A 90,977-nucleotide genomic window follows, 5' to 3' on the forward strand; every position below is an offset into this window, starting at 1 on the left:
TTAAACGTCCCTTTAAACAGTACTTTACAAATATCCTATATCGGATATAATATGCAAGAAGTGAAAATTACTTCTACTACCCAAACATTAAATATTAAAATGGTAGAAGATTCTGAGACCTTGGATGAAGTTGTTGTCGTAGGTTATGGTGTGCAGAAGAAAGTTAACTTAAGTGGTTCTGTATCATCGGTTAATTCTGAAAAAATAGCTAACCGTCCTGTAATGAACCTTGGACAGGCTTTGGTTGGAGCCGCTCCGGGTGTGCGCGTAACTCAGGGTAGTGGTAATCCTGGTGACGAGAGCATTGGTATACAGGTACGTGGTCAAGGCTCATTCAATAATAGTAGCCCCTTGATTCTAGTCGATGGAGTACAAGCTGATATGGGTCCGTTAAATACGGATGATGTGGAAAGTATCTCTATTTTGAAGGATGCCAGTGCAGCAGCTATTTATGGTTCGCGTGCAGCCAATGGTGTAATTTTGGTAACGACTAAAAAAGGAAAGAAAGACGAGAGCCCCAAAGTAACCCTTACTGCAATGTTTGCACAGGAAAAGCCGATTACTGACTTTAAGCTGATGTCAAGTACAGCTGATTTCATGGAGTTGCATAATATTGCTAAATTAAATGCCAATCCTACAGCTAACACTCCTGACTATAGCTGGGAGAGTATTGAGGAGTGGCGTGAAGCAGATAAAAACCCTAATGGAATTTATACCAATCCGGTGACAGGACAGCAGATACCTAATTGGTTGGCTTATCCCAATACAGACTGGGCACAAATTCTTTTCCAGCCTGCATTCTACCAAAAATATGGTGTAAATGTATCCGGTGGTAGTAAAAACACTACTTATCTGTTGTCGCTCGGTTATCAGAATAATCCGGGAACATTGGATAATACCAGTATGGAGCGTTTCAATATTCGTGCTAATATAGAAACAAAGATTGCCGATATTATCACTTTTGGTACACAAACTTATGGAACAAAAGAATTTAAGGATCCGGGAAGTACTTCAATGACCTATTTACTTCAGGCGTGGCCGGGAATGACACCTATTTATAATGGAAAATATGGCGCCAGTGAACATCCGGAAGTAACCCAAAAAGATAATATCCTACAACAGGTGGCTTATCAGGGTGGACAAAATACTTACACACGTCTTAATACTACATGGTATGCCAATATAGAATTGCTATTGAAAGGTCTTGTTGCAGAAGCTAAATTCAACTGGAGTCAATACTCTCGTCATGATGAACACCATTCACAGAATTTACCACGTTATAGTTTCCGTGAAAGCTTTGATACTCCGAAAGAAGGAATCGGGGTACTGGACCAAGCGACAACTTACCGTTATGCTTATGAGTCTACCAGTTATACAGCTGACCTGTTGTTACGTTATAACAATACTTTTGGCAAACATGATGTGGGCGCATTTTTCGGTTACGAACAATATCGCGGTGAAACCACAGGATTTAGCGCAGAAAAGAAAGGCTTGATAGATTGGAGTATTACAGATATTACCTCAGGAGCGGAAATGAATTCCATCGGTGGTAGTGCCAAGTCGGTTAATGCAATAATCTCTTATTTTGGCCGTATAAATTACGCTTATAATGGAAAATATCTGCTTGAAGCCAGCTTCCGTTCGGATGCTTCTTCAAAATTTGCTCCGGGACATCGTAGCAGTTTCTTCCCTTCCGGTTCTGCTGCATGGCGTATAAGTGAGGAAGCCTTTTTTGAACCATTGAAGAATACTGTCAATAGTTTGAAAATCCGTGCTTCATACGGTTCTTTGGGAAATACCGTTGGTGGCAACTATGACTGGCAGGCACTTTATAAGAAAGTAAATAATGTATTTGATGAAAGAGTACAAAACGGTCTGATACAATCGTCTATTCAAAATCTTGCACTTTCATGGGAAAAAGTGACCACCTATAACTTTGGTTTGGATGCCTCTTTCCTGAATCAACGCTTGACTCTTGAAGCAGACTTCTACTTGCGTAAAACATCGGACATTCTTACTAACTCTATTATTTATAAGACAATGGGAAGTATCAGTGCACCTATGTCTAATACAGCAAGCTTGACTAACCATGGTTTTGAATTTAATTTGGGATGGAATGATCAAATAAATGATTTCCGTTATGGTATTGGTGTCAATCTTGCCTTCAACAAGAATAAGGTAACTGACTTTAAAGGCGCACTGCAATATGAATTAGATGAAGATACTAAAGATATTTGGGGTAATCCGACATGGCGGTATACAAACTTGGCTGATGTATCTACCGGTGGAGATACGCGTCGCGTAGAAGGACATATGATAGACGAATATTTCTTACGTCGCCCTTATAAAGGAGATGGCTCATATAAATTAGCTGACGGCAGTGTAAATCCTAAAGGTGGTCCTCGTGATGGTATGATTCGCACTAAAGCTGACCTCGACTGGGTAGCTGCTATGATGGCTGCCGGATATACATTCAATAATAACTTGAAAAATATCGGTTCTGACGGTTCTAATCTATGGTATGGTGATTTGATTATGGATGATGTGAACGGTGATGGTAAATATGGTAACGATGATGACCGTGAATTTACCGGCAAGAGTAGTACTCCAAAAGTGACTTTGGGCTTGAATATCACTGCTGCATGGCGTGGATTCGATTTCAGTATGATATGGTCAGGACGTTTTGGCGGTTATCATTACCTCAATTCAAAAGGAGCCAACGGTTCACTGATTACCAACGTGGGTGATGCATTGCCCGGAGATGCATGGAGCAGATTTTACTCTTATGACTCTGAAGCGTCTCATGCCGGTATAATCAGAAATGAAAATGGAACTATTATCGGTTCTTCTTATGACCCTGCTGCCGATCCCAATGCCAGCATTTACAACGAATACCCACGTCTGTTAAGTTCTGGCGGTACGACTCCGTCAAATACATTCTATTTGTATAATACGTCATTCTTCAAGTTGAAATCGCTGCAAATTGGCTATACATTGCCTAAAAAATGGATTGCACCTGCCAAAATCAGTAATATGCGCGTATTTGTATCAGGTGAAAACCTGCTGACTATCAAATCAAGCAGATTCCCCGGTGTAGACCCTGAATTGGGCAGCTCACTTGCTGTATATCCGATTGCCAGAATGTTCTCCGGCGGTTTATCTGTAACCTTTTAATTAAATAGAAACGAACATGAAAAAGATATTCAATTTATTAGCATTAGCAGCTGTATTGGGAACTTCAACGGCTTGCACAGACATTTTGGACACTGCGCCATATGATAAACTTTCTAGTGGAACAATGTGGACCACAGAAGAAAGTGTAGACCAAGGGGTTATTGGCGTGTATTATTCATTACAGAGACCCTTCCATGGAGATAAGTTTATTGGTGCTAATGCCATGATCGGATACTACGGTTATGATGCATTAGGCATGGCAGGACAGGGAGAATATGGTATGCAAAACCTATTTACCAAATCGGTAAATCCTAGCAATGGTTTCTTTTTGAAAACATGGCAATGGATGTATGATGGAGTACACCGTGCGAATGCAGCTATTGCCGGTATTCAGAATGCTCCTATAAATGATGCTAAAAAAGCGCGTCTTGTAGCTGAATGTAAGGTGTTACGTGCCTTTTTTTATGACCGTCTGAATATTCTTTTCGGTAATGGTGGCCTAGGTGTACCTCTTTATACGGAGCCTGTCAATCCGTCTGAATGTAACAAAGGGCAAAGCTCTGAACAGGAAGTATGGGCACAAGTAATTCAAGACTTAAGTGATGCCATAGCTGAACCTAATCTGCCGGATAATCAGATTCAAGGTGAAGGACGCGTAAGTAAGGGTGCAGCTTATGCACTACGTGGTAAGGCCTACTTATTAACAAAAGAATATGATAAAGCTATTGCAGATTTTGCTAAAGTAGGAGATTGTGGTTATAAACTGTTTCCTAACTATAGACAGCTTTTTAAGGTTGCAAACGAACGTTGTGAAGAAATGATTCTTAGCGTACAGTATATTGAAGATCCTACTGGATATGGTACGGGTATACAAAAATATTGTGCAGCATTTACTCAAGGTGCAAAAGACTCTCGCGGATGCTGGGGAGACTTGCAGGTTACTCCTGCGGTCGTAAATCTCTATGAAGAAGTAGATGGACAGACAGTAAAGAAATTCGCTTGGGAAGATTATTTGTCCGACTGGAAGAAAGTAACAGATATGGAAGCTGCAGAAGGTCACACCAAATACCGCAAGGTTTTCTTTATTCGTGATAAATATGTAAATGGTCAGGAAATTCATTCGACTGTGACTAAAGCTATTGACACAGAATTGGCTAAGTTGCCCGAAGAAATTCAGGCAATTTATTTACCCGAAGGCAATGAGGCTCGTTTGAAAACAGCTTACGCTCATCGTGACCCTCGTTTGGCTTATAATGTGGTAACACCTTATGCTGATTATTTAGGTGTAAACAGTAACTCAACTGCAGAAGCATGGTATACTTTCCGCTGGCCGGTAGCTGGAAAATATTATGCTGACCAAGCATCTGCCGAACCTAATGCTAATCCTAACTTGCCAGATAGTTATTATGCTTCAGGCTTCATGAATGCACAGGCTGAATTTAAATATATCCACCGTAAGTTCATTGGCGAAGGCCTGGAATATCAACGTCGTGAACAGAATCCGGTGGACGAGCCTATCATCCGCTATGCCGATGTATTGCTGATGTGGGCTGAAGCTCTTGTTGAAAAAGGTGATTTGTCAGGTGCTATGAGTAAGGTAAAAGAAGTGCGCGACCGTGTTGGCATACCTACAATGGCTTCTAGCTTCTCCGACCAAACCACAGCCCGCAACTATGTACGCGATGAACGTCGCCGCGAATTTGTAAACGAGGGTGTTAACTTCTTCGACGAAATGCGTTGGCGCACATTGAAAGAGACTAAATTTGATGAAAAAGTTGCTCAACATGCATGGGGAGGTTCAGAAAGCACAGGTGGTACTGTTTATGATTGGATAGGCGATCAATGGTATACATGGCCTGTACCTAAGAGCGAAATAGAGCTTAATCCGAATTTGACACGCACACCGGGATGGGAATACTAATTGTTTAAAATCATAGGCTAAGACAGAATATGGCTGAGTTTATCTGGATGCAGATGGGCTCAGCCGTTTTTATATATTCTGATTCTTTTCGTATTGCACAGGCACGTACTGATTATATCTTGAAATAAAAGTTCAGAGGAAATTCCCGGCATTTGATTGCGGATAGTTCCACATTGATTGCTGAATCCACAAAAAACAACTGTGCTTATTCTCCCTACAACCGGAAATCCGCTTCTTCCTTCCTCCTTTCATAAACCGTTGAAACGCCCTGCTGATGGGGGCTCCGGTAGTGAATGGGCATCTCGTCACCACCCCTTCAGCCTCCCTTCATTCGCAAAAAAGGAAATTGCTGAAGGCAGATTATGAAGGGACTCGGAAGCGCGGCTGAAGGGAGGATGAGGGGATGTGCTTTCATCTTTAACCATCTGATAGCCAGTGTATAATAATTAAAATGTAAGGATGAATGGAGAAGAGGGAATGACCGACTTGGTGAGGGTGAGATACATCTGTCCCTACAAAAACACCCCGAGCTTTTTGAAAAAGATGCCGAGCTTTTTAAAAAACATACCGAGCTTTTTTAAAAACATCAAGGTCTTTTTGCATCATTCAGTGTAGGCTTTCTATTTTTTAATGTGCACGTAGGCGTCAGTCTTCACACATACGGTGGCATCAGTCCACGCATATATACGCGTAAGCCCACACGTACGTACGCATCGGGCTATACGTACGTACGCATAAGCCTGCACGTATATATGTCATTGTGTCAGGCTCCGTCTTTAAATTGAGCCGGATAGTCTTTGAGTTAATTTTCCGCTTTCTTTTCCTTGCGATAGTTTTGCGGAGTACATCCATATTGGTTCTTAAAGCAACGGCTGAAATATACCGGTGAGCTAAATCCGCAACGGTCACTGACCTCTGCGATAGGAATGTCGGGATATTGCTGTAATAAAGTAGCGGCATGTTTCAGTCTGTAATTCAAGATAAAGTTGTTAGGCGTCATGCCGGTCAATGCTTTAAATTTGGTATAAAGGAGTGAACGTCCGATACCTACTTCTTTGCAAAGCACCGGAATGTCATATTCCGTATCATCAATATGTTGTTCAATGCTTTCTGCCGTTCGTTTCAGAATATCCTTATCCAATGGATTGATGCAGGTTAAATCGATTTCGGATATCGGTTTCTTATCGAACTGATGCTGCATGAGCAAACGGCTTCTAATCAGGTTGTTGGCACGTGCTAACAATAATTGGGCATGGAAAGGCTTGGTGATATAGTCGTCCGCACCTCGGTTCAGTCCTTCAATATTCTGTTCAGTAGAATTAAGGGCAGTAAGTAAAATAAGAGGTATGTGGCAGTAGTCGATATTGTTCTTAATCTGCAGACACATCTCCGTACCACTCATTTTGGGCATCATAATATCACTGATAATTAAATCTATCTTATGCTCATATACTTGTTTTAAGCCTTCTTCTCCATTGGTGGCGCAAATCACTTCGTAAAATGGAGAGAATAGTTCCGTTAATAGTTGGAGCAGTTCTTCATTATCTTCCACTAATAATACGGTGTGCGCTTTCTCTCCCGTCCCTTCTGTATGGACCGGTTCCATTGGATATGCATCGGTTTCGGGCAAAACATCCAAAGAACCGGGTACAATGGCGCTTTCTTGTTGCGGGTCGGATAGCTGTATGTTCTTGTCTTCACGGAAAACATCTACGTTTCTGGGAAGCCGGACTGTGAATGTAGTGCCTTTGCCCAGTGTGCTGTCGACAGTTATCGTGCCATGGTGTTTTTCAATGATGCTTTTGGATAAAGCAAGGCCGATACCGGTACCGGGCGATGAATATTCACCCGGCTTCTGGTTGTTTGCCTGGAAGAAGCGTACGAATATTTGTGAAACATCATTTTTGGCGATACCCGCTCCTGTGTCGGATATACTGATTTCTACTTCGTTGTCTGTTGTGCGTCCGGCTATAACAATATTTCCATTATCCTGAGTATATTTGAAGGCATTGGACAATAAATTGAAGAATACCTTTTCAAGCAACTGGCTGTCAAACCAGCATTGTGTAGGAGTTTCCGATAACTGGAAAACATAATTGATATTACGCAAGTGGGCATAATCAACAAATGAAAAATAAATTTCTTTCAAGAATGAGGTGATGTCTTGCTGGGATATCTGCAATGTTTTATGGTTTTGTTCCAACTTTCGGAACTCAAGCAGCTCTGAAATCAGATTGCTCATTTGCTGTGCGTTCTTTCTGATTTTTAGTATCTGGTTATAGATAGAAGGACTCAGTGACGATTTTTGCAAGATGATATCTATATGGCTGATTATCAGTGTTAGAGGGGTGCGGAATTCATGGCTGACATTGGTGAAGAATACCAGTTTCTCCTGATTGAGCTGCTCTATCTGCTGTTTCTCAAAGCGTTCTTTCTCTAATGAAAGTGCCAATGTGCGTTTGGCAACGCGGCTGGATATAAAATAGTAAAGGCAGCCTATGAAACTAATGATATAGAGCAATGATGCCCACCATGTGGCATACCAGGGAGCGGAGATGGTCAGTTGTATACTGATTTCTTTATCTGTGATATCTCCACTTTGATTACTGCTGTTATTAATGGCGGCCACTCGCAGTGTATAAGTGCCGGGATCAAGATTGGTGTAATGCACTTCTGTCTGGCTGGTCTTAATCCATTTTTTATCGAAACCGTCTAACTTATATTGGAACTGCTTTTGCGATAACTGCTGCTCATAATCGGGCAGGGCAAAGCTGAAAATCAGATTATTCTGGTTATGGTTTAACTTGAGTTTTTTGGTATATGGAAAAGCCTTGGTGAGTACTCCGGTTTCATCTCCTGCCACTACTTGTTGATTATTTATCCATAGTTCCGAGAAATAGAGGCTGGGGTTATGGTGAAATGTATTGGCTTTGTGAAACTCTTCTTCCGAAAAGGAGGTTACCCCTTTGGTATCACCTACATAAATGCGCTTCTGGTTGGAGGCAAAGATGCCACAACCGCTTATGATGTGTGCTGTTGGAAAGTTTTCCATCAAATTGATGGTGGTGAAACTGTTTTTTTCGGGAGAATAGCTTGTCACTCCTTTGTCGCTGGTTATCAGTATATTCCCGCTGGGAGATAAGCAAACATTATAGCAAAAGTTGCTGGGAAGCTGATGCTCTTCTGCCGTGTAATGGGTTGTTTTATGAGTTTTCTTGTCATAAAAGAACAGTCCGCCTCCTAATGTGCTGATATAGGCACCGTTATTAGTTGCCAGGATACGAGTTATTTTGGCATTATATCCTTTTTGTGTCAACGGAACATAAGAAGCCTTCAGTGAGTCTAAATGCATGAATACCAGATTAAATGTTCCATTCAGGTATAAATATCCTTCCGGGTCTATATCAAAGTTTTCATAATAGGCCGTCGGAATATGCAGTTTTTGGAACTGTTGTGTTTTGGTATCCAATGAGAATACACCGTTGCGTGCCGATAAATATAATTTGCCTTTCCACATTTTTACATGAAAGACAACTTCGTTCGGGGTATTGGGTTCTCCTTTTCTTCTTTCCAGGTAATTGTAGAATTGTCCGGTTTGCAAGTCATAACGTGACAATCCCCCTAAGTAAGTACCTATATATAAACATGCATTTTCTTCGTCGTAACATATACTTTTTATGTTGTTGTGGGGAATTGAGTTTTTTTCTCCGGCGGTAAATTGATGGATAATGTTCCAGTTTTTGTCGGTGCAACTGATTCCTCCTCCATCTGTACTGAGCCAAACGTGTTCATTCTTGTCGACTACGATATCGCCTATATATGAATAATATTGGTTTTTAGTGGCGTTTTGGTCATAGTCGTAGTGTACAAAACTGTCCTGCTTGGGAGTGAAATAGTTTACTCCTCCAAAATAACTTCCCACCCAGATAGTGCCTTGTAAATCTTTGCAAAGGGAAAAGATGGATGGGTGGTTTAATCCTCCTACATATTTGGGAATCTGGATAAGAGAATACTGCCCTGTTTTCGAACTGTATTTATGTAATCCGTCAAAGGTTCCAAACCATATATTATGTTCACCGTCTTCTACAAAATCACGAATTTGCCAACTGCTGATTCCCATAGGAGAGCCCGGACTGAAAGGTACTTGTCTGATTTCTCCTTTTTGGTTAATTCTGTATAATCCATACATTCTTGTTCCAATCCAAAGTTCTTTTTGTGAACTTTCAAAAATGCGGTAGATATCAATTCCTTTGAGTACATGTGTTTCCTTTCCGCTGGAGCGGTCATAGAAGAAAATTCCGTCGTGCGAGCCAATACAGATTTTATTGGGCAACATTGTCAGGCAGGTAATGGGAGAAGTAATTCCGGTTTTTAGCATGAAGGTTGATTCCGTGGTTCCTGCAGGGCATTTGAATAAGGAATCACGTCTCATGTACCACAAATCTCCTTCAAGTGATGTTAAAACGGGAATGCGGCTACCTTTGGTAATACGACTGGATTTCTCTGTTTGTATATCAAATTTTATAATATCATCGTCGACTAAGAAAAAAATATTCCCTTGCTTGTCTTCGACAATGGATGAGACTTCATTTCCTAACCAAATAGGCGATGAATCATCGGAAGCGTTGCACCAGCCTTTGAAAGAAGTAATCCGTTTGCCATCATACAAATTTATTCCCTCTCTTGTACCAAACCACATTCTTCCCAATTGATCTTGGTATATAGCCATTACCGATGGCTGCGTCAATCCTTCGGATAATCCAATATGCCTGAAATATTCAGCAAAAATGGGAGTATTTAATGCCAATAGTGCAAATAAGAGTAATAAATATTTATATCTCATGTTGTTTTTCCTCAGTTTATATTAGATGTTGTCCACAAAAATAAGAAAAATATGGCAAATAGAGTAGCCGCCAATGACATTATGAGAATCTTTTTTCTCTATAGTGATAAGTTGTCCTTGCAGGAAGGGTATTATTTTCCGGGTATTTCTCATTATACTTGAAATGCCCGGAAAATAGAAATTTATTTTTCTTCGTACTCGTGTTTTCGCTTGGGGTTCATCGGAAACCAGCCTTTCAGTACGCGTTCCCGTTGCTCGAAGATTTCTTTTATAGTCCAAAAGGAGGAAAACGAGAAAACGCCAGCGAGTGAAGAAATAAGTATGTCGCTAATCAAGATTGAGCAGATGATGCCGACTATTCCTAAAAGAAGGAAAATCCACCAGCAGCGTGTTCCCCAATAATATTCAGCCTTGACCACAATGGGGTGGAAAAGACCGATTATCAGAAATGTGCAAATGCCGATGGCAATGCCACTTAAATGGTATTCAGTCAGCCATTCCATTATTTTTCGGTTTGGATGGGAATTTCTTTCTTGATACTTTGTTCCAAAGATATCATTGTTTCGGTAGCTGTCACACCGGGAATCTCTTGGATTCTGGAGTTTAATATATCCATTAAATGTTCATTGTCACGAGAGTATACTTTAGTCAGCATAGTGTATGCACCGGTGGTGAAATGACATTCCACTATCTCGGGAATTTTTTTTAATTCATTTACTACAGCTTTATACATTGAACCTTTTTCAAGTTTGATTCCCACGTAAGTACAAGTTCTGTAACCCAGACTCTTAGGATTTACATGATATCCCGAACCGATAATAACCCCCAGATCAATTAATCTTTGTACGCGTTGGTGAATAGCGGCACGGGAAACGCCACATTCTGCCGCGACATCTTTAAACGGGATGCGGGCATTTTGAGATATAATTTCAAGAATCTGTCTGTCAAGACTGTCAATTTTCTCCATAATATTTTGATTTTAGTGTTGTCAATCTGTAAGCAAATATAGGAATAGTTTTTAATTTATCTACTATTTTGAAAGAAAAAACATAGATTCTTTGAAAAAAAGTGCATTTTTTTAGTCTATATCTCTAATAACTTCTTGATTTCACTTATTTTGTTTCTTCGCTCAAAAGAAAAGGTGTCACTATGGGTGTCCAGATACTCTTTTAGGTAGAGCGCTTTTGATAAAAAATATTTCTTTTCGTCCGGCTCTTTCAACAGGGCATCCTGGTAGAGTAACTCCGACAACATATCGATTCGGGTCAGAAACTCTTGCCCTTCATAGTCTTGAGACAGGTCGGTCAAGATATATTCTGCATCCTGCTCATAATAGAAGTGGTGGCTGTGGTTAAAATAGGCTCGATAGATACTTTGTATTTTTAGTTGAAACTCAGGGCCATCCTCTTTTTTCTTCTCTTCCACCAATTTCTCCAGTGCTTCTATAAATTGGCGAACCAAACGCATGATATAATCTCTTTGTAGCATACCTTTATTTATCTTCTTTGTTTTTGTCTGACAGGGTGACCAATATCTTATCGATGCGTGCCCCATCCATATCTACAATTTCAAAAAGGAAATCGTTCCATTGGAGAAGCTCTTCGGTTTTGGGAATATGTCCCAACTGCTGTAAAATAAGTCCACTCAATGTATTGTAGTTATATTCAGGATATAAATCTTCCATTTCGAAATGACTTAGGAAGTCATAGAAAGAGCATTGTCCGTCTATCAGCCAACTGCCGTCTTTGCGGAGAATGATATCCGGCTCTTCAGAGTCGCCGGGCAGTGCCCCTACCAATGCTTCCAATATATCTTTCATTGTAATAACTCCCTGAAGGCTACCGAATTCGTCGCAGATTAGTCCGTATTTAATATGGTGTTGGCGTATTTGTTCCAATACTTTATAAACATCCATGTTTTCATGGAAGTATTGTGCCGGACGAATAACGTCACGCAGGTTAAAGTTCGTCCCTTGTAATTTACCGAAAAGGTCTTTCAGATAAACCACACCTATGATATTGTCCAAGGTATTGTCTTGTGTTACCGGATAAACCTGATATAAATGCTGGCATACGATATCATAAATCTGTTTGTTTCCCATATCTATATCGATAGACACTATATCATTACGATAGGTCATAATGGTATTGATGCTGCGGTCGCCCAACGAGAAAACACGGTCTACGATATCTTGTTCTACTTCTTGTACCTCGCCATTTTCGGCTCCTTCTTCAATCATAGACTTGATTTCTTCTTCCGTAACCTTTTCTTCGGCAGTGTTGATATGCAGCAAGTTGAAAATCAGTGAAGTACTTTTTGCCAGAATCCACACGAAAGGAGAAGCTATGACAGACAGCCAATACATGGGACGTGCCAATAGCTTGGCTGCACGTGCAGATGCGCTCATACCGATTCGTTTCGGAACAAGTTCTCCAAAGATGATGGTGAGATAGGTCACTAAAATGACAATCAGAATTTGTGCTATTATATGTGCATAAGCGATTGGAACGCCTGCTGAAACCAGCACTTTGCTGAAATCAGATGCTAATACATCGCCGGAATAGATACCGGTTAGGATACCAATCAGCGTAATTCCGATTTGTATGGTCGATAAAAACTTATCCGGATCATTGGCTAATTTAAGAGCGATACGTGCGGAGGAACTGCCGTGACGGACATCATTGTTCAAACTGCTTTTACGCGCAGAAATCAAGGCTATTTCGGACATGGCGAATACCCCGTTTAGTAAAATAAGTGCGATAATTATGACAATCTCCATGTGAGTGATTTACATTTGTATTTGCTAACAAATGTACTAAGAATTGTGTTTTCTCTTTCTTCTTTTAGATTTAATTAATGAATTATCTGTCATTTAAGCTATCTTTGCGGTGTCTATAAAAGAAAAGGAGTAATTATGCATCCACTAGAGCTATTCAAGTATTGTCCCAAATGTGGTTCTTCACATTTTGTGGTAAATAATGAGAAGTCCAAACGCTGTGCGGATTGTGGCTTTGTCTATTACTTTAATTCAAGTGCCGCTACAGTGGCATTTATCTTGAATGAGAGAAATGAATTATTGGTTTGCCGGCGGGGTAAAGAACCCGCGAAAGGAACATTAGACCTTTCGGGAGGGTTTATAGATATGTATGAAACCGGTGAAGAGGGTGTAGCACGTGAAGTGTTGGAAGAAACGGGTCTTGAAGTGAAAAAAGCGGTCTATCTATTTTCGTTGCCCAATACATATCTTTATTCCGGCTTTTTGGTACATACGTTAGATCTGTTTTTCCTTTGTACGGTGAAAGATACGACTCGGATTGAAGCGATGGATGATGTGGCGGATTCTTTTTGGATGCCGCTTGACAAGGTAAATCCGGAGGAATTTGGTCTTGATTCTGTGCGTGAGGGAGTAAAACGTTTTTTGAAAGAATATAAATATTAGATATAGAATATGAAGAAAAGGACTTTATTAATAGCTGCGTTGATGGGTGGGTGTGCTTTGCAAGGCATGGCCCAACAAATCCTTCCCGATGATGTGGCGGGTGATAAGGAATACCGAAGGGTATGCAGAGAGTATGACTTGAAGTCAAAAAACAGCGTGGAACTGTTGCAGGCTTATCTGGATAAATACCCTGATTCACGATATACAGACAGGGTACGTTCTTTGATTGCTTCGGTGTATTTTGAAGAAGGTAAATATAAGGAGGCGATAGCTATGTTTAGGGCGTGTGATATTGAGACCTTGCCCGATGCAGAGCGCGATGATTGTGCCATGCGCCTTGCCACTTCTTATTTAAAGGAAGGAAACTTGCGTGATGCTTCCGTATGGTTCCTTTTACTGAAAGAGGTGAGCCCGCGTTATCAATCGGATGCTATTTATAATTTGGCTTATATTGATTATGTAGAGAAACGGTATGACAAGGCATTAAATGCTTTTTTATCCTTGAAAGATGATGCCGTATATTCATCTTTGGTGCCCTATTATATAGGAGAAATTTATTTATTGAAAGGTAATTATGAACAGGCACGTTCGGTGGCCGCTCATTATTTGCAGGTTTATTCCGGCCATAAAGATGAGGCTCAGATGGAACGTGTTTTGGGGGAGGCTTATTTCGGCCTGAATAATTATCAGGAGGCTATTGCACCATTGGAACGTTATCAGGTCGCAGTGCCTCGTCCGCAGCGTAAAGCGCTGTATGAGTTGGGTATGAGTTATTATTATACCGGTGTCTATTCAAAAGCGGCTGCTATATTGGGCGAAACTACTTCGGTGAACGATGCCTTATCTCAGAATGCATATTTGCACATGGGCTTGGCCTATTTAAACTTGAAGGAACGCAACCAGGCAAGAATGGCTTTTGAACAGGCTTCTGCATCAGGATTTGATCCGCAGGTGAAAGAACAAGCTCTTTATAATTATGCTTTGTGTATACATGAGACTTCGTATTCTCCTTTTGCTGAATCTGTAACGGTGTTCGAACGTTTCCTTAATGAATTTCCCAACTCGCCGTATGCCGAACGGGTAAATGATTACTTGATAGAGGTATATATGAATACCCGTAGTTACGAAGCTGCGCTGAAGTCTATTGCAAAGATTGAGCATCCGGGTGCACGAATCATGGAAGCGAAACAAAAGATTCTGTTCCGTCTCGGTACTCAGGCGTTTGCTAATGCCGATTTTCATGAGGCGATAGAATATTTTAATCGTTCCTTGGCAATCGGACAATATAATATGGCTACTAAGGCTGATGCATATTATTGGCGTGGTGAGGCAAACTACAGGTTGGAGCATTATGCTCAGGCTGGAAATGATTTACGCCGGTACTTGGAGTTTGCTCCCGATAAGACGAACCGGGAGTACGGATTGGCACTTTATAATCTTGGCTATACTGACTTTAAGCAAAAGAATTATAATGGTGCATTGAATTGGTTTACCCGTTTTGTTGATCGTGGAACTGTCAATGACCGTGCTGTACAGGCAGATGCTTACAATCGCATCGGTGACTGTAACTTTTATGCCCGCCGTTTTGATTCGGCCCGTCAGGATTATGCCCGTGCTGTGGAGATAGATTCTTCTTTGGGTGATTATTCTTTATATCAAGAGGCTTTTGTCCGTGGCTTGCAGAAGGATTATAATGGAAAGATACAAATTTTAAATCGTTTGATAGCAGATTATCCCGAGTCTCAATATTTGGATGATGCTTTATATGAACAAGGACGTGCTTTTGTTCAAATGGAGGATCATACGAATGCTATTAACCGTTTCAATATTTTGCTGAAGAAATTCCCGGAAAGCAATATGGCTCGTCGGGCGGCTAATGAAATCGGTTTACTTTATTATCAGGGCGATAAGTATCCGGAAGCTATTCAGGCTTACAAGCAGGTAATCACTAATTATCCGGGTAGTGAGGAGGCTCGTCTTGCCCAAAGGGATTTGAAATCTATTTATATTGATTTGAACAAGGTGGATGAGTATGCCAACTTTGCTTCTACTATTCCCGGTGGAGCCAATTTTGATGTGAACGAACGTGATTCGTTGACTTATGTTGCTGCCGAAAGAGTGTATATGCGCGGTGAAATAGACGAAGCACGCAATAGCTTTACTCACTATCTGCAAACTTTCCCGGAAGGTGCATTTAGCTTGAATGCCAATTACTATGTCGGATTGATAGATTATAACCGTAAGGCTTATAATAGTGCGGCAGAACATTTGGACAAAGTTTTGGCTTATCCCAATAATAAATATTCGGAAGATGCCATGATGATGAGTGCTGAAATGGCTTATTCGGCAAAGGATTATGAAAAAGCATTGGCTGTTTATAAGCAACTGAAAGATAAGGCTGTTTCATCGGAACGCCGGCAATTGGCAAAGACGGGTGTGCTTCGTAGTGCATATATGTCGGGCAATGGAGAAGAGGTCATTCTGGCGGCAACGGATTTGCTGGCAGAGACGAAAATTGCTCCCGAATTATCCAATGAGGCTCATTATTATCGTGCAAAGGCTTATCTGGATGCAGGAAAAGCAGAAGGGGCTATGGAGGATTTGAAAATCTTGGCAAAAGATACTCGCAATGTATATGGTGCGGAAGCGAAATATAAAGTAGCACAGATTTATTTTGATGCCGGACAGACAGGGCAGGCCGAGAAAGAAGTCTTGAATTATATTGAGGTCAGCACTCCGCATACTTATTGGCTGGCGCGTAGCTTTGTGTTGTTATCTGATGTTTATATGAAATTAGGACGCAACCTGGATGCCAAACAATATTTGCTTTCATTAAGGCAGAATTATCAGGCGGATGATGATATTGCAGGAATGATAGAGAGCAGACTGAATAAGTTAAATGCTGAAAATTAAAGATTATGAAGAAAATAGCAATTATAGCATTTGTGGGCTTGTTGCCTCTGTCGGCTGTATATGCACAGCAAGACAGTACACTGAACCGCACTGTGGTAGTGGAAAATGAGTATAACCCTACTGTCATGGATGCTTCCAAAATAAATGTATTGCCCAAGGTGGAGGAACCGGCAGTAATGAAGAAGGGAATTGAGTATGCCACGGCTTTGCGCCCTGTGGCTGCTTGGAATTATGAGGAGATGTTTCCCATTGTTCGTGAATGGGAATGGGAGAAGGCGAAACGAGGATATGTGCGTGCCGGCGCCGGTAATTATGGTAATGTGGATTTTAAGGCCGGGTATGTATGGGACATCACGAAAGATGACCGGCTGAATGTCGCTGCTTCTTTGGACGGTATGAATGGTACCCTGAAAGATGCGATTGATAATGATTGGAAATCGCGTTTCTATTCTTCCTCTTTTAATGTAGGATACCGACATAGCTTCAAGAATATGGATCTGCATCTTGGAGGAGGACTTCATTCTCGTGTGTTTAATTATATGTTGAGTCCGATTTCTTCTATTTCCGGTGAGAATGATAAGCAGCATCACACTTTGGGAGATTTCCATGTCGCCCTGTCTTCTACGGATGAAATGATGCCACTGCAATTTACAGTACAAACGGGCTTTCAGTATTTCAAGCAGAAATACCCGGCAATTTCCGATGAGAGCAGCACGGAAAAAATGATTCATACAGTAGGTGATGTATGGGGAAAACTGAGTGATATTCAGCGTGTGGGTATTAAGTTTGAAATGGATAACTTATTCTATTCGGATGACTTCATGAAGAATTATACTTCGTTAGGCCTGAATCCTTATTATGCCATTGACGAAGACAGTTGGCGACTGCATCTCGGTGCGCATGTCGACTGGGTGACAGGTAATAATAGCGGCATAGATGTAGCTCCGGATATTCGTGCAGAGTATATTTTCTCGGATAGTTATATTCTTTATTTGAATGCACAGGGAGGCAGACAGGTAAACGATTATCGTATGTTAAGCCGCATCTCTCCCTATTGGGGAATAGGGCAGCAACTCGATGCGACGTATGTTCCTCTTGATGCAACTTTGGGTTTTAAGGCGTCTCCTACAAGCGGATTATGGTTTAATGTATTTGGTGGTTATCAGATACGTAAACATGAGTTGTTTTGTACGTTAGTGCCCGCAGGACAATTTGTATATACGGGTTTTGTGCAGGATAAAGGAAAAATCGGTTATGGAGGTGCGGAAGTGAAGTATGGTTATAAAGACTATTTTGATGCATCGGTAAAAGGTGTGTATTACGGTTGGACGACCAAGCATGACGATGATGCGATAGCTGCCATGAAGCCTGAAATGGAGTTGAACTTTAAAGTTGATGCCAAGGTAATGGAGGGCTTGAAACTTCGGTTGGGTTATGATTACGTAAAGCGTAAGGGAGAGGATGTGGATCCTGTCAGCAATCTGAGCGTGGGTGCTACCTATGCATTATTAAAAGACATCTCTATCTTTGTGGATGTGAATAATCTATTAAACAAACAATACTATTATGAAGGAGGTTATCCTGCTGAGAAACTGAATGTTTTAGGTGGCCTTACTTTCCGATTTTAGTTAAAAAGGCTCTGTAAAAGAGCCTTTTTAAGAAAAAAAAGCAGAAACATACCTTATTATATAGGTGTAGTTCTGCTTTTTTTCTACTTTTGCCCTTAATTAAAATGGAATACATTATATCATGCAAAAAAATCTTGTAATTGTAGAGTCACCCGCAAAAGCCAAGACCATAGAAAAATTCTTAGGAGAAGACTATAAAGTCCTTTCCAGTTACGGGCATATCCGTGATTTAAAGAAGAAGGACTTCAGTATCAATGTAGAGAAGGGATTTGAACCGACTTATGAGATACCTCCTGATAAGACAAAACTGGTAAGTGAGTTGAAAGCTGCGGCGAAAAAAGCCGATATGGTGTGGCTCGCATCCGATGAGGACCGTGAGGGAGAAGCCATTTCGTGGCATTTATATGAAGTGTTGAAATTGGATCCGAAGAGGACAAAGCGTATTGTATTCCACGAGATAACCAAAACTGCGATATTAAAAGCCATTGAAACCCCGCGTGACATAGATGAGAATCTTGTAAATGCTCAGCAGGCGCGTCGTATCTTGGACAGAATTGTGGGCTTTGAGCTTTCTCCTATTTTATGGAAGAAGGTAAAACCTGCTCTTTCTGCCGGTCGTGTGCAGTCTGTTGCCGTTCGGTTGATTGTGGAACGTGAGCGTGAGGTGCATGCTTTTGTCAGCGAACCTTCTTATCGTGTAACTGCTATATTTGAAGCTCCTGATGCCGATGGCAATAAAACGGAAGTAAGGGCTGAATTGAGCAAACGTTTCAAGACAAAAGAAGAGGCTCAAGCATTCCTTGAATTGTGTAAGGATGCGGATTTCTCGATTGAAGATATTACAACCCGTCCGGTTAAAAAGTCGCCGGCAGCTCCATTTACTACTTCTACTTTGCAGCAGGAGGCTGCCCGGAAGTTAGGATTTACGGTTGCGCAGACCATGATGGTGGCGCAACGTTTATATGAAAGCGGACAAATTACTTATATGCGTACCGACTCTGTGAATCTTTCGGATTTGGCATTGGCTGCCAGCAAGTCGACGGTCATGTCGCTGATGGGGGAAAAATATGTAAAGACACGTCAGTTTGCAACGAAGACAAAAGGTGCACAAGAGGCTCATGAGGCAATCCGTCCAACGGATATGGCGAATGAGACCATCGAAGGAACAGCACAAGAGCAGAAACTGTATGAACTGATTTGGAAACGTACTGTTGCATCACAGATGGCGGAGGCTGAACTCGAAAAGACCACTGCTACCATCTCTATCAGTAATAGTGAAGAAACTTTCGTTGCTATTGGCGAGGTTGTGATTTTTGATGGTTACTTGCGTGTATATAAAGAGTCTTATGATGACGATAACGAGCAGGAGGATGAAAGCCGCTTATTGCCTCCTTTGAGCAAGGGACAGTCATTGGAAAATAAAGAAATTTCTGCTACTCAGCGTTTCAGTATGTGTCCTCCGCGCTATACCGAAGCCAGTCTGGTGCGTAAGCTGGAGGAACTGGGAATCGGTCGTCCGTCTACATATGCTCCTACTATATCGACAGTCCAACAACGTGGCTACGTGGTAAAAGGAAACAGTGAAGGCGTAAAACGTCCTTATGAAATATTGAAACTGAAAGGAAATAAGATAACCGAAACCATCAAGACGGAAACGACCGGGAATGAGAAGTCTAAGTTGCTGCCTACTGATGTAGGTATTGTGGTTAATGACTTTCTGATGTCATTCTTTCCTGAAATTATGGATTATAATTTCACCGCAAATGTTGAAAAAGAGTTTGATGAAGTAGCGGAAGGTGAGAAAGAATGGACCAGTGTGATGAAGAACTTCTATGACGGTTTTCATCCGTTGGTGGACAAGACCATGAATGCGAAGAGCGAGCATAAGGTGGGTGAAAGAATGCTTGGAAATGACCCGGTGACTGGAAAACCTGTGTCGGTAAAAATCGGTCGATTTGGTCCGATGATACAGATAGGGGTAGCCGATGATGAGGAAAAACCCAAGTTTGCGCATTTGCCGAAAGGTCTTTCGATAGAAACAATTACGTTGGAAGAAGCGCTTGATTCGTTCAAACTCCCCAAAACTTTGGGTGAATATGAAGGCAAGACAGTGACGGTAGGAGTGGGGCGGTTTGGTCCTTATGTCCGTCATAATAATGTGTTCGTATCTATCCCCAAGGGTGAAGACCCGATGGAAGTAACCTTGGAAGGAGCGATTGAAATGATTAATGCCAAGCGCGAAGCTGCCGAAAAGAAGGTTATTAAAACATTTCATGAAGAACCGGATTTGCAGATTCTGAATGGTCGGTACGGACCTTATATCGCTTATCAGAAAAAGAACTATAAGATTCCTGAAAGTGTAGAGCCGAAAGATTTAAACCTGGAGACCTGCTTTAAGGTGATAGAATTGCAGAAAGAAAAAAGTGAAACTCGTAAACGGGTGGCTGCTAAGAAAAAGAAATGACACGTATATTTTTAATAGGATATATGGGTGCGGGAAAAACGACTTTAGGTAAAGCGTTTTCCCGCGAACTGGGTCTTACTTTCATAGACTTGGATTGGTATATTGAGGAGCGTTTTCACAAAACTGTCCAGCAGTTGTTTTCAGAACGCGGAGAACAGGGTTTCCGCGAACTGGAGCAAAAGATGCTGCATGAGGTGGCTGAGTTTGAAGATGTTGTAATTTCGGCCGGTGGAGGCACTCCTTGTTTTTTTGACAATATGGACTATATGAATGCTTGCGGGGATACTGTGTTTCTTCAGGTGGAGCCCGAGGTATTGTTTCGCCGGCTGAAAGTGGCGAAGCAGCAGCGTCCGTTATTGGCAAACAAGAGCGATGAAGAATTGATGAACTTTATTTGTGAAGCGTTGCAGAAGCGTCATCCTTTTTATTCGCAGGCGAAGTTATTGTTTCGGGCTGATGAGTTGGAAGACAAGTCGCAGATACAGACTTCGGTAGATAGCTTGAGAAAGCTGCTGAATAAATAAACAGATTAAAAAGTTATAATCTATTTAGTAAAAGTATACACTCTTTGCACAGAACAAGAAATGAGAAAATGGCGTATTGAAGATTCGGAAGAACTCTACAACATTACAGGTTGGGGAACTTCGTACTTTAGTATCAATGACAAAGGTCATGTAGTGGTAACTCCCCGTAAGAACGGTGTCGCAGTCGATTTGAAAGAATTGGTGGACGAGCTTCAGTTACGGGATGTCGCAGCACCTATGCTGGTCCGTTTCCCGGATATTCTTGATAATCGTATCGAAAAAATCTCGAAATGTTTCAAGCAAGCATCCGAAGAGTATGGTTATAAAGCTGAAAACTTTATCATCTATCCTATTAAAGTGAACCAGATGCGTCCGGTGGTAGAAGAAATCATAAGTCATGGCAAGAAGTTTAATTTAGGACTGGAAGCCGGTTCCAAGCCCGAACTGCATGCAGTGATTGCCATCAACACGGATTCGGACTCACTGATTATCTGCAACGGATATAAAGACGAGAGCTATATTGAGTTGGCTCTACTGGCACAGAAGATGGGAAAGCGTATCTTTCTGGTCGTAGAGAAGATGAATGAGCTACGCTTGATTGCAAAGATGGCGAAGCAGCTCAATGTACGTCCTAATATCGGTATCCGTATTAAACTGGCTTCTTCGGGCAGTGGAAAATGGGAGGATAGCGGCGGCGATGCCAGTAAATTCGGACTGACTTCCAGTGAGTTGCTGGAAGCACTTGACTTTTTGGAAAAGAAAGATATGAAAGACTGTTTGAAACTGATTCATTTCCATATCGGCAGTCAAGTAACCAAGATACGTCGTATAAAAACTGCTTTACGCGAAGCTTCACAGTTTTATGTGCAATTGCATGCGATGGGCTTTAGTATTGAGTTTGTTGATATTGGAGGAGGTTTGGGGGTAGACTATGATGGTACCCGCTCTTCCAATAGTGAGAGCAGTGTGAATTATTCCATTCAGGAGTATGTAAACGACTCTATCTCTACACTGGTAGATGCAAGTGATAAAAATAACATTCCGCATCCCAATATCATTACAGAGAGTGGACGTTCATTGACGGCACACCATTCGGTACTCATCTTTGAAGTGCTCGAAACAGCCACTTTACCCGAAATGGATGAAGAGTTTGAGGTCAGTGAAAAAGATCATGAGCTGGTGCATGAGTTGTATGAAATATGGGATAATCTGAATCAGAGCCGTATGCTGGAAGCATGGCACGATGCACAACAGATTCGAGAAGAGGCGCTTGACTTGTTTAGCCATGGTATTGTCGATTTAAAAACCCGTGCACAGATAGAACGTCTCTATTGGTCTGTGACTCGTGAGATTAATCAGATTGCTTCGGGATTAAAACATGCTCCCGATGAATTCCGTAAATTGGATAAACTGTTGGCTGATAAATATTTCTGCAACTTTTCGCTTTTCCAATCTTTGCCGGACTCTTGGGCGATAGACCAGATATTCCCTATTATGCCTATCCAAAGACTGGACGAGAAGCCCGACCGGAATGCTACTTTGCAAGATATTACTTGTGACTCTGACGGAAAGATAGCCAACTTTATATCTACTCGTTATGTATCGCACGACTTGCCTGTACACTCATTGAAGCAAAAAGACTCTTATTATATAGGTGTCTTTTTGGTAGGAGCTTATCAGGAAATTTTGGGAGATATGCACAATTTGTTCGGCGATACGAATGCAGTGCATGTATCGGTGGATGATAAAGGATATTCTATTGACCAGGTGATTGATGGCGAGACCGTGGCCGAAGTGCTGGATTATGTTCAGTATAATCCGAAGAAACTGGTGCGCACATTGGAAACTTGGGTGACTAAATCTGTAAAAGAAGGCAAAATCTCGGTAGAAGAAGGAAAGGAATTCTTGTCCAACTATCGTTCCGGCCTTTATGGATATACTTATTTGGAATAACATAAAACGATGAAAGAAAAACTGACTATAATAAAGGTAGGCGGAAAGATTGTAGAGGAAGAAGCTACGCTAAACCGGCTTTTGGCTGACTTTTCCGCTATCGAAGGATATAAACTGTTGGTGCATGGTGGGGGACGTTCTGCCACCAAACTGGCAGCCCGACTGGGTATTGAAAGTAAAATGGTGAACGGTCGTCGTATTACGGATGCCGAGACTCTGAAAGTGGTAACCATGGTTTACGGTGGACTGGTCAATAAGAATATCGTTGCCGGTCTGCAAGCTAGAGGAGTGAATGCTATCGGGCTGACCGGAGCGGATATGAACGTAATCCGTTCAGTGAAACGCCCGGTGAAGGATGTGGATTACGGCTATGTGGGTGATGTGGAAAAGGTGAATGCCGATTTTCTAGCCACATTGATTCGCCAAGGTATCGTTCCTGTCATGGCTCCTCTGACACATGACGGACAGGGAAGCATGCTGAATACGAATGCCGATACTATTGCCGGAGAAACAGCAAAAGCGTTGGCGTCACTCTTTGATGTGACACTTGTCTATTGTTTTGAGAAGAAAGGCGTATTGCGTGACGAAAATGACGATGATAGCGTCATTCCCATTATTACTCCCGAAGAGTTTAAAGAATATGTAGCCCGGGGTATCATTCAGGGAGGGATGATACCTAAACTGGAAAACTCCTTTTCTGCCATTGATGCAGGAGTGAGCCAGGTGGTAATTACCTTAGCTTCAGCCATTAAAGGAGAAGGTGGAACAATAATCAAAAAATAATTCAAAAAAATAAGCGGGTGAGTGTAACTTTTGTACATCTCACCCGTCATTATTACAGAGCAATGCAAGAAATCAGTTTCCGAAACGACATTTTGCCCCTGAAAGACAAACTCTACAGGTTGGCTTTTCGTATTACGCTGAACAGTGCTGAAGCGGAGGATGTGGTGCAGGATACGATGATTAGGGTATGGAATAAACGTGATGAGTGGCCGAATTTTGAATCCATCGAAGCCTACTGCCTGACGGTAGCAAGAAATCTGGCAATAGACCGGAGTGAAAAGATAGATTCACAGCACATGGAATTGACACCCGAAACACAGGAACTGCCCGATGCATTGAACCCTTACGAACAGTTGGCACAGAGTGAGCAATTAGGTTTGATTCACCGCCTGCTGAACGAACTTCCCGAAAAGCAACGAAGTATTATGCAGTTGCGGGATATTGAAGGAAAGAGCTATAAAGAAATTGCAGATATTTTGCAGATACCGGAAGAGCAGGTGAAAATAAATCTTTTTCGGGGTCGGCAAAAGATAAAACAAAGATATACTGAAATAGAAAATTATGGATTATAAGTACATTGAACAGTTATTGGAGCGCTACTGGAACTGTGAGACTTCTTTGGAAGAGGAACAGATTTTGCGTTCTTTCTTTCGTCAGAAAGAGATTCCTGCTCATTTACTCCGTTACAAGGCAATGTTTGCTTATCAGGAGATTGAGAAGGAGAGAGGGCTGGGCAGTGACTTTGATGCCAAGGTTCTGGCCCGGGTGGAAAAACCGGTTGTGAAAGCGCAACGCCTCACTTTGAGAACGCGCTTTATGCCGTTGTTCAAGGCTGCTGCTATGATAGCTGTCTTGTTTGTGATGGGAACGGTGGTGCAACGTTCCATGCAGGATGATGGTAGTGATGTGGTGTATATGCATGACGACTACCGTGATACGGCAAATGACCCGCAAGTGGCTTATGAACCGGTGTTGCCAATAGATACGGTTACAAAGATAGCCGCAGATGAGGCAGCGACAGGAGTAAAGAAGTAGATAACATTTTCATTTGCTTTTATATATAAATAGATAGTTAGTGCTTATTAAAACAACTTTTTAATTCGAGGCTGTGAAGTTTCAATTCTCTCAAATTTTAAATTAACTAACTAAATAATGTAAAAAGGATTACCGCGTGAGCAGTAATCCTTTTTTTGGTAGATAATCTAATGTAAAGAGAGAGTTATGAAATGAGCTTTATCTTCTTTTTACGTTGCCGATACCTGATTTATTGATATCAGTAGTTGGAGGATTCCCAAAGTAATCGACATTTCCTATTCCGTTTGTACTTACGGTTATCTTCCCTGATGCATAACAAGAAACATTTCCAATGCCCTTTTGTTCAATGACAACATCCGAAACAATCATATTTTTGGCGTTTAGGTTTCCAATGCCTTTGATGTGATAGCTGGCCTTCTCTGCCTTTCCTTTCAGCATTACATTGCCTATTCCGTCAGACCGTACACTTATATTGTCGGCTATCAATTTGTCGGCTTTAAAATTTCCTGTTCCGTTGGAAATGATTTTTATATCATCCACTTTGATGGAATCTTTCAAGGTCATATTGCCTGTACCCTGTTGGCTGATGCTGCTTAGCTCGGGAGCAGTAATGGTGATTGTGACATTGTTGTCCTTCAAACCGCGGAACTTCACACCTTTCTTCATGGAGATGTTCAGTGTACTGTCTTCCGAAGTAACAATAAGATTAGAAATGACATTGTCAGGACCATAGGCCTCTACAGTTGTGGCATTACTTTGCTTGAATACAATATTGACGGTACCCTGGCTGGCAATATTATCGAATGCTTCCACACTGTATTTCTTGGTTATTTTGTTTTTACTGGGAGCAATGCCGTTTACACAGCTTGTCAGAGTCATAACCAGACCGAATAAGTAAAAGTATGTACGTTTCATATTTCTGTGTTTTTTTATTGGTTTCTATCTATTAGACGAAGAGGATAACAGTAAAGTTGCAATTTCCTCTTTTTTTTCTTGTGAATAATATATCTTTGTGGCTGATATGGCAACAAAGAGAGTATTAGCTGACAAAGACTTCAACCGTATTATTGTGCGTACCCATCGTTTGGCACGTAACATTACCATGCGTGTAAAGCCGGATGGACTGCATGTTACGGTACCGCCTTACAGCCTAAGCAGTAAGGTGATGGAAGTTGTAGAGCAATATCGTGAACGTTTGTTGCAGGACTGGCAGAGGGTATGTAAGAAACCTATAGACTTGGACTTCCGTATTCAGGCTCCTTGTTTCAGGCTATGGCTGGAAAAAGGCAATTTTACCTGTTTTTCTGTGCGGAATACGGAGGAAGGAATAAAAATCATTTGTCCCCGTGATGTTGACTTTACAAAGGAGGAGGTGCAGCGATTGGTGCGTAATGCCATTATCAGAGCGATGAAGAAAGCGGCCGCCGAATATTTGCCACCTTTGCTTGATGCATTGGCAGAACACTATGGCCTGTCATACAAACGAGTGAAGATAACCGGAAGTAAAGGACGCTGGGGCAGTTGCTCGGCAGTCGGAAGTATAAACCTTTCTTGTTATTTGATGCTGTTGCCTTCGCATCTGATGGATTATGTGTTGTTACATGAGTTGTCGCATACCAAAGAAATGAATCATGGTCCTCGTTTTTGGGAACTGCTGGATAGTATGACCGAGGGAAGGGCGCATCTGCTGCGGGCGGAGTTACGACAATTCAATACTGATTTTTAGAAAGAATTTTGATATAAATATGCCGGATGTGAAAAGACATTTATGAAACGGTATTTTATAGGGAAAGACGGTCAAGTCAAAGAAAAAAATACTTCGTGCGGGAGAAATGGAAACATTTAAGCTGTAATAAAGTGTTTTTCCGATAATATTTCTTATATTTGTTTCGATACCATAACCTTTAAATACGAACAAGCATGACCGATCTTACTATTCTTATTGCTGTTATAGCATTGGCATTATGGCCGTTAACCTTTTTGCTCCTTCGCGTCCGTCACGAACGGAAAAAGCGCAGAGATCACCTTGACCGCATGACGAAAGAAGATTTGGAAGAAATCGGGACGGAAGAGTTGGTCATTGCTGTGTTGAAGAAGATAGGTTGTCAACCCGAGACGAATGAGGAAGGGCATATCGTGTTTAAGTATCAGGGAGATGATTTTTATATTGCTGTAGAGGATGAGGCTCGCTTTATCATGATTTGGAATCCATGGTGGGCTTCTATCAGCATCGAAAATCCGGCATTGCCTTACCTGAAAGAAATAGTAAACCTGGTGAATGTGGAATCGTTGGTTACTACTATCTATACTGCCGATGAAGACGAGAAGAATGTAGGACTTCATTCGAAATGCCACACGTTGTTTACTCCGAAAGAGGGGCCGTTGGATGAATATCTGAAAGCGATGCTTGACCATTTCTTTATTACTCATGACAGTATCAAAGAGAATCTGCAACAGTTGAGCAATGCTGCATCGGAAAGTGACAAGCAGGAGCGTGTGAAGATTAAAGGTTTTGCCGCCTATAAAGACAACTCCACTCCGCTTCCGGTAGATGATAAGCAATAATTATTATAGAATCGGAAAAACTCTATAGGTATGGATTTGGGTGGTGTCCTGAAAGCTTTGTTATATCAGTGGGTGCACGGACAGGAAAGTTATAGTATTTTCTCCTTTCACACAAAGCAGGTGTTTCTTTCACGGTATATAGTTTTAAATCAGCACTTTATGATAGGAGTTGTGTGAAAGCAAGATAATTGATTCTTGTTTCCTGCTGAGTAAAACTGAATAACGCTTTTATTGTTGGCTGAGAAGATGGAAGTCTTTAAAAGACCAAGGCCTTTAAAAAAAACAATTAGGTGTTTTTCAAAAAGACTAAAGTCTTTTCGGAAAACACTTTAGTCTTTTTGGAGTGCATCGGAATCTTTTAAGAAAATCTATATTTAATAAGCGGAAATTTATCTAACTTTGCTCCATCGAATGTTGCCTTAACCTTTAATTGAAACTATTCCGTGATGAATCAATTTATAGATTTTGATGAAAAGTTATATGCCAGACTCCGCCGGGGAGACGAGGCCGCCTTTACCATTGTCTTTGAACGGTACAATCGGCTGTTGTATGCATTGGCTTATCGGTATTTTAAGTCCGGTGAAGAAGCTGAAGATGCTGTTCAGTATACTTTTATGAAATTATGGGGACAGCGCGATTCTTTTGAATTCCAGTCCGGTATCAGGAGCCTGCTGTTTACTATTCTCAAAAATTATATTTTAAATGAATTGCGGCACAGGCAGATTGTGTTTGAAAAGCACTATGAGATAGCCCAGCAAGGTGAAGAAGTGGATGAAGGTTTCCTGAAAGAACTTGAGAGCAAAGAGTTGAAGGGGCATTTGTGGTCGGCAATAAACGAGCTTCCTCCTCAAAAAAGAAAGATATGTCAGCTGAAGATTGGAAAAGGACTTTCTAATCAAGAGATAGCAGACATGATGCAGATAACCGTTCCTACTGTAAAATCACATTATACACAGGCGATTAAATTGTTGCGTAATGCCATTGAACCGCTGATAATGTTGCTTCATGTAGTATGGTTTTATTTTTTTTATTAAAGACAGACTCATACCTTTATCGGGGTGAAGTGTTTTATTAATTAGCGAAAAACAGGCAAAAAGATGAAAATAGATGATGCTGTAATAGATAAAGTTCTGAATAATAAGGCATCTGCAGAAGATGCGAGACAGGTTTCGGAGTGGTTTGCCACCGAAGAGGGACATGATTATTTATCGAAACGAATGGATGGGGAAATGTTGTCCTTGACGGAGGGTGAGGTAGAGAATTGGGTACCTCATGCCATACCGGAGGAAAAGATGAAGCAGCGTTTCCTGCAACAAATAAAACCCCGGCGTCGGGTTAATTCCTATCGTCGTTGGTGGGCTGCCGCTGTATTGATTCCCTTTATATTTCTTTGCGGTTCAGTTTGGTTTTTGGCAGATAAGGTTGGCCTTTTTTCTGAGACCGAATATGCAGAATTGGTCGTACCCTGTGGTGAGCAGATGCGTGTCGTGTTGCAAGACGGAACGATTGTTCAATTAAACTCGGATACCCGGCTGAAGTATCCCAAAAAGTTTGGTATATTCACCCGCACAGTGGAGTTGTGGGGAGAAGGATATTTTGAGGTGGCCAAAGAGAAGGATCGTCCGTTTGTAGTCGATTTGGGAGATATTAATGTAAAGGTGACCGGCACAAAATTTAATGTTAAGGCTTATACGGCAGAATCGAATCTGTGGGTGACACTGGATGAAGGGGGCGTGCTGCTGAAAGATACCAAAGGTAAGGAGTATCCATTGCATCCGGGGGAAAGTGCCGAGTATAACCGTCGGTCGGGTGTTTGTCAAATTTCTCGTCCTGAGAATATGGAACAGATAACCTCATGGCGCTCCAAAGGTTTGAACTTCTATTTGACCCCTTTGAAAGAGATAGTCAAGGTATTGGAACGACAGTACGATGTACACTTTATTGTACCTGATTCGTCATTGCTGGATCATAGGTTTACTTTATCCACTAATAAAGTAAATGTAGTGGATGTCTTAAATGACTTGGAAGCGGTGTCGCATATCTCTTTCAACGAAACTGGAAAAGGCATATTTGAGATAACCGAAAAGGAATAAAGTTGTTATTATAAAATCAGTCGGTGATATTTTTGTTCTATACTTATTATAATGAATAAGGTAAAACAGAGGTATCACCGATTGTCGTTTTTACTATGAACGGGCTTTTTGCGATTTTAAAGAAAAAAAGAGAATTTTGACTCATACCTATTTTTTGATGATGTGTTAGCCTATGCAGAAAGGCCTTTTATAATAATGAAATAATAATTTAATACTGTGTATGAAATGAACTCAAAAAACAAAATGAAAAAGTTACTGCTGTTGGGTATTCTCTTATTTGGCTTTACAGCCTCTGGGTGGTCACAAAAAGTTTCTTTAAATTTCAAGAATGAGAAAATAGAGAAAGTCTTGTCTTCTATAAAGAGTCAGACTGGAATGGCATTGGTATTTAGTGATCAAGTAGTGGATGTAAACCGATTGGTTTCTATTCAGGTAAAAGATGGTAATCTGGAGGAAGCTTTGGACAAGTTGCTGGCTGGTACAAAAGTAGCTTATGAAATAAAGAACAATAAAATTTATCTTATAGAGAAGAAATCAGAGATAACTACTTCTTCGAAAAGGAAAAAGGTAATCGGAGTTGTAACAGATGCTGCCGGTGAACCTATCGTTGGAGCAAATGTAGTTGAAAAGAATGTAAAAACGAATGGTGTAATTACAGATATTGACGGACAGTTTAGTCTTGAGATAGACACCAATGGAGAATTGCTAGTTACGTATATTGGCTATTTGACGCAAAATGTTGCTACAAAAGGGAAAGACTCCTTTAGAATAGTCTTGAAAGAAGATACACAGACATTGGAAGAAGTGGTAGTGGTAGGTTATGGCTCTCAGAAAAAATTGAATTTGACAGGATCTGTGGCTACTGTTGGCAGTGAAGCATTGACAGAACGACCTGTTACAAATGTGACGGCGGCTATTCAAGGGGCAGTTCCGGGAATGACTATTACTTCAGGACAAGGACGTCCGGGACAAGATGCTGGTACAATTAGGGTGAGAGGTACAGGAACCCTGAATAATTCAGACCCCTATATTTTGGTAGATGGTATCGAAACTGGTACGATGAATTCTATAGATCCCAATGATATTGAATCTATTTCTGTATTAAAAGATGCTGCATCTGCAGCTATTTATGGGTCAAAAGCAGCTAATGGTGTAATTTTGATAACAACAAAAAGAGGTAAAAGTGGAAAGCCGACAATTGCTTATAGTGGAAGTTTTGGTTGGCAAAAGGCTACAGGTATGATTGATCGGGTAAGTTCGGCAGATGCAGCTACCTTATATAATAAAGCCTTAGAATCGGATGGAAAATCTCCGCGATTTACAGAGGAAGATATTCAATTGTTTCGTAATGGGACAGATCCTTATGGACATCCTGATACGGATTGGCAGGATTTGGCTTTTCAAGGAAATGGATTTATGCATAAGCATAATGTAAATCTTTCTGGCGGAGCTGACAATGTAAAATACATGACTTCTATTGGGTATCAGCATCAGAATGGTATTATGGTTAATAGTAACAGGGAACAGTTTAATTTCCGTATGAATTTGGATGTGAAAATGAGCGATAAGTTGGACCTGAAAGCGAATATGGCATATATACATAATGACTATGATGATCCAACCAACTCTTATGTAGGAGGGGGGTCAGATCAGATAATTCGTCAGTCTAATCGTATTGCTCCTTGGATTCCGTATAAAAATGCAGATGGAACATATGGAACTATTGGAGATGGTAATCCAATTGCGTGGTTAGATTTAGATCAGGTTGTTACTCGTAAGAATCAGAATTTCACAGGAACTTTGGCTTTGGATTATGATATTCTTCCAGATTTAAAATTGACAGCACAAGGCTCTTATGTTTCTAATATTCAGGATTATAAAGATTATGTGAAAGACATTCAGTATAATGCTAATAAATATCATGGACCTAACTCTGTTGATAAACGAATTTATCAATGGAATCGTTATAACTTCGATTTATTGGCTAATTATGATCATACATTTGGAAAGCATAGCATAAAAGGGTTATTAGGATATCATATAGAGAAATATAACAAAGATGAGGTAAGGGCTTCTCGTGAAAGTTTTCCTACTAACGACTTGACGGATATTGATGCAGGTGCTGTTGCTACTCAGAAAAATTCTGGATTTACTCGGGAGTTGGCTATGATGTCTTATTTTGGCAGGATAAATTATGATTATGCTGGAAAATATTTGTTCGAAGCTAATTTCCGTGCGGATGCCTCTTCTCGTTTTAGCAAAAGTAACCGTTGGGGATATTTCCCATCAGTTTCTGCTGCTTGGAGGATTTCAGAAGAGTCTTTTATGGAAGGCACACAAGATTGGTTGCAGTCGTTAAAAATACGTGGCTCTTGGGGAAAGTTAGGAAATCAAGATGCTTTGGATGACTTTTATCCTTGGATGGTGACTTATAGTATAGGATCTAAGTATCCATTTGGTGGCATAACCAATACAGGAGTAACTCAAACGAGTCAAAAGATTGAGTCTATTTCTTGGGAGACTACAACTAACTGGGGAATTGCTGTTGAAACTAGTATATTTTCCTGCTTGGATTTCTCGATTGAATATTATAGCCGTGTGACTGATGGTATTATAATGGATGTACTTGTTCCTGCTACCTTTGGATTAGGGGCTTATAAAGATAACGTAGGGAAAATGGAAAATCGAGGAGTTGAAGTTACAGCATCGTTTCATAAACAATGGGGAGATTGGCGTTTTAATGCATCTGGAAATGTAGCATTTAATCATAATGAAGTTTTAGATCTGGGAGTTGGAGGAGATAAGATTTCAAGCTACTATATCAATCGGGTAGGAGAAGCGTATAATTCTTTTTATGGATATGTGGCAGACGGTATTTTTCAAAGTCAGGAAGAAGCTGATCAGTTTACAAAAACTTATGGGAATCCCTTTGGAAAGGCTTTTAAAGCTGGAGATATTCGCTATAAAGATACAGATGGTAATGGAAAACTAACGGCAGATGACCGTCGTGTTGGAGGAGCAGAACAGCCTAAGGTTACATTTGGATTGAATTTGAATACTTCTTGGAAGAATTTCGATTTGTCTGTATTATTACAAGGGGCTACTGGAGTAGAACGTTACTTTACTAGCGAAGTGTTTGGCGAATTTTATGGTGATGATTCTCATCCTTCTACTATATGGTTAGATGCTTGGTCACCGGAAAACCCTGATGGTTCCTTCCCACGTGTGGCATTAGGTGGAAAATCTGCTAGTGACCCTTCTAATTATTCCAGCTTTTGGATGCAGTCTGCTAATTATTTACGTATAAAGAATGTGCAGTTTGGATATACACTTCCTAAAAATTGGTTAAAAGGGTTAGGCATTTCTAATGCAAAAGTATACTATTCAGGTGAAAACCTGTTTTGTTTTGACAGTCTCCCTGTTGATGTTGATCCTGAAGCTCCATCAGGAAGAGGCTCTCATTATCCACAGATTGCAACTCATTCAGTGGGTGTTAATTTGACTTTCTAATCTAAAAATGAATTATATTATGAAAACGATAAAGTATTTGATTGTATCTGTTTGTTTATGTGGAGGATTATCTGCATGTAATGATTTCTTTGATACGATTCCCAATGATCAATTATCTCCGGCAACATTTTGGAAAACAGAAGCTGATGTAATAAATGCAGTTACGGCTTGCTACGAAAATTGGAATAATCCGGCAACAGGTTCCAGTGACATTTTTTTTGCTGATTGTATGTCGGACATATCCTATAGTTTTACTGGGTCTAGTTCTTATAAGAATGTGTCAAACGGCTCTTCATCATCGACTTCTACTGTAGGATATTATAGCTATACAACCATTCGCCGTTGTAATCTTGTTTTGGAGAATGCAGGACAAGTGCTTTTTGCAGATGAAGCTAAAAAGAAAGATTTGGTAGCGCAGGTTCGTACGATTAGAGCCTGGCGTTATTTTCAGATGAATTTTTGGTATGGAGGTATTCCATTAATAACTGGTCTTCCTGAACTTGCGGAAGACGCACAGTTACCTAGAAGTTCGGAAGATGATGTTAAGAAGTTTGTCTATGATGAACTTGATGTGGCCATAGCCGATTTGAATAAAAGGCCAGAAGAACGAGGTCGGATAGCTAAAGGTACTGCTTTAGCTATTAAAATGCGGGCTTCTTTGTATTGGGGAGATCTAGATCAGGCTATGGAGGCTGCTCGTGATATACAGAACTTAGATTTATATAAGTTGGACCCTGATTTCTTGACAATGTTCAGCGAAGCTGGTGTTGATTCTGATGAAATTATATGTGCAATGCAACATGTAAAGGATACTTATGCTTTCGATAATGCAGTGCGTATGTTTAATAATCAAGATGGAGGATGGGCCTCTTGGGTGCCTACCCAGAACTTTGTAGATATGTATGAAATGAACAATGGACAAACTATTGATGAAGAAGGTTCGGGGTATGATCCTGTTCATCCATTTTATAACCGTGATCCACGTTTGTATAAGACCGTGATTTATCCGGGTATGGATTTTACATCGCCTGCAGGGGTGAAGCGCATTTTTAATACATTAGATAAAAAAATAGGTGAAAGTGCAAATGCTGATTTTATGGATGCGGCTACTAATGCTTCACATACAGGATTACTTTGGGCCAAATATATTCTTCCAACAACTCAGTTTTCTCCTTCATTAAGTAATGCTGCTATTTGCCCTATTTTATTTCGTTATGCCGAGGTTTTGTTGACCATAGCGGAAATTAATGTAGAAAAGAATGAGAATACAGAAGAAGTTTTTGATATATTAGATGAATTGAGAACAACGAGAGGGCATATCGTAGTGGATCGAAACAAGTATAATACTCAAGATAAATTGCGGGAGTTGGTACGTAGGGAGCGTTGTATCGAGTTGGCAGGAGAAGGTTTACGTAGGGCAGACTTGCTTCGCTGGAAGGATACAACAGGAAAGCCTTTGGCCGAAACAATTATGAATCAGACATTGTATCGTATTTCAGGTACAGTGGATATGAAAGAAACAGATCCTACTCGTAGGGCAGTAGTAGAATTACCGACAGCGGAGAATGAGAAGTTCCGTAAACTGGAACAACTTAAGTATGAGCCATATAACCGATACTTACCTTTTACACAAACGGAATTAGATCGGAATCCCAACCTAAAACAGAATGAAGGCTATTAAAACCGAGATGAAGATTTAGATATTAAATATGAATGAAATGGAAAAAATCAAGCGCTTTTTGATAAGCATTCTTTTGATATGCTTTGGAGCGGTGGTAGTATTTGCTCAAGAACGTGTAGAGATTAAATATGGTCCGTATTTGCAGAATCTGAAAGAAACGGAAACTACGATTGTTTGGGTGTCTAATAAACCTTCAATAGGTTGGGTAGAACTGGCTCCAGATGATGGATCTAATTTTTATCAAAAGGAGAGAAGTAGGTATTTTGATTCTAAGAATGGAGTGAAAAATACAAGTCTGATTCATAGCGTAAAAATCTCAGACTTAAAGCCTGGCACAACTTATCGTTATAGGGTTTATTCTCAGGAAATATTAGATCACCAAGGAGTAGAAGTTATCTATGGAAGAATAGCTGCAACAGATGTTTGGAGTAAGAAACCGTTATGCTTTACTACGAATAACCGTAATAAGAAAGAGATATCTTTTACTGTTCTAAATGATATTCATGGTCGGACAAATGATATTTCTGAATTATTGAATGCTGCAAATTATACAGAGAGTGATATGGTTATTTATAATGGGGATATGGTTTCTCAATCCAAGAGTGAAGAACAAGTATTTGATAGCTTTATGAATAAGTCAATAGAATTATTTGCTCAAGAAAAGCCAATGTATTATGCTCGTGGTAACCATGAAACGAGAGGGGTTTTTGCAACTTCTTTCCAAAATTATTTTTCAGTAAAAGAACCGCATTTATATTTTACTCTGCGTCAGGGGCCTGCTTTTTTTATCTTTCTTGATACAGGTGAAGATAAACCGGACTCTGATATTGAATATAGTGGGATAACTGATTATGATAATTATCGGACAGAACAAGCTAAATGGTTGGAACAAGTTATAGAATCTGATGACTTTAAACAAGCTCCTTATAAAATTGTAATCGGTCATATGCCTCCGGTAGATTGGCAGGGTGATATATGGCATGGTCCAACTGAAGTATTAGAGAAGTTTATACCTATTTTGAATAGAGGTAAAATAGATGTAATGATATCAGGGCATTATCATATTAACAAGCCGGGGTATTATTATTATGAACCATCGGAAAAAGTTCATTTTCCAGTTTTGGTAAATGAGAGTGTAACAGCTTTAAAAGGTAAGATTGCTAAGGATGGCTTAAAATTACAAGTAGTTGATAAACAGGGAAATATCTTGTTTGAAAAAACTTGCTTGGCTAAATGATAGAATGTGAGAGTGTAGTGTTTGATAGGGCACTATGCTCTCTCTGTTTATAAATCAATCTGTTTTGTTTATTGAAAGACTATTCACTAGTAAATCTCCACTTACCATTTTTTTAATGAATCTACATCTAATAAGCGGAAAACTATTTAACTTTGTTCAATTGAATATTGCTTTAATTTTTGGGAAGGCATCTTAATATAAATATATATGAACAAAAAGAATATTGCATCTTTCGCATTCGTTTTATTGTTTGCTTTACCGCTTGGCGCACAAAGCATAAAAATCAATGCTGATTGGGAGTTCCAACGTTTGAAGAAGGAACAACAATTGACTGAAATAAAGAATCAAGGTTCTGATTGGAGTTCACAATTCAATATCCAACATGTAGAGGCACAAAATCAGGCTTTGGCAGTACATCCGGACACTTTGGAACTGGAACTCAATCAGCTTTCGATGGGAAAATGGGAGCAGGTCAATTTGCCACATACTCCTTTTGTGGAACCGCTTGTTGTACTTCATCAGTGGCAAGGGATATGCTATTATCGTAAGCAGTTAAATATCAGTAGAAAAGAAATAGATAAGCAACTTTGGCTGGAATTTGAAGGAGCGATGCATCTGGCAGACGTATGGGTGAACGGACAACACTTGACACAGCATTCCGGTGGTTATACTCCGTTTGTGGCGGATGTTACCGGAATGCTTCATGCCGACCGCGCCAATGAAATATTGGTACGTTTGGATAATCGGAACAATCCGCTCATACCTCCCGGCAAACCTTTGGAGACGCTTGATTTCTGTTACTACGGAGGATTGTATCGCGATGTGAATCTCATCGTAAAACAGCCTGTGCATATTACTCATCCTATTATGGCGGACGAAGTGGCCGGAGGAGGAGTCTTTGTCACTTATCCCCGGGTATCGGAGCTGGAAGCTGAGGTAAAGGTGAAAACACAGGTAAGTAATAAAACCGGAATACAAAAACATCTGACTATACGGCATACTCTTTATGAATGGAGCAAGAAGAAAGGAGGATGTGGCAAGAAAGTGGCTTCGGTGGAAAGTCCGCTTGTCTTGGCTGCCGGCACTACGCTGCATCATACGCAGCAGTTTGCAGTGAACAATCCTAAATTATGGTATCCCGATTCGCCTGCTCTCTATGTATTGCGTACCGAGGTGATGGACGGTCGGGAAGTTACCGATTGTGAGAATACGCGTATCGGAATACGCCGTATTGAAATGACGCGCGAGAAAGGGTTTGTCATTAATGGCAAGCCTCTGATACTGGAAGGAAGCAACCGGCATCAAGAGTATCCTTATGTGGGGAATGCCATTTCCGACCAAGCGCAGTACCGCGATATGTATCAGATACGTAACAATGGTTTTAATACGGTGCGTTTGGGGCATTATCCGCAAGACCCATCTGTGCTGGAGGCTTGTGATGAGTTGGGTTTGCTGGTTATTGAACCGATTCCCGGATGGCAATTCTTCAATAAGGCACAGGGGTTCATTAATCATACATACAAGGATATTCGTGATTTGATACGCCGTGACCGTAACCATCCCTCTATCATTATGTGGGAAACAACCCTTAATGAATCATGGCCTCCCAAAAATTGGAAAAATCAAGCGGTGCAGACTGCTCATGAGGAATTTCCCGGTGACCAATGTTATACATCGGGCGATACTTATGGATATGATGGTTTCGATGTATGCTATAATGATTGGGAGGAAGGATATAATCGTCCCAATACAACCCGAAAACCGGGCTTTATCCGTGAATATTATGATTATGAATTTGGTGGACATTATAGCACGACTCGAGTGACTCGTGGAGACGGTGACCATGCAATGACGCAAAACGCTTGGAATGCCCAGTGGAGTCATAACCGTTATCGTGCTTATTATCCTTGGACGATTGGTGGCGCAGTGTGGAGTATGTATGACTATAATCGGGGATGTTGCGACAATATCTGTTACAGTGGTTTGGCTGATGTGTTCCGTTTGCCTAAATTCGGTCTGCTTTATTTCCGTACGCAGGTAAAAAAAGGAAGTTTTACACCTGCCGGACCTATGGCATACGAAGTTTTTATCAACAGCCATTGGCTGGAAGATTCTTCGGATACATTGCAAGTATATGGTAATGTAGATGAAGTGCAACTGTTGTTAAACGGGCGAGTAGTGGCACGTCAGCGTCCTGACAACAAACCGTCTACTGCAAAGTATGTATCGCGTCCTGATGGCGGAAATGCTGTGAATATCGACTTTCCTCCCTTTACGTTCTTCAATGTCAAGTGGGAGCAGGGTGAATTAAAAGCGATAGGATATAAGGATGGAAAAGCTGTGGCCGAACATGTTGTCCGCACACCGGGTGCAGTTGAGGCGATGGATATCACTTATTTTGAAAGCGGTGTGCCTGCCTCGTGTTATGACTTACTGATTGTTTATGTCAACTTGAAGGATTTGCATGGTACCGATTGTTTTGGAGAGAACAATCGTGAAGTAAGGCTGGAAGTATTACAAGGCGGCGAGGTGCGCGGCCCGGCTACAATAAAAGCTGAAGCTGGTGTTGCTTCGTTTCTTGTTGCGACGGCCGATTCTCAGACGCTTGTGTTAAAGGCTGTTTCGGGGAATTTGGAGGCTTCGCGTAAGTTGAAACTGCAGAAGTGATAAAAACAGAGTGAAGAGACAAGTACTGAAAAGAAATTTGATAAATAAATGATTATTCAATGTTAAAAGTACATTGTATCAAGAAATCGAATAGGTACTTTTCTTGTTAGGGGTAAATATAGCAGCCTTGAAGAGTATCATTAGTAATGAAGGAGATGTGTCACAGTTCCAATCATAAACATAACTGTTGACACATCTCCTTCTTTGTCATTCCGGCTCTTTATTGGGCTGTATCCGCTTCTTTTTCAAGTATATAAATCACGTCTTCATTCTTTTTGACAATCACTTTGCTTCCCTTTGGATTAAGATTGAAAGGGGTGGTTTTATCCGTTTTGTTGTCCACCACCATTAGGACATTTCCTTCTGCAAACCGATTGATTTCCAGTTTTAGGCTGGCATCGGGCATGGTGCGGTCCATCAGTAGGCTGTCATTTACATATATTGCAATGCTGTCACCGGCAAAGTCTTTACTTACCTCGATGTTGTACACGCCCTCATAAGTGACGACCTTATTTGCATCCCGCTTGAAACGGAAAGACATATAAAGGAAGATAATGACTACAGCCAAGACTCCGAAGGCAAGTATGCCATTGCCTATCATGAATTGTTTGTTGGTATTTAAACTGTTTTTACCCATAGTGTTATAAGTTTCTGCAAAACTACAATTTTTTAATAGAATATTTTGTGGCACTGATAGATAATTTGTATCTTTGCAGCGAAATGGATGAATGGTGGGGCTTGATTAAGCCCTTTTTTTGTTCTTAATAACTAATAAATGATAGATAAGAATGTAGTAACCCGGATTGTTGATGAATGGTTGGAAGGTAAAGATTACTTTTTAGTAGACGTCACAGTGAACCCGGATGACAAAATTGTAGTAGAAATTGACCATGCCGAAGGGGTATGGATTGATGATTGTGTGGAACTCAGCCGCTACATTGAGTCTAAGCTAGACCGTGAGGAGGAAGACTATGAATTGGAAGTAGGCTCGGCTGGTATCGGACAACCTTTTAAGGTGTTACAACAATACCTGATACACATTGGTAAGGACGTTGAAGTGCTGACTAAGACCGGCAAGAAGCTGGAAGGTGTGTTGAAGGAGGCTAACGAAGATAACTTTACTGTAACTATTGAGAGAAAAGTGAAACCGGAAGGAGCAAAGCGTCCCAAACTGGTGGAAGAAGATGTTACTTTTTCGTATGATGAGATAAAATACACTAAATACTTAATTAGTTTTAAATAATTATGGCCAAAAAAGAAGAAACAATCAGCTTGATTGATACATTTTCGGAATTTAAGGAATTAAAGAATATTGATAGAACAACTATGGTAAGTGTACTTGAAGAGTCTTTCCGTAGTGTAATCGCGAAAATGTTTGGCACTGATGAAAATTACGACGTTATCGTGAACCCGGATAAGGGCGATTTCGAAATATGGCGTAACCGTGAAGTTGTTGCAGATGAGGACTTGACTAATCCGAATATGCAAATCTCACTGACGGAAGCTCAGAAGATAGATGCTTCGTATGAGGTGGGTGAGGAAGTGACTGATGAAGTAATCTTTGCCAAGTTTGGCCGACGCGCCATCCTGAATCTGCGTCAGACATTGGCGTCGAAGATTCTGGAACTGGAAAAAGATAGTTTATACAACAAATATATTGATAGGGTAGGTACTGTAATCAGTGCGGAAGTTTATCAGATTTGGAAGAAAGAAATCTTGTTGCTTGATGATGAAGGCAATGAGCTGTTACTCCCCAAAACTGAACAAATCCCGAGCGATTTCTACCGTAAGGGCGAAACAGCCCGCGCTGTAGTGGCTCGTGTGGACAATAAAAACAATAATCCGAAAATTATCCTGAGCCGTACCTCACCTGTGTTCTTGCAGCGCCTGTTCGAAATGGAAGTCCCCGAAATTAATGACGGATTGATTACCATTAAGAAAATCGCGCGCATTCCGGGCGAACGTGCAAAAATTGCAGTTGAGTCTTACGATGACCGTATTGACCCGGTAGGTGCTTGTGTTGGTGTGAAGGGTTCACGTATTCATGGAATCGTGCGCGAGTTGCGTAACGAGAACATTGACGTGATTAACTATACTTCTAACATTCAGTTGTTCATTCAGCGTGCCTTGAGTCCGGCCAAAATTTCTTCAATCGTGTTGCACGAAGAAGACAAAAAAGCTGAAGTCTATCTGAAACCGGAAGAAGTATCTTTGGCAATCGGTAAGGGCGGTATGAATATTAAGCTCGCCAGTATGCTTACCGAATATACGATTGATGTGTACCGCGAACTGGATGAAAACGCGATGGACGAAGATATCTACTTGGATGAGTTCAAGGATGAAATTGATGAATGGGTTATCAATGCCATTAAAGGTATCGGATTGGATACGGCTAAAGCTGTAATCAATGCTCCGCGTGAAATGTTGATTGAAAAAGCGGACCTCGAAGAAGACACGGTAGATGACGTGTTGAGAATTTTAAGAGCTGAATTTGAAGAGTAATCTTCGGCACCGGCTCGTAGTTAATAATTAAAAAACGAGTATGACGATTAGACTGAACAAAGTAACAAGAGATTTAAATGTAGGAATAACGACGGTAGTTGAATTCTTGCAAAAGAAGGGCTACACCATTGAGGCCAGCCCTAATGCGAAAATTACCGAAGAACAATATGCTGTACTTGTGAAAGAGTTCAGCACAGATAAGAATTTGAAAATAGAGTCTGAAAAATTTATTCAGGAAAGACAGAATAAGGATCGTAACAAGGCTTCAATCTCTATTGACGGTTTTGAAAAACCTAAAAAAGAAGAAGTCGTGAAAACTGTTATCCCTGAAGATGTACGCCCGAAATTCAAGCAAGTGGGCAAAATAGATTTGGACAGCTTGAACAAACGCCCTGCTCCTAAGGCAGCCGAACAACCGGTCTCTGTGAAGACTGAGCAGCCGGCACCCAAGAAGGAAGAGCCTGTGAAGGTTGAAGAACAGAAAGTTGAAGCTCCTCAAGAACCGGTAGTGGTAGAAGAGAAGATACAAGAGCCTGCTCCGCAACCGAAGCCTGCCCCTGTCCAACAAGAAGAAAAGAAAGAACCCGAAGTTCAACAAAAAGCGGAAGAACAGAAGAAACCCCAGGTGATAGAAATGGAAAAAGAAGCACCCGCAGCACCCGTTCAGGAAAAAGAAGAAGACGATGTATTTAAAATTCGTCCTACTGAATTTAAATCAAAGATTAATGTAGTAGGTCAGATTGACCTGGATGCATTGAACCAGTCTACTCGTCCGAAGAAGAAATCGAAAGAGGAAAGGCGGAAAGAGAGAGAAGAGAAGGATAAACAGCGTCAGGAACAGCGTAAGCAGATGAAAGATGCTATTATCAAGGAGATAAGAAAGAGTGACGATAAAATTGCTAAACCGGGAGCAGGAAGTGCAACCGATGATGGCAAGAAGAAGAAACGTAATCGTATTAACAAAGAACGGGTAGATATTAATGCTGCCGGTAGTACGAATAACAATAATAGTAATAATAATCAGCGCAGGGATAATAACAATTCCGGTAAAGGTGGTGGAAATAACAGACCGAACAATAACCAGAGTGGAGGCGGAAAATTTAATAAAGACCGCTTTAAGAAGCCGGTTGTCAAAACGGAAGTCAGCGATGAGGATGTAGCTAAGCAGGTAAAAGAGACTTTGGCTCGCCTGACTAACAAGACGAAGAGCAAGGCCTCTAAGTATCGTAAGGAGAAACGTGAAAACGTGATGAACCGCCAGTTGGAACTGGAAGAAATGGAACAGGAAGAAAGCAAGGTATTGAAGATTACCGAGTTTGTTACAGCCAACGAATTGGCAAGTATGATGGATGTTCCTGTCACTAAGGTTATCGCTACTTGTATGAGCATCGGTATTATGGTTTCCATCAATCAGCGTTTGGATGCTGAAACGATTAATCTTGTTGCTGAAGAGTTTGGATATAAAACTGAATATGTCAGTGCAGAAGTGGCACAGGCCATTACCGAAGAGGAAGATGCAGAAGAAGATTTGCAACCGCGCGCTCCGATTGTTACTGTGATGGGTCACGTAGACCATGGTAAGACTTCATTGCTGGACTATGTTCGTAAGGCAAATGTAATTGCAGGTGAAGCGGGTGGTATTACCCAGCATATCGGTGCGTACAATGTGAAGTTGGAAGACGGACGCCGTATTACTTTCCTTGATACGCCGGGTCACGAAGCATTTACTGCGATGCGTGCCCGTGGTGCGAAAGTAACGGATATCGCTATTATTATTGTAGCTGCTGATGATAATGTGATGCCACAAACCAAAGAAGCGATTAATCATGCTATGGCTGCCGGTGTACCTATCGTGTTTGCTATTAATAAGGTAGATAAGCCGCATGCCAACCCTGATAAGATTAAGGAAGAATTGGCTGCTATGAACTTTCTTGTAGAAGAATGGGGAGGTAAATATCAGTCACAAGATATCTCGGCAAAGAAAGGTACAGGTGTACACGAGTTGCTGGAAAAGGTATTGTTGGAAGCCGAAATGCTTGACTTGAAGGCTAACCCCGACCGTAAGGCTACCGGTTCTATTATTGAGTCAACATTGGATAAGGGGCGTGGTTATGTAGCTACCATCCTTGTGTCGAACGGTACACTCCGTATGGGAGATATCGTGTTGGCAGGTACTTCATACGGTAAGGTGAAAGCAATGTTCAACGAACGCAACCAGCGTATCAAGGAGGCAGGTCCTTCTGAACCGGTGTTGATTCTGGGTCTGAATGGTGCTCCTGCTGCCGGTGATACTTTCCATGTGATTGATACCGAACAGGAAGCTCGTGAAATAGCCAATAAGCGTGAGCAGTTACAACGTGAACAGGGCTTGCGTACTCAGAAGATGTTGACACTGGATGAAGTCGGACGCCGTCTGGCGTTGGGTGATTTCCATGAATTGAACATCATCGTTAAGGGTGACGTGGACGGTTCTGTGGAAGCATTGAGCGACTCCTTGATTAAATTGTCTACCGAGCAGGTGCAGGTTAACGTAATCCACAAAGGTGTGGGTCAGATTTCTGAGTCTGATGTTACTTTGGCTGCTGCTTCGAATGCAATTATTGTTGGCTTCCAGGTGCGTCCTTCAAGTGCTGCCGCTAAGATGGCAGAACAGGATGGTGTCGATATCCGTAAATATTCTGTTATCTATGACGCTATCGAGGAAGTGAAGGCTGCGATGGAAGGTATGTTGGCTCCTACATTGAAGGAACAGGTAACTGCTACTATCGAAGTGCGTGAAGTGTTCAACATCAGCAAGGTCGGTATTGTTGCCGGTGCGATGGTGAAGACCGGTAAAGTGAAACGTTCGGATAAGGCTCGTTTGATTCGTGATGGTATTGTGGTATTTACAGGTACTATCAACGCACTGAAGCGTTTCAAGGATGATGTGAAGGAAGTCGGTACTAACTTTGAGTGTGGTATCAGTTTGACAAACTGCAATGATATTAAGGTTGAAGATATCATTGAAACTTACGAAGAAGTAGAAGTTAAACAGACTCTATAATAGTTTTATCAGGCACGGATTACACGGATTTCACGGATGGTATTTATAAAACCGTGTATCTCCGTGTAATCCGTGCCTTTTTTATATCATAAAGATGACGACAATAGATATTATTATATTGGTGGTGATAGGTGTCGGAGTGCTACAGGGCCTGATGAAAGGGTTTGTGAAGCAGTTGGCCTCTATTGTCGGGTTGATAGCAGGGCTTCTGGTGGCGCGGGCTCTATTTGCTACCGTTGCCGAAAAGCTTGCCCCTGTCTTGGGAACATCAACTACTATTGCCCAGATATTGGCATTTGTTCTTATTTGGGTGGCAGTGCCGTTGGGGTTTGCATTGGTTGCCTCTCTTCTGACGAAGGCTTTGGACGCTGTCCGTTTGGGATGGTTGAATCGTTGGTTGGGAAGTGGATTGGGGGCTTTGAAATATATGATACTGATAGGGTTAGCCATCCATGTATTGGAATATATTGACCCGAAAGATGAGATGATAGATGCAACAAAGAAGCAGGAGTCGGTGTTATATTATTCAATGAGAGACTTGTCCGGCATCTTTTTCCCGGTATTCAAAAATGTAACAGAACAATTAATAGAAATATAAGATATGCAAGAAGAACCCAATAAATATGTGAAAGAGCTGACGCAGGAGAAGTATAAATATGGCTTCACTACGGATGTTCACACAGACATTATAGAGAAGGGGTTGAATGAGGATGTCATTCGGTTGATTTCTGCCAAGAAAGAGGAACCGGAATGGCTGTTGGAATTCCGATTGAAAGCATACCGCCATTGGCTTACAATGGAGATGCCTACATGGGCGCACCTCACGATTCCCGAAATAGATTATCAGGCTATTTCTTATTATGCCGACCCGACCAAGAAGAAGGAAGGTCCCAAGAGCTTGGATGAAGTAGACCCGGAACTGATTAAGACCTTTAATAAATTAGGTATTCCTCTGCACGAACAGCGTCAACTGAGTGGTATGGCGGTAGATGCGGTCATGGACTCTGTATCGGTAAAGACTACTTTTCGCGAAACGTTGTTGGAGAAAGGCATTATTTTCTGCTCATTCAGTGAGGCAGTGAAGGAACATCCTGATTTGGTACAGAAATATATGGGCTCGGTGGTGGGCTATCGTGATAACTTCTTTGCCGCACTAAATTCGGCTGTATTTAGCGATGGCTCTTTTGTGTATATTCCGAAAGGAGTGCGCTGCCCTATGGAGCTTTCTACTTATTTCCGTATCAATGCGGCAAATACCGGACAGTTTGAACGTACATTGATTGTGGCGGATGATGATAGTTATGTGTCATATCTGGAAGGATGTACGGCTCCTCAGCGTGATGAAAACCAGTTGCATGCCGCTATTGTGGAGATTGTGGTGCACGATCGTGCCGAAGTGAAATATTCTACTGTCCAAAACTGGTATCCGGGGGATGCCGAAGGTAAAGGAGGTATTTATAACTTCGTGACTAAGCGCGGACATTGTAAAGGGGTGGACAGCAAATTGAGTTGGACACAGGTGGAAACGGGTTCGGCCATTACGTGGAAGTATCCGAGTTGTATCCTGAGTGGAGATAATTCTACGGCGGAATTCTATTCTGTTGCTGTCACCAATAACTACCAGCAGGCCGATACCGGTACCAAGATGATTCATCTGGGTAAAAATACACGTTCTACGATTGTGAGTAAAGGCATCAGTGCAGGCAAAAGCCAGAATTCGTATCGTGGATTGGTGCGTGTGGCCGAGAAAGCCGAGAATGCACGTAATTACAGTCAGTGCGACTCTCTGCTGCTGGGCAGCCATTGCGGTGCACATACTTTCCCTTACATGGATATTCACAATGAAACGGCTGTGGTGGAGCACGAAGCAACGACCAGCAAAATCAGTGAAGACCAATTGTTCTATTGTAATCAGCGCGGCATTCCGACAGAAGATGCCATCGGGCTGATTGTGAACGGTTATGCTAAAGAAGTTATCAATAAACTTCCGATGGAGTTTGCTGTGGAGGCTCAAAAGCTGTTGGCTATTTCATTGGAAGGAAGCGTAGGATAAATAAAAAGATAAAGGATTATGTTAGAGATAAAAGATTTGCATGCCAGTGTCAATGGCAAAGAGATATTGAAAGGTATTGATTTGAATATAAAGAAGGGTGAGGTTCATGCTATCATGGGGCCGAATGGTTCCGGCAAGAGTACCCTTTCGTCTGTATTGGTAGGTAATCCGGCTTTCGAGGTGACGAAAGGTTCGGTTACATTTGAAGGAAAAGACTTGTTGGCGTTGAGTCCTGAAGACCGTAGCCATGAAGGTTTGTTCCTTTCGTTCCAATATCCGGTAGAAATCCCCGGTGTGAGCATGGTGAACTTCATGCGTGCTGCGGTGAACGAAAAACGGAAGTATGAAGGTTTGACGCCTTTGACTGCCAGCGAGTTCTTAAAGTTGATGCGCGAGAAGCGTGCAGTTGTCGAGTTGGACAATAAGCTGGCCAATCGTTCGGTGAATGAGGGCTTCTCGGGTGGAGAGAAAAAGCGTAACGAGATATTCCAGATGGCAATGCTTGAACCGAAGTTAAGTATTTTGGACGAGACAGATTCAGGGCTGGATATTGATGCTTTGCGTATCGTAGCGGAAGGTGTGAACAAGTTGAAAACTCCCGAAACCAGTTGTATCGTGATTACTCATTACCAACGTCTGCTGGACTATATCAAACCGGATATCGTTCATGTGCTTTATAAAGGCCGTATTGTGAAAACTGCCGGTCCGGAACTGGCATTGGAATTGGAAAAGCGTGGTTACGATTGGATTAAAGCTGAATTAGGAAAATAATTATGAGAGCAGAACAACAATATATTGACCTCTTTTCCCAATGCGAAGCAATGATATGCAAGCATAGTGCCGAGGTGTTGAATGCTCCCCGTGCACAGGCATTTGCTGATTTTGAACGATTGGGATTCCCTACTCGCAAGCAGGAGAAGTATAAATACATCGATGCAAGTAAGTTGTTTGAGCCTGATTATGGCTTGAACCTGAACCGACTTGATATACCGGTGAATCCATACGAAGTGTTTAAGTGTGATGTGCCTAATATGAGCACTTCTCTTTACTTTGTAGTGAATGATGCTTTCTATAATAAATCATTGACCAAATCACAATTGCCGGAAGGCGTACTGTTGGGTAGCCTGAAAGAATTGTCCGAACAACATCCTGAGTTGGTAAAGAAGTATTATGGTAAACTGGCCGATACAGCCAAGGACGGTATTACTGCCTTTAATACAACCTTTGCGCAGGATGGTTTTATGTTGTATGTTCCCAAGGGAGTAGTCATAGACAAGCCGATTCAGTTGGTGAATATTCTTCGTGCAGATGTCAATTTTATGGTGAACCGCCGTATTCTGATTGTGCTGGAAGATGGGGCACAAGCCCGCCTGCTTGTCTGCGACCATGCAATGGATAATGTGAACTTCCTTTCTACGCAGGTGATTGAAGCTCATATCGGCGAGAATGCGGTCTTCGATTTATACGAACTTGAAGAAACCCATACCAGCAGTGTGCGTTTCAGTAACCTTTATGTGAATCAGGAAGCCAACAGTAATGTCTTACTGAACGGCATGACTTTGCACAACGGTACTACCCGCAATACAACGGAAGTGACATTGTCGGGCCGGGGGGCCGAAATCAATCTTTGCGGCATGGCCATTGCTGATAAGAACGAGCAGGTGGATAACCATACTTTTATTGACCATAAAGTGAGTGACTGCACCAGCAACGAACTGTTTAAGTATGTATTGGATGACCAGGCAGTCGGTGCTTTTGCAGGAAAGGTATTGGTACGTCCGGGAGCACAACATACCAATTCCCAACAGACCAACCGCAATCTTTGCGCTACGCGTGATGCACACATGTACACTCAGCCTCAACTGGAGATTTATGCAGATGATGTGAAATGTTCACATGGAGCCACTGTAGGACAGTTGGATGAAAATGCATTATTCTATATGCAGCAGCGCGGTATCAGTCTTCATGAGGCCCGGCTGTTGTTGATGTTTGCATTCGTGAATGAAGTGATTGACACCATCCGTCTGGAGGCATTGAAAGACCGCCTGCACCTGTTGGTGGAAAAACGCTTCCGTGGCGAACTGAACAAGTGCCAGGGTTGCGCTATGTGTAAATAGAAAGGATAACTATGTACGATATACAGAAAATAAGGGAAGACTTTCCGATATTGAGCAGGGAAGTATATGGTAAGCCGCTTATCTATTTGGACAATGGGGCAACCACACAGAAACCGCGTTGTGTTGTAGAAGCCATTACCGACGAATATTATTCGGTCAATGCCAATGTTCATCGCGGTGTGCACTTTCTTTCCCAGCAGGCGACCGAGTTGCACGAAGCCTCACGCGAAACTGTTCGTAAGTTTATCAATGCACGCAGTTCGAATGAAATCGTGTTTACACGGGGGACTACTGAAAGTATCAATCTGTTGGCCTCTTCCTTTGCCGAAAGTCAGATGAAGGAAGGTGACGAGGTGATTGTTTCTACCATGGAACACCATAGCAATATCGTTCCTTGGCAATTGCAGGCCGAGAAAAGAGGTATTGTGCTGAAGGTTATTCCGATGAATGATAAGGGTGAACTGCTTATAGATGAGTATGAGAAACTCTTTTCTGAACGTACAAAATTAGTGAGCCTAGTGCATGTCAGCAATGTACTCGGAACTGTAAATCCGGTGAAGGAGATGATTGCAACGGCTCACGGTCACGGTGTCCCTGTCCTGATAGACGGTGCACAGAGCGTACCTCACATGAAAGTGGACGTGCAGGACTTGGATGCAGACTTTTTTGCATTTAGCGGGCATAAGATATATGGACCTACGGGGGTAGGTGTACTTTATGGAAAAGAGGAATGGTTGGATAAAATTCCGCCTTATCAGGGGGGAGGGGAAATGATACAGAGTGTCAGTTTCGAGAAAACCACTTTCAATGAACTTCCTTTTAAGTTTGAAGCCGGAACACCCGATTATATCGGCACCACGGCATTGGCAAAAGCGCTTGATTATGTATCGGCTGTCGGAATGGACAACATTGCTGCCTATGAGCACGAATTGACTGTGTATGCCATGAAACGTTTGAAAGAGATAGAAGGGATGCGTATCTTTGGTGAGGCGGAACACAAAAGTGGTGTCGTTTCTTTTCTGGTAGGGAATATTCATCATTTGGATATGGGAACCTTGCTCGACCGATTGGGCATTGCTGTCCGTACCGGACATCATTGTGCGCAACCGTTGATGATTCGTTTGGGTATAGAAGGGACAGTGCGTGCTTCTTTTGGACTTTATAATACGAAAGAGGAGATAGAAGCTTTGGCTGCCGGCATCGAACGTGTCAGCAAAATGTTTTGACCCTCTGCTTCTTCGATTCTTCAGGCACGGATTTCACGGATTTACACGGATGAATTTATTTCTTTTCCGTGTTTCCGTGTAATCCGTGCCTGAATTATGTTGATTGATAACTCCGATTGGGTTTGTTTATCCGGCGAATGATAAAACTTACGGAAACGAACAAAATAAAGTGACTAGAAACGGTACGCTAAAATCTACCACAAACCCATGGAAAATAGAAACGACCACAAAACTTTCCCCCGCTGTCCTTGTGATAATAGGCAGGGTTGTATCCATAGTAGTTGCTCCACCGGATGATATGGGGGCAAGATTTCCAAACCATCTTACAAGCAAAGGTGCAAACAGCAGTGTAATAATCTCACGCGATATATTGGACAGTAAGGCAATAGTTCCTAATTCCGCTCCTTTATATTCGGTTATGAAGATGCTTGACAATGAATAGTAACCGAAGCCGGAGCCGACAGCCAGACAATCCGACAAAGAACGGTGGGAGAGGAATAAACTGATAACCGCGCATCCTGCTAATGTGCCTAAAATGGTCATGACGGGCAGAAATATAAGGCGTGGATTGAGTGAACGGAAATTGCGGAGTGTCTGCGGGTCATTTCCCACGCTGATGCCCACGCTGAACATTAATGCGCATAGGGCATAATAACTTAAATTGCTTTGCGTAAAGTCGTATGGAATCAGATGATAAGCCCCGCATAGCGTGCCGATAACAAAAAAAGAGATGATAATCAGACTTCCTTTCATGCTTCGGTCCTCCCGTTTCTTTTATATACCATATACCATAATGCCCAGGCAGCAGTGACGCTACCCAGTACGGCTGCCAAGGTGAGGGTGATAGCTTCCAAACCGATAGTATGTAATCCGTTGATAATCTCTTGATTACCTCCCACATCTATTCCCAGCAGGAAAAGCAGTAGCCAAATAAAAACAGTAATGACTTTGTGTATCCACGATAGTCGTTGTTTGCGTAGCAGAAAGCCGAGTAACATCCCGGCAAACATAATTCCTATAATAGTAAACATATCTTTTATCGTTTTGCTGCAAAGATACGTCCTTTTCTGTAAAAGAAGAGCCTATCTTGCTTGCAAAATAGGCTCTTGTCTGTCTTTGGAGAAGACATATTTTATAGCCGGGCTTTATTGTATATAGTCCAGTTTCACCACAATGACCCTGATATCTTGCGAACCGCTGTCTGTCGCAATTTTTGCAATGTGCCAGTCACAAGGGAAAAACAAGAAGAAACGTCCGGGTGTGGAGTCTATAAAAGTTGTTTTATCCACATCGAAGTCATAGCTTATAAAGTCAGGTGTATAAGCACGGTTAGGGTAAGAGCTGGCATGGTCCAGCAATCCGAAGCGTTCCGTGCCCTTCACCACATATTGGAAATCTATATGATGGTAATGTGATTCTGAGCCTCGTTTCTCCAGTGGGTCATTTTTGCTGTCTTCAACGGATACAACCAGCGAGGTTCCTTCTATCGGATGTCTTCCGGCAGGTATGGTTTGCAAATCATGGCTTGCCAGCCATTTGAACATGGCATCCCATTGTGCCTGATTTTTGTTGTACTGTGCTTGGAATTCCTTCAGATTGGTACAGACATCGGGCAATGCTTTGAAGCCATTGCTCCAGGTGCGTGATAAAGTCCATTTCAAGGGATTGTCGCATTGTGCATAAACCTTTGTCAGCGGAGCCACTGCCAATAGGATAGTGAATAGAATGAATTTGAGTGTTTTCATAATAGCTTATTTAATTTTTTGAACAATAATAATCTTATAGCTCATATTTTAAAATACTATAACCTGTTTCCGGAGACTCGCTTACAGCAAAGAGATATTGATTGTCAGGCGAGATAGCTATCTGCAATACCTCACAATCTAACTTCATTTTTTCCAATAGATTCCCATCCCAGTCATAACATCTCACCTCATTACCACGCATCAATCCTCGAGCACAGTCTCTTTCTTTTTTTCCACTATATAAAGCATAAACCTTTTTATCAGATGCAGTAACCCAAGCGTAGTGCCGCAAAGATTCTTTTGTGAAAGCAGCCTGTACATTCTCCGAATCAAAATGTTCCACATAAATATCATTAGGGTATTGAGCTTTGACAAATTTAGTCTTCAAACCATTCCCATCCAATCGCGCAAATCCTATCACATCGGCACCATAACAAGCCACCGCCAATTTTTCAGCATCTGGAGATACTGCGCTACACGAAGCATACAACTGAATATTAGCTCTGTCTGTAAGTTCACTGTTTACTTTTTCTTTATCAGGATAAGCCTCATAATAAGAAAACTCTGTCATTTGCTGATTAAAATAGGCTAACATTCCTTCTGGAGCAGCACCGGATGCCAGCATTTTCCCATTTGACAAAAATTTCTGCCAGCCACCAATCATTGCATTTTTGGGTAGCTTCTCAGGTTGAAAACGAAAGATTTCTTTTATATTGGGGTGTGCTTTTTCAATATCCGATTCCGACACTTCATAAATTAGATTCTTTAAGACATCAGACAAGTAAAAGCAGCGACCGGCTTTAGAGTATTGTATACTGGATAAAAGCAACATTTCTCCGGGACCTTCTCCGTGAAGTAAAAACTGATTTATTTTTTTCCTTTCGTTTAGTGTATATACTTCTAAAATCGTATCACTCTTCATATTTCCCAAAATTAAATATTTGTCTGTCACACAAATATGATAGGGAGTACCTAAACTTTCATCGGACAAAAGCTTCACCGACGACAGGGTACGTATAGCGGGCTGAGATGCCTTATCCGAACAAGAAGTCAGTAAAAAATTGGAAACAGCAATGGTTATAATGGCCATGCCTATAAAAAAAATCTTTTTCATATATAATTCTTATTTTAACTTACAAGCGCAAGTAAGCGAAAAAAAACATGAAACACAAGCAATATCTATTTTAATATCGGTTGAGGCTATTGAAATTTGAATGGTCGAAGTAAAGCTTAGCTCCTATATAAAAATAACTGTTTATTTTGAGACTGTCTACTGATTTTTTCTTTTAAACAAGTATCTTTGCAGACGACAATTTGAAATGCAATAGTATGCTGTTACCTTACTTAAACAAAGAATTGGTGGAAGCCGGATGCGATGAGGCCGGCCGTGGATGTTTGGCCGGTTCGGTTTATGCCGCTGCCGTTATCTTGCCAAAAGATTTTAAAAATGAGCTGTTGAATGACTCCAAGCAATTGACAGAACACCAGCGGTATGCTCTTCGTGAAGTGATAGAAAAGGAGGCTTTGGCATGGGCTGTGGGAGTGGTGACACCTGCAGAGATTGATGAGATAAATATTCTGAATGCTTCATTTCTGGCTATGCATCGTGCTGTGGATGGGTTGAAACTGAAGCCCCAACATTTGTTGATAGATGGAAATCGCTTTAAAAAGTATCAGGATATACCGCATACCACAGTGGTGAAAGGAGATGGCAAATATCTTTCTATTGCAGCAGCTTCTATTCTGGCAAAGACGTATCGTGATGACTATATGAATACTTTGCATGAAGAGTATCCTTATTATGACTGGAGTTCTAATAAGGGATATCCTACCAAGAAACATCGTGCGGCCATCAGGGAATATGGCACGACTCCTTACCATCGGATGACATTTAACCTTTTAGGGGAAGACCCGCAATTGTCATTACAGTTTTGATTATATATGTAGGTTTATGCGTACGTACGTGCAGGCTTATGCGTATATACGTGTAGCCCGATGCGTACGTACGTGTAGCCCGATGCGTATGTACGTGTGAACTGATGCCTACGTCCACATTGAAAAATAGGAAGCTCACACACTGAATGATGCAAAAAGACCTTGGTGTTTTTCAAAAAGCTCGGGATGTTTTTTAAAAAGCTCGGCATCTTTTTCAAAAAGCTCGGGATGTTTTTGTAGGGGCAGATTGTATCTTACTCTCACCAAGTCGGTCATTTCCTTTTCTCCGTTCATCCTTACATTTTGATTCATATACGCTGGCTATCAACCTGTTAAAGATGACAGCACATCCCCTCATCCTCCCTTCAGCCACGCTTTCCAAGTCCCTTCATAATCTGCCTTCAGCGATTGTATGTGTACTCCTCTTTTTAGCCCACCGTTTTCTGTAGGGGCAGACCAGTGTGTCTGCCTGAGAACGGTTTACTTGAAGCTATCGGGAGTGTGTCAAAACTAAACCGACCTATTCCATCGTCAGCTGTAGGGGCAGGGTTTGCCTGCCCGAAGACACAAAGCAAACTGTTTTCGGGCGAGCGAACCTCGCCCCTACGAACGAAACGACAGCATTATCCACGTTTTGACACCCACCTACCGTAAATGAAAGCGTTATAGAAAAAGTTAAGGCGGAAGAAATTTGACGAATGAAAGGAGGCTGAAAGGACGGTGACAAGAGGTCCATTCACTATCGGAACCCCCATCAACAGGGCGTTTTAGCGGTTAATGAAGGGAGGAAGGAAGAGACCGAATTTCCGTTTGTAGGGCGAAAAATACAGTTGGTTTTTGTGGATTCAGTCATTGTATGATAAGCCATTCAGGGGAAAAGTCGAGAGCCGGCATTACACCCTATTATTTGCCACGGACTTTAGAGCATGCTCCCCCCAAAAAAAGAAATAGGTTTGCTAATATGAAATATTGATGAGCAAACCTATTTTCTGAGTGACAGGATTAATATTTTCCTCGTTTGTAAGAACGGTGCCCGTAAATGACAATCACTACAAAGCAGATGAACGGCAAGATAAATGAGAGGTTTACTGCCGGCATATTCCAAAGAGTTTGCATATCGATAATGCTAGCCTGTAACGGCGGAAGCACCGAGCCTCCCAGGATAGCCATAATCAAACCGGCGGCGCCGAACTTGGCATCATCTCCCAAGCCGGTCAAAGCGATACCGTAGATGGTGGGGAACATCAATGACATGCAGGCAGAAACTGCTACCAGACAATACATACCCCAGATATTTTGGAAGAAAATAACACCCGCCGTGAAGAAACATCCTGCCACTGCAAGTATAGCCAGAAGTTTTCCGGGGTTGAGATAACGTAAGATGAAAGTACATACAAAACGGCTGATACAGAAAATAATCATTGCAATGATGTTATATTCCTGAGAAAGGACTTCTGCCGCCTTTTCTTCCATACCTTGTGACATAAATAAATGAGTGCCGTATTGGATGATGAAAGTCCAGCACATGATTTGGGCACCGACATAGAAGAATTGTGCCACAACTCCTTCCCGATAGTGGGGGATGGAGAAAATACGTTTGAGGGTGGGGCCGAAATTAATACTGTGTGACTGGTCGCCGTTCTTTGGCATTTTAGTAAAGCGAATCACCAAAAGCATGACGAATATGACGATTCCAATGGTGAGATAGGGAGCTATCAATACCGAAAGGTCGGAATCACGCACAGCGGCAAACTCGGTCGGGGGGAGCTGTGCACGTTCTGCCGTATCCATCGGATTAAGTTTCGCCTGAATAAAGTTCATGGCTACATACATACCCAGCAAAGACCCCATCGGATTGAAAGACTGGGCCAAATTGAGTCGCCGGGTGGCAGTTTCTTCTGTTCCCATCGACAGGATATATGGATTGGAGCTGGTTTCCAAAAATGAGAGTCCGCAGGTAAGAATAAAATAAGCCAATAAGAAAGGATAATAACTGCCGGTCATTTTTGCGGGGAAAAATAGGAAAGCTCCTATGGCATAAAGGCTCAGTCCTAAAAGAATGCCGGCCTTATAGGAATATTTACGAATGAACATTGCTGCCGGAAATGCCATAGCAAAATAGCCCCCATAGAAGGCGACTTGTACCAAGGCACCGTCAGTGACGCTCATTCGGAAAATTTTAGAGAAAGCCTTTACCATCGGATTGGTGATGTCATTGGCAAATCCCCACAAGGCAAAGCAACAGGTGACTAGTATAAAAGGCAATATATAACTGATTCCGTCTTTATGCAAAATAGGTTGGTCTGTATCTTTCATGGTTTGTTTTCTTCAAAGTATATATAAGGTATTCATTGACGGAGTGTGTCAAAACTAAACCGACCTATCCCATCGTCAGTTGTAGGGGCAGGATTTGCCTGCCCGAAGGCACAAAGCAAACTGTTTTCGGGCGAGCTAACCTCGCCCCTACGAACGAAACGACAGCATTATCGACGTTTTGACACACCCACGTGTAATTGTTATTTGTAGATAGGCCCGTAAGTAGTGCAAGCTCTATAGTCCGAACCTTCTTTGTCCATACCGAAAGCGTTCCATGCAGCCGGACGGAAAATCTTATCGTCTTCTATATTATGCATGCATACCGGGATGCGGAGCATAGAAGCCAGTGTGATAAGGTCTTGTCCGATGTGACCGTAACTGATGGCACCGTGGTTTGCGCCCCAGTTGTTCATTACTGAATATACATCTTTGAATGCCGGTTTGTCGCACAGGCGCGGAACGAACCAAGTGGTGGGCCAAGTGGGGTCGGTACGCATATTCAATATATTGTGGATTTCCGGGTCGATATCCACTGTCCATCCTTCAGCCAACTGTAATACGGGGCCGAGGCCTTTGACCAGGTTGAGACGCATCATGGTTACAGGCATACCGCCTTTTGACAGGAAGTTGGAAGAGAAACCGCCGCCACGGAAATAGTCGCGGTCTGCCGGATACCAAGTTGTCGCTTTCAGACAGGCTTCCATGTCCGCTTCGGTCATTTCCCAATTGGGCTTCATGCAGGGCTCTCCGGCAGCATTACGGCTTTCACCGGTGGCATCCAATGTAGTAGCACCTGAATTGATGAGGTGGATAATACCATTCTGGGCCATTCCGGTCAGTTCCTTGCCGGTGACACGTTTTACAGCTTCGGGGCTCCAGTAAGTACGGATGTCCGAGAACATCTGGCCGCAACCGCTCAGTAAATGACCGAATAGCATAGCAACACCGTTGCAGGCATCATTTTCGGTAGCCAAGACAAAGGCTTCGCGGATACCGTTCCAGTCGAAAGTGGTATTTAATAATGCTTCGGTAAAGTCACCGTTGGGTTTCCAGTCAGTCCATTGGCGTTGTCCTTGGAAGCCGGCAGCAATGGCATTGTGTCCGATGGCTTCTTCTTTGTATCCCATTTCACGCAGTTTAGGATTACCGGTCATCAGGTCACGCATGATGAGTGTCATTTTCACAATGAATTCCCAATCCTGATCTTTCTGTTCACGTGTTTTGCGCTTTTCTGGGCGGTTCTTAAAGTCTTCGCCTTCATTGGGCTTACAATATTTTTCAGTCCATGCCATCGCTTTGGCATATTCTTCGTGATCATAGATGCCCTCTTCCATGCGGCGCAGGATTTCTGTTTCATCCACGCTCTCATTGCGGATGCCCAAATATTCTTGGAAGAAGTTCGGGTCTACGATAGAACCGGCGATACCCATGCAGACACTGCCGAAAGAAAGATAGCTCTTTCCACGCATATTGGCAACAGCCATGGCAGCGCGGGCAAAACGCAACAGTTTTTCGGCTACATCTGCCGGAATGGTATTGTCGTCCAAATCTTGTACATCATGTCCATAGATGCCAAATGCAGGAAGACCTTTCTGTGCATGTCCCGCCAATACTGCTGCCAGATATACGGCTCCCGGACGTTCCGTTCCGTTGAAGCCCCATACGGCTTTGGGCCAGTGCGGATTCATATCCATTGTTTCCGAACCATAACACCAGCAACTGGTCACAGTAATGGTGGCTCCTACACCTTCGCGTTCAAATTTCTCGGCACAGGCAGCGCTTTCGCCTACACGTCCGATGGTACTGTCGGCAATAACACATTCCACAGGACTGCCGTCACCATTCTTCAAATTAGTGGAGATTAGTTCGGCAACAGCTTTTGCCAAATTCATAGTCTTTTCTTCAAGACTTTCACGAACACCACCCTGGCGGCCGTCGATAGTGGGACGAATCCCGATTTTCGGATACTTTTTCATGATATTATTGATAATAAGTTTTTAATTATATGTTTTTTGACTTCTATTTTCTCGTTATAAAGAATGCCTGATGTGCACTTCGGTCGGCAGATATTCTTTTATTTCTTTGCCTGACAGGACAAAATCTGCTGCCAGCTTTCCCATTTGCTCCCAGTCAATGCTTATAGAAGTAATGCCTTGGTCAATCACTTCATAAGAGGGAGTGTCATTGTAGGCCAATAGCCCGAAATCGCTTCCGCATTTTAGCCCTTCGCTGCGGCTTCTCTTAATGATATTCACCACATCTATCTGGCGTATGACTATATATGCTTCTCCTTTCTTTATGTTTATTTCGTCGGTATTGTCGATTATTTCTCCTTTCAGTTGTCTCTCACGGCAGAATTTTATAAAATATCTGCTACTGCTGCCGGGATGCTTGCTTTCGCGGGGAAGCAATAGGATGAGTTTCTCATATTTACCCAATTGCTTTTCCAAACGGTTCAATGCCTGATAAAATCCATCATCAAAATCTTGGCATACATACGAATATCCTTTTTTGTCGAACTTCCCGAAGTCCAGTAGCAATAGTTTGGATGGCTCTATCTTATAAAGATTGCTGGAGAACTTCTCATTGTCAAAGTTCATCACGATATATTTGTTATACCTTCCCGATGATTCGCGGATAATGGTGTTGAAGAGTCTTTCGTTATATTGGTGAAAGAGCAGGTCCACTTTGTAATTAATTGATAGCCTCTTGATGAAACTGTTGTAAAGTGAATATTTGAACTGAGAGTATTCATCCAGCAGTAATAGAATGTTCTTTAATTTATTGGTGACATAATACCCTTTGCCGGGAGTGGAATCAATCATGCCGCGGTCTTTCAAGTCGATAAAAGCCTTGAAGACCGTATCTCTCGAAACATGGTAGTTACGGCTCAATTGATTGATGGAGGGCAATGCACAGTCCGATTCGTAGGTGCCCATGGAAATCTCTTGACTGATTAAATCAGCCAATTGCTTCACTTTCGTTGTCTGTTGTCCAAAGGTTATCTTCATGTGTTATTCAAGAATTAAATTCAGACGCCAACTGTGCTGAACTGTCCCGATGCAAAGAAATGTAATTTATTTATAAACAGCAAGATGAATTGGTATGTTTTGCAACACGGTTTTGCAGAGATTAATCATTCTGTTTATTTTCTGCAGAAATAATATCATAGATTATGTTGGATGATATGTGACAATTGGTTATTTTTGTCACTTGGGTCGACATTAAAATTAACCAAACACTTTAAAGGTGATGAGAAACCTCTATTTATTAATCCTGTTCTTGGGATGGTCCTTTGGAATTCTTCAAGTACAAGCGCTGAACGACGGGCAGTACGGGCAAAGGTCTGACCGTGTTATTGCCAAAGAGAATAATCTGGAAGTTTTGACGAACTCTATGGATGCTACCCGTGGGGCAGAGCATTTGCAATGGGCAAAGAAACTTTATCAGGTCGCACTGGAGAAGAAAGACGAATATCATAAAGAAGAGGCCTTGCGTGAGATTATGGCCTATTATGTGAATAAAGATATCAAAGACACTGCGAGGTATTATATAGCTGAGGCGGAACGTAGCTTGCAGGACAGTCCATATAAAGAACACCTGCTTGCATTTATGAAAACCATAATGGATGTTCGTGTGGTTTATTACACGGATGGGGCGGAAGCGGATAGCCTGACGACGGAGGTATTGGTGAGGTTGAAAACAAAAAAGGATGCTTCCACACTGGAGAAGATATCCGATTACTATTTGTTGGGAGTCATAGCCGGACGGCGTGCGGATACAGGAGATGTGGAGAAGTCTAAAGAGGTGGTGGCTTATTTGGATGAAGTCTTGATGTTGACGGAAGATTTGCCTGTGCGGATAGGTATGTTGTTCCGCCCCAACTCTTTTTATATGATTTGTGGAAACTGTCTTCAGGAAGCAGATAGAGTGAATTATGCACTTCGTTATTTGGATATGTTGAACAAATATAAGGCAAGCCTGAAAGAAAAGAAACGTTATCTGATGAACCAGCGTCATTTCCTGAATGCTTATGGGATGCTGGCATGTTCATCGAACATCTTGGGAAAGGAAAAGGCGGCCGAATATTACAGAGAGTTTGTCAAATTGAACCATGACTACCCCGAAGATGCAAGTTTTACACCTACTTATGAATATCTTTTCACCTCCTATAATTACTATTTAACGCTCGGAAATTATGATAAAGTGGTGAATATATGTGATTCTCTTATCGTTCATTTCGCAGAGTTGAAGAAGGATGAATATGCTCTTCCTTTTGCTTTGGAAAAAGTGAACTATTGCGATAGCCTGCATCGCTATAAAGAAGCGTATCTGGCATATAAGGCGTATGATGAATTAAAAGAGAAGGTAAAGAGTTATACGGAAGCAAATGACGCCCGAGAGACTGCCATTAATCAGAAAGTAGATGAACTGATTATTGAAAAGCAGGCACTGGAAGCGCAAAAGAGCCGGATGCAAGTCTTTTTATTGCTGACTCTTTTTGTATTGGCTGTCTGCACTATTTTCTATATTATTTTCTTTTTGCGTAAGACGAAAGGACTCAACCGGAGATTGTTGGATGCGAATAACCAATTGATTGCTGCCGGAGAACGGTTGAAAGAGAGCGAAAAAATGAAATATGCTTTTCTGCGTAATCTTTGCAATGAAATATTAGCTCCTTTGAATGCCATAAAAGGCTTTTCTGATTTTCTGATAGATAATAAGGTGGAAGAAAAGGAATCGGTTGCTTTCCTGAAGATTATCAGTGACAATTCGGGACAGATAAACCGGACATTGGATGATATACAGGAGATAGCGCGACTGGATACGTGTGACGGTTCCTTGCCATTGGACTGGACCAATATACATACGTTGTGTATGCGTGAAGTGGATGATGTGAGAAGAAATGCTCCTCACGAGAAGGTAGAGTATGTGTTGGAAGGAGATCCTGAGAATGATACAGTACGCACTAACCAGACTTATTTCAGTTATGTATTGGGGCATTTGCTGAACCGTATCAACCAAATAATGGAGGAGGGGCGTATTGTTGTTTCTTATCGTTTGGAACCGGAGAAGAATGTGGCTTCGGTCTTGATAGCCGGAACAGGAAATGTATCTGCCGCCGGCGCAGCCTCTGCCGGTGCCAATGATGATGTGACCTGGCTGGTGTGCAAGATGATTGCCGAACGCATGAATGCTCATTTATGGAAAGATGAAGAATTCAAAGAGGGGCTGCGTTTTATCTTCGAACTTCCACAATAAAAAATAAGTGAAACATGATTCATTGACAGGGCTTTTTTGTACCTTTGCACCCGTAAAAGCGAGGATAAACTTTAAACAAAAATAAGATTATGAGCAAAAAAGCCCTTTTAATGATTCTTGATGGCTGGGGTATCGGCGACCAAGGTAAAGACGATGTAATCTTTAATACTCCTACTCCTTATTGGGATAGTCTGTTGGCTAATTATCCGCACTCTGAATTGCAGGCCAGCGGTGAAAATGTTGGTTTGCCTGATGGACAAATGGGTAACTCTGAAGTAGGACACTTGAATATCGGTGCCGGACGTATCGTTTACCAGGATTTGGTAAAGATTAACCGTGCCTGTGCTGACAATAGTATCATGAAGAATCCTGAGATTGTCTCTGCTTTTTCTTATGCTAAAGAAAACGGCAAGAACATTCACTTCATGGGATTGACTTCTAACGGTGGTGTACACAGTTCATTCGATCACTTGTTCAAACTTTGCGATATCGCTAAAGAATATGGTCTTGAGAATACATTTATTCACTGTTTTATGGATGGCCGTGACACCGACCCGAAGAGCGGTAAAGGTTTTATCGAACAACTGACTGCGCACTGCGAACAGTCAGCCGGAAAGATTGCCTCTATCGTAGGCCGTTTCTATGCTATGGACCGTGACAAACGTTGGGAACGTGTGAAAGAAGCATACGACTTGTTGGTTGAGGGTAAAGGAAAACAGGCTGCCGACATGGTTCAGGCTATGCAGGAGTCTTATGATGAAGGTGTTACCGATGAATTTATCAAACCGATTAACAACTCTACAGTAGACGGCACCATTAAAGAAGGTGATGTGGTTATCTTCTTCAATTACCGTAATGACCGTGCTAAAGAATTGACTGTTGTTTTGACTCAGCAGGATATGCCCGAACAGGGTATGCATACTATTCCGGGCTTGCAGTTCTATTGCATGACTCCGTATGATGCATCTTTCAAGGGAGTACATATCTTGTTCGATAAAGAAAATGTGCAGAACACGCTGGGCGAATATCTGGCAGCTAACGGCAAAACTCAGTTGCATATCGCTGAAACAGAAAAATATGCTCACGTGACTTTCTTCTTCAACGGTGGCCGTGAGACTCCGTATGATGCTGAAGAACGTATTCTGGTTCCATCGCCGAAGGTGGCTACCTACGACCTGAAGCCGGAAATGAGCGCTTACGAAGTGAAAGACAAACTGGTGGAAGCTATCAATACTCAAAAGTTCGATTTTATTGTTGTGAACTATGCCAACGGCGACATGGTAGGTCACACCGGTATTTATGGTGCAATAGAGAAAGCTGTCAAGGCGATTGACGAATGTGTGAAAGATACAGTGGAAGCAGCCAAAGCCAATGATTATGAAATTATTATCATAGCCGACCACGGTAATGCCGACCATGCATTGAATGAAGACGGCACTCCTAACACGGCTCACTCATTGAACCCTGTTCCGTTTGTATACGTTACTTCCAATAAGGATGCAAAAGTGGAAAATGGTGTGTTGGCAGACGTTGCTCCTTCTATCCTGCATATTCTGGGTATGTCACAGCCGGCAGAAATGACAGGAAAAGATTTGATTAAGTAATCATTTTCAATATTTCTGAACCGAAGTGGTGTTTTGAGAACATATAGTTTCTTGAAACACCTCTTTTTTTATGATGTACATATTGATTCTTTCTTTTAAAAGGTTACCTTTGTCATTGTTACACAAATTAGTAAAATGAAACGGTTGATATCTTTGGCATTTGTTTTGTTTGGGTTGTCGTTCTTGCCACTTGATGCAGAAGAGGTAGGTGGAGATAGTCTGTACTGGCTTGATGCGGAGCAAAAGATGGAAAGAGGCGATTATGAAGAAGCTGCCAAGGGATATAGTAAACTGATAGAAAGAAGTGACTCGCTCTTCCGGACCTGTACTGTGGACCGGGTGGAGGATATGCGGAAAAAATATTCTATTGATGAACTGGAGTGGCAGGCCAATCGGCAGCAGACTCGCTTGTGGGAACTGATTTTCGGAGTTCTATTGTTCCTTTTGTCACTGCTTTTGGGCGGTTTGATTTATTTGGGAAGGGAGAGGAGGAAATTGATAAAGTCTAGGAATCAATATCAAGAAGCGAAAACACTGGCAGAGGAGTCTATCCGTAACAAAAGCCTGTTCCTTTCTAATATGAGCCATGAAATCAGGACTCCTCTGAATGCGGTGGCCGGTTTCTCCGAGCTACTCACTACTCAGGAATTGGACGAGGCGACGCGGGCCCAATGCAATGATGTCATTCATTTAAATTCCAATCTGCTGATTAACTTGATAGGTGATGTGGTGGATATCTCATGTCTGGACATTACGAATATGAAGTTTGATGTGGGCTCTCATGAAGTTGTGGCTCTCTGCCGCAACGTGGTGAGGATGCTGGGCAATATCAAGCAGACTTCTGCCGTGATTGATTTTAAAACGGAAGTCCCTATGTTGACAATCGAAACCGATTTGTGCCGTCTGCAACAAATTCTGATCAATCTGTTGGTGAATGCGACAAAGTTCACTAAAGAGGGCAGCATCACATTGGCATTAAAGGTGAATGAATGTGGCTGGGCCGAGTTCTCGGTTATGGATACGGGATGCGGCATTCCTGTGGAGAAGCAGAAAGCCATATTCGGTCGTTTTGAAAAATTGCATGAAGGCGTGCAGGGCACAGGGTTGGGGTTGTCTATCTGTAAATTGATTATCAACCGGCTGGGTGGAGATATTTGGGTGGATCAGGCATATACGGGTGGGGCACGTCTGGTGTTTACCCATCCATTAACACAGGAAGGAAGGGTGGTGCAATGAAAAGAGTCTTATTTGTATATATCTGCACCATAATGGCGTGTGTTTCTGTACATGCTTTAGACGATAACGCTTTGCGTGACAGCCTTTTCCGTATTTATCATTCCATGCCCGCAGATACGACACGTACGTTGTTTCTCCACAAAGTGTTTACGCAGAATATAGATAAAGATTGGTCGGCGGAATTACTTGATACGGCATTGGTGCTGGCAGCGGAGGTGAAAGATGTAAAAAGCGAATCGGAGCTCCGTTATGAATATTTCCGTTATTATACGTTCCGGATGAATGGGGAAATGATGGAAAAGACGTTTGACTTGTTGAAGGATGCCTGTTACCGTTGCGGAGAGTACGAAGTCTATTTTCAGGCATGGCATTATCTTCTTCAGTTTAAAGCTTCGGAGGGAAATACGGAGTATGCCATTCAAGAATCGCAGAATATGCGCCGGGAAGCCGTCCGTCTGGAGGCAGACCATGGAATATTCTTGTCGTATGTGACGGAAGGAAAGGTAAATGCCTTTGCCCGGAATACCGAGAAAGCGATTGAACGTTATAAAAAGGCGTTGCAGACTTCGCCTTTGACGATACAGGATGAGTTGATGGTACGGCAATATTTGTCAAGTTCTTATTATCTGATGGGTAAATATCCTGAGATGAAGGAAGAATTGAAAACCCAACGCAACATAATCAATCGGGCGATAAAGAAGAACCATTCTTTGAGGAAACGCTATAGAAAGGTTTTGCTTGAGATAGAACTGTTGTATTGCAAAGTCTATTTGGCGGAAGAGAGTGCAGAAGAGTTAAAGGAGCATTTGGAGGAAGCTGCTAAATTTTATAGTGAGGATTTATTCTCCTCGGCTATTATTAATTATCATTTTTCATGGGCGGGATATTACAGTTTGAAAAAAGAATGGGAGAAATGTTTCGCTGAATATAAGTTGGTGCTGGCTGCTTTCAAAGGTACCCAACCTATGTATGAGAGTGAGATGCGAAGGTTGTTGGGAGACGCTTATATGCAGGCGGGACGATATCAAGAGGCGGCAGAGACTTACAAAGTTGCGGCTTTGATGCGTGACTCTCTCAATCAGGTGGCCTTGAAGATGAATGAGGAAACTGTTCAGGCTAACTATCGGATTCAGAGGGCACTGTTTGAGAAGGAGGCGGGGGTCAGACGTTTCTGGCAGGTTGCGGTAGGCGGCGGGTCTTTGTTCCTTCTGTTTTTGGTGGCAGGCATTGTACAGTTGCTGCATATCCGCCGTGAACTGATGAAATCGGAAAAGGGAATGCGCGAAGCGTATGCTATGGCTCAGGCTGCCGACAAGATGAAAGATATTTTTCTGCATAACATAACAAATGAGATACGTGTTCCGCTTAATCTGGTGGTGAGCCTGTCTGACCGTCTGTGTAGCGAGACCGGTTTGACGGAGGTACAGCGGCAGGATTTCTCGGAAGCTATCAAGCGGAATGCCGAAAAGCTGACCAATCTGATATTTAATATTCTTGACCTTGCGCGTTTGGAATCGGGAATGATGAAATTCAATGTGCAGGTGTATGATTTGGTGCAGTTGTGCAAGGATGTGAAGTTGATGGTGGAAATGGAAAGCAACCATACGGTGGAGGTGGTCTTTCACAAGGAAACGAATACTTTACCGGTCTCGATGGATGTATCTCGCTTTACTCAGCTGCTGTCTTCCGTGCTGATGCCGCCGAAAGAAAATAAAGCCTATCAAGTGGTGAGCTATACCTTAAGGCGTGAAACGGATGACGCCCTGAAACTGATAGTGGTTAACAGTCCGCTTCTTTGGGAAAGCGAGGACCGGCAGGAGGCGGGGATTCGCCATGCCATCAACCGGCTTTATCTGAAAGCCTTTGGGGGAAGTTATCAGTTGTGCGGAGGAGATGAAGAACGATTAATTATAATAACATATCCTATAAAATAAAGAAGAGTAGAATAAACAATGGTACAAATAGATGATGTAGTAATCTCACTGGATGTATTTCGTGAAAAGTTTCTTTGCAATTTGGATGTTTGCAAAGGTGAATGTTGTATAGAAGGCGATGCCGGTGCTCCGGTAGAGTTGGATGAAGTGGAGAAGTTGGAAGAGGTGCTTCCGGTTATTTGGGAGGAACTGTCTCCCGAGGCGCGCGCTGTGATAGATAAGCAGGGTGTGGTTTATACCGATGAAGAGGGCGACTTGGTGACTTCTATTGTCAATCACAAGGATTGTGTCTTTACTTGTTATGATGAAAAAGGGTATTGCTATTGTGCTATTGAGAAAGCCTATCGAGCCGGGAAGACTGATTTCTATAAACCTGTCTCCTGCCATCTTTATCCCATACGTATTGGTGATTATGGCCCTTACAAGGCCGTAAACTATCATCGTTGGGATGTTTGCAAGGCTGCTGTCCTGCTGGGGCAGAAAGAGAATTTGCCTGTTTATAAGTTCTTGAAAGAGCCATTGATTCGTAAATTTGGCGAAGAGTGGTATAAAGAAATGGAAATAGCTGCCGAAGAGCTTGAGAAGAGGGGACTGATTTGATTCAGTCCGCCTGATGATTTGCCGGATGGAGGCCGGCACTCGCCTTTTTTGTTAAATCTAATACTAAAAAATACATTATGAAAAGAACATTCTTATCATGCTGTATCCTGTTGTGCACTGTATGTTCTGTTTGCGCACAAGAGCAGCCTTTAATCAGCCCGGATGATTCCATCCGCAGTTTATTGGGGCGTATATTCCCTAATAGTAATCCCAACTTATCGGCACACATGAATCTGGAGTTTTATACTTCGGGAGCTGCTTACTTTACAGACGGCAGTCTGGATGAGGCAGCTTTTAAGTTGAATCGTGTGCGTCTGGAGATATTAGGTTCTTTCACGAAGGACTTCTCTTATCATTTCCGTCAGTCTTTTAATAAATACAGTAATCCGCATTCACTGGATAACCTTTCCTCTTCCATCGAGTATGCCTATATGAATTGGAAAATGTCCGATAAGTTCAACCTGACAGTGGGTAAGCAATTTCTCTCTCTGGGCGGTTATGAATATTATGTAAACGCTATCAAGGTAAGGGAGTTCAGTGAATTTAATGATAATGTGGCCGCTTATCAGGCAGGAGTTACGGGCACTTTCAATTTCTCGCCGACTCAAGAGCTGGTGTTGCAGGTGCTTAATAATCGTAGCGGTGAAGATGCTGATACTTATGTTTATGGGCTTCCTGCCGGAGTCAACAAGACAAAGATTCCTATTATAACCACCCTGAATTGGAACGGTCTCTTTATAGATAAAGCACTCCAACTGAGATATGCCGCCGCATGGGGACAACTAGCTGAGGGTAAGAATATTTATTACCTGACTGCGGGAAACGTGTATGAAAAAGGCCCGATTGTTGCCTATGTTGATTTGATGTACTCCCGCGAAGGGCTGGATAGCAAAGGTATTATCAGCGATTTGCAAGGGCCGGCAGTGTTGACGCCTACTACAGCCGAGAATGCGGAGTACTTCAGTACCATTGCCAATTTTGACTATCGCATTCATCCCAATTGGAATGTGTATGTGAAGGGGGCTTATGAAACGGCAAGTGTTTACAAGGCAAATGGAATCTTCGAGAAAGGACTTTATCGTACTACTTGGAATGCTCAGGCTTGTGTGGAGTATTTCCCGATGCGTAACCGTGAATTGCTGATATTTGCCCATATGCTTTATAAAGGCCATCATTTGACGGAACGTGCCAAAGCCTTGGGAGCAGTGAGTCCCGACACTCAGCGTTTCTCCATCGGATTGGTTTATACGATTCCGGTCTTTTAGCTATAAACAGAACGTGCGGAGATACTTTTCAGCATCTCCGCACGTCTGATATATGAAGTGGGATTCTACAGATTAATATCTGTTTCTGCCGCCACCGTAATTGTTGTCTCTATTGCCACCGCCGTAGTTGTTGTCTCTGTTGCCATAACCGCCACCACGGTTTCCGCCACGGTATCCACCGCCGCCGTTGTTGTTATAGCTGCGACGCGGACCTTCTGTCTTGGGGCGTGCTACTGATACCGATAATGTCTTTCCGTCAACTTCTGCACCATTCAGTGTTTCGATTGCTTTGTTTCCGGCTTCATCTTCAGTCATTTCAACAAATCCGTATCCTTTAGAACGGCCTGTTTCTCTGTCCATGATAACTCTGGCTGAAACTACTTCTCCATACTCTGCAAATAATTCTTCTAGTTCGGCTTCGCCCAAATTATAGCTCAGTCCTGCGATAAAAATGTTCATTTTAAAATAAATGTTTTAATAATAAAATAGGGAAATTCTGCGATAAGGAATCTTATGAAGATAAACATTTCTACGTTAGTCACCATGCGAATAAAGTTGGAAAAGTAATATTGTTCTTCTATGAGAATACTTAATGCTCGGCAAATGTACATAATAAGATTTGAATGAGAAACAATTCAGACATTTATTTTGATAATAAATGGTTTTTCTTCACTTATATTTTATTCTGTACCCGAATCGGTTAGAAACGGGTATACAGAATGAAATGATTGGCGGGGACAGTGACTTTCTCCGTTACAGTCTCGTTTTGTCCGGTGAAATAGTTTCTCCATTCGCCTGTGGGACCTGGGAAGGTAACGTCCGTATCGGCATTGCTGAAGTTGCCGACGACAACAATAGCTTCTCCGGTAAGTCCGCTGAGGTAGAGGGAACGCCCTTGGTCCCAATCGGACGCACCAGCTCTCCATGTCAGGGTGGCGTTCCCTTCAAACAAGGATGGCTTCTCGTTGCGCAAGGCAATTAGTTGGCTATATATTTCATAAAGTTTTTTGCGCGTGGCGTTTTCATAATAATCCCAACGGATGGGTTTGCGCGATGTACGGTATTCTTCGTTAACGGTTGTTCCTGTTTCGTTACTGTTGATGCTGAAGTCGTATCCCAGCTCACCGAACTGCCATATCATTTTGGGGCCCGGAACGGTAAAGAAGAAAGCGGCGTTGGCAGCTAGTTGGCTGATGCGGGCGGAGAGGTCTGTTCGAATCACTCCATTTCCCCATTGGGTTTGTTTGTAGCCCATGCGCTCTTCGTCGTGGCTCTCCATAAAGCCTACCCATGAGGGGGTGGTTTCATATAGTCCGGTGAAACCGCTATCTTCTTTCCAGCCCATGGCAGACTGGCAATAGGCATTGTTCATGTTGCGCCATAGGTATACTCCGTCGGCTGCCAATTCCTGCTCTTCTTTGTTGTCACAAAAGTGCTCGAATATGACGAATGCATCACTTTTGACTGCCTTGACTGCCGAGTTATAGTCTTTTAGAATGGCTATGCGGCTTGCATCATAGTTGGAGGCGGTGGCTTCGGTAGATGCGGTTTGGGTGAAACCTTTAGTGAGGTCGAAGCGGAAACCGTCTATTTTATATTCGTCCAGCAGGAACTTCAGGTTCCGTTTGACGAACTTGCGCACCAATGGGCTTTCGTGGTTAAAGTCTTGGAAAACACTGTAAGGATGCGGGGCGTCTGTGTTAAAGTAAGGATTGTTTCGGGCAGTCTTGTTCTTTGCATTGTCCCAATACAATCGGGCAAAAGGCATATTTCCGGTCGCATGATTGTATACGACGTCAAGAATGACGGCTATGCCTTTCCGATGGCAGGCATCGATGAAGTCTTTATACATTTTAGGGGTACCGTATGTCTTGTCGAGGGCAAAATAGAAGGAAGGGTTATAGCCCCAACTGTCATTGCCGTCAAATTCCTGGACAGGCATCAGCTCGATGGCATTGATGCCCATGGCTTTCAGATAATCCAGTTTCTGCAAAGCGCCATTGATGGTATGATCGGTTGTGAAATCGCGCAGATGCATTTCATAGATAACCAGTTGTTTGGGGTGTTGTATCTTGAAATCGGGTATACTCCAGGCATAGTTGTCTCTTTGTGTCTTGAATACCGAGACAATTCCTTTTCCGTCTTTGGGATAAGTCTTGTTGTCGGGATAGACAGATGCCGGGATATCATTGTCGTGCTCCGGGTCAAGAATTTTTTCGCAATAGGCATCTCCCAAGCGGATTACTTCACCTTCTTGGGTTCCTGTATAGTATTGAAATGCATATTCTTTGGATGGGTTGAGGTTGTTCAGTGTAATCCACCAGCAACCGGCAGCATCATCGCGATACATCCGGCAGTTATCGTTATTTGTCAGCTCCCAGTTGTTGAAGTCGCCGAGGACGTGTGCAAAGTCTTTGTGGTTACCTTCGGTGTCTTTATCATAGAGCACAAGGGTTACGGTATTGGCATTGATGATGTTGATGCCTTCTTCTACATTTTCCGGAAGGGAGGCATATCTGATTTCGGCGGGTGCAAACTCCTGGTATTTGTTGTCTGTTACTTTTACAAAGGAGTCGTTGCCGATTCCTTTTAGACTGCCGTCGGAGCTACGGATGACGATACCCAGTTTTTCTATCGGTGTCTTGTCCGAATGGAACCAATCGCGTATGCTGGGTTCCAGAGTGATGCTCCATACATTGTCTTCTCGCTTTACCATCTTGCATTTGTCTGTATTCTGGTTCCATTCGGCCGGGACATACTGCCAGTCGCCTTCGCTCACTATGCCGGTATGGATATATACATCACCTTTGTATCCGAACAGGGCGGACGACGTTGGTGCTTTGAAAGTAATGGTCAGCGCTTGGTCGGCATCCGGCGTTTGGGGAGAGTAATTCAGCCCCTCCACTTCTTCTATCGTAAAATCGTCTTTGTCGTTATCCGAGCAGGCAGCGAATAAACAGGAAAACAATAACCCTAATAGAAGGGAATAATTATATTTTTTCATAATGGGTGTCTATTAAAAAAGCCGTCCTTTTGGACGAAGGACGGCTTTCAAGGTTTTTAATCTGTATACTGGTTATTCTATTTTTCCGGTGTTGTCTGAGAAGTTCAGATATGCTTTCTGACCGGTTTTCCCTTGTACTCGGTCTTGGTCTCCACCGTTGCCGCGATACTCGATTTTACCGTTCAGGATGATAAATTCTGTTCTCCACCAGTCAGCGGCGGCAGCTTCGGGATGTACGCATATACGGACTTCTCCGTCCTTGGCGAATGCCGGTGAGACGAATGAACCGTCTGCTTCTGTGGGGATGATAAACAAGTCTTGTTCTACTAACTGAGCATTCCAGCCGTCATAAGAAGTATCTCCCATCAGATATACATTAGGTGTTTCAAACTCTACCACCCGGTTATTACCGATGACCGATACATAGACCAGATACCAGCCTTCCTTGCCTACCTTGATATTTCCATCGGAATCTGACAATTCGGCACGGTCGACAGACGCTTGCGAGATAGTGGCGGTAAAACCGAAGTCATTACCCCAATCAGCTTGCGGAGCAAATTTCACTTGGTCGTTAGCTGCGAAATAGTAAATGCCCCAGAATGCCCCTTTTGTGTCGTTGACAGGAACAAGCTGTTTCCATATCTTGCCCCAATTATATGCACTTCCGGTCATATAGAGTTCTGTGGGGGCGCTATTGTCTTTTACTGAATAGCGGAAATCGGTTACATTGATTGAAATCTTGATTTTACCGGCTTCTTCCACCATGATGGCTCCTGCTTCTTTATCACCCACTTTCCAGGTCAGGAAGTTTTCGGCAGCCGTGTCACCGTCTTTTTTCGCTCCTAACGCCTGTGACCAGTCGATTTCCTGACCGTTGATGGCGGCAGCCGGGAAAATCTTAAAGTTCTGATTAGCCTCTGTTGTTTCGGTTTCCAATGTATAGACATTCTCATTGTTGGGATCGGGTGTCATGGGCAAAGCACCGACTGCATTCCAACCGGTGAATGCGCCTACTACATAGTAACCTTTCGGGTCTACCTCGGGAGTGGATCCCGGTTTCAGTAGGATATTCACTTCATTGCCCGAAAGCTGGATACCGTCTCCTGCCGGGGTTGTGGCTGCTGCCTTGACAATGGCGCGCAGGCTGCGTTCTACACTGGCACGGCTTTTATATATTTCTTGGGTAATGCTGTCCAGTTGGGCCAAGGCAACTTTTACAGTACCGTCTTTGGCTGTGAAGGGTAAAGAGTAATCATCGTTGAATGATAAAGAGCTGAGAGTAATGGTACTACCTTCCACGGCTGTTGTTGAAGTTAATTTCACGATTTCCACAGAGTCGGCAGTAGCTTCGTCCATGATAATATGAGCATCTTTACCTGTTGCGAAAGTAGCAGTCATTTGTTCTGCATTATCCTCTTGGGGATTGGACTGGGGGTCAGCCCAGTCCTTAAAATCTTCGTTACATGCAGAGAATCCTATGGTTAATAGAAACATTCCTGCGTATATAAATTGTTTTTTCATGATGAATCTTTCGTTTTAAGGTTATTATTTTAGTTCTCCTGTTCCGGCTGTGAAGTTGAGTTGGACGGTTTTGCCCGCTGCTCCCTGAATAGAATACTTAGGACCTACATCTTTACCCCAACTGTCATTGACCGGATTGTTTTCGCGATAGAAGATTTCACCGTTACAGAGTGTAAATTCGGTTCTCCACCAATCGACATCCGTCTTAACGCAGATACGGGCTTCACCGCTTGCTGTCATGGCAGGAGAGACGAATGAACCGTCTTTACTGTCAGGGGTAGTGAATTTCCAAGTGTCGCTATAGTCCCATGTTCCGCCATTGGTTGCTCCGAACAGGTATATTTCGCCCGGATAGAATGTCATGCTAAATGCATAATCACTGCCTTTTACTGCTGCTTTGATAAAGACTACATACCAACCGGCATTCTTGACAGTTATGTTGCCGCTGTTGGTGCCGGTAACACCGGATTCGGCCTTGTCTGTAATTGTTAAACGGGTATCGTCCGAACCGATATATTCTTTCTCTTTGGTTCCGAACTTGAATTCATCACCGGCTGCGAAATAAATCAGTCTCCAGAATTGTCCGTCCAAACCGCTGACTTGTACCATTGGTTTCCAGATAGTCCATTCTGTATCAAGCATAGAACCAACGAGGAACATGGTTTGGGGTGTTTCTAATTTGTCGTTGGATGCGTTGCCCAGTACTTTCGGCAATACTATTACATTAGAAATGCACACCCCTCTGTCACTGCCTGTAATGGTAGCCTTCAGACGGATAAAGACGCTAATTGGCGTCGTCGGGAAATCGACTCCTTCATTTTGGGCAGCCCATAACTCTATGATAGCCGTATTCAGTTCAGATGCCACTACATCCATTTTGGCTGTAGAATAAGTTGTAGCCAATTCGGTATAGTTCGCTTCACTTTCTTCTGTCTTTTCTGTAAATTCAGAATCAAGCGCCACCTGGACACTGTATGTTGTGGCAGCCGGGAAACCATAATCAGGCTGTGAACAAGTCAGTTCTACTGTCTTCGAATTTTTTAAATCGTACACATTCCTAGCTGCGTATGGCGGCAGGTTGAGTGAAAAGGTGGTCGGCTCGTTTAGAACGGGATTGCTGTCATCGTCCTTTTCGCATGCTGTAAACACGGATAGGGTGACTACAGCAAGAAGCAATATGTTGAATATCTTTTTCATAATGTACATACTTTAATTGTTAAACGGAAACTACTGATTAATATCCTGTGTTTTGTGACATGTTCGGATTGTTATTCATATCCGATGCCGGAATAGGATAAACATTGTAGAAAGAAGAAACAGAAGTTCCGGTTGCTGATCCGCCTTTCCAATCCCACAAGTATTTATTGCTGGTGAACATATCGAAACGAATCAAGTCCGAACGACGACGTCCTTCCAGATAAAACTCACGTGCCCATTCATCAATAATTTCTTTTTCAGTCACCGTCTGAACAAGTCTGGTGCAGTTGGCGCGTTTGCGAAGAGTATTGATATCTTCGGTTGCATCTTCTCCCAAGCGGAATTTTGCCTCGGCACGGGTCAGATAGGCTTCAGATAAACGCATCAAAGGAATGTCGGTATCAGGATATTCTGTATGATGTGTCGGCTGTCCGTCTGAACGGATATTTTGCCATTTTACGATAGATAACCCGTCTTTAAAACCGGAAATGACATCAGTCTCGACTTTGCGGATGCCGCCACCGATTCCTGAATAGAACATGGCACGGTCATCGCCTGCCGCTTTAATCATATCTACCGTTCTTGTACCATATTGAGCATCGAAAGCATCGATTTTCTCATCTGTGTTGATATTCTCTGCGGCGGGCACTTCAATGTCACCGGGCAACATCGGCACTTGAGAAAGATCAGGGAAGAATTTCTTAACCAATGCTGCGCGTGAGAAGATACAAGACCATCCATTGGTAGTACCCATACGCGGCATACCGGCAGTGCGGGTACCATTGACCAAATAAGTGGAACCTCCATAATAACGTGTCTTGATACCATCCTGACGGATAGGCAGGATAATTTCTTGCATTGCCTGTGCATTTTCATCGTTATCTGCCATGAACAGCAAACGATATTCAGGGCATAACTTATAAGATGAGTTGATTACTTTGTCTGCATAATCCCTTGCGTTGGCATAATCTGCTTTGCCGGTATATACTTCAGCATTCAGATACAGACGTGCACGCAGTAGCCAGTTTGCTGCTTTGTCTGCACGGCCGAATGGGGCTTGGCGTGGTTCATACATGGCACTTTCGCACTCGCTTAACTCATTCTGAATGTAGGCATATAAATCGCTGCCTTTCTTTTCAACCGGAAGTTCATTGTTAAAGTGCTCTTTAAATGGAGCTTTACCAAATAAATCGAGGTAGTAGAAATAATGTAATGCACGCAGGAAGCGGACTTCAGAGCGTTGGCGCATTGTTTCTTCATCGTCTTTTCCTTCTGTCTGGTCGAGGAAGAAGTTGAGCTGTGTGATGTTGTATCCCAAGCGGACATATACCCATTCGGTACGGATACTGGAAGAGTTCCAACCGATGTTTGTCAACTGGGGAATATCTACGTCGGTCTGCCAAGCCCAGATACATTCGTCACTTGGCAATTCGTTGCAGTTAAAGATGGTACGGTAAAAGCCTGATTCACCTTCATCTTGTCCGTCGAGGTCGGCTGATCCGGCCGGACCCTTTTGTCCTGTCAAACCTAATAATGCATATTCTTTTACGAATACATCATTCTGGTCGAAGCTGGGAGCATATTGAGGATCAATCGGACTAATATCCAAATCATTAATGCACGAACTGGTGCCTAGAATGGCAGCGACCACTAGTGCTGAGGCGAATATCTTTTTAAAATATCTTGTTTTCATGATTATTTCGTTTTAAAGTTAAGTTAAAATTGAAGGCTGACACCTAATAAGAATGTCGTTGCTCTAGGGTATGGGCTGCTGTCTATACCACTTTTGATTTCCGGGTCGAGTCCTTTGTATTTAGAAATGACAAACGGATTCTGTACGGTAGCAAATACACGGCCGCCCACTCCCTGATAGGCTTGTGACCGGAGTAAGTTTTTGAAAGAATACCCCAACGTGATATTGTCACAACGGATGAATGAAGCGTTGCGAACGAAATAGTCACTCATATAGTATTCGCCTTTTCCTGTGAAACCAAGAGCGATGGCTTCTTTGGTTGTATTGACGTATGCATTGTTTGTGTACAGGCCGGAAGCACTGACATTTGCCTTATTGCTCAAAAAGTCATAATAGACATAGTTGTTGAGGCTTGCACGTAAAGAGAAGCTGAAGTCCCAGTCTTTATACAGCATTTTGGAAGTCAGACCCATCAATACGTCGGCAGCCGGTTTCTTATAGATATATTTGTCGGCACTGTTAATCTTGCCATCGCCGTTGCGGTCTACAAACATATTTTCGATAGGCTTTCCGTTCTCATCGTAGACTTGTTGGTAAACATAGAAAGCGTTGGCTGCATGGCCTACTTTATTTGCTTGAACCTTGGTATTGTTACCCTTAGATATCTTGTCACCGGTCTCAACGTAGTAGTCACTATCGTCGCCGCCATTTAACTTGGTAATCTCGTTGTGGTTCCAAGTAACGTTGTAAGTCAAATCCCATGTAAAGTCTTTGGATACAATTGGCTTGGCATTGATGGAGAATTCCACACCGTAATTCTTTAAAGAACCGATATTCTTCATCATCTGTGCATTGAAATTAGTTCCTACAGGAATCTTGACACTGTTCAGCAAGTCTTCTGTTTCACGATAGTATCCGTCAATAGCGCCTGATATTCTTCCATTCAGGAAGCCAAAATCCAAACCGCCGTTCCAGGTGGTTGTCTTTTCCCACTTCAAATCTGTGTTGAAAGCCTTGGGGCGTGAAGTACTGTAGTAGGTATCGCCAAAAGGATATTGTGCATAGTCATCACTCGTCACATACAGAGGAAGAAATGCAAAGTCATCACCTATATCCTGTTGTCCTGTGATACCCCAGCCAAGACGAAGTTTCAAATCAGAAAGGAAGTTCACATTTTTAAGGAAGCTTTCTTCTTTTATCTTCCAGCCTAAAGCCAATGAAGGGAATGTACCCCAACGGTTGTCGCTGCTGAAACGTGAAGAACCATCCCAACGCATAGTGAACGTGAATAAATAGCGGCTCAGTAAAGAGTAGTTTAAACGTCCGAAGAAAGAAACCAGTGTATTGCGTGTAGCATAAGCTTTTTGACTGCGCAATGCCTGATCTACCGGTTCGTTCTTATAAGCATCCCATCCTTGACCTACGCCGTCAGCACCATTACGGTGGAAGTGTTGTTCCTCACCGCCGACCATGATGTCGAAATCGTGTGCGCCAAGAGACTTGATGTATTGTGCATAAGCATTGTAGGATATATTATACTTATACTGGGTAGACAACCCATTCCATCCGTAATAGTTATTGGTGTATGAATATGGAGAAACAATTTCACGTTCATCACCGTCTGCATATTCACCGCCGATGCTGGCATGAAGACGCAAGTCCGGTAAGAAATGAACTTTATAGTCTACTTCTACATTTCCTACAAAGTCGTTGCTGTTTGCTTTCTTATTACGTTGTTCCAGCGCAGCCAACGGGTTTTGAGGAGTATTTTTATCTGTCGTATAAGTCCAGTCTTTATCACTGAAACCGTCTGTTGCCTGCATATCCTGCCAGTAGCCGCCTGAGAATTTAAATGCATCTCCTGTTCCATAAACAGGGTGAGTAGGAGCAATAGACAATGCGCCGCCTACAGCTGCACCAGAATCGGCGTAACGGTTCTTGCCATACATGTATTTGGCGTTGATGTTGAATTTTAAATGGTCATCAAAGAATGACGGAGCAAGATTGACAGATGCAGTCAAACGCTGGAAGTTGGAAGTTTTGATAATACCATTTTCATTGGTGTAACCTACAGATACGCGATACGGAACATTCTTGAATCCACCGGTGATAGATACATGATGGTCAGTACTTACAGCGGTACGGAAAATCTGGTCTTGCCAGTCTGTGTTGGCTGTATCCATTTCTGCGGGATATTTATCTCCCCATAACTGCTGGGCGTAAGCACGGTATTCATTTCCATCCAGTACGTCATAACGCTTTTGAGTGGTGGCCAAAGAAATAGAACCGTTATAGTTCACTTTCGGTGCTTGTCCGCTCTTTCCTTTTTTGGTAGTGATGATAATTACACCGTTGGATGCACGTGAACCGTAGATAGCTGTTGCAGAAGCATCTTTTAATACAGTGAAAGTTTCGATATCTTCAGGGTTGACCATTGACAGACCGTTTGACATACCTTTGATACCTTGATTGTCAATAGCCAATCCGTCGATAACCAATAACGGGTCGTTGCTGGCATTCAAAGAGGAACCGCCGCGGATACGAATCTGGGCACCGCTGCCGGGAGCACCGTCGTTGGAAATAACGCTGACACCGGCAACTTTACCGGACAACATGTCTTGTGCATTGGTCGTAATACCTTTGCTCAATTGGTCTGGCTTAATGGCTGTTACAGAACCGGTTGCATCATTCTTTTTAACGGTACCATAACCAATGACCACTACATCCTGCAATAATTGTGTATCATCTTTCAGAATAATGTTCAGGTTAGCAGCGGCAGGTACTTCCTGTGCTTGATAACCGATAAATGAAATCACAATAATATCGCCTTTGTTGGCGTTGAATTGGAAGTTGCCTTCGAAGTCGGTAATTGTACCGTTGCTACTTCCTTTCACTACAACATTGGCACCGATAATCGGCTCGCCGGTTGTATCTTTGACAATTCCTTTAACCGTCATTTGCTGGGCAAATGCGTCTAGGGACAAGAACAATCCCACTACTATCATGAGTAGGATTTTAAACATCACGTTTCTTTTCATGTCTTTAAATTTAAAGTTAAGTTATTTATTCATGTTTTTTACTTTAATAAATACCTATTGAAAACGGTCTTTTCGATAATTACAATTAATTTATAACCTCTTTATTCCTTTTACCTCTGATTTATCTTTCACCTCTTTAATGCTGATTGCATAACCGCCGCCACTGGCTGCACGCAAGTTTAATTTGCTCTTGCTGGTCAAAATGCCTCTGCGAATAGTGTATGCCTGCGGATTGTTTTTCCAATCGGCGTCCTTTGCATCAGCATATATGGTAGCGATGTATTGTTTTCCCGGTTCGAGGAAATCAAATGTCAGTTTGGATGTATGGCCGTTTTCGTCTGCTGTACAACCAATGTACCAGTCATTTGTTCCCTTGGCTTTGCGGGCGATAGTGATATAGTCTCCCGGTTCGGCTTCCAGATATTTACTTTCATCCCAGTCTATTGCCACATCTTTGATAAACTGGAACGCATCCATGAAGCGTTCGTAGTTTTCGGGAATGTCAGCAGCCATTTGCAATGGACTGTACATGGTGACGTATAATGCCAGCTGACGTGCCAGCGTAGAGCGTACTTGTGAATTATTCGTCGGACTCATCTTGTTACAATGTGTCTCAAAGATGCCCGGAGTGTAATCCATCGGTCCTCCAATCAGTCTGGTAAACGGAAGTATAGTAGTATGATTAACATTATTTCCGCCAAACGATTCATATTCTGTTCCGCGAGCCGATTCGTTGCCTATCAGGTTAGGATAAGTGCGACAAATACCGGTAGGGCGTACTGCTTCATGTGCATTTACCATGATTTTATAATCGGCTGCTTTCTTTACCGCATAGAGATAATGGTTGTCCATCCATTGTCCGTAATGGTGTTCTCCACGAGGGATGATGTTGCCCACATAACCACTCTTCACCGAGTTATAACCATTGTCGGCCATAAATTGGTAAGCTTTGTCCATGTGACGCTCGTAGTTACGTACAGAAGCCGAAGTTTCATGATGCATCATTAGTTTAACACCTTTACTTGCCGCATAGTTCTGAAGTTCTTTCACATTAAAGTCGGGATAAGGAGTCACAAAGTCGAAAACATAATCTTTACTCTTGCCAAACCAGTCTTCCCAACCTTCGTTCCATCCCTCTACCAATACTTGGTCAAAACCGTGCTGAGCCGCGAAATCAATGTATCGTTTCACATTAGCTGTGTTTGCAGAATGCTTTCCGTTTGGTTTGGTTTTAGAATAATCGGTTTCTCCCAATTTCACGCTGGAAAGTTCGTCTGTGTAAGCCCAAGAACCTTTACCGGTAATCATATCCCACCAAACACCGATATATTTCACCGGTTTAATCCATGATGTATCTTCAATTTTGCAAGGCTCATTCAGATTTAAAGTAATACGTGAAGCAAGGATATTGCGTGCGTCATCACTCACGATGACGGTGCGCCACGGTGAAGAACAAGGTGTCTGCATATATCCTTTATCACCTTGTGCGTCGGGAGTCAGCCATGATTCGAATACCATGTTCTTATCATCCAGATTCAGATGCATACAGGCATAATCGATTAATGCTGCCTCGTGAAGATTGATATACAGTCCGTCGTCTGTCTTCATCATCAAGGCCGTTTGAACACCTGTGGGCGAGAATGGGGTTTGTGAAGAGTTGGGGGTAATGGCTGTCTTCATCAAACCTCTGATTTCAGACAGACGGGAAACGGTATAGTCGTATTCCTGCGTGTCATAATCTCCGGGAATCCAATAAGCAGTATGGTCTCCTGCCATACCGAATTGTGAACGTTCTTCTTTGATAACAAAATAATTCAGGTTCTTCTGCAGGGGGAATTCGTAGCGGAAGCCCAGCCCGTCATTGAAAAGACGGAAGCGTATGATGATATACCTATCGTTTGCCGGCTGGTTCAGGGTTACTGCCAGCTCATTGTAATGATTGCGAATTTCTTTTTCTTCTCCCCATACCGGTTGCCAAGTTTCGTCAAAAGTAGAAGTTTGGGCATCCTTCAGCTCAAATCCATTATATAGGTTTGTTTTAGAATCAAGTTTGTCGGCATCTTTACGGTCTGTCCATTCAAAGTCTGTCTTAGCATCGGCATCTTCTTTTTTCAATTCCAGCCCCAGTTTGCTGGGTTTGATGACAGGTTTTTGTTTATAGGTCAGTTCATAAATGGGGGCGCCTTCTCCATTTAGGTGGAAAGTCATTTCCAGATTGCCATCCGGTGATGTAAGTTTTTGCTGTGCATTTGCTATGAATGAAATGCAAATGAATGCAATGAGTGAAAGTTTCTTTTTAATTTTCATATAACTATGGTATTAAATTATAAGCTAACAAGTTTCCTAACTCTGTTTTGTTTCGGATGTTGCAAATGTAAGGCTCTTGTATATTCAAAAATCTCACAAGAATAAAAATATAAATGAATTTATTCTTTGCTTAATGTTATCTGATTGAATATTAATGTATTGTCTGATTTGCAACATCCGATAAATATAAATCAAAGTGAACTATATCAGAACTCTAAAATCAATATCTCACGACCGGATAGCGTTAATTCTTTTCTTAAATCAACTTTAGTACCCGTCAAAACATCAGCGGCAGATGTCTGTGGCAATATTTCTTTATAAGGAGTTAAATCAATGCATTGTTCCTTATCGTTGCCGTTCATAAATACAGTAACCGATTTGTTTCCATATTTTCTTTCGTATACATATACTCCTTTATTGGGTGCAAAATGTTTTAGTGTTCCTTTGGCGATAGCTTCATTTCCTTTTCTCCATTGCAACAATTTCTGCATATAGTCAAATGCTTCTCTTTGTTGAGCGGTGCGATTGGCGTTTTGGAAACAATTGCGTGGATCTCCCTGCCATCCGCCGGGATAGTCACAACGGAGGAGGCCGTCGCCATTCGCTTTGTCTGCCGCCATTAATATTTCTGTACCATAATAAATCTGAGGAATACCGCGGGTAGTAAGCAAGAAAGTAAGTGCTTGTTTGTAGCGGTTCAGGTTCTTGGTGTCTTCATCGTTGTGGTAGAAGCGTGAAGTGTCGTGGTTGTCGAGGAATATCAGCAGATTCATGGGGTCTGCATAGACAAGGTCTTGTGTCAGATAATCATAAAGGCGGAATAATCCTCCGTTCCAGTCGGTTGTCTCTTCATCGAAAGCCCGGTTCATGTGCTCCATCAGGGGGAAGTCCATCACTGTGCGGAGATTTGAGTTTCTGGGTGCGGCAAGTTTGCTGTCTTTTTGCCAAAAAGAAACAAGTACATTGCTGTTCAGCCAAGTTTCACCCACGATGTTGAAGTCGGGATATTCCTCATTGACGGCTTTACACCAATTTGACATCATATCAAAGTCTGCGTATGGATGTGTGTCTTGGCGAATTCCGTTGATACCTGCATATTCAATCCACCAAATACTGCTTTGAATCAGATAGTTTGCTACATGGCGGTTGCGTTGGTTGAAGTCGGGCATTGATTCGGTGAACCAACCGTCGACTGCCAATTTGCGCTCATAGTCAGCGGCATGTATATCTTGTACACTGGCGGTCTTATAAGAAGTCTGTACATAGTTTCCTCTGAAATTGAACCAGTCTTTTGAAGGCATATCTTTGAAGAGATAGTTCTCACTGCCGCAATGGTTGAATATCATGTCCATTACTACTTTCATTCCTTTGGCGTGAGCGGCATCTACCAGTTTGCGGAACTCTTCGTTGTTACCGAAGCGGCGGTCTACCTGGTAGTAGTCGGTGATGGCGTAACCATGGTATGAACCTTCTTTCATATCATTTTCTTGGATAGGGTTGAGCCAAATGGCAGTGACACCCAGTTTGTCCAAGTAATCCAAATGATTTTCGATACCTTTCAAGTCACCGCCATGGCGTGCAAACGGTTCATTACGGTCTACTTTTGCTTCAAGCATTCCCGGGATAATATCGTTCGAAGGATCACCATTAGAAAAACGGTCCGGCATAATCAGATAAAGTACGTCACCGGCATTGAATCCTTTTACATCGGAAGCACCGTTTCTACGTTGTTTGATTTCGTAAGGGACAACAGTTTCTTTTTTACCTTGTTTCAACGTTATATTGAAAGATTGGGGAGCCGCTTCCGACAAATCCATATATAAGAGAAGATAGTTCGGGTTTTCTTGTTTGATTACTTCCTTTAACAGAATGTCTTTGGAGGAAATACTCACATCGCTTGACGAGATATTATCGCCATACAATAATACTTGCAATTCGGGATTTTTCATACCTGCCCACCAGAAGGTTGGGGCAACTTTCTTGATAATGGCTGCAGACGTGGTGTGCTGTAAGCCGAAGAGTGCGAGCAGTGTCATAAGTATAAAGCTTCTTTTCATAATATATAGTATTTAATGTTATTCGGTTTGCTTGGTGTTGCAAATGTAGGAGAGTAATGAATCCCTTTTTAGGAGTAGAATAAAAATATAAATGTATTTTGCCCTTATGTGATTGATTATTAGTGGATTTATGCCGTTCGGCCTAATGGAAAATATAAATGGATATGAAAATATATTTCTTGTTTTTCTTTATTTTAATTACTTATCTTTATATATTTGTGTAATACTTAATTAATACGGAATGAGAAAAATCACATATTGTCTTATATTGCTCCTTTTTATCTGTCCGATGACTTTGATGGCAGGGAAAGGACCTAATGAATCTGTGCTGAAAGAGCTGGATAGAGTCATAGAGGAAAAGCATTCTTTCCATGTGGAGAAAGAAAAAGAAATTGATGAAATAAAGGCTCGGCTTCACCGGTCCAAGGACCATGGGGAGAAGTATGAACTCTGCGGGTCGCTTTTTTATCTTTATCTGCATTATCAGGCAGACTCCTCTTTATATTATATAAATGAGAAAATGCATTTGCTTCCGTTGCTTGACAAACCTGAGTTGAAAAACGAAATCATCATCAATCGTGCTGAGGTTATGGGAGTGATGGGGATGTATAATGAGTCATTGGAACAGTTGAGGCAGATTAATCCCCAAGTGCTGAAGCAGGGACCGTTGAATTATTATTATCGTACTTTCCGGGCTTATTACGGTTGGGTGGCCGACTATACGACCAATACGGAGGAAAAGCAAAAGTATCTGGAGAGGACTGATGCTTATCGTGATTCCATATTGGCAACGGCATATCCGGGAGTGGACAGGGATATCGTGTTGGCGGAGAAGTACATGGTGATAGGTAAACCGGACAGCTCACTGGTTATTCTGAATGGCCTGTTGGAGCAGAACCCTGATAAGCGACAGAAGGCATATATCTATTATACGTTGTCCGAGGTGTATGATGTGACTGAGGATGTGGATAAACAGATTTATTATTTGGCCTTGACCGCTGTGGTTGATTTGGAGTCTGCCACAAAAGAGTATGCATCTCTGCAGAAACTAGCCCAACTGATGTATGAAAAAGGAGATATAGACCGTGCATATAAATATCTGAATTGCTCGATGGAGGATGCCGTTTCGTGCAATGCCCGGCTACGCTTTATCGAAGTGGCTCAGTTCTTTCCCATCATTGACAAGGCTTATAAATTGAAGGAACAAAGGGAGCGTCAGATTTCTCGTACCCTGTTGATTAGTGTCAGCCTTTTGTCTCTTTTTCTCATTGCTGCAATTTTCTATCTGTATAGATGGATGAAGAAACTGTCGGCCATGCGTAGAGATTTAAGTTTGGCTAACAAGCGGTTGACCGATGTCAATGACGAACTGGAGCAGACCGGTAAGATAAAAGAAGTGTATATTGCCCGTTATCTGGACAGATGTGTGATTTATCTTGATAAGTTGGAGCTCTACCGCCGCTCATTGGCAAAAATGGCGATGGCATCCCGCATAGATGATTTGTTTAAAGCCATTAAGTCGGAACAGTTTATCCGTGACGAGCGGAAAGACTTTTATAATGAATTTGATAAATCCTTCTTGGAGTTATTCCCTCATTTTATCCCTTCTTTTAATAAATTGTTGATAGAAGAAGGAAGAATATATCCTAAATCGGGCGAACTGTTGACTACTGAACTTCGCATCTTCGCATTGATTCGCTTGGGAGTGACAGACAGTAATAAGATTGCCCATTTCTTGGGGTATTCTTTGGCTACGATATACAACTATCGCAGTAAGATAAGGAATAAGGCCATAGGAGATAAAGAACGATTCGAGCACGATGTGATGAATTTATGACGCGGCCTGACGCGTCACTTTACACGTCCGTATGTGTGGGGCTCTGCCTCTGTATGTGTGGGCTTACACGTTAGTACGTATGAGGCGATGCGTACTAACGTGTTTTATGATGCCTTTATCCGTTACTGTTTCTCCTTAATAATACCCACACAGCCGGCACCGATAATGAGGAATATCCCTGCCAATACCAGCATATTAACTTCCGGGGCAACGTTGCCTGTTGTGGTAAACATCTTTAGTATCATTCCTCCCAGCGAAGCGGCTACGATTTGCGGGACACAGATGGTTCCATTGAACAGTCCCAGGTAAGTACCCATGTGTCCTCCTGTCAGTGCATTGGTCAGAATAGTAAAAGGCAAAGCCAACATTGCTGCCCATGCACAACCAATCAATACGAATGATACAAATAATGCATATTGATTATGGATGAACAAAATAGAGATGAAACCGATGCCTCCAAGTACCAGACTGAGTACATAGGCAAACTTTTTGTTTTTAATTGTCGGAATCACTGCAGCCCAAATGACAGAGCCGATTGCCTGTACCGCAAACAGGATACCTACCCAGTCGGCAGCATTCTGATATTGCATGGATTGAGTGTCGAGAACTACTTTCGCTACACCTCCTGCCATTGTTTCTACCGTAGGAGTATCAAAGACATTCAATGCCACAGTTCCATTGGTGTAAGTCCACATAAACATGAAAGCTGCCCAACAAAAGAATTGCACCAAGCCTACCGTCCAGAAAGCTTTCGGGGCTTTGACCAATAGCTTGAACATATTTGTCTTTTCCTTTTTCTCCTCATTGGTAATGCCGTGATATTCTGCATATTCTTCAGGTGGAAATTCCTTCACTTTGGCCGATGTATAAAGGACGCAAAGTATCAGGATGAACGCCCCGATGTAGAAAGAGTAGATGACAGAATCAGGCACGACACCCTTGGGGGCGATATTGCTAATACCGATTGCCGCAAAGATAAACGGAAACAGGTATCCAGCCAAACTTCCTGCATTACAAAGAAAACTTTGAATGGAATAGGCAAGCCCTTTTTGTTTTTCGTTGACCATATCGCCTACCATCATTTTAAAAGGTTGCATAGCCATATTGATGGAAGTGTCGAGGAACATCAAAGAAACCAAGCCAAAAATCATGGCAGCACCGACGCTCATGCCGAAACTTCCTGCATTCGGCAACAGGCACATGACACACACCGCAACGAGCGCCCCCACAAACAGGTAAGGAATACGTCGTCCGAAACGTGTCCAGGTGCGGTCGCTCAAGGCACCGATGATAGGTTGCACAATGATTCCTGCCAGTGGAGGAAGAATCCAAAAGTAACTTAAGTCGTGAGGGTCTGCCCCCAGTGTGGAAAAGATACGGCTTATATTAGCACTTTGCAGAGCGTAGGCTATTTGTACGCCAAAGAATCCGAAACTAATATTCCACAGTTTCCAAAATCCTAAATCCGGTATTTTCTTCATGATATTGATATAAGTTAGAATCTGCCTGTGGCATCAATCATTTCTTTCATCTTTTCATTAAACTTGTCGCTCTTCATCAGCTCTTCCAGAGTGAGATGCATTCTGTATCTCCAATAATGGCGCGGGTTGGCCGGCACATTAATTCGTTCGGCGTTTACATCCGGATAACGGATTTCCTCGTCCATCGATAACCAGTCTTGGAATGACAGGATACAGAGCAAAGACGGACATTCCAAGTGGCTGCGCACAATCTCTTCGCAAACCCATCCCGGTGCGGTGGCAGGTACTTCGCCCCAGTGTCCCATCACCTGATTGTAGTAACGGCAGGTCTGTTCGTAATCTTCTTCCCACCAGCCCCGCAATGTAGACATGTCATGGGTAGAAATGGTGCAAACCGAACGATAAGGATATTCCCATACATGGCCGAACTCGTGTTGGGGATTTTTGGGCATACGCTGAATCTCAAGGCTGAGTATCTGCAACTGTTCCATTACCCAGGGCACACAGTCGGGCACCATGCCCAAGTCTTCACCACATACCAGCATCGATGTAGACTGTGTCAGGATAGGGAGTTTCTTCATTGCTTCCTGATACCAGAACTGGTTATGACGTTGATAATAATAGTGGTTATAAAGGCGGTTGAATGCTTCTTTATCTCCCCAGCTCAGCACCTCAAAAATGAAGTCGTTCTGCACAGCGATACGCGGATGATACATGGAAGGGTGTTTACGGTCGGGCACGAAAAGTACATTGCTGATTAGTGCGTACAGTCCTTCACATATATTTCTGCTTTCTTCGTCTTTCCGGTCGGCAAAATAGGATTCTACCTTACGCTGCGTATCAAATTCAGAACGCATTTCATAAATGTCATCATGGCAGTGCCGCACGAATGTCTCTTTCACCATACCAGCTTTCTCGCCGAAAATGCGGTTCAGGATATTCTCATTAATGAATGGCTTCGTCATGAAGTCTTTTTGGAAGGTCAACCCATAGCTTTGTATTTCGTCTACACTCATCGGCAGGGCAGGTACAAACTGTCCCAGTAAGCCATGAACCGAATGGAATGGAATCTCCCAAATGCGGAAGAAGCCCAAGATGTGGTCAATGCGGTAGGCGGTAAAGTATTCTGCCATTTTGCGGAAACGCTTTTGCCACCATTGGTAGTTGTCCTTCTCCATTACATCCCAATTGTATGTGGGTAAACCCCAGTTCTGTCCGTTGGTAGAGAATGCATCGGGCGGTGCACCGGCTTGTCCGTTCATATTGAAATAGTAGGGCTCAATCCAGGCTTCCACACTATTGCGGCTGATGCCTATGGGAATATCTCCTTTAAAGATAATACCTTTTTCGCGTGCATAATTGCCGGCATCCAATAATTGGATGTGCAGGTTGTATTGTACATAATAATAGAAAGCAATTTCTTCGTAACAGTTGCTTTCGGGTGCACACATGACCGCTATCTCATCAGCATGGTATTCATTATGTTCAGGCCATTGGCTGAAATTGGGGGTACCATACTGGTCTCTTAAATAAGAGAAAGCAGCGTAGGGGAGTAACCAATGTTCATTTTCTTTGAAGAACTTCTTGAATTCGGCAGAAGCCAGCACTTTCTTTCCCGTTTGTTGGAACATCGATTTCAGATAGGCTCGTTTGGCGTTGTTCACCGCTTCATAATCGATTTGGGGAAGAGCATTCAGTTCTTTTCGTTTCTCTTCATAGACAGCTAGTGCCTCTTTGTCTTTTAGTTTGCCCAACTGACGCAAATCAATGTACATGGGATGGAATGCATAAATTGAAATGCTGTTGTAGGGATAAGAATCCATCCAGGTATTGGTAATGGTAGTATCATTGATGGGAAGAATCTGTACAGCTTGCTGGTGGGTGCTCACTGCCCAGTCTATCAGTTTCTTTAAGTCACCGAAGTCGCCTACGCCAAAACTGCCTTCGCTACGAAGTGAGAAGACCGGAATGGCAGTACCTGCCACCTTGCGTGCAGAAGAAGTGAAATGGACTTCAGTTTCGGGAGTGAGATAGATTTCTCCCTTTTTCATTCCGTCGATGTAGAGCAGGCGGTTATTGTGGGCTTCCCATTCTTCCACTTCTTTAGTATCGGCATTGCAAGCCACAAATTTGTATTCTAGTGGGAACTCCATGCTGGCGGCATTCAGAGTTACTGTCCATTCGTTGGGTTGGATTTCTTCCATCAGTACAGCTCGTTTGCCATCCCAGTCTCCCAATGCTGCACCGCGTCCGCAAATTCCCAATTGCTGATGTTTGTGATGTAAACAGGGGCAAAGGGCACGGAAGGTAATACTGCAATCGGCAGGAGCAATTGTTTTTATACTGTTGGCAGATTGGTAGTCGCCGCTGAATGCAGAACTATATAAATAGGATTCTTGTGGAAGGTCTTTCCAAAAGTCATCTAATATATAGTGGCAATTTCTCTTTTTGCCGGGACAGAAGATATGGGGCATTGTTCCGCTTTCCCGACGGATACATTGTCCGTCGCGGTACACTCCATAACGGTAGGAGATAGGGATACCTGCGGGGGCGTCCGTCATTTCGGCACTGCCTTCCCAACGGATTCCGTCCCCGGTGCTGAGCATGATTGGTTGGTTATCGTTGCCGCATAATGTTGCGCCGAGTGCTTCTCCCCAGGCGGTGCGGTATTCGATTCGGAATGTGAGTTTCATATTATTATCTTATTAATGGTTTATATTCCAAATGGTTTGATGTTCCAAAATTAAGACTTTCCCGCATATAATCTTCATCAAGTGATTAAAATTATAAGAAAAAGAACGTTTATCTGAAGCTCTCTTATCGTTTGTGTTTGTCTGTTTTCTCCCATTTCATCGATGAAAATGGCACAAGGAAGTATTATGGCACCCTTCGGGAAAAGGAAATGAAATATAAATGAAAAGGGGAGCCCTATTGTGTGCGGAAGGGGGAGGATGTATGTAAAAAGTCCCGGCTCGGTGAAGAGTCGGGACTACCTCAAATTGTAAGATGTGAGGATTGGTTTTTTTTAATTTTTAAATATTTAGTTGAATACAACTATTACGCGTCGATATTCGCATACGTCGCGTTTTTCTCTATGAACTCGCGGCGCGGACCTACATCATCCCCCATCAGCATGGAGAAGATATAATCCACGTTTGCGGCATTTTCTATTGTCACTTGTTTCAGGATACGGGTCTCAGGATTCATTGTTGTTTCCCAAAGCTGTTCGGGATTCATTTCACCCAAACCTTTGTATCGCTGTGTATGAATGCCGTTTTCCTGACCGTCGCCATATTTTTGGATAAACTCCTGACGGGCTTCTTCAGTATAGCAATATTCGCTGATTTTGCCTTTACTACATTTATAGAGAGGCGGATTAGCAATATATAAGTGGCCGTTTTCGATGATTTCCGGCATATAGCGGTAGAACAATGTCATGATAAGAGTGTCGATATGTGAACCATCGACATCGGCATCGGTCATGATTACCACCTTATGATAACGCAGTTTGTCAATGTTTGCTTTCTTGCTGTCGTCGTCACCGTCCACACCGAAACGAATACCCAGTGCAGTGATGATATTGTTTACTTCATCACTTTCAAATGCTTTGTGCCACATCGCTTTTTCCACGTTCAGAATCTTACCTCTCAGCGGCAGGATAGCTTGCGTGGCACGGCTGCGTCCTTGTTTGGCAGAACCACCTGCCGAGTCACCCTCGACAAGGAATAATTCACATTCCTCAGGATTACGGCTGGAACAGTCGGCAAGTTTGCCCGGCAGTCCGCCACCCCCCATCGGGCTTTTGCGCTGAACAGATTCGCGGGCCTTGCGTGCGGCAATACGGGCAGTAGCAGCCAAAATCACTTTGTCTACAATCTGCTTTGCTTCTTTCGGATGCTCTTCCAGATAGTAGGTAAGTGCTTCACCCACGGCTTGATTCACGGCTCCGCTGACTTCGCTGTTACCCAGCTTGGTTTTGGTTTGTCCTTCAAATTGCGGTTCGGCTACTTTTACAGAGATAACAGCTATCAAGCCTTCGCGGAAGTCTTCTCCCGAGATTTCGACTTTTGCTTTCTCCAATGCCTTGATATCTTCGGCATATTTTTTAAGTACACGTGTCAGTGCGCTGCGGAATCCCGCTTCGTGTGTACCACCTTCTATAGTGTTGATATTGTTGACATAAGAATGCAGACTTTCACGATAACCGGTGTTGTACATGATAGCACATTCAATTGGGGTACCGTTTTTCTCTGTGTTCAGATAAATCACATCGTCAATCAGTGAATCATTGTTTCGGTTCAGAAAGCGTACAAACTCTTTCACACCTTCGTCCGAGTGGAACACTTCTTTCTTAAAGTTGCCTTCCTCGTCTTTCTGGCGACGGTCAGTGAGCGAGATGGTAATACCCTTGTTCAGGTAAGCCAATTCGCGCATACGTGCTTCGAGGATATCATATTTATATTCGGTAACAGTGAAGATAGAATCATCCGGCCAAAAGGTTTGTTTGGTACCGCTGATTTCTGCATTGCCTACTTCTTTAACCGAGTACAGGGGATGTCCGCATGAATATTCTTGCTGGAAAATCTTACCGTTGCGGAATACTTGTGTAGTCATGTGCTTGGACAGTGCATTCACACACGATACACCTACACCGTGAAGACCACCAGATACTTTATAGGAACCTTTATCGAATTTACCTCCTGCATGGAGCACCGTCATAACGACTTCCAATGCGGATTTCTTTTCTTTTTCGTGGAAATCCACCGGGATACCACGGCCGTTGTCCTGCACTGTGATGGAGTTGTCTTCGTTAATTGTTACTTCTATGTGGTCACAGAATCCTGCCAGCGCTTCGTCGATAGAGTTGTCAACAACTTCATAAACCAAGTGGTGCAAACCCTTTTCGCTGATATCTCCGATATACATGGCGGGACGTTTACGAACGGCCTCCAGTCCTTCAAGAACCTGGATATTGCTGGCCGAATAATTGTTCTCGCCGTTTATCTTTTCTTCTTCAGTCATGTTTAATTCGATTTCTTTATTTAGCTCTCAAAGATACGAAAAAATGCTGAGATAGAAGGAGTCTTGGAGGATAAAAAAAGTAAATTTATGGCTTGGTTATGATAATGGAGGCGTTGTCCGCCTGGTATTCAGTCTTCCTGAAACGACAAAAGGCTGAATCATACGATTCGGCCTATTTTATCTTTTAGTTTAAGACTTTGCTTAAGCGAGCTTGCTAATATGAGCAGCCAATTTAGACTTCAGGTTAGAAGCTTTATTCTTATGAATAATGTTGCGCTTAGCTAACTTGTCCAACATTTTTTGGATGCCTGGATACATTGCAACAGCTTCTGCTTTGTCAGAAGTCTCACGAAGTTTTTTAACAGCGTTACGCATTGTTTTTGCATAATATCTGTTATGAAGTCTTCTCTTCTCTTCCTGTCTGATTCTCTTTACTGATGATTTGTGATTTGCCATCTCGACTAATCTTTAGTTTTGTTCTTTTATTATTTTTATTTGTAGCCCCTGGGGGAATCGAACCCCCCTTTCAAGAATGAAAATCTTGCGTCCTAA

62 protein-coding genes are annotated in these 90,977 nt (G+C 42.4%); 35 read left to right on the forward strand and 27 right to left on the reverse strand.

The features are described 5' to 3' along the window. Nucleotides 1-3,174, forward strand: a 3,174-nt coding sequence (locus QYT14_RS12325; protein WP_288325063.1) for a TonB-dependent receptor, incomplete at its 5' end; no start/stop codon positions are given. A gap of 16 nt (nucleotides 3,175-3,190) precedes the next feature. After that, the gene (locus QYT14_RS12330; protein ID WP_288325064.1) at nucleotides 3,191-5,095 is read left to right on the forward strand and encodes a RagB/SusD family nutrient uptake outer membrane protein; all 1,905 of its coding nucleotides are present in this window, start codon (nucleotides 3,191-3,193) and stop codon (nucleotides 5,093-5,095) included. Between the two features lie 802 nt (nucleotides 5,096-5,897). On the opposite strand, the gene QYT14_RS12335 is transcribed toward QYT14_RS12330, so the two are convergent. The 5 genes from QYT14_RS12335 to QYT14_RS12355 form a co-directional block, all read right to left on the reverse strand. Further along, nucleotides 5,898-9,938 (reverse strand): hybrid sensor histidine kinase/response regulator transcription factor, encoded by a 4,041-nt coding sequence (locus QYT14_RS12335; RefSeq protein WP_288325066.1) that lies wholly within the window; start codon nucleotides 9,936-9,938, stop codon nucleotides 5,898-5,900. Nucleotides 9,939-10,120: 182 nt separating this feature from the next. After that, a complete protein-coding gene (locus tag QYT14_RS12340; protein WP_237038752.1) occupies nucleotides 10,121-10,441 on the reverse strand; it encodes a DUF4491 family protein in 321 nt (106 codons plus the stop codon). Next, the gene (locus tag QYT14_RS12345) at nucleotides 10,441-10,905 is read right to left on the reverse strand and encodes an Lrp/AsnC ligand binding domain-containing protein (protein ID WP_237038751.1); all 465 of its coding nucleotides are present in this window, start codon (nucleotides 10,903-10,905) and stop codon (nucleotides 10,441-10,443) included. The genes QYT14_RS12340 and QYT14_RS12345 overlap by 1 nt, the downstream gene beginning before the upstream one ends. A 116-nt stretch (nucleotides 10,906-11,021) precedes the next feature. Further along, nucleotides 11,022-11,426: a hypothetical protein gene (locus QYT14_RS12350; RefSeq protein ID WP_288325067.1), complete on the reverse strand. Its 405-nt coding sequence runs from the start codon at nucleotides 11,424-11,426 to the stop codon at nucleotides 11,022-11,024. Between the two features lie 4 nt (nucleotides 11,427-11,430). After that, nucleotides 11,431-12,717 (reverse strand): hemolysin family protein, encoded by a 1,287-nt coding sequence (locus tag QYT14_RS12355; protein WP_288325068.1) that lies wholly within the window; start codon nucleotides 12,715-12,717, stop codon nucleotides 11,431-11,433. 135 nt (nucleotides 12,718-12,852) lie between these two features. Here QYT14_RS12355 and QYT14_RS12360 point away from each other — a divergent pair, with 135 nt between their 5' ends. The 9 genes from QYT14_RS12360 to QYT14_RS12400 all read left to right on the forward strand — a co-directional run bounded on the left by QYT14_RS12360 (nucleotide 12,853) and on the right by QYT14_RS12400 (nucleotide 24,677). Next, nucleotides 12,853-13,377, forward strand: a complete 525-nt coding sequence (locus tag QYT14_RS12360) for an NUDIX domain-containing protein (RefSeq protein ID WP_288325069.1) — start codon at nucleotides 12,853-12,855, stop codon at nucleotides 13,375-13,377. A gap of 9 nt (nucleotides 13,378-13,386) precedes the next feature. Further along, nucleotides 13,387-16,290, forward strand: a complete 2,904-nt coding sequence (locus tag QYT14_RS12365; protein ID WP_288325070.1) for a tetratricopeptide repeat protein — start codon at nucleotides 13,387-13,389, stop codon at nucleotides 16,288-16,290. 5 nt (nucleotides 16,291-16,295) lie between these two features. After that, on the forward strand, nucleotides 16,296-17,918 hold the full coding sequence (locus QYT14_RS12370; RefSeq protein WP_288325071.1) for a TonB-dependent receptor: 1,623 nt from the start codon (nucleotides 16,296-16,298) through the stop codon (nucleotides 17,916-17,918). Nucleotides 17,919-18,039: 121 nt separating this feature from the next. Beyond that, complete coding sequence (gene topA / locus QYT14_RS12375; protein ID WP_288325072.1) at nucleotides 18,040-20,382, forward strand: type I DNA topoisomerase; 2,343 nt, start codon at nucleotides 18,040-18,042, stop codon at nucleotides 20,380-20,382. Then, nucleotides 20,379-20,906 carry a shikimate kinase gene (locus QYT14_RS12380; protein WP_288325074.1) on the forward strand — a complete coding sequence of 176 codons (528 nt, stop codon included), beginning with the start codon at nucleotides 20,379-20,381 and terminating at the stop codon, nucleotides 20,904-20,906. Before topA ends, QYT14_RS12380 begins: the two co-directional genes overlap by 4 nt. A gap of 60 nt (nucleotides 20,907-20,966) precedes the next feature. After that, entirely contained in the window at nucleotides 20,967-22,859 is a 1,893-nt protein-coding gene (gene speA / locus QYT14_RS12385; RefSeq protein WP_288325075.1) for a biosynthetic arginine decarboxylase, read from the forward strand. 9 nt (nucleotides 22,860-22,868) lie between these two features. Continuing rightward, entirely contained in the window at nucleotides 22,869-23,642 is a 774-nt protein-coding gene (gene argB, locus QYT14_RS12390) for an acetylglutamate kinase (RefSeq protein ID WP_237038742.1), read from the forward strand. Between the two features lie 62 nt (nucleotides 23,643-23,704). Next, nucleotides 23,705-24,214, forward strand: a complete 510-nt coding sequence (locus QYT14_RS12395; protein ID WP_237038835.1) for an RNA polymerase sigma factor — start codon at nucleotides 23,705-23,707, stop codon at nucleotides 24,212-24,214. Then, nucleotides 24,204-24,677 (forward strand): hypothetical protein, encoded by a 474-nt coding sequence (locus QYT14_RS12400; protein WP_288325076.1) that lies wholly within the window; start codon nucleotides 24,204-24,206, stop codon nucleotides 24,675-24,677. The genes QYT14_RS12395 and QYT14_RS12400 overlap by 11 nt, the downstream gene beginning before the upstream one ends. 198 nt (nucleotides 24,678-24,875) lie before the next feature. On the opposite strand, the gene QYT14_RS12405 is transcribed toward QYT14_RS12400, so the two are convergent. Further along, nucleotides 24,876-25,592: a head GIN domain-containing protein gene (locus QYT14_RS12405; RefSeq protein ID WP_288325077.1), complete on the reverse strand. Its 717-nt coding sequence runs from the start codon at nucleotides 25,590-25,592 to the stop codon at nucleotides 24,876-24,878. Nucleotides 25,593-25,698: 106 nt separating this feature from the next. Between QYT14_RS12405 and QYT14_RS12410 the strand changes: the two genes are divergently transcribed. The 8 genes from QYT14_RS12410 (at nucleotide 25,699) to QYT14_RS12445 (ending at nucleotide 38,430) form a co-directional block, all read left to right on the forward strand. Beyond that, the gene (locus QYT14_RS12410) at nucleotides 25,699-26,403 is read left to right on the forward strand and encodes a YgjP-like metallopeptidase domain-containing protein (RefSeq protein ID WP_288325079.1); all 705 of its coding nucleotides are present in this window, start codon (nucleotides 25,699-25,701) and stop codon (nucleotides 26,401-26,403) included. 194 nt (nucleotides 26,404-26,597) lie between these two features. Beyond that, entirely contained in the window at nucleotides 26,598-27,242 is a 645-nt protein-coding gene (locus QYT14_RS12415; RefSeq protein ID WP_237038738.1) for a YbjN domain-containing protein, read from the forward strand. A 446-nt stretch (nucleotides 27,243-27,688) separates the two neighbouring features. Further along, nucleotides 27,689-28,276, forward strand: coding sequence for an RNA polymerase sigma-70 factor (locus tag QYT14_RS12420; protein ID WP_288325081.1), 588 nt, complete (start codon nucleotides 27,689-27,691; stop codon nucleotides 28,274-28,276). Nucleotides 28,277-28,339: 63 nt separating this feature from the next. Beyond that, nucleotides 28,340-29,335 (forward strand): FecR domain-containing protein, encoded by a 996-nt coding sequence (locus tag QYT14_RS12425; RefSeq protein WP_288325082.1) that lies wholly within the window; start codon nucleotides 28,340-28,342, stop codon nucleotides 29,333-29,335. 243 nt (nucleotides 29,336-29,578) lie between these two features. Continuing rightward, nucleotides 29,579-32,845, forward strand: coding sequence for a TonB-dependent receptor (locus tag QYT14_RS12430; RefSeq protein WP_288325083.1), 3,267 nt, complete (start codon nucleotides 29,579-29,581; stop codon nucleotides 32,843-32,845). 19 nt (nucleotides 32,846-32,864) lie between these two features. After that, nucleotides 32,865-34,526: a RagB/SusD family nutrient uptake outer membrane protein gene (locus QYT14_RS12435; protein WP_288325084.1), complete on the forward strand. Its 1,662-nt coding sequence runs from the start codon at nucleotides 32,865-32,867 to the stop codon at nucleotides 34,524-34,526. A gap of 37 nt (nucleotides 34,527-34,563) precedes the next feature. Continuing rightward, entirely contained in the window at nucleotides 34,564-35,763 is a 1,200-nt protein-coding gene (locus tag QYT14_RS12440) for an FN3 domain-containing metallophosphoesterase family protein (RefSeq protein WP_288325085.1), read from the forward strand. Nucleotides 35,764-35,970: 207 nt separating this feature from the next. After that, a complete protein-coding gene (locus tag QYT14_RS12445; protein ID WP_288325086.1) occupies nucleotides 35,971-38,430 on the forward strand; it encodes a glycoside hydrolase family 2 TIM barrel-domain containing protein in 2,460 nt (819 codons plus the stop codon). Nucleotides 38,431-38,650: 220 nt separating this feature from the next. Here the strand turns inward: QYT14_RS12445 and QYT14_RS12450 are convergent, their stop codons facing one another. Further along, nucleotides 38,651-39,067 carry a hypothetical protein gene (locus tag QYT14_RS12450; RefSeq protein ID WP_288325087.1) on the reverse strand — a complete coding sequence of 139 codons (417 nt, stop codon included), beginning with the start codon at nucleotides 39,065-39,067 and terminating at the stop codon, nucleotides 38,651-38,653. 138 nt (nucleotides 39,068-39,205) lie between these two features. On the opposite strand from QYT14_RS12450, the gene rimP reads away from it, so the two are divergent. The 8 genes from rimP to QYT14_RS12490 all read left to right on the forward strand — a co-directional run bounded on the left by rimP (nucleotide 39,206) and on the right by QYT14_RS12490 (nucleotide 49,371). Then, nucleotides 39,206-39,673 (forward strand): ribosome assembly cofactor RimP, encoded by a 468-nt coding sequence (rimP, locus tag QYT14_RS12455; protein WP_237038730.1) that lies wholly within the window; start codon nucleotides 39,206-39,208, stop codon nucleotides 39,671-39,673. A 2-nt stretch (nucleotides 39,674-39,675) separates the two neighbouring features. Continuing rightward, nucleotides 39,676-40,932, forward strand: coding sequence for a transcription termination factor NusA (gene nusA, locus QYT14_RS12460; RefSeq protein ID WP_005942450.1), 1,257 nt, complete (start codon nucleotides 39,676-39,678; stop codon nucleotides 40,930-40,932). A gap of 40 nt (nucleotides 40,933-40,972) precedes the next feature. Then, on the forward strand, nucleotides 40,973-43,975 hold the full coding sequence (gene infB / locus QYT14_RS12465) for a translation initiation factor IF-2 (protein WP_288325088.1): 3,003 nt from the start codon (nucleotides 40,973-40,975) through the stop codon (nucleotides 43,973-43,975). Nucleotides 43,976-44,069: 94 nt separating this feature from the next. Next, nucleotides 44,070-44,573: a CvpA family protein gene (locus tag QYT14_RS12470; protein WP_237038728.1), complete on the forward strand. Its 504-nt coding sequence runs from the start codon at nucleotides 44,070-44,072 to the stop codon at nucleotides 44,571-44,573. Nucleotides 44,574-44,576: 3 nt separating this feature from the next. Continuing rightward, nucleotides 44,577-46,028 carry a Fe-S cluster assembly protein SufB gene (gene sufB / locus QYT14_RS12475; protein ID WP_288325089.1) on the forward strand — a complete coding sequence of 484 codons (1,452 nt, stop codon included), beginning with the start codon at nucleotides 44,577-44,579 and terminating at the stop codon, nucleotides 46,026-46,028. Nucleotides 46,029-46,046: 18 nt separating this feature from the next. Continuing rightward, nucleotides 46,047-46,799 (forward strand): Fe-S cluster assembly ATPase SufC, encoded by a 753-nt coding sequence (gene sufC, locus QYT14_RS12480; protein ID WP_288325090.1) that lies wholly within the window; start codon nucleotides 46,047-46,049, stop codon nucleotides 46,797-46,799. 2 nt (nucleotides 46,800-46,801) lie between these two features. Next, nucleotides 46,802-48,145, forward strand: a complete 1,344-nt coding sequence (gene sufD / locus QYT14_RS12485) for a Fe-S cluster assembly protein SufD (RefSeq protein ID WP_237038725.1) — start codon at nucleotides 46,802-46,804, stop codon at nucleotides 48,143-48,145. An 11-nt stretch (nucleotides 48,146-48,156) separates the two neighbouring features. After that, nucleotides 48,157-49,371, forward strand: coding sequence for a cysteine desulfurase (locus tag QYT14_RS12490; RefSeq protein WP_288325091.1), 1,215 nt, complete (start codon nucleotides 48,157-48,159; stop codon nucleotides 49,369-49,371). 147 nt (nucleotides 49,372-49,518) lie between these two features. On the opposite strand, the gene QYT14_RS12495 is transcribed toward QYT14_RS12490, so the two are convergent. From QYT14_RS12495 to QYT14_RS12510, 4 genes are all read right to left on the reverse strand, one after another. Further along, nucleotides 49,519-50,124 (reverse strand): lysine exporter LysO family protein, encoded by a 606-nt coding sequence (locus tag QYT14_RS12495; protein WP_288325092.1) that lies wholly within the window; start codon nucleotides 50,122-50,124, stop codon nucleotides 49,519-49,521. Beyond that, nucleotides 50,121-50,402, reverse strand: a complete 282-nt coding sequence (locus tag QYT14_RS12500) for a LysO family transporter (RefSeq protein WP_237038722.1) — start codon at nucleotides 50,400-50,402, stop codon at nucleotides 50,121-50,123. The genes QYT14_RS12495 and QYT14_RS12500 overlap by 4 nt, the downstream gene beginning before the upstream one ends. A 114-nt stretch (nucleotides 50,403-50,516) precedes the next feature. After that, nucleotides 50,517-51,116, reverse strand: coding sequence for a YhcH/YjgK/YiaL family protein (locus tag QYT14_RS12505; RefSeq protein WP_288325093.1), 600 nt, complete (start codon nucleotides 51,114-51,116; stop codon nucleotides 50,517-50,519). A gap of 34 nt (nucleotides 51,117-51,150) precedes the next feature. Next, nucleotides 51,151-52,230, reverse strand: coding sequence for a BF3164 family lipoprotein (locus tag QYT14_RS12510; RefSeq protein WP_289307082.1), 1,080 nt, complete (start codon nucleotides 52,228-52,230; stop codon nucleotides 51,151-51,153). Between the two features lie 215 nt (nucleotides 52,231-52,445). Between QYT14_RS12510 and QYT14_RS12515 the strand changes: the two genes are divergently transcribed. Continuing rightward, the gene (locus QYT14_RS12515; protein ID WP_237038719.1) at nucleotides 52,446-53,051 is read left to right on the forward strand and encodes a ribonuclease HII; all 606 of its coding nucleotides are present in this window, start codon (nucleotides 52,446-52,448) and stop codon (nucleotides 53,049-53,051) included. Nucleotides 53,052-53,186: 135 nt separating this feature from the next. Here the strand turns inward: QYT14_RS12515 and QYT14_RS12520 are convergent, their stop codons facing one another. The 4 genes from QYT14_RS12520 to QYT14_RS12535 all read right to left on the reverse strand — a co-directional run bounded on the left by QYT14_RS12520 (nucleotide 53,187) and on the right by QYT14_RS12535 (nucleotide 58,378). Beyond that, on the reverse strand, nucleotides 53,187-53,363 hold the full coding sequence (locus QYT14_RS12520; protein ID WP_237038718.1) for a hypothetical protein: 177 nt from the start codon (nucleotides 53,361-53,363) through the stop codon (nucleotides 53,187-53,189). A gap of 690 nt (nucleotides 53,364-54,053) precedes the next feature. Beyond that, entirely contained in the window at nucleotides 54,054-55,367 is a 1,314-nt protein-coding gene (gene fucP, locus QYT14_RS12525; protein ID WP_237038717.1) for an L-fucose:H+ symporter permease, read from the reverse strand. A gap of 200 nt (nucleotides 55,368-55,567) precedes the next feature. Then, entirely contained in the window at nucleotides 55,568-57,343 is a 1,776-nt protein-coding gene (gene fucI, locus QYT14_RS12530; RefSeq protein ID WP_288325095.1) for an L-fucose isomerase, read from the reverse strand. Nucleotides 57,344-57,397: 54 nt separating this feature from the next. Then, nucleotides 57,398-58,378 carry a GntR family transcriptional regulator gene (locus tag QYT14_RS12535; protein ID WP_288325097.1) on the reverse strand — a complete coding sequence of 327 codons (981 nt, stop codon included), beginning with the start codon at nucleotides 58,376-58,378 and terminating at the stop codon, nucleotides 57,398-57,400. A gap of 241 nt (nucleotides 58,379-58,619) precedes the next feature. Between QYT14_RS12535 and QYT14_RS12540 the strand changes: the two genes are divergently transcribed. From QYT14_RS12540 to QYT14_RS12565, 6 genes are all read left to right on the forward strand, one after another. Further along, complete coding sequence (locus tag QYT14_RS12540) at nucleotides 58,620-60,629, forward strand: HAMP domain-containing sensor histidine kinase (RefSeq protein ID WP_288325098.1); 2,010 nt, start codon at nucleotides 58,620-58,622, stop codon at nucleotides 60,627-60,629. Between the two features lie 89 nt (nucleotides 60,630-60,718). Beyond that, the gene (gene gpmI, locus QYT14_RS12545; protein ID WP_288325099.1) at nucleotides 60,719-62,233 is read left to right on the forward strand and encodes a 2,3-bisphosphoglycerate-independent phosphoglycerate mutase; all 1,515 of its coding nucleotides are present in this window, start codon (nucleotides 60,719-60,721) and stop codon (nucleotides 62,231-62,233) included. 135 nt (nucleotides 62,234-62,368) lie between these two features. Beyond that, nucleotides 62,369-63,469 (forward strand): HAMP domain-containing sensor histidine kinase, encoded by a 1,101-nt coding sequence (locus QYT14_RS12550; RefSeq protein WP_288325101.1) that lies wholly within the window; start codon nucleotides 62,369-62,371, stop codon nucleotides 63,467-63,469. Beyond that, entirely contained in the window at nucleotides 63,466-65,403 is a 1,938-nt protein-coding gene (locus tag QYT14_RS12555) for a histidine kinase dimerization/phospho-acceptor domain-containing protein (RefSeq protein WP_288325103.1), read from the forward strand. Before QYT14_RS12550 ends, QYT14_RS12555 begins: the two co-directional genes overlap by 4 nt. Before the next feature lie 18 nt (nucleotides 65,404-65,421). Continuing rightward, complete coding sequence (locus tag QYT14_RS12560) at nucleotides 65,422-66,003, forward strand: DUF3109 family protein (RefSeq protein ID WP_237038710.1); 582 nt, start codon at nucleotides 65,422-65,424, stop codon at nucleotides 66,001-66,003. Nucleotides 66,004-66,080: 77 nt separating this feature from the next. Then, nucleotides 66,081-67,268, forward strand: coding sequence for an OprO/OprP family phosphate-selective porin (locus QYT14_RS12565; RefSeq protein WP_237038709.1), 1,188 nt, complete (start codon nucleotides 66,081-66,083; stop codon nucleotides 67,266-67,268). A 72-nt stretch (nucleotides 67,269-67,340) separates the two neighbouring features. On the opposite strand, the gene QYT14_RS12570 is transcribed toward QYT14_RS12565, so the two are convergent. From QYT14_RS12570 to QYT14_RS12605, 8 genes are all read right to left on the reverse strand, one after another. Beyond that, a complete protein-coding gene (locus tag QYT14_RS12570) occupies nucleotides 67,341-67,727 on the reverse strand; it encodes an RNA-binding protein (RefSeq protein WP_288325105.1) in 387 nt (128 codons plus the stop codon). 241 nt (nucleotides 67,728-67,968) lie between these two features. After that, on the reverse strand, nucleotides 67,969-70,272 hold the full coding sequence (locus QYT14_RS12575) for an alpha-amylase family glycosyl hydrolase (RefSeq protein WP_288325107.1): 2,304 nt from the start codon (nucleotides 70,270-70,272) through the stop codon (nucleotides 67,969-67,971). Between the two features lie 72 nt (nucleotides 70,273-70,344). Continuing rightward, nucleotides 70,345-71,793: a DUF5115 domain-containing protein gene (locus tag QYT14_RS12580; RefSeq protein ID WP_237038702.1), complete on the reverse strand. Its 1,449-nt coding sequence runs from the start codon at nucleotides 71,791-71,793 to the stop codon at nucleotides 70,345-70,347. Nucleotides 71,794-71,817: 24 nt separating this feature from the next. Further along, the gene (locus QYT14_RS12585) at nucleotides 71,818-72,990 is read right to left on the reverse strand and encodes a SusF/SusE family outer membrane protein (protein WP_288325109.1); all 1,173 of its coding nucleotides are present in this window, start codon (nucleotides 72,988-72,990) and stop codon (nucleotides 71,818-71,820) included. Between the two features lie 37 nt (nucleotides 72,991-73,027). After that, nucleotides 73,028-74,683 (reverse strand): starch-binding outer membrane lipoprotein SusD, encoded by a 1,656-nt coding sequence (gene susD / locus QYT14_RS12590; RefSeq protein ID WP_288325111.1) that lies wholly within the window; start codon nucleotides 74,681-74,683, stop codon nucleotides 73,028-73,030. A gap of 23 nt (nucleotides 74,684-74,706) precedes the next feature. After that, nucleotides 74,707-77,721: a TonB-dependent receptor gene (locus tag QYT14_RS12595; protein WP_288325112.1), complete on the reverse strand. Its 3,015-nt coding sequence runs from the start codon at nucleotides 77,719-77,721 to the stop codon at nucleotides 74,707-74,709. A 90-nt stretch (nucleotides 77,722-77,811) separates the two neighbouring features. Beyond that, nucleotides 77,812-80,028, reverse strand: coding sequence for a glycoside hydrolase family 97 protein (locus QYT14_RS12600; RefSeq protein ID WP_288325113.1), 2,217 nt, complete (start codon nucleotides 80,026-80,028; stop codon nucleotides 77,812-77,814). Between the two features lie 206 nt (nucleotides 80,029-80,234). After that, nucleotides 80,235-82,085 carry a glycoside hydrolase family 13 protein gene (locus tag QYT14_RS12605; protein WP_288325115.1) on the reverse strand — a complete coding sequence of 617 codons (1,851 nt, stop codon included), beginning with the start codon at nucleotides 82,083-82,085 and terminating at the stop codon, nucleotides 80,235-80,237. Nucleotides 82,086-82,326: 241 nt separating this feature from the next. On the opposite strand from QYT14_RS12605, the gene QYT14_RS12610 reads away from it, so the two are divergent. After that, entirely contained in the window at nucleotides 82,327-83,922 is a 1,596-nt protein-coding gene (locus QYT14_RS12610; protein ID WP_237038696.1) for a DUF6377 domain-containing protein, read from the forward strand. Nucleotides 83,923-84,044: 122 nt separating this feature from the next. On the opposite strand, the gene QYT14_RS12615 is transcribed toward QYT14_RS12610, so the two are convergent. From QYT14_RS12615 to rpsT, 4 genes are all read right to left on the reverse strand, one after another. Next, complete coding sequence (locus QYT14_RS12615) at nucleotides 84,045-85,403, reverse strand: MFS transporter (RefSeq protein ID WP_288325116.1); 1,359 nt, start codon at nucleotides 85,401-85,403, stop codon at nucleotides 84,045-84,047. A gap of 14 nt (nucleotides 85,404-85,417) precedes the next feature. After that, complete coding sequence (locus QYT14_RS12620) at nucleotides 85,418-88,096, reverse strand: 4-alpha-glucanotransferase (protein WP_288325117.1); 2,679 nt, start codon at nucleotides 88,094-88,096, stop codon at nucleotides 85,418-85,420. A gap of 364 nt (nucleotides 88,097-88,460) precedes the next feature. Continuing rightward, entirely contained in the window at nucleotides 88,461-90,425 is a 1,965-nt protein-coding gene (gene gyrB / locus QYT14_RS12625) for a DNA topoisomerase (ATP-hydrolyzing) subunit B (RefSeq protein WP_237038693.1), read from the reverse strand. 201 nt (nucleotides 90,426-90,626) lie between these two features. Continuing rightward, nucleotides 90,627-90,881 (reverse strand): 30S ribosomal protein S20, encoded by a 255-nt coding sequence (gene rpsT, locus QYT14_RS12630; protein ID WP_237038690.1) that lies wholly within the window; start codon nucleotides 90,879-90,881, stop codon nucleotides 90,627-90,629. Between the last annotated feature and the right edge of the window lie 96 nt (nucleotides 90,882-90,977).

It is taken from the genome of uncultured Phocaeicola sp. (genome assembly GCF_948499155.1).
GTDB lineage: Bacteria > Bacteroidota > Bacteroidia > Bacteroidales > Bacteroidaceae > Phocaeicola > Phocaeicola faecalis.

Bases quoted from the DNA above. Each gene is read 5' to 3' on its own strand.
- QYT14_RS12335 (WP_288325066.1), bottom strand. From the start codon at position 9,938: ATGAGATATAAATATTTATTACTCTTATTTGCACTATTGGCATTAAAT.
- QYT14_RS12425 (WP_288325082.1), top strand. From the start codon at position 28,340: ATGAAAATAGATGATGCTGTAATAGATAAAGTTCTGAATAATAAGGCA.
- QYT14_RS12415 (WP_237038738.1), top strand. From the start codon at position 26,598: ATGACCGATCTTACTATTCTTATTGCTGTTATAGCATTGGCATTATGG.
- QYT14_RS12550 (WP_288325101.1), top strand. From the start codon at position 62,369: ATGAAACGGTTGATATCTTTGGCATTTGTTTTGTTTGGGTTGTCGTTC.
- argB (WP_237038742.1), top strand. From the start codon at position 22,869: ATGAAAGAAAAACTGACTATAATAAAGGTAGGCGGAAAGATTGTAGAG.
- QYT14_RS12570 (WP_288325105.1), bottom strand. From the start codon at position 67,727: ATGAACATTTTTATCGCAGGACTGAGCTATAATTTGGGCGAAGCCGAA.
- gyrB (WP_237038693.1), bottom strand. From the start codon at position 90,425: ATGACTGAAGAAGAAAAGATAAACGGCGAGAACAATTATTCGGCCAGC.
- QYT14_RS12370 (WP_288325071.1), top strand. From the start codon at position 16,296: ATGAAGAAAATAGCAATTATAGCATTTGTGGGCTTGTTGCCTCTGTCG.
- infB (WP_288325088.1), top strand. From the start codon at position 40,973: ATGACGATTAGACTGAACAAAGTAACAAGAGATTTAAATGTAGGAATA.
- QYT14_RS12555 (WP_288325103.1), top strand. From the start codon at position 63,466: ATGAAAAGAGTCTTATTTGTATATATCTGCACCATAATGGCGTGTGTT.
- QYT14_RS12330 (WP_288325064.1), top strand. From the start codon at position 3,191: ATGAAAAAGATATTCAATTTATTAGCATTAGCAGCTGTATTGGGAACT.
- sufC (WP_288325090.1), top strand. From the start codon at position 46,047: ATGTTAGAGATAAAAGATTTGCATGCCAGTGTCAATGGCAAAGAGATA.
- QYT14_RS12380 (WP_288325074.1), top strand. From the start codon at position 20,379: ATGACACGTATATTTTTAATAGGATATATGGGTGCGGGAAAAACGACT.
- susD (WP_288325111.1), bottom strand. From the start codon at position 74,683: ATGAAAACAAGATATTTTAAAAAGATATTCGCCTCAGCACTAGTGGTC.
- QYT14_RS12360 (WP_288325069.1), top strand. From the start codon at position 12,853: ATGCATCCACTAGAGCTATTCAAGTATTGTCCCAAATGTGGTTCTTCA.
- fucP (WP_237038717.1), bottom strand. From the start codon at position 55,367: ATGAAAGATACAGACCAACCTATTTTGCATAAAGACGGAATCAGTTAT.
- QYT14_RS12450 (WP_288325087.1), bottom strand. From the start codon at position 39,067: ATGGGTAAAAACAGTTTAAATACCAACAAACAATTCATGATAGGCAAT.
- QYT14_RS12355 (WP_288325068.1), bottom strand. From the start codon at position 12,717: ATGGAGATTGTCATAATTATCGCACTTATTTTACTAAACGGGGTATTC.
- gpmI (WP_288325099.1), top strand. From the start codon at position 60,719: ATGAGCAAAAAAGCCCTTTTAATGATTCTTGATGGCTGGGGTATCGGC.
- QYT14_RS12495 (WP_288325092.1), bottom strand. From the start codon at position 50,124: ATGAAAGGAAGTCTGATTATCATCTCTTTTTTTGTTATCGGCACGCTA.
- QYT14_RS12430 (WP_288325083.1), top strand. From the start codon at position 29,579: ATGAAAAAGTTACTGCTGTTGGGTATTCTCTTATTTGGCTTTACAGCC.
- QYT14_RS12535 (WP_288325097.1), bottom strand. From the start codon at position 58,378: ATGAAGATAACCTTTGGACAACAGACAACGAAAGTGAAGCAATTGGCT.
- QYT14_RS12470 (WP_237038728.1), top strand. From the start codon at position 44,070: ATGACGACAATAGATATTATTATATTGGTGGTGATAGGTGTCGGAGTG.
- QYT14_RS12490 (WP_288325091.1), top strand. From the start codon at position 48,157: ATGTACGATATACAGAAAATAAGGGAAGACTTTCCGATATTGAGCAGG.
- QYT14_RS12505 (WP_288325093.1), bottom strand. From the start codon at position 51,116: ATGAAAACACTCAAATTCATTCTATTCACTATCCTATTGGCAGTGGCT.
- QYT14_RS12540 (WP_288325098.1), top strand. From the start codon at position 58,620: ATGAGAAACCTCTATTTATTAATCCTGTTCTTGGGATGGTCCTTTGGA.
- QYT14_RS12620 (WP_288325117.1), bottom strand. From the start codon at position 88,096: ATGAAACTCACATTCCGAATCGAATACCGCACCGCCTGGGGAGAAGCA.
- QYT14_RS12345 (WP_237038751.1), bottom strand. From the start codon at position 10,905: ATGGAGAAAATTGACAGTCTTGACAGACAGATTCTTGAAATTATATCT.
- QYT14_RS12515 (WP_237038719.1), top strand. From the start codon at position 52,446: ATGCTGTTACCTTACTTAAACAAAGAATTGGTGGAAGCCGGATGCGAT.
- QYT14_RS12435 (WP_288325084.1), top strand. From the start codon at position 32,865: ATGAAAACGATAAAGTATTTGATTGTATCTGTTTGTTTATGTGGAGGA.
- QYT14_RS12395 (WP_237038835.1), top strand. From the start codon at position 23,705: ATGCAAGAAATCAGTTTCCGAAACGACATTTTGCCCCTGAAAGACAAA.
- QYT14_RS12365 (WP_288325070.1), top strand. From the start codon at position 13,387: ATGAAGAAAAGGACTTTATTAATAGCTGCGTTGATGGGTGGGTGTGCT.
- QYT14_RS12600 (WP_288325113.1), bottom strand. From the start codon at position 80,028: ATGAAAATTAAAAAGAAACTTTCACTCATTGCATTCATTTGCATTTCA.
- rimP (WP_237038730.1), top strand. From the start codon at position 39,206: ATGATAGATAAGAATGTAGTAACCCGGATTGTTGATGAATGGTTGGAA.
- speA (WP_288325075.1), top strand. From the start codon at position 20,967: ATGAGAAAATGGCGTATTGAAGATTCGGAAGAACTCTACAACATTACA.
- QYT14_RS12445 (WP_288325086.1), top strand. From the start codon at position 35,971: ATGAACAAAAAGAATATTGCATCTTTCGCATTCGTTTTATTGTTTGCT.
- sufD (WP_237038725.1), top strand. From the start codon at position 46,802: ATGAGAGCAGAACAACAATATATTGACCTCTTTTCCCAATGCGAAGCA.
- QYT14_RS12610 (WP_237038696.1), top strand. From the start codon at position 82,327: ATGAGAAAAATCACATATTGTCTTATATTGCTCCTTTTTATCTGTCCG.
- QYT14_RS12520 (WP_237038718.1), bottom strand. From the start codon at position 53,363: ATGAATCAAAATGTAAGGATGAACGGAGAAAAGGAAATGACCGACTTG.
- fucI (WP_288325095.1), bottom strand. From the start codon at position 57,343: ATGAAAAAGTATCCGAAAATCGGGATTCGTCCCACTATCGACGGCCGC.
- QYT14_RS12400 (WP_288325076.1), top strand. From the start codon at position 24,204: ATGGATTATAAGTACATTGAACAGTTATTGGAGCGCTACTGGAACTGT.
- QYT14_RS12510 (WP_289307082.1), bottom strand. From the start codon at position 52,230: ATGAAAAAGATTTTTTTTATAGGCATGGCCATTATAACCATTGCTGTT.
- QYT14_RS12405 (WP_288325077.1), bottom strand. From the start codon at position 25,592: ATGAAACGTACATACTTTTACTTATTCGGTCTGGTTATGACTCTGACA.
- QYT14_RS12605 (WP_288325115.1), bottom strand. From the start codon at position 82,085: ATGAAAAGAAGCTTTATACTTATGACACTGCTCGCACTCTTCGGCTTA.
- QYT14_RS12580 (WP_237038702.1), bottom strand. From the start codon at position 71,793: ATGAAAAAACAATTTATATACGCAGGAATGTTTCTATTAACCATAGGA.
- QYT14_RS12500 (WP_237038722.1), bottom strand. From the start codon at position 50,402: ATGTTTACTATTATAGGAATTATGTTTGCCGGGATGTTACTCGGCTTT.
- nusA (WP_005942450.1), top strand. From the start codon at position 39,676: ATGGCCAAAAAAGAAGAAACAATCAGCTTGATTGATACATTTTCGGAA.
- QYT14_RS12350 (WP_288325067.1), bottom strand. From the start codon at position 11,426: ATGCTACAAAGAGATTATATCATGCGTTTGGTTCGCCAATTTATAGAA.
- QYT14_RS12340 (WP_237038752.1), bottom strand. From the start codon at position 10,441: ATGGAATGGCTGACTGAATACCATTTAAGTGGCATTGCCATCGGCATT.
- QYT14_RS12575 (WP_288325107.1), bottom strand. From the start codon at position 70,272: ATGAAAAAATATAATTATTCCCTTCTATTAGGGTTATTGTTTTCCTGT.
- QYT14_RS12410 (WP_288325079.1), top strand. From the start codon at position 25,699: ATGGCAACAAAGAGAGTATTAGCTGACAAAGACTTCAACCGTATTATT.
- QYT14_RS12420 (WP_288325081.1), top strand. From the start codon at position 27,689: ATGAATCAATTTATAGATTTTGATGAAAAGTTATATGCCAGACTCCGC.
- rpsT (WP_237038690.1), bottom strand. From the start codon at position 90,881: ATGGCAAATCACAAATCATCAGTAAAGAGAATCAGACAGGAAGAGAAG.
- topA (WP_288325072.1), top strand. From the start codon at position 18,040: ATGCAAAAAAATCTTGTAATTGTAGAGTCACCCGCAAAAGCCAAGACC.
- QYT14_RS12560 (WP_237038710.1), top strand. From the start codon at position 65,422: ATGGTACAAATAGATGATGTAGTAATCTCACTGGATGTATTTCGTGAA.
- sufB (WP_288325089.1), top strand. From the start codon at position 44,577: ATGCAAGAAGAACCCAATAAATATGTGAAAGAGCTGACGCAGGAGAAG.
- QYT14_RS12595 (WP_288325112.1), bottom strand. From the start codon at position 77,721: ATGAAAAGAAACGTGATGTTTAAAATCCTACTCATGATAGTAGTGGGA.
- QYT14_RS12585 (WP_288325109.1), bottom strand. From the start codon at position 72,990: ATGAAAAAGATATTCAACATATTGCTTCTTGCTGTAGTCACCCTATCC.
- QYT14_RS12565 (WP_237038709.1), top strand. From the start codon at position 66,081: ATGAAAAGAACATTCTTATCATGCTGTATCCTGTTGTGCACTGTATGT.
- QYT14_RS12440 (WP_288325085.1), top strand. From the start codon at position 34,564: ATGGAAAAAATCAAGCGCTTTTTGATAAGCATTCTTTTGATATGCTTT.
- QYT14_RS12615 (WP_288325116.1), bottom strand. From the start codon at position 85,403: ATGAAGAAAATACCGGATTTAGGATTTTGGAAACTGTGGAATATTAGT.